Annotated in this window: 98 protein-coding genes (2 of these 98 cut by a window edge); 40 read left to right on the top strand and 58 right to left on the bottom strand. The window is 74.5% G+C overall.

What is annotated here, in order from left to right:
* Both ACSUPR_RS03250 and ACSUPR_RS03245 read right to left on the bottom strand, forming a co-directional pair.
* Positions 1-1131, bottom strand: partial view of an SPFH domain-containing protein gene (locus ACSUPR_RS03250; protein ID WP_436889410.1) — the 5' portion only. The gene continues 3 nt to the left of window position 1, outside the view; the window shows 1131 of its 1134 coding nt (coding positions 1-1131); the start codon lies at positions 1129-1131; its stop codon lies off the left edge, out of view.
* Between the two features lie 149 nt (positions 1132-1280).
* Positions 1281-1835, bottom strand: a complete 555-nt coding sequence (locus ACSUPR_RS03245; RefSeq protein WP_436889409.1) for a pyridoxamine 5'-phosphate oxidase family protein — start codon at positions 1833-1835, stop codon at positions 1281-1283.
* A gap of 325 nt (positions 1836-2160) precedes the next feature.
* On the opposite strand from ACSUPR_RS03245, the gene ACSUPR_RS03240 reads away from it, so the two are divergent.
* The gene (locus tag ACSUPR_RS03240; RefSeq protein WP_436889408.1) at positions 2161-2814 is read left to right on the top strand and encodes a response regulator; all 654 of its coding nucleotides are present in this window, start codon (positions 2161-2163) and stop codon (positions 2812-2814) included.
* 45 nt (positions 2815-2859) lie between these two features.
* Here ACSUPR_RS03240 and ACSUPR_RS03235 read toward each other — a convergent pair whose 3' ends face one another.
* The gene (locus tag ACSUPR_RS03235; protein ID WP_436889407.1) at positions 2860-4638 is read right to left on the bottom strand and encodes a GAF domain-containing sensor histidine kinase; all 1779 of its coding nucleotides are present in this window, start codon (positions 4636-4638) and stop codon (positions 2860-2862) included.
* A 241-nt stretch (positions 4639-4879) separates the two neighbouring features.
* Positions 4880-8149, bottom strand: a complete 3270-nt coding sequence (locus tag ACSUPR_RS03230) for an NACHT domain-containing protein (protein WP_436889406.1) — start codon at positions 8147-8149, stop codon at positions 4880-4882.
* Between the two features lie 207 nt (positions 8150-8356).
* Between ACSUPR_RS03230 and ACSUPR_RS03225 the strand changes: the two genes are divergently transcribed.
* Entirely contained in the window at positions 8357-8962 is a 606-nt protein-coding gene (locus ACSUPR_RS03225; RefSeq protein ID WP_436889405.1) for an HAD family hydrolase, read from the top strand.
* 119 nt (positions 8963-9081) lie between these two features.
* Here the strand turns inward: ACSUPR_RS03225 and ACSUPR_RS03220 are convergent, their stop codons facing one another.
* Complete coding sequence (locus ACSUPR_RS03220) at positions 9082-10446, bottom strand: MFS transporter (protein ID WP_436889404.1); 1365 nt, start codon at positions 10444-10446, stop codon at positions 9082-9084.
* Positions 10447-10730: 284 nt separating this feature from the next.
* On the opposite strand from ACSUPR_RS03220, the gene ACSUPR_RS03215 reads away from it, so the two are divergent.
* Positions 10731-11924, top strand: coding sequence for an NAD(P)/FAD-dependent oxidoreductase (locus tag ACSUPR_RS03215; protein ID WP_436889403.1), 1194 nt, complete (start codon positions 10731-10733; stop codon positions 11922-11924).
* An 18-nt stretch (positions 11925-11942) separates the two neighbouring features.
* Here the strand turns inward: ACSUPR_RS03215 and ACSUPR_RS03210 are convergent, their stop codons facing one another.
* Positions 11943-12632, bottom strand: a complete 690-nt coding sequence (locus ACSUPR_RS03210) for a nucleoside/nucleotide kinase family protein (RefSeq protein ID WP_436889402.1) — start codon at positions 12630-12632, stop codon at positions 11943-11945.
* Between the two features lie 63 nt (positions 12633-12695).
* Entirely contained in the window at positions 12696-13232 is a 537-nt protein-coding gene (locus ACSUPR_RS03205) for an NUDIX hydrolase family protein (RefSeq protein ID WP_436889401.1), read from the bottom strand.
* A 386-nt stretch (positions 13233-13618) separates the two neighbouring features.
* On the opposite strand from ACSUPR_RS03205, the gene ACSUPR_RS03200 reads away from it, so the two are divergent.
* On the top strand, positions 13619-13918 hold the full coding sequence (locus tag ACSUPR_RS03200; protein WP_436889400.1) for an STAS domain-containing protein: 300 nt from the start codon (positions 13619-13621) through the stop codon (positions 13916-13918).
* 55 nt (positions 13919-13973) lie between these two features.
* Here the strand turns inward: ACSUPR_RS03200 and ACSUPR_RS03195 are convergent, their stop codons facing one another.
* Positions 13974-14429, bottom strand: a complete 456-nt coding sequence (locus ACSUPR_RS03195; protein WP_436889399.1) for a nuclear transport factor 2 family protein — start codon at positions 14427-14429, stop codon at positions 13974-13976.
* A gap of 149 nt (positions 14430-14578) precedes the next feature.
* Between ACSUPR_RS03195 and ACSUPR_RS03190 the strand changes: the two genes are divergently transcribed.
* Positions 14579-15580 (top strand): GlxA family transcriptional regulator, encoded by a 1002-nt coding sequence (locus ACSUPR_RS03190; protein WP_436889398.1) that lies wholly within the window; start codon positions 14579-14581, stop codon positions 15578-15580.
* An 81-nt stretch (positions 15581-15661) separates the two neighbouring features.
* Here ACSUPR_RS03190 and ACSUPR_RS03185 read toward each other — a convergent pair whose 3' ends face one another.
* Both ACSUPR_RS03185 and ACSUPR_RS03180 read right to left on the bottom strand, forming a co-directional pair.
* Positions 15662-17341 (bottom strand): PH domain-containing protein, encoded by a 1680-nt coding sequence (locus ACSUPR_RS03185; protein ID WP_436889397.1) that lies wholly within the window; start codon positions 17339-17341, stop codon positions 15662-15664.
* Complete coding sequence (locus ACSUPR_RS03180; protein WP_436889396.1) at positions 17338-17835, bottom strand: PH domain-containing protein; 498 nt, start codon at positions 17833-17835, stop codon at positions 17338-17340. The genes ACSUPR_RS03185 and ACSUPR_RS03180 overlap by 4 nt, the downstream gene beginning before the upstream one ends.
* A gap of 108 nt (positions 17836-17943) precedes the next feature.
* Here ACSUPR_RS03180 and ACSUPR_RS03175 point away from each other — a divergent pair, with 108 nt between their 5' ends.
* Both ACSUPR_RS03175 and ACSUPR_RS03170 read left to right on the top strand, forming a co-directional pair.
* Positions 17944-18870 (top strand): SPFH domain-containing protein, encoded by a 927-nt coding sequence (locus ACSUPR_RS03175; RefSeq protein ID WP_436889395.1) that lies wholly within the window; start codon positions 17944-17946, stop codon positions 18868-18870.
* A 16-nt stretch (positions 18871-18886) separates the two neighbouring features.
* A complete protein-coding gene (locus tag ACSUPR_RS03170) occupies positions 18887-19108 on the top strand; it encodes a hypothetical protein (protein ID WP_436889394.1) in 222 nt (73 codons plus the stop codon).
* Between the two features lie 255 nt (positions 19109-19363).
* On the opposite strand, the gene ACSUPR_RS03165 is transcribed toward ACSUPR_RS03170, so the two are convergent.
* Positions 19364-21025: an FAD-binding dehydrogenase gene (locus ACSUPR_RS03165; protein ID WP_436889393.1), complete on the bottom strand. Its 1662-nt coding sequence runs from the start codon at positions 21023-21025 to the stop codon at positions 19364-19366.
* A 236-nt stretch (positions 21026-21261) separates the two neighbouring features.
* Between ACSUPR_RS03165 and ACSUPR_RS03160 the strand changes: the two genes are divergently transcribed.
* Together ACSUPR_RS03160 and ACSUPR_RS03155 are read left to right on the top strand one after the other, a co-directional pair.
* Positions 21262-22101, top strand: coding sequence for a hypothetical protein (locus tag ACSUPR_RS03160; RefSeq protein ID WP_436889392.1), 840 nt, complete (start codon positions 21262-21264; stop codon positions 22099-22101).
* A 1-nt stretch (position 22102) separates the two neighbouring features.
* Positions 22103-22918 (top strand): hypothetical protein, encoded by an 816-nt coding sequence (locus ACSUPR_RS03155; RefSeq protein WP_436889391.1) that lies wholly within the window; start codon positions 22103-22105, stop codon positions 22916-22918.
* A gap of 37 nt (positions 22919-22955) precedes the next feature.
* Here ACSUPR_RS03155 and ACSUPR_RS03150 read toward each other — a convergent pair whose 3' ends face one another.
* Positions 22956-24050: a Zn-dependent alcohol dehydrogenase gene (locus ACSUPR_RS03150; RefSeq protein ID WP_436889390.1), complete on the bottom strand. Its 1095-nt coding sequence runs from the start codon at positions 24048-24050 to the stop codon at positions 22956-22958.
* A 158-nt stretch (positions 24051-24208) separates the two neighbouring features.
* Here ACSUPR_RS03150 and ACSUPR_RS03145 point away from each other — a divergent pair, with 158 nt between their 5' ends.
* The 3 genes from ACSUPR_RS03145 (at position 24209) to ACSUPR_RS03135 (ending at position 27189) form a co-directional block, all read left to right on the top strand.
* On the top strand, positions 24209-25153 hold the full coding sequence (locus ACSUPR_RS03145) for a Ku protein (protein WP_436889389.1): 945 nt from the start codon (positions 24209-24211) through the stop codon (positions 25151-25153).
* Between the two features lie 360 nt (positions 25154-25513).
* Entirely contained in the window at positions 25514-26359 is an 846-nt protein-coding gene (ddaH, locus tag ACSUPR_RS03140) for a dimethylargininase (RefSeq protein ID WP_436889388.1), read from the top strand.
* A gap of 206 nt (positions 26360-26565) precedes the next feature.
* Entirely contained in the window at positions 26566-27189 is a 624-nt protein-coding gene (locus ACSUPR_RS03135) for a TetR/AcrR family transcriptional regulator (protein WP_436889387.1), read from the top strand.
* A gap of 42 nt (positions 27190-27231) precedes the next feature.
* Here the strand turns inward: ACSUPR_RS03135 and ACSUPR_RS03130 are convergent, their stop codons facing one another.
* From ACSUPR_RS03130 to speB, 3 genes are all read right to left on the bottom strand, one after another.
* Positions 27232-28671: an aminobutyraldehyde dehydrogenase gene (locus ACSUPR_RS03130; protein WP_436889386.1), complete on the bottom strand. Its 1440-nt coding sequence runs from the start codon at positions 28669-28671 to the stop codon at positions 27232-27234.
* A gap of 94 nt (positions 28672-28765) precedes the next feature.
* Positions 28766-30262, bottom strand: a complete 1497-nt coding sequence (locus tag ACSUPR_RS03125; protein ID WP_436889385.1) for a purine-cytosine permease family protein — start codon at positions 30260-30262, stop codon at positions 28766-28768.
* A gap of 342 nt (positions 30263-30604) precedes the next feature.
* Positions 30605-31558 (bottom strand): agmatinase, encoded by a 954-nt coding sequence (gene speB, locus ACSUPR_RS03120; protein WP_436889384.1) that lies wholly within the window; start codon positions 31556-31558, stop codon positions 30605-30607.
* A gap of 231 nt (positions 31559-31789) precedes the next feature.
* Between speB and ACSUPR_RS03115 the strand changes: the two genes are divergently transcribed.
* Entirely contained in the window at positions 31790-33298 is a 1509-nt protein-coding gene (locus ACSUPR_RS03115) for a PucR family transcriptional regulator (RefSeq protein WP_436889383.1), read from the top strand.
* A 306-nt stretch (positions 33299-33604) separates the two neighbouring features.
* Positions 33605-34924, top strand: coding sequence for a GAF domain-containing protein (locus tag ACSUPR_RS03110; protein ID WP_436889382.1), 1320 nt, complete (start codon positions 33605-33607; stop codon positions 34922-34924).
* Positions 34925-35203: 279 nt separating this feature from the next.
* On the opposite strand, the gene ACSUPR_RS03105 is transcribed toward ACSUPR_RS03110, so the two are convergent.
* Entirely contained in the window at positions 35204-35719 is a 516-nt protein-coding gene (locus tag ACSUPR_RS03105; RefSeq protein WP_436889381.1) for a hypothetical protein, read from the bottom strand.
* Between the two features lie 546 nt (positions 35720-36265).
* On the opposite strand from ACSUPR_RS03105, the gene ACSUPR_RS03100 reads away from it, so the two are divergent.
* Both ACSUPR_RS03100 and ACSUPR_RS03095 read left to right on the top strand, forming a co-directional pair.
* Positions 36266-37498: a PLP-dependent aminotransferase family protein gene (locus ACSUPR_RS03100; RefSeq protein ID WP_436892215.1), complete on the top strand. Its 1233-nt coding sequence runs from the start codon at positions 36266-36268 to the stop codon at positions 37496-37498.
* Between the two features lie 48 nt (positions 37499-37546).
* Complete coding sequence (locus ACSUPR_RS03095; protein WP_436892214.1) at positions 37547-38497, top strand: D-alanine--D-alanine ligase family protein; 951 nt, start codon at positions 37547-37549, stop codon at positions 38495-38497.
* A gap of 69 nt (positions 38498-38566) precedes the next feature.
* On the opposite strand, the gene ACSUPR_RS03090 is transcribed toward ACSUPR_RS03095, so the two are convergent.
* The 9 genes from ACSUPR_RS03090 to ACSUPR_RS03050 form a co-directional block, all read right to left on the bottom strand.
* A complete protein-coding gene (locus ACSUPR_RS03090; protein ID WP_436889380.1) occupies positions 38567-39526 on the bottom strand; it encodes a S1C family serine protease in 960 nt (319 codons plus the stop codon).
* A 180-nt stretch (positions 39527-39706) separates the two neighbouring features.
* A complete protein-coding gene (locus ACSUPR_RS03085; protein ID WP_436889379.1) occupies positions 39707-40642 on the bottom strand; it encodes an FAD binding domain-containing protein in 936 nt (311 codons plus the stop codon).
* On the bottom strand, positions 40639-43239 hold the full coding sequence (locus tag ACSUPR_RS03080; protein WP_436889378.1) for a molybdopterin-dependent oxidoreductase: 2601 nt from the start codon (positions 43237-43239) through the stop codon (positions 40639-40641). Before ACSUPR_RS03080 ends, ACSUPR_RS03085 begins: the two co-directional genes overlap by 4 nt.
* Positions 43240-43407: 168 nt before the next feature.
* Positions 43408-45063 carry a serine/threonine-protein kinase gene (locus ACSUPR_RS03075; protein WP_436889377.1) on the bottom strand — a complete coding sequence of 552 codons (1656 nt, stop codon included), beginning with the start codon at positions 45061-45063 and terminating at the stop codon, positions 43408-43410.
* Between the two features lie 173 nt (positions 45064-45236).
* Positions 45237-46676, bottom strand: a complete 1440-nt coding sequence (locus ACSUPR_RS03070; RefSeq protein WP_436889376.1) for an NCS2 family permease — start codon at positions 46674-46676, stop codon at positions 45237-45239.
* A 216-nt stretch (positions 46677-46892) separates the two neighbouring features.
* A complete protein-coding gene (pucD, locus tag ACSUPR_RS03065) occupies positions 46893-49292 on the bottom strand; it encodes a xanthine dehydrogenase subunit D (RefSeq protein WP_436889375.1) in 2400 nt (799 codons plus the stop codon).
* Positions 49292-50662 carry an 8-oxoguanine deaminase gene (locus tag ACSUPR_RS03060; protein ID WP_436889374.1) on the bottom strand — a complete coding sequence of 457 codons (1371 nt, stop codon included), beginning with the start codon at positions 50660-50662 and terminating at the stop codon, positions 49292-49294. Before ACSUPR_RS03060 ends, pucD begins: the two co-directional genes overlap by 1 nt.
* The gene (locus ACSUPR_RS03055) at positions 50659-51183 is read right to left on the bottom strand and encodes a (2Fe-2S)-binding protein (protein WP_436889373.1); all 525 of its coding nucleotides are present in this window, start codon (positions 51181-51183) and stop codon (positions 50659-50661) included. The genes ACSUPR_RS03060 and ACSUPR_RS03055 overlap by 4 nt, the downstream gene beginning before the upstream one ends.
* Complete coding sequence (locus ACSUPR_RS03050) at positions 51174-52046, bottom strand: FAD binding domain-containing protein (protein WP_436889372.1); 873 nt, start codon at positions 52044-52046, stop codon at positions 51174-51176. The genes ACSUPR_RS03055 and ACSUPR_RS03050 overlap by 10 nt, the downstream gene beginning before the upstream one ends.
* Positions 52047-52270: 224 nt before the next feature.
* Here ACSUPR_RS03050 and ACSUPR_RS03045 point away from each other — a divergent pair, with 224 nt between their 5' ends.
* Entirely contained in the window at positions 52271-53839 is a 1569-nt protein-coding gene (locus tag ACSUPR_RS03045) for a PucR family transcriptional regulator (RefSeq protein ID WP_436889371.1), read from the top strand.
* A gap of 48 nt (positions 53840-53887) precedes the next feature.
* A complete protein-coding gene (locus ACSUPR_RS03040; protein ID WP_436889370.1) occupies positions 53888-54589 on the top strand; it encodes a pentapeptide repeat-containing protein in 702 nt (233 codons plus the stop codon).
* On the opposite strand, the gene ACSUPR_RS03035 is transcribed toward ACSUPR_RS03040, so the two are convergent.
* Entirely contained in the window at positions 54573-55397 is an 825-nt protein-coding gene (locus tag ACSUPR_RS03035) for an NAD(P)H-binding protein (RefSeq protein WP_436889369.1), read from the bottom strand. The two genes, ACSUPR_RS03040 and ACSUPR_RS03035, sit on opposite strands and share 17 nt — an antisense overlap.
* A 74-nt stretch (positions 55398-55471) precedes the next feature.
* Between ACSUPR_RS03035 and ACSUPR_RS03030 the strand changes: the two genes are divergently transcribed.
* Entirely contained in the window at positions 55472-56440 is a 969-nt protein-coding gene (locus ACSUPR_RS03030; protein ID WP_436889368.1) for an AraC family transcriptional regulator, read from the top strand.
* Here ACSUPR_RS03030 and ACSUPR_RS03025 read toward each other — a convergent pair.
* The 5 genes from ACSUPR_RS03025 to ACSUPR_RS03005 form a co-directional block, all read right to left on the bottom strand.
* On the bottom strand, positions 56408-57370 hold the full coding sequence (locus ACSUPR_RS03025; protein WP_436889367.1) for a helix-turn-helix domain-containing protein: 963 nt from the start codon (positions 57368-57370) through the stop codon (positions 56408-56410). The two genes, ACSUPR_RS03030 and ACSUPR_RS03025, sit on opposite strands and share 33 nt — an antisense overlap.
* Before the next feature lie 19 nt (positions 57371-57389).
* Positions 57390-58358 (bottom strand): alpha/beta hydrolase fold domain-containing protein, encoded by a 969-nt coding sequence (locus ACSUPR_RS03020; RefSeq protein ID WP_436889366.1) that lies wholly within the window; start codon positions 58356-58358, stop codon positions 57390-57392.
* A gap of 103 nt (positions 58359-58461) precedes the next feature.
* Complete coding sequence (locus tag ACSUPR_RS03015) at positions 58462-59376, bottom strand: aminoglycoside phosphotransferase family protein (RefSeq protein WP_436889365.1); 915 nt, start codon at positions 59374-59376, stop codon at positions 58462-58464.
* Entirely contained in the window at positions 59373-60560 is a 1188-nt protein-coding gene (locus tag ACSUPR_RS03010; protein ID WP_436889364.1) for an endo-1,4-beta-xylanase, read from the bottom strand. The genes ACSUPR_RS03015 and ACSUPR_RS03010 overlap by 4 nt, the downstream gene beginning before the upstream one ends.
* 3 nt (positions 60561-60563) lie before the next feature.
* Entirely contained in the window at positions 60564-61817 is a 1254-nt protein-coding gene (locus ACSUPR_RS03005; protein ID WP_436889363.1) for a cytochrome P450, read from the bottom strand.
* A 285-nt stretch (positions 61818-62102) separates the two neighbouring features.
* Here ACSUPR_RS03005 and ACSUPR_RS03000 point away from each other — a divergent pair, with 285 nt between their 5' ends.
* Complete coding sequence (locus ACSUPR_RS03000; RefSeq protein WP_436889362.1) at positions 62103-63959, top strand: serine/threonine protein kinase; 1857 nt, start codon at positions 62103-62105, stop codon at positions 63957-63959.
* Positions 63960-64190: 231 nt separating this feature from the next.
* Here the strand turns inward: ACSUPR_RS03000 and ACSUPR_RS02995 are convergent, their stop codons facing one another.
* The 7 genes from ACSUPR_RS02995 to ACSUPR_RS02965 all read right to left on the bottom strand — a co-directional run bounded on the left by ACSUPR_RS02995 (position 64191) and on the right by ACSUPR_RS02965 (position 70249).
* A complete protein-coding gene (locus ACSUPR_RS02995) occupies positions 64191-64367 on the bottom strand; it encodes a hypothetical protein (RefSeq protein WP_436889361.1) in 177 nt (58 codons plus the stop codon).
* A gap of 24 nt (positions 64368-64391) precedes the next feature.
* Complete coding sequence (locus tag ACSUPR_RS02990; RefSeq protein ID WP_436889360.1) at positions 64392-66068, bottom strand: SulP family inorganic anion transporter; 1677 nt, start codon at positions 66066-66068, stop codon at positions 64392-64394.
* Positions 66065-66403, bottom strand: coding sequence for an ArsR/SmtB family transcription factor (locus ACSUPR_RS02985; RefSeq protein ID WP_436889359.1), 339 nt, complete (start codon positions 66401-66403; stop codon positions 66065-66067). Before ACSUPR_RS02985 ends, ACSUPR_RS02990 begins: the two co-directional genes overlap by 4 nt.
* A 154-nt stretch (positions 66404-66557) precedes the next feature.
* Entirely contained in the window at positions 66558-67484 is a 927-nt protein-coding gene (locus ACSUPR_RS02980; RefSeq protein ID WP_436889358.1) for a sucrase ferredoxin, read from the bottom strand.
* 80 nt (positions 67485-67564) lie between these two features.
* On the bottom strand, positions 67565-68263 hold the full coding sequence (locus ACSUPR_RS02975; protein WP_436889357.1) for a GntR family transcriptional regulator: 699 nt from the start codon (positions 68261-68263) through the stop codon (positions 67565-67567).
* Between the two features lie 217 nt (positions 68264-68480).
* Positions 68481-69260 (bottom strand): SDR family oxidoreductase, encoded by a 780-nt coding sequence (locus ACSUPR_RS02970; protein WP_436889356.1) that lies wholly within the window; start codon positions 69258-69260, stop codon positions 68481-68483.
* 50 nt (positions 69261-69310) lie between these two features.
* Positions 69311-70249 carry a LysR family transcriptional regulator gene (locus ACSUPR_RS02965; RefSeq protein ID WP_436889354.1) on the bottom strand — a complete coding sequence of 313 codons (939 nt, stop codon included), beginning with the start codon at positions 70247-70249 and terminating at the stop codon, positions 69311-69313.
* 70 nt (positions 70250-70319) lie between these two features.
* On the opposite strand from ACSUPR_RS02965, the gene ACSUPR_RS02960 reads away from it, so the two are divergent.
* The 8 genes from ACSUPR_RS02960 to ACSUPR_RS02925 all read left to right on the top strand — a co-directional run bounded on the left by ACSUPR_RS02960 (position 70320) and on the right by ACSUPR_RS02925 (position 78613).
* Positions 70320-71603: an MFS transporter gene (locus ACSUPR_RS02960; protein ID WP_436889352.1), complete on the top strand. Its 1284-nt coding sequence runs from the start codon at positions 70320-70322 to the stop codon at positions 71601-71603.
* Between the two features lie 38 nt (positions 71604-71641).
* Positions 71642-72592: a ring-cleaving dioxygenase gene (locus ACSUPR_RS02955; protein WP_436889350.1), complete on the top strand. Its 951-nt coding sequence runs from the start codon at positions 71642-71644 to the stop codon at positions 72590-72592.
* Complete coding sequence (locus ACSUPR_RS02950) at positions 72589-73224, top strand: alpha/beta hydrolase (RefSeq protein ID WP_436889348.1); 636 nt, start codon at positions 72589-72591, stop codon at positions 73222-73224. The genes ACSUPR_RS02955 and ACSUPR_RS02950 overlap by 4 nt, the downstream gene beginning before the upstream one ends.
* A 175-nt stretch (positions 73225-73399) precedes the next feature.
* Positions 73400-74167 carry a sulfite exporter TauE/SafE family protein gene (locus tag ACSUPR_RS02945; protein WP_436889347.1) on the top strand — a complete coding sequence of 256 codons (768 nt, stop codon included), beginning with the start codon at positions 73400-73402 and terminating at the stop codon, positions 74165-74167.
* Between the two features lie 104 nt (positions 74168-74271).
* A complete protein-coding gene (locus ACSUPR_RS02940; RefSeq protein ID WP_436889345.1) occupies positions 74272-75165 on the top strand; it encodes an SPFH domain-containing protein in 894 nt (297 codons plus the stop codon).
* Between the two features lie 487 nt (positions 75166-75652).
* Positions 75653-76687, top strand: a complete 1035-nt coding sequence (locus tag ACSUPR_RS02935) for a FecCD family ABC transporter permease (RefSeq protein ID WP_436889343.1) — start codon at positions 75653-75655, stop codon at positions 76685-76687.
* Positions 76684-77769, top strand: coding sequence for a FecCD family ABC transporter permease (locus ACSUPR_RS02930; RefSeq protein ID WP_436889341.1), 1086 nt, complete (start codon positions 76684-76686; stop codon positions 77767-77769). Before ACSUPR_RS02935 ends, ACSUPR_RS02930 begins: the two co-directional genes overlap by 4 nt.
* A gap of 34 nt (positions 77770-77803) precedes the next feature.
* Complete coding sequence (locus ACSUPR_RS02925; RefSeq protein ID WP_436889339.1) at positions 77804-78613, top strand: ABC transporter ATP-binding protein; 810 nt, start codon at positions 77804-77806, stop codon at positions 78611-78613.
* Between the two features lie 40 nt (positions 78614-78653).
* On the opposite strand, the gene ACSUPR_RS02920 is transcribed toward ACSUPR_RS02925, so the two are convergent.
* Genes ACSUPR_RS02920 through ACSUPR_RS02905 form a run of 4 tightly spaced genes read right to left on the bottom strand, consistent with a single transcriptional unit; the run spans position 78654 to position 82221 of the window.
* Entirely contained in the window at positions 78654-79232 is a 579-nt protein-coding gene (locus tag ACSUPR_RS02920) for a GTP-binding protein (protein WP_436889337.1), read from the bottom strand.
* Between the two features lie 24 nt (positions 79233-79256).
* On the bottom strand, positions 79257-79607 hold the full coding sequence (locus ACSUPR_RS02915; RefSeq protein ID WP_436889335.1) for a DUF742 domain-containing protein: 351 nt from the start codon (positions 79605-79607) through the stop codon (positions 79257-79259).
* Positions 79604-80020, bottom strand: a complete 417-nt coding sequence (locus ACSUPR_RS02910) for a roadblock/LC7 domain-containing protein (RefSeq protein WP_436889333.1) — start codon at positions 80018-80020, stop codon at positions 79604-79606. The genes ACSUPR_RS02915 and ACSUPR_RS02910 overlap by 4 nt, the downstream gene beginning before the upstream one ends.
* 5 nt (positions 80021-80025) lie before the next feature.
* Entirely contained in the window at positions 80026-82221 is a 2196-nt protein-coding gene (locus tag ACSUPR_RS02905; protein ID WP_436889331.1) for a nitrate- and nitrite sensing domain-containing protein, read from the bottom strand.
* A 347-nt stretch (positions 82222-82568) separates the two neighbouring features.
* Here ACSUPR_RS02905 and ACSUPR_RS02900 point away from each other — a divergent pair, with 347 nt between their 5' ends.
* Complete coding sequence (locus ACSUPR_RS02900) at positions 82569-82859, top strand: 4a-hydroxytetrahydrobiopterin dehydratase (protein WP_436892213.1); 291 nt, start codon at positions 82569-82571, stop codon at positions 82857-82859.
* Between the two features lie 179 nt (positions 82860-83038).
* Here ACSUPR_RS02900 and ACSUPR_RS02895 read toward each other — a convergent pair whose 3' ends face one another.
* The gene (locus tag ACSUPR_RS02895; RefSeq protein WP_436889329.1) at positions 83039-84646 is read right to left on the bottom strand and encodes an AMP-binding protein; all 1608 of its coding nucleotides are present in this window, start codon (positions 84644-84646) and stop codon (positions 83039-83041) included.
* 224 nt (positions 84647-84870) lie between these two features.
* Here ACSUPR_RS02895 and ACSUPR_RS02890 point away from each other — a divergent pair, with 224 nt between their 5' ends.
* Positions 84871-85881 carry an acyltransferase domain-containing protein gene (locus ACSUPR_RS02890; protein ID WP_436892212.1) on the top strand — a complete coding sequence of 337 codons (1011 nt, stop codon included), beginning with the start codon at positions 84871-84873 and terminating at the stop codon, positions 85879-85881.
* A gap of 144 nt (positions 85882-86025) precedes the next feature.
* Here ACSUPR_RS02890 and ACSUPR_RS02885 read toward each other — a convergent pair whose 3' ends face one another.
* From ACSUPR_RS02885 to ACSUPR_RS02850, 8 genes are all read right to left on the bottom strand, one after another.
* Complete coding sequence (locus tag ACSUPR_RS02885) at positions 86026-86229, bottom strand: hypothetical protein (protein ID WP_436889327.1); 204 nt, start codon at positions 86227-86229, stop codon at positions 86026-86028.
* A gap of 367 nt (positions 86230-86596) precedes the next feature.
* Positions 86597-86887 (bottom strand): DUF6510 family protein, encoded by a 291-nt coding sequence (locus ACSUPR_RS02880; RefSeq protein ID WP_436889325.1) that lies wholly within the window; start codon positions 86885-86887, stop codon positions 86597-86599.
* Complete coding sequence (locus ACSUPR_RS02875) at positions 86884-87609, bottom strand: ferredoxin reductase (protein ID WP_436889323.1); 726 nt, start codon at positions 87607-87609, stop codon at positions 86884-86886. The genes ACSUPR_RS02880 and ACSUPR_RS02875 overlap by 4 nt, the downstream gene beginning before the upstream one ends.
* A gap of 3 nt (positions 87610-87612) precedes the next feature.
* Entirely contained in the window at positions 87613-88212 is a 600-nt protein-coding gene (locus ACSUPR_RS02870) for a molybdopterin-dependent oxidoreductase (protein WP_436889321.1), read from the bottom strand.
* Positions 88213-88673: 461 nt separating this feature from the next.
* Positions 88674-89099, bottom strand: a complete 426-nt coding sequence (locus ACSUPR_RS02865) for an SgcJ/EcaC family oxidoreductase (protein WP_436889319.1) — start codon at positions 89097-89099, stop codon at positions 88674-88676.
* A 132-nt stretch (positions 89100-89231) separates the two neighbouring features.
* On the bottom strand, positions 89232-91031 hold the full coding sequence (locus ACSUPR_RS02860) for a bifunctional metallophosphatase/5'-nucleotidase (RefSeq protein WP_436889317.1): 1800 nt from the start codon (positions 91029-91031) through the stop codon (positions 89232-89234).
* A 130-nt stretch (positions 91032-91161) separates the two neighbouring features.
* Positions 91162-91626, bottom strand: coding sequence for a GNAT family N-acetyltransferase (locus ACSUPR_RS02855; RefSeq protein WP_436889315.1), 465 nt, complete (start codon positions 91624-91626; stop codon positions 91162-91164).
* A complete protein-coding gene (locus tag ACSUPR_RS02850) occupies positions 91623-92564 on the bottom strand; it encodes a LysR family transcriptional regulator (protein ID WP_436889313.1) in 942 nt (313 codons plus the stop codon). The genes ACSUPR_RS02855 and ACSUPR_RS02850 overlap by 4 nt, the downstream gene beginning before the upstream one ends.
* A gap of 374 nt (positions 92565-92938) precedes the next feature.
* On the opposite strand from ACSUPR_RS02850, the gene ACSUPR_RS02845 reads away from it, so the two are divergent.
* Positions 92939-93154, top strand: a complete 216-nt coding sequence (locus ACSUPR_RS02845; protein ID WP_436889311.1) for a hypothetical protein — start codon at positions 92939-92941, stop codon at positions 93152-93154.
* Positions 93155-93293: 139 nt separating this feature from the next.
* A complete protein-coding gene (locus ACSUPR_RS02840) occupies positions 93294-93992 on the top strand; it encodes a metal-dependent transcriptional regulator (protein ID WP_436889309.1) in 699 nt (232 codons plus the stop codon).
* A 36-nt stretch (positions 93993-94028) separates the two neighbouring features.
* Here the strand turns inward: ACSUPR_RS02840 and ACSUPR_RS02835 are convergent, their stop codons facing one another.
* Positions 94029-95585 carry an alkaline phosphatase D family protein gene (locus tag ACSUPR_RS02835; RefSeq protein WP_436889307.1) on the bottom strand — a complete coding sequence of 519 codons (1557 nt, stop codon included), beginning with the start codon at positions 95583-95585 and terminating at the stop codon, positions 94029-94031.
* Positions 95586-96017: 432 nt separating this feature from the next.
* Here ACSUPR_RS02835 and ACSUPR_RS02830 point away from each other — a divergent pair, with 432 nt between their 5' ends.
* Both ACSUPR_RS02830 and ACSUPR_RS02825 read left to right on the top strand, forming a co-directional pair.
* Positions 96018-97331 (top strand): MFS transporter, encoded by a 1314-nt coding sequence (locus ACSUPR_RS02830; RefSeq protein ID WP_436889306.1) that lies wholly within the window; start codon positions 96018-96020, stop codon positions 97329-97331.
* A gap of 339 nt (positions 97332-97670) precedes the next feature.
* The gene (locus ACSUPR_RS02825) at positions 97671-98477 is read left to right on the top strand and encodes an alpha/beta fold hydrolase (RefSeq protein ID WP_436889304.1); all 807 of its coding nucleotides are present in this window, start codon (positions 97671-97673) and stop codon (positions 98475-98477) included.
* 35 nt (positions 98478-98512) lie between these two features.
* On the opposite strand, the gene ACSUPR_RS02820 is transcribed toward ACSUPR_RS02825, so the two are convergent.
* Together ACSUPR_RS02820 and ACSUPR_RS02815 are read right to left on the bottom strand one after the other, a co-directional pair.
* Positions 98513-100036 carry an MFS transporter gene (locus ACSUPR_RS02820; RefSeq protein ID WP_436889302.1) on the bottom strand — a complete coding sequence of 508 codons (1524 nt, stop codon included), beginning with the start codon at positions 100034-100036 and terminating at the stop codon, positions 98513-98515.
* Complete coding sequence (locus tag ACSUPR_RS02815; RefSeq protein WP_436889300.1) at positions 100033-100617, bottom strand: TetR/AcrR family transcriptional regulator; 585 nt, start codon at positions 100615-100617, stop codon at positions 100033-100035. The genes ACSUPR_RS02820 and ACSUPR_RS02815 overlap by 4 nt, the downstream gene beginning before the upstream one ends.
* A gap of 96 nt (positions 100618-100713) precedes the next feature.
* On the opposite strand from ACSUPR_RS02815, the gene ACSUPR_RS02810 reads away from it, so the two are divergent.
* A complete protein-coding gene (locus ACSUPR_RS02810; RefSeq protein WP_436889298.1) occupies positions 100714-102114 on the top strand; it encodes an MFS transporter in 1401 nt (466 codons plus the stop codon).
* Here the strand turns inward: ACSUPR_RS02810 and ACSUPR_RS02805 are convergent.
* Complete coding sequence (locus ACSUPR_RS02805) at positions 102054-102920, bottom strand: AraC family transcriptional regulator (RefSeq protein ID WP_436889296.1); 867 nt, start codon at positions 102918-102920, stop codon at positions 102054-102056. The two genes, ACSUPR_RS02810 and ACSUPR_RS02805, sit on opposite strands and share 61 nt — an antisense overlap.
* Before the next feature lie 247 nt (positions 102921-103167).
* Between ACSUPR_RS02805 and ACSUPR_RS02800 the strand changes: the two genes are divergently transcribed.
* On the top strand, positions 103168-104313 hold the full coding sequence (locus ACSUPR_RS02800; RefSeq protein ID WP_436889294.1) for a hypothetical protein: 1146 nt from the start codon (positions 103168-103170) through the stop codon (positions 104311-104313).
* Between the two features lie 50 nt (positions 104314-104363).
* Here ACSUPR_RS02800 and ACSUPR_RS02795 read toward each other — a convergent pair whose 3' ends face one another.
* Both ACSUPR_RS02795 and thrS read right to left on the bottom strand, forming a co-directional pair.
* A complete protein-coding gene (locus ACSUPR_RS02795) occupies positions 104364-105323 on the bottom strand; it encodes an exonuclease domain-containing protein (protein WP_436889292.1) in 960 nt (319 codons plus the stop codon).
* Positions 105324-105419: 96 nt separating this feature from the next.
* Entirely contained in the window at positions 105420-106655 is a 1236-nt protein-coding gene (gene thrS, locus ACSUPR_RS02790) for a threonine--tRNA ligase (RefSeq protein WP_436889290.1), read from the bottom strand.
* A gap of 272 nt (positions 106656-106927) precedes the next feature.
* On the opposite strand from thrS, the gene ACSUPR_RS02785 reads away from it, so the two are divergent.
* Genes ACSUPR_RS02785 through ACSUPR_RS02770 form a run of 4 tightly spaced genes read left to right on the top strand, consistent with a single transcriptional unit; the run spans position 106928 to position 110535 of the window.
* Positions 106928-107845, top strand: coding sequence for an ATP-binding cassette domain-containing protein (locus ACSUPR_RS02785; RefSeq protein WP_436889289.1), 918 nt, complete (start codon positions 106928-106930; stop codon positions 107843-107845).
* The gene (locus ACSUPR_RS02780; protein ID WP_436889287.1) at positions 107842-108684 is read left to right on the top strand and encodes an ABC transporter permease; all 843 of its coding nucleotides are present in this window, start codon (positions 107842-107844) and stop codon (positions 108682-108684) included. The genes ACSUPR_RS02785 and ACSUPR_RS02780 overlap by 4 nt, the downstream gene beginning before the upstream one ends.
* Positions 108685-108695: 11 nt before the next feature.
* On the top strand, positions 108696-109871 hold the full coding sequence (locus tag ACSUPR_RS02775; RefSeq protein WP_436889285.1) for a sensor histidine kinase: 1176 nt from the start codon (positions 108696-108698) through the stop codon (positions 109869-109871).
* Between the two features lie 22 nt (positions 109872-109893).
* The gene (locus ACSUPR_RS02770; RefSeq protein ID WP_436889283.1) at positions 109894-110535 is read left to right on the top strand and encodes a response regulator transcription factor; all 642 of its coding nucleotides are present in this window, start codon (positions 109894-109896) and stop codon (positions 110533-110535) included.
* Between the two features lie 64 nt (positions 110536-110599).
* Here ACSUPR_RS02770 and ACSUPR_RS02765 read toward each other — a convergent pair whose 3' ends face one another.
* Positions 110600-110801, bottom strand: the 3' end of a protein-coding gene (locus ACSUPR_RS02765; protein ID WP_436889281.1) for an ABC transporter substrate-binding protein. The gene runs 1109 nt beyond the window's last position; the window shows 202 of its 1311 coding nt (coding positions 1110-1311); the start codon falls outside the window, past its right edge; it ends in the stop codon at positions 110600-110602.

Raw genomic sequence — 110801 nt, 5'->3', positions numbered from 1 at the left:
GGCGGGAGGCATGGGCGGAGGGGTGTTCGCGAACAGCCCGGCCAGCTCCGGGACCTGTCCGGCCGCGGTCCACTGCGCCATGCCGGCCTTCCAGACCAGGGTGTCGCGGGTCAGGCGGCCGCCGCCGACCTGCTGCGACAGCGCGTTGACGTCGAAGGGGCCGGTCTGCTGCCCGTCCACGCCCACGAACCACTCGGCCTGCGGCAGCGGCGGCGGGGCCGCGGCGGGCTGCGCCTGGGGCTGCCCGGGCGCCTGCTGCGGCTGCGCCTGCGGGTTCATGTTCTGGGCCATCTGCTGGGCGGCGGCCAGTCCCAGTCCCATGCCCATGGCCTCGCCCATGCCGCTGCCCGGCGTCCTGGCGGCGTCGCCGACCGCGTTCGCCGTCTGGAACTTCGTGTACTGGTCCAGGTCGCCCAGCACCCCCATCTGGGAGCGCTTGTCCAGAGCCTTCTCCACCTCCGGCGGCAGGGTGATGCTCTCGACGTTGAAGTCCGGGACCTCCAGCCCCACCGACGCCATGTCACGGGTCAGCGCCGCGGACATGCGCTGCCCCAGGTCGTGCTGGTGGACCGCCAGGTCCAGCACCGCGACGTCGCGGGCGGCGGTGGCCAGGGCGCTGCCCAGGCGGCTGACGACCATCTGCCGCAGGTAGCCCTCCACCTCCTCGGTGCGGAACTGCGGGTCGGTGCCCACCAGCTCGGCGATGAACCGCGGCGGGTCGACCACCCGCACCGAGTAGCCGCCGTAGGCGCGCAGCCGCACCGGGCCGAACTCGGGGTCGCGCACCATCACCGGGTTCTGGGTGCCCCACTTGAAGTCGCTGAACCGGCGGGTGTTGACGAAGTACACTTCGGCCTTGAACGGCGAGTCGAAGCCGTGCTTCCACCCCTTGAGGGTGCTCAGGACGGGGATGTTGCGGGTCTCCAGCGTGTACATGCCGGGCGCGAACACGTCGGCGACGCGGCCCTCGTTGACGAACACCGCGATCTGGGATTCGCGCACGGTGAGCCGCGCGCCCATCTTGATCTCGTTGTCGTGCCGCGGAAAACGCCAGACGATGGTGTCCCGACCGTCGTCGGTCCACTCGATGATGTCGATGAATTCGCCACGGATGGCGTCGAACAGGCCCACGTGTGCCCTCCCTGAGACTTCCCTTGTCACCGGGGTCAGACGCCCCGGCGCACCGAGGGGTTCCCAGCTTAGGCTCGCCGGTCGGGCCGTCGGCGTGTGCTCGTGGAATCGTTCGCGGGAGGTGACGGGTCCGTCACCCCCGCGGGGGCTCAGGGGCGCTGGATCCGGCGCCCGGTGACGCGGCCGGGGACGACCCGCAGGACCTGGTCCCGCGGCCCCTCCGCCCAGGGCACCGGCAGCCGCCCCTGCGGGATGCGGGAGAGCTCCCCGGTGTCGCGCACCCACCGGCAGCGTCCGGTGAACAGGGCGCTCCACCCCTCACGGCGCTCGTCGTCGAAGTGGTCCACCTGGAAGGAGGCGTAGCCGCGGGCGTAGCGCATGATGGTGCCCGCCAGGCTCGTACGCAGCACGATGGTGTCGTTGAGCAGGGCGTAGTTGACCGGCAGCACGGTCGGTGCGGCGTCGCCGTCGATGGTGAAGGCGATCCTGCCGATGTCGCGGGTGGCCGCCAGGTTGAAGCAGGTCTGGCGGTCCAGGACGGTCAGGGTCGCCTCGGCCTGCCCTTCGGCGAGATCGGTGCCCATGAGCATTTCGGTGTCCTCGTCCAGTCGGCGGGTCCCGGACAGCAGGTCCTCGTCGGAAGCCCGGCCCGGCGGCACCGCCGCCTGTCCCCGTGCGGTTCCGGCACCGCTTTCTCGAACCATTGCGACCCCCCGGGATCGGTTCCCCCGTTTTTCTCGGTCTCCGCCATTGTCCCTGCTCAGGGTGCAGGCCGTGGTGTCCTACAGTCCCCGGGACGATGGCGGAGGTCCCTTTCCGGCGCCTACCCCGGAGGCCCTATGTCCCAAACAAAAAGGGACGTTGGACCCATAAAGCGACAATGGCCGCTGTCTAGGCTGGGACAACGGGACCTGTGGCACCGTCGCGGCCGCCGTACGGACGGTGTGCACCCGCGGCGCGGTGCCCCACAATGGGGGCACGGCGGCCCGGGACCGGGGCGGCCCGCGAAGGAGAAGAGGTACGCACCTGATGGACGGCGACGACACGATCCGGGTGTTCCTGGTGGACGACCACGAGATCGTCCGCCGGGGCGTGGGCTCCCTGCTGGACGGCGAGGAGGGCATCGAGGTGGTCGGCGAGGCCGGCACCGCCGCCCAGGCGCTGGCCCGGGTGCCCGCCCTGTCCCCCGACGTGGTGGTGCTCGACGTGCGCCTGCCCGACGGTGACGGGGTCACCGTCTGCCGGGAGATCCGCTCCATGCTCCCCGGCACGCGCATCCTCATGCTCACCTCCTACTCCGACGACGAGGCCCTGTACGGCGCCGTCATGGCGGGGGCGTCGGGGTACATCCTCAAGCAGATCCACGGCACCGACCTGGTCGGCGCGGTGCGCACGGTCGCCCGGGGGCGCTCGCTGCTGGACCCCGAGTCCACCACGCGCATGCTGGAGCGGCTGCGCGAGGAGGCGGGCCGCAAGGACCCGCTGAGCGAGCTCACCGACCAGGAGCGCCGGGTGCTGGAGCTCATCGGCGAGGGCTTGACCAACCGGGAGATCGGCGCCCGCATGTACCTGGCGGAGAAGACCGTCAAGAACTACGTCTCGCGTGTGCTCGCCAAGCTCGGCATGGCCCGCCGCACCCAGGCGGCCGCCTACGCGGTCCGCCTGTCGATGGAGAACTCCTAGCCGTACGGCGGGGCGCCCCTCCGCCCGTCCGTGCGGAGGGGCGCCTCAGCCGGAGACGCGGGCCGGGACCGCCCAGCGCACCCTGGTGCCCCCGCCCGGGGCGGAGTCGATCTCCACCGACCCGCCCAGCTCCTCGGCGCGGGAGGCGATGTTGAGCAGCCCGCTGCGGTGCGCCCCCTCGGGCAGCCCCGCCCCGTCGTCGGAGACCCGCAGCACCACCCGGCCCTCGGCCACCGACACCTCCACGTCCACCGCCGTGGCGTGGGCGTGCCGGGCCGCGTTGGACAGCAGCTCGCGCAGCACCGCCACCAGGTGGGCGCCGGTGGCCTCGTCCACGGTGGTGTCCACCGGCCCCTGGGTGAGCAGCCGCGGCGCGAACCCCAGCGACTCGGTGGCCCCGTTGACCAGGTCCAGCACCTGGGAGCGCAGCCAGGAGGAGTCCTCGCCCGAGCTCTGCAGGGCGAAGATCGTCGAGCGGATCTGCCGGATGGTGTCGTCCAGGTCGGTCACCGCGTTCTGCACCCGCTGGGCCGAGGCCCCGTCGTCGATCCGGCGGACCGTGCCCATGAGCGTGATCGCGGTGGCGTACAGCCGCTGGATGACGGTGTCGTGCAGGTCGCGGGCGATGCGGTCGCGGTCCTCCAGGACGCTCAGCCGCTCGGAGTCCAGCCGCGCCTCCGCCAGCTCCAGGGCCACCGCCGCCTGGTCGGCGAAGGAGGCCAGCATGCCCATCCACGCCGTCGGGAACTCCTCCCGGCCCGTGCCGCGCGCCAGCAGCAGCACCCCGCGGGCCCCGTCCGGCGGCCCGAACGGCAGTACCAGGATCGGTCCCAGCCCCAGCCTGGCCAGGAACTCCATGTCCGGGTCGCAGTGCTCGGAGATGTCGGTGCAGATGGGGTGACCGCTGAGGTAGACCCGTCCCAGCAGGGTGTCCTGGGCGCAGGTGAGCGTTGCGCCCCGTACGCCGGCCGCCAGTGAGGCGCCGCGGCGGGAGCGCGCCGCCCCCTCCGGGGAGCCGTCGTCCTCCGGGGCGTCCCACACCCGCACCGTGAGGGTGGCGGCCTCCTCGCCCGGCATGGCGATGACGGAGATGTCGGCCTGCGCCATCATCCTCGCCCGCCGGGCCACCAGGCGCAGCACCTCCTCGGGCGGGGCGCCCGACAGCAGCCGGGTGGTGATCTGCCCGGAGGCGTCCAGCCAGGTCTCCCGGCTCTGGGTCTGGGAGAACAGCTGGGCGTTCTCGATGGCGGTGCCCGCGGCCGTGGCCAGCGCGCGCAGCAGCAGCTCGTCGTCGCCGGTGAAGTGTCCGCCGTCGCGCTTGTCGGTCATGTACAGGTTGCCGAACACCTGGTCGCGGATGCGGATGGGCACGCCCAGGAAGGTCCGCATGGTCGGATGCCCCTCGGGGAAGCCCACGGACTCGGGGTGGTCGGAGACGTCGTTCAGGCGCAGGGGTTCGGGCTTCTTGATGAGCAGGCCCAGAATGCCCTCGCCCCGCGGCCAGTGGTCGATGCAGGAGATCTCGTCCGCGCTCAGCCCCACCGGGATGAACCGGCTCATCTCCCCGTCGGGGCCGATCACGCCGAGGGCGCCGTAGCGGGCGTTGACCAGGCTGGCCGCGGTCTCGGTGATGCGCAGCAGGAGGGGGTCGAGCTCCAGGCCCTCGCCGATGGAGACGACCGCCTCCAGCAGGGTCCGGATGCGCTCCTGGATCGTGGAGATCTCGCTGAGCCGGGACCGCACCTCGTCGAGCAGGTCGTCCAGCCGGACGGAGGGCAGGGAGAGCCGCTCCTGGCCGGGGGCGGCGCTTCCAGCGTCACTCATGGTCGCCCTTCTCACTGTTCCTCCGAGGGTTCGCCTCGAGTCTAGGGGGGCCTTTCCACCACCCGTATCGGGTATGCGGAATCGCCGGAGCCCCGGACGCATCCCCCGAGGCCACAGCGCTTCCGAGGCGCGCGCACCCCGGGAGAACAAGGATCGGGCCATTCTCGGCGGAAGGTACGGGACTTTCTCCTCTTGCCCTGTCGCTTTCTTTCCGGAAAAGCCGCGGAGCGCGCTTTTCCCCTCACCAGGGCGACATCTCCTCCGGCCACCCCCGGACCACCGCGGACCCCTCTCCCAGCAGGTCCGCCCCGATCACCCTGCGCCCCTGGCGGACGTGCACGACGAGGTCGCGCGCCCCCGCCAACGATGTCAGGTCCAGGGTGCCCGGGTGGTCCAGACAGAGGATCTCCAGACCGGGGATCTCCCGGACCCAGGACAGGTCGTGGCTCCGGCCGTCCCGGAACATCTCCAGGAACAGCAGGCGCAGACCGGTCAGCCGGGTGATGTGGTCGATGTTGCCCCAGGCGGTGTGCGGAGCCAGTCGCAGCCGGGACAGCCGGGGCAGCGCCGTCAGCGGGGCCAGGTCCAGGACCTCCGCCGGATGCGACGCCCGGTGGCTGAACTGGACGAGCGTCCCGGCCTGGCTCTCGATGCCCTTCAAGGACCGGAGGTTGCGGCAGACCGTGACCCGCAGCCTGGTGAGCCTGCCGGGGATGTCCTCCAGGGAGGAGAGGTCCTCGGTTCCCAGGCTCATGTAGGCGAGCCGTTCCACGGTGGGCGCCAGCAGCGCGCCGAGGCGGAGGCGGGGCAGGGAGCCGGTGAACTCCACCGAGGCCAGCCGGGGGAACTCCCGCAGCGCCTCCAGGTCCTCGGTCCGGTCGGCGTGGCTCAGCGCCAGCCGCTCCAGCGGAGTCCTGAGCAGCGGGGCCACCGAGGCCGCGTACGCGTTGGCGTAGACCTCGAACCCGGTCAGCCCCTCGAGGCCGCCCACCGGATCCAGATCGATGCCGTGCCAGGCGTGGCCCTCGCGGTTGCGCAGGTGCACCCGGTGCACCTGCGGCACGAGGGCGAGGCCGTCCAGGGTGTCCCCGGTCCGGCCCTCCACCGACAGCCGTGGAGCGCCCGGCATGTGCCGGGACGCCAGGTCGATGCGTTCGGCCGGGACGGGGATGTAGTACTCCGGGTACCGGGCCGCGGCCCGGGGCAGGAAGACCTCGGCGAGCTCGTCGTCCTGGTCCGCCCACCAGACCCGCTGGGCCGCCAGGAAGACCTGGTGCGCGGGATTGTCCAGCGCCCGGTCGATGAGCGCCGCGCTCCCGCGGCCGCCGATCGCCCCGGCGGCCTCGATGGTCCACCGGGCCTCGCGGGCGTTGGCCGGCGGGGCGGCGGCCAGCAGGGGCAGCGCGGCCTCACCGACCAGGGACAGGGCCCTGACATGGGTGGCGTTCCGCGGCGGCAGCAGTCCGCGCACCCGGGTGTGGATCTCCTCCCGCAGCTCCTCCGACAGCCGCGGCGAGGTCTCCAGGCAGGCGAAGGCCACCAGCAGCAATCGGTCCCGGTTGCGCCTCTCCCTGTCGGAGCGGGTCAGCAGCCCCCGGACCAGTTCCTCCCGCTGGGCCGGGGCGGCGTGCCCGGCCGCCATGACCACCGTCTCGTGCCACTGGTCGTCGTGGGCGTTGCGCACCAGTAGCGGCAGGCTGTCGTCCTCCACCAGCGCCTTGGCCGCCAGGTACTCCTCGAAGGTGCGGTGCAGGAAGCTCACCCGGTCCACCGCCGGCGTCTGCAACAGGCCGCTGCGCACCAGCAGGTGGTCGAACACCCGCTCCGGCGGGTACTCCACCCGGTGCATCGTCGCCAACGCCCGCCCGGTCCGGCGGCGCGCGGTGTCGACGGGGGCGTCGGAGGCCCCGTTGATCACCAGCCACTTGGCCAGCTCTTGGAGCAGCAGCACCATCTCGCTCCGGGACAGGTCCACCCCGTGGTCGATCCCGCGCTGGAGGTCGCGGTCCTTGAGCAGCATGGACAGGGCCGCCTCGTACACCTCCATCCGGTCCCGGGGCAGCGCCGTGTGCCGGTCGCGGTACAGGGCGCACAGCAGCGCGCAGAGCAGCGGTGTGGCGGCCAGCGCCAGCAGGTGCCGCTGCCCGGTGAGCTTGCGGCCCAGCTCCCCCTCGTACCGGGTCAGGCGCTCGCGCTCGCCGGCGTCGACCGTCTCGCTGCGCACCGCCTCGTGCCAGTGGTGGACGAACGCGCGCACGTCCTGCTCGCCCAGCGGCTGGAGCTCGGCGCCGACGAACCCCTCGCCGTCCAGCCAGGACCCGGCCGCGGCGCCCGGACGGGTGGTGACCACGTACCGGCTGTCGGGGAAGTCCGCCACCAGTTCACGGAGCCAGCGGCGGGCGGACTCGCGCCGGTCGGGCGGGAGCTCGTCCACCCCGTCCACCAGGACGACCCCCCGGCCCTGCGCCAGCACCCGGCCGACCCACCCGTCGGGGGCCCGGTCGGCCAGGTGGCGGCCGGTGTGCGCGACGAAGTCCGCGGGTTCGGGCAGGTCCCGGCCCACGTACTGGCGGAGCGGGACCAGGAAGGGCACCAGGCCGTTCCAGGAGTCCATCTCCTCCGGGAAGTCGCCCCGGCTGGCCCGTACGCCGATCCACCGCAGCAGGGTGGTCTTGCCGCTGCCCGCCGGGCCGCGCAGGAAGACCCGCGCACAGGTGCCCAGGGCCCGTTCGACGCGGTCCTCGTCGGGGTCGTGGAGGAACCCCGACTCGTCCGGGTCCCACCGCTCCCGGGACACCCGCAGGCTGAGGTAGGCCAGGGTCAGCGGGTACCTGCGCGTGCCCGCGTCCGTGCCGAACAGCTCCAGCACGTCCCAGCGCTCGGCGGCCTTGCGCCGGTACGCCGTCACGAACGCCGCCTCCGCCGCGGCCTCGCCGTCCTCGTCCCCGCCCTCGACCCGGCGGGGCAGCCGGTCCAGCACCTCCTCCAGCCGCCGCAGGATGAGGCCCTCGCGCCGCAGCAGCTCGGTGAACGCCCCCGCCTGGAACCGGGGCAGCGTCGTCAGCGTGGCCATGACGTACGCGCACGCCTCCGGCAGCAGCCGGTCGTACAGCGCCCTCCCGGCCGCGCCCAGGTCCCGGGCGGCGCCCGGAGACCTCCCGCGCACGTACCGCTCCAGGTACAGCGGGTCCAGGTCCTGCTCGAACAGCACCCGGTCGGTCAGCCCGGCGCGCTCGAAGGAGTCGGCCACCGCCAGCACCGCCGCCTCGCGCTCGTTGTCGGCCAGCCCGCGGAACTCGTGCTCCATCTGCTCCAGGATCCGGTCGGCGACCGCCTCCTCGATCTCCCCGAACCTGCGCTCCAGGCGTCTCTGCTCGCGCCGGTCGGTGACCCGGGCCTGCACCAGGTCCACCACCGTCGTGGCGGCGCTGTTGACGATCGGGTCGCCGAGCCAGATTCCGCAGGCGGCCTTGACCACGGCCACGCCGAGTTTGAGGGCGGCGTCGTACACGTGACTCCCAGGGGGTCGGGGGGCGGACCGCCGCGGCGTACCGCCGCGACATCCCTTTCAGGGTAGGCCGGTCCGGCCCGCCCCGGCGGGTCGTCCACAGGCCCGATCCGCCCTCTTCCCGGGCCGTTTCGTCCGGTCCGCGTGCGCGGAGCGGCGCCGTCGGGTAGGGCTGGGGGGAGCCGCCCCACCGACCCCGAGGAGACCTCCTTGCCCGAGACCGAATCCGGAGCCGTCCTTTTCGACCTGTTCGGCGTGATCGCCCGCCACCAGTCCGAGGAGGGAAAGCAGCGCCTGGTCGCGACCATGGACACCGCCGACCCCGCCGCGTTCTGGAGGGCCTACTGGGACCTGCGCCTGTCCTACGACCGCGGTGACCTGGACGGTCCCGCCTACTGGCGGGCGGTGGGGGAACGGCTGGGCCGCCCGGTCTCCCCGGCCCTGGCCGCCGAGCTGGTCGACGCCGACATCGACAGCTGGCGGGCGGTGGACCCCGACATGGTCGCCCTGGTGGAGCGCCTGGCCTCGCGGGGCCGCACCGTGGGCCTGCTGTCCAACATCCCGGCCGAGCTCGCCGACCGCTTCGAGAAGGACAACCCGTGGCTGGCCGCGTTCTCGGTGCGCGCCTTCTCCGGGCGACTGGGGCTGGCCAAGCCCGAGCCCGAGGTCTACCTGTGGTGCCTGGACCGGATGGGCGCCGCCCCGGGCGGCACCCTGTTCGTGGACGACCGCGGGGAGAACGTCGCGGCCGCCGAGGCGCTGGGCATGTCCGGGCACGTGTTCACCGGCCGGGCCGCCCTCGAGGCGCACCTGTAGAACGCGCCGGGCGCCTTTCCCCGCGGCGCGGACGGACCCCGGTCCACATGACGCGCTCCCCGGCGGAAAACCCGCCGGGGGGCGCGTCCCGTCCGTGGGTGCCGCCTGCGCCGCCCGGTTCAGCCGCGGACGGTGACCCGCACCGGGGTGTCGTCCAGGGAGTCGTTCCGGGTCTCGCGGGTCAGCAGCAGCGCGACCAGCGTGACCACGCTGACCAGCACCAGGTACCCGCCCACCCAGGCGATCCCGAAGGTGCCCGCCAGCCAGGTGGCGATGTAGGGGGCGAAGGACGCGCCCAGCAGCCCGGCCAGGTTGTAGGCGGCCGAGGCGCCGGTGTAGCGCACGTTGGTCGGGAACAGCTCGGGCAGCACCGCCGCCATCGGGCCGAAGGTCAGGCCCATCAGCGACAGGCCGATGATGAGGAAGGCCAGGACCCCGACGGTCCCCGAACCCAGCAACGGGCCCATGGCGAACCCGAACACGATGATCGCGACGGTCACCGCCACCAGGACCGGCTTGCGGCCGAACCGGTCGGACAGCAGTCCGGCGACCGGGGTGAAGATCCCGAAGAACACCACGCCCACCAGCAGGAACACCAGGAACTGGGAGCGGTCGTAGCCCAGGCCGGTCTCCGGGTCGGTGCCGAAGCCCAGGGAGAACACCGTCATCAGGTAGAAGAGCACGTACGTGGCGACCATGACCAGGGTGCCCAGGACCAGGGCCGCCCAGTTGCGGCGGAACACCTCGACGATGGGCGTGCGCACCTGTTCGCCCGCGGCCAGGACCCTGGCGAACGCGGGGGTCTCGTGCAGGCTCAGGCGCACCCACAGGCCCACGACGATGAGGATCGTCGACAGCAGGAACGGCACCCGCCAGCCCCACGCCAGGAACGTCTCCTCGCTCATGGCCCGGGTCAGGACCAGGAACACGCCGTTGGCGAGGAAGAAACCGATCGGCGCGCCCAGCTGCGGGAACGTGCCGTAGAAGCCGCGCCTGCCCCTGGGCGCGTTCTCGGTGGCCAGCAGGGCGGCGCCGCCCCACTCCCCGCCCAGCCCCAGGCCCTGGCCGAACCGGCACAGCGCCAGCAGCAGCGGGGCGGCGACGCCGACCTGGGCGTAGGTGGGCAGTACGCCGATGCCCACGGTGGCGATGCCCATGGTGAGCAGGGACGCGACCAGGGTGGCCTTGCGGCCGACGCGGTCGCCGAAGTGGCCGAACACCCAGGAGCCGATGGGGCGGGCCACGAACGCGATGGCGAAGGTGGCCAGCGACTGCAGGCGGGCGGCCGTCATGTCGCCCTCGGGGAAGAACAAAACCGGAAATACCAGGACCGCTGCGGTCGCATAGATGTAAAAGTCGTAAAACTCGACGGATGTGCCGACAAGGCTCGCCGTGAGCACCTTGCGTCGCGGGTTGGTCGGCGGGCTCACCGGCGCGGGGCTGCCGCGCTCCGGTGCGGGGTGCTGTTCGGCGACGTCCGTCATGGGACTTCTTTCCAGGTCAGGGCGATGGTCTACAAAGAGAGGATGACCGGATCGTAGACCCACCGGATATCATGTGGGACATCTATCTCAGAATATGGACACGTGGAGGGGTGTGAGTCCGCCCCCGGGGCCCGGCCGTCCCACGGGACACTCTGTACACCAGGGGGTTCGGGGCTGCCCGTGTCCCGTGTCACATTCGGGGATTGTGTGTGCGGACATGTCACGTTCGCGGGGGGCCGTTCCGTCCATGGGGCAGACGGAACACCCCACAAGGGAGGCACCCCATGGCACACGAACTCCTCGTCCTCGGCGCCGGATACGCCGGGCTCTCCGCCGCCCGCCGCGCCGCCCACCACGCCCGCCGCAGCGGCACGGGGCTGCGCGTCACCCTCGTCAACGCCACCGACACCTTCGTCGAGCGGGTCCGCCTGCACGAGGTCGCCGCCGGGCGCGGCACCGCCGTCCACCCCCTGTCCGACTCCCTGGACCCCTCCGTCGGCCTCGTCGTCGGCCGGGTGGAGTCCGTCGACGCCGACGCGCGCACCGTCGACGTCCGCACCGGGGACCGGGTCCGCACCCTGCGCTACGACACCCTCGTGTACGCCCTGGGCAGCGCCGCGGCGGTGGACGCGGTGCCCGGCGCCGCCGAGCACGCCGCCACCCTCGCCGGGCTCGACGGCGCCCGCACCCTGGCCCGCCGCATCGCCGAGGAGCGCCCCCGGACCCTCACCGTCGTCGGCGGCGGGCTGACCGGCCTGGAGGCGGCCACCGAGCTCGCCGAGGCCCACCCCGGACCGCACGTGCGCCTGGTCACCTCCGGACCCGTCGGAGCCGGGCTCTCCCCCCGGGGCCGGGCCCACGTCCTGCGCGTCCTGGACCGCATGGGTGTGGCCGTGCGCGAGCACACGCGGGTCGCCGCCGTCGAGGCCGACCACCTCAAACTGGAGGACGGGGACCTGCTGGAGAGCGACCTCACCGTGTGGAACGCCGGTTTCACGGTCTCCCCGCTGGCCGCCGACGCCGGGCTGACCGTGGACGGCGACGGGCGCGCCCTCGTCGACGGCACCCAGAGGTCGCTCTCCCACCCGGACGTGTACGTGGTGGGCGACGCGGCCCACGCCGACGCCGCGGACGGGTCGGCGCTGCGCATGTCCTGCGCGATGGGCCTGCCCATGGGGACCGCGGCCGCCGACGCCCTCGCCGCCCGGCTGGCCGGGCGCGAGCCGGACGCCACCCCGTTCGGCTACATGAACCAGTGCGTCAGCCTGGGGCGGCGCGACGGGCTCATCCAGTTCGTGCGCGCCGACGACTCCCCGGGGCGGAGCATCCTGACCGGGCGCCTCGCCGCCCGGTACAAGGAGATGATCGTGGCGTCCGCCTACGGCGGGCTCCGGGGGCCGGGGGGACAGGGGCAGGCGGCGGGCTACCTGTGGGCCGTGCGCGCGGCCGCCCGCCGCTTCCTGCGCCGGGCCGCCTGAGCCGCGGGGCCGCGGGCCTCAGCCGCCCGCGGCCTCCGCGTCACCCGCGTCATCCGCGCCGCCGCGGGGCACCGCCCCGGTGGGCACGATCCGGGTGCAGGCGTCCCGGAGGCGCTTGACCAGCTCCCCGTTGGCGCGGTCGCTGCGTTCGACCCACTCCCGGGCGGCCGCCTCGTCCCGGCCGCCCGCCAGCTGGCGGCGGAGCAGGCGCCGCTCGCGCACGGCGTCGTCGGCCTCCACGTACCAGAGCTCGGCGAACAGCGGGCGCAGCCCGCCCCAGGGCTCGGCGTCCCAGGCCAGGTAGTTGCCCTCGGTGACGATGAGCCGGGTGCCCGGTTCGATCACGTGCCGGGCCGCGACGGGCTCGTGCAGCCGCCGGTCGTAGTCGGGCACGTAGACGGGGTGGCCGGTCTCGGCGAGCAGGCGCCGCACCAGGGCCGCGTACCCGTGCGCGTCGAAGGTGTCGGGGGCGCCCTTGCGGTCCAGCCGCCCCAGCCGCTCCAGCTGGGCGTTGGACAGGTGGAACCCGTCCATGGGCAGGTAGCCGGCGGTGCCCGCGCCGGCGCGGGCGTCGACCTCGGCCACCAGCCGCCGGGCCAGGGTGGACTTGCCCGCGCCGGGGGCGCCGGTGAGGCCGAGCAGGACGCGGCCCCGGGGGCGGAGCAGGGACAGGGTGTCGTCGACGAGGGCGGCGAGGGCGTCGGGCATGGGCCGAGCCTACGCCCTGCCGGAGGGCGGGCCCCGGAGGAGGACCCCCGGGGCCCGGACGGGTCAGGGGGTGTGCCCCACGTGGGCCAGCGCCTGGCGCAGCAGCACGTCCTGGCCGTCGTTCATCTCGGCGCCCACCGAGGGGTCCGCGGCCTCCTCGGGGGTGAGCCACACCAGGTCCAGGGCGTCCTGGCGGGGCTGGCAGTCGCCCGAGACCGGCACGATGTAGGCCAGTGCCACCGCGTGCTGGCGCGGGTCGTGGAACGGCGTCACCCCCGGGGTGGGGAAGTACTCGGCGACCGTGAACGGCTGCGGCGAGGCGGGGATCCGGGGCAGCGCCACCGGGCCCAGGTCCTTCTCCAGGTGGCGCAGCAGCGCGTCGCGGACCCGCTCGTGGTACAGGACCCGGCCCGAGACCAGCGACCGGTGGAACCGGCCGTCGGGGGTCGCCCGCATCAGCAGCCCGACGCGGGTGACCTGGCCGGCCTCGTCCACCCGGACGGGGACGGCCTGCACGTACACCAGGGGCATACGGCCGCGGATGTTCTCCAGCTCCTGGGCTGAGAACCAGCCGGGTCGGGTCTCGGCGGTTTCGGTCATGGGGTGCGCGGCGCGGTCCCGCCCGGCAGGGCGGAAGGGGAACGCCGCTCCCTCCCTTCTGTGCGCTGTGCGTCGGCCCGGAGCCTCGAGGACACCAGAGTGTCCCTACCGCTTTTACCGCACCCGGGGCCGCGGGGCGCGGTGCGGGGGTGCGTCCGGGTGTGTCCGAGAGAGGGTCACGTGGCCGGCCCGGGGGCCGGACGGTGCCGTCCCCGCGGCCACATCGGCGAGATTTCAGGGGGTTTCCTCGTAAAAAGCCTCCCAGAACCTCTCTGGAGAGGTTACGATCTCGTACGCGGTTGCGTAGTGGAAAGATTACGTCCGGTGAGAGGTGGCCTCGAGTGGCACGGGATGTCCGGTTCCAGGAATGTCTCCCGCACACCGGTGTGGCGGTGGTGTCCGTGGAGGGCGAGGTCGACCTGGCCACCGTCCCCGGTCTGCGCGCGCGGTTGGCGGTGGCGACCCGGGACGAGGCCTGCGAGTGCCTGGTCGTGGACCTGGCGGGCGTCGGCTTCCTGGACGCGAGCGGGGTGGGCGCCCTGGTGGCGGCCCGGCGGGCCATGACCGCCCGGGGCGGTCGGCTGGTGCTGGCCCGGCCGCGCCCGGTGGTCTCCCGGGTCCTGGGGATCCTGGGCCTGGACCGGGTCTTCGAGATCGTTCCGGCCCCGGCGCCGGACGCGCACTGAGCACACCCGCCCCGGTGTCGGCCGGGGCGGGTGCAGCCGTTCCGCCCGGCCGGTGTCAGGCCAGTGGGAAGGGGACGCCGTGCTCCTCCAGCGGGCGCGGGCCCCGGATGCGGCGTTCGGCCGCGGCGATGGGCACGTCGTTGATGGAGGCCTCCCGGCGCCGCATCAGCCCCCGGGGGTCGAACTCCCACAGTTCGTTGCCGTAGCTGCGCCACCAGCGGCCCCGCGCGTCGTGCCACTCGTACTGGAAGCGGACGGCTATGCGGTCCTCCCCGAAGGCCCACAGCTCCTTGCGCAGGGCGTAGTCGAGCTCGCGCTCCCACTTGTCGGCCAGGAAGGCCCGGATCTCCTCCCGTCCGGTGAGGAACCGGTCGCGGTTGCGCCACACGGAGTCGGGTGTGTAGGCCAGGGACACCCTGTGGGGGTCGCGGGTGTTCCAGGCGTCCTCGGCGGCCTGCACCTTGGCGCGGGCGTCGGCCTCGGTGAAGGGCGGCAGGGGCGGACGGGTCATGGCGGTCTCCTCGCGGGGCGGCGGTCGGCGCCCGGGCGGTCCCGGGCGGGGCCCGGAGTCCAGGCTGCCGGTACGGAGCGGCCCGCCGCCATGTCCTCAAAGACAGGGTTCCCACACATTCGGACACGTCCGGCCGCTACGCTCGGGCCATGAGCGGACGCGCCATCGTGGTGATGGCCTACGACGGTGTCCGGCTGCTGGACGTGACCGCGCCCCTGGAGGTGTTCGCCACGGCCGCAGGCCAGGGCGGGTCCTACACGGTGGCCCTGTGCTCGCCGTCCGGCCTGGACGTGCGCACCTCGGCGGGTACGCGGCTGCGGGTGGACGCCGCCGCGCACGAGGTGCGCGGGGCGCACACCCTGGTCGTGCCCGGCTCCCCGGACCTGCCCCGCCGGCCCTGGCCCGAGGGGCTGATGGCGGCGGTCGAGGCGCTGGCGGGGCGCAGCGAGCGCGTGGCGTCGGTGTGCACGGGCGCGTTCGTCCTGGCCGGCGCGGGGCTGCTGGAGGGCCGCCGGGCCACCACCCACTGGCGCCACGCGGCCCTGCTCGCGCGCGCCTTCCCCGGGGTGCGGGTCGAACCGGACGCGATCTACGTCCGCGACGGCCGGGTGCTGACCTCGGCGGGGGTCAGCGCGGGACTGGACCTGTCCCTGGCGCTGGTGGAGGAGGACGAGGGGTCCGACCTGGCCCGCGAGGTCGCCCGCGACCTGGTGGTCTTCCTCCGGCGGCCGGGCGGGCAGTCGCAGTTCTCGGTCGCCGCCCGCACCCCCCGCCCGCCCCGCGACGCCCTGCGCCCGGTCCTGGACGCGGTGGCGGCCGACCCGGCGGGCGACCATTCGGCACCGGCCATGGCGGCCCGTGCGGGGATGAGCACCCGCCACCTGAGCAGGCTGTTCCGCGAACACCTGGGCGAGACGCCCGCCGCCCACGTGGAGTCGGTGCGGCTGGAGGCGGCGCGCGCCCTGCTGGAGGCCGGGGAGAGCGTGGCGGGGGCGGCCGAGCGCTCCGGGCTGGGCAGCGGCGAGTCGCTGCGCCGGGTGTTCTGGCGCCACCTGGGGCTGACCCCCTCGGCCTACCGGGACCGCTTCCGCACCGCCCGGCGCGGGGCGCGGCCCGCGGAGCCCCCGGGAGAGCACGGCGCCCCCCGGTAGGAGGCGGCCCCGGTAGGAGGCGGCCCCCGCTCCCGCACGGCGGCGGGTGCAGGGGCCGGTCCCCAGAGCCCGTCCACGGCCTCAGCCGCGCTCGCCGTCCCGCTCCAGGAACTGGGAGAGCAGCTCGGGCACCGCCAGGTCCGCCCAGGCCAGCCCCTGGCCCAGGCCCACGTCGGCGGCGGTGTACATGCCCTTGCCCGAGGCGGTGGTGGCCGACACGTGCGCCAGCCCGGCCCGGCGCTGGAACGGCGTGCGGGTGATCCGCCAGCCGATCACCGCCGACCGCTCCAGGGCCACGGTGTCGCGCACCGCCATGCCCCGGCGCACCACCAGGTAGCGCGGGTGCAGGCCGTGCCCCAGCGCCCGGTGGGAGCCGACCGCGTACCAGAACGCCACCGCGGCGAACACGGCGCCCATCAGCCACCAGCCCCAGACCGGGGCGGCCTCCACCGCGTACGTGGCCACCGGCAGCGGGTTGAGCTGCTCCTCGATCTCGTGGGCGACCTCCCACCAGGCCTCGGTGGCCAGCGAGTGCAGCCACGCCAGCGCGGCCGCGGCGGCGAAGCCCGCCAGGGAGGCCCAGACGGCGCGCACGAGCCTGCGGCGCAGCGCGGTCGGCGGGTGCGGGGTCAGCGGCAGGTCCAGCGGGGACTCGGGGGTGCGCATCAGGTCCGCGGCGAGCTCGCGGGCACGGGCCCGCGGCATCGGGGGCGACAGGCGGCTCCTGGCCTGGGTCTTCTGCTCGTCCCCGGCGGACAGGCCGGTGGCGACCGCGCGCACGTCCGCGCCGCCCGCCGCGCGCAGCACCAGGGGTTCGTGCAGGGCGACGCCGTTGAGGCGGCGCCCCTCCACGGACAGCGACACGCTGGTGAGCAGTCCGCGGCGCAGGCGCACCGTTCCGTCGCCCTCCCGGGTCAGGCGGTAGTTCCACCAGGTCTCCACCGCCACGGCCACCAGCACGACCGTGCCCGAGACCAGCAACGCGAGCAGGGACAGGGGGACGACGACGAGCAGCCGGGACATCACGAACGCGCCGATCTCGGCGGTGGTGGGCAGTCCGGCCTGCTCGGAGATCCAGCGGTAGATCCAGCCCTCGCTCTGGGCGTTGGCGCCGATCAGCGCGGCGACGGCACCGAGGCCGATGCCCAGGGTGGCGGTGGTGGCGGGGGCGTAGGCCAGCCAGCGCGGGTCCAGGCGGGCCAGTTCCACCTCGGTGGGCTCCTCGGCGCCGTCCGGTCCGCCGCCCCCGGGGGCGGCGGCGTCCGCGGCGGGGCGCCGGTACAGAAGCTCGCGGCGCAGCCGCTCGCCCTGGGCGGCGGTGACGAACTGGAGCTTGAGCTCGTCCGAGCCGGAGCCGACCTTCTCGCCGGTGCCGATGGCGACCGAGCACAGGCCGAAGGGCCGGGTGTAGATCGGCGCGGCCACGTCGACGCTGCGCACGCGTTCGCGCGGCACCGAGCGGTAGGCCTTGGCGAGCACTCCCGAGCGCATCTCCATGCGCTCGTCGGTGACGCGGTAGGAGACCGCCCTCAGGACGGCCATGTCGATCGCGGTGAGGACGGCGGTGAGGGCCAGGGCCCCGGGCAGCGGGGCCGCCGCCCACCAGGGCTGGCCGACGAGGACCAGGACGACGGTGCCGACGGCCGCGGCCGGGAGGAGGAACAGGGCGACGGCGGCGGTGTTCGCCCACACGCTGAGCGGGCTCAGGCCCTGCCACTCGCCGAGCGGGCGGTCGGTCGCGGGGGGCTGTGCGGTGGTCATGTCGCGTCTCCGGGGACGGCCTGGGTGGTCTCGGTGAGCTGGTCGGCGATCCGGGTCGCCAGGACGTGGTCCAGGCCCGCGATCTCGATGGGCCCGGCGGCCGAGGCGGTCGTGACGGTCACGCTGGACAGCCCGAACGCCCGCTGCAGCGGGCCGCGCGCGGTGTCCACGGTCTGGATGCGCGACATGGGGGCCACCCGCCACTCCTGCCAGAACCAGCCGCTGGAGGCGTAGACGGCGGTGTCGGTGACCTCCCAGCGGTGGACCCGGTAGCGCCACCGCGGCATGACGACGGTGATCAGCAGGCCGACGCCCCCGACGACCGCGGTGGCGACGAGGAACCAGAAGCGGACGGGCTCCCAGATCAGGGCGGGGACGAGGGGGACCGCGGTCAGGACGACGGTCACCGCCAGGGATCGGGTGGTCCACCAGCGGACGGCCCGGGGGTCCACGCGGTGGTGCGGCGGGCGCAGGCGCGGTGTGTCGGTGGTCATCGCGTCGACGTCTCCTCTCGGTCTGGAGGGCCCCTTCGGCCCGGCTTCTATAAAAAGTGATATCATAATGCTATGCTCGAGTCATCACCTGAGAGAGAAGGAACGCACATGACCGAACCGACCGCCCCCGCCCCCGGCTACCGGGAGGCCCCGCAGTACCGGGAGACCGCCGCCATGAGCCGCGACGGCATCGCCGTGTTCCTGCTGGCCGTGCTGGTCGTCCTCATCGGCGCCGCGGTCGCCGGGGCGCCCTTCCTGATCGAGGCGGTGCCGCTCGTCGCGGCCCTCGTGGCCGGGGCCCTCATCGCCGCCGTCGGCCTCTTCCTCATGCTGGGGCTGACCATGGTCGCCCCCAACGAGGCCCGCGTCCTCCAGCTCTTCGGCCGCTACGTCGGCAGCGTTCGCACCGACGGTCTGCGCTGGGTCAACCCGCTGACCGACCGCAACGCCGTCTCCACGCGCATCCGCAACCACGAGACCTCCGTCATGAAGGTCAACGACGCCTCCGGCAGCCCCATCGAGATCGCCGCCGTCGTCGTGTGGCAGGTGGAGGACACCGCCCGCGCCTCCTTCGAGGTCGACGACTTCGTGGAGTTCGTGTCCATCCAGACCGAGGCGGCCGTGCGCCACATCGCCGGCCACTACGCGTACGACTCCTACGAGGCCGAGGGCGCCCTGTCGCTGCGCGACAACGCCGACACCATCACCGAGCGCCTGTCGGAGGAGGTCGGCCAGCGGGTCGAGGCCGCGGGTGTGCGCATCGTGGAGTCCCGCTTCACCCACCTGGCGTACGCCCCGGAGATCGCCCAGGCCATGCTCCAGCGCCAGCAGGCGGGCGCGCTGATCGCCGCACGCCAGCAGATCGTCGAGGGCGCCGTGGGCATGGTCGACCGGGCGCTGGCCCGCCTGTCCGAGGAGCACGTGGTAGAGCTCGACGAGGAGCGCAAGGCCACCATGGTCAGCAACCTGCTGGTCGTACTGTGCTCGGACCGCCCGGCCAGCCCGGTCGTCAACACGGGGACGCTGTACCAGTAACGGGATCGAGGTGTCCGTGCCGGAGCGCAAGAAGGTACTGCTGAGGCTCGACCCCGCCGTCCACGACGCCCTGGCGCGGTGGGCGGGCCAGGAGCTGCGCAGCACCAACGCCCAGATCGAGTTCCTCCTGCGACGCGCCCTGAACGAGGCGGGGCGCATGCCCGCGGAGGCCGAGGACATCCCCCGCCGCGGGCGCCCCCGCAGGAAGAAGTCCGAGGAGGGCTCGGAGGAAGCCTGACACCCCCCGGGCGAGGCGCCGGGCACCCGCGACGGGTGCCCGGCGCCTTCCGCCGCCTGGGCCGCTGGGGCGTGTCCGGCGGATCGTTCCGGCTCGCGGCCGCCGGGCCGCCTCCCGCCGCGCCGCCCGCGCTCGGAGGGCCGGACCCGGGCCGGCCCTCGCCGGCCCTCCTGCGGGAGACCGCCCGGAGGCCGCCCGCGTCACCCGGCGCCGGCGCACGCGCCGGACCACACGAGAGCACCCACCGGACACGCCCTAGAGGGCGGCCGCGGCGGCGCGTCCGGCGGTGCGGCCGGAGAACAGGCAGCCGCCCAGGAAGGTGCCCTCCAGGGCGCGGTAGCCGTGCACGCCCCCGCCGCCGAACCCGGCGACCTCGCCCGCCGCGTACACGCCCGGCAGCGGGGTGCCGTCGGCGCGCAGGACGCGCGCGTCCAGGTCGGTGTGCAGCCCGCCCAGCGTCTTGCGGGTGAGGATGCGCAGGCGCACCGCGATCAGCGGCCCCGCCTTGGGGTCCAGGATCCGGTGCGGGGACGCCACCCGGATCAGCCTGTCGCCCCGGTAGTTGCGGGCTCCGCGGATGGCCGTCACCTGGAGGTCCTTGGTGAACGTGTTGACCATCTCCCGGTCGCGGGCCACCACCTCGCGGGTGACGGTGTCGGCGTCCAGCGCCCCGTCCCCGGCGATCTCCTTCATCTTCGCGATGAGCGCGGGCAGCCGGTCGGCGACCGCGAAGTCCACCCCGTTCTCCTTGAACGCCTCCACCGGACCCGGCGCGCCCGGCAGCACCCGCCTGAGCAGGAGCCTGACGTCCTTGCCGGTCAGGTCGGGGTTCTGCTCCGAGCCCGACAGCGCGAACTCCTTCTCGATGATCTTCTGGGAGAGCACGAACCACGTGTAGTCGTGGCCGCTCTTCATGATGTGGTCCAGCGTGCCCAGGGTGTCGAACCCGGGGAAGTACGGGGCGGGCAGCCGCTTGCCGGTGGCGTCCAGCCACAGCGACGAGGGGCCGGGCAGGATGCGGATGCCGTGGCGCGCCCAGATCGGGTCCCAGTTCTGGATGCCCTCGGTGTAGTGCCACATGCGGTCGGGGTTGATGATCTGCGCGCCCGCCTGCTCGGTGATGCCGAGCATGCGACCGTCCACGTGCGCGGGGACGCCCGACAGCATGTGCTCGGGCGGGGTGCCCAGCCGCTCGGGCCAGTTCTTGCGCACCAGGTCGTGGTCGGCGCCGATGCCGCCGGAGGTGACGATGACGGCCTGCGCGGACAGCTCGAACTCCCCGGCGGCGTCGCGGTTGCTGGCCTGGCCGCGCTCGATGTCGCTGGGCGCCAGCACGGTGCCGCGCACCCCCGTCACGGCCCCGCCGGTCACGACCAGCTCGTCGACGCGGTGGCGGAACCGCAGGGAGATCAGCCCGCGCTCGGCGGCGGCGCGCACCCGGCGCTCGAACGGGGCGACCACGCCCGGGCCGGTGCCCCAGGTGATGTGGAACCGGGGGACGGAGTTGCCGTGCCCGTCGGCCAGGTAGCCGCCGCGCTCGGCCCAGCCCACGACGGGGAAGAGCCGCAGGCCCATCCGGCGCAGCCAGGAGTACTTCTCCCCGGCGGCGAAGTCCACGTACGCCTCGGCCCACTTGCGGGGCCAGGCGTCCTCGGGGCGGTCGAAGCCGGCGGTGCCCATCCAGTCCTGCAGGGCCAGTTCCCTGGAGTCGCGGATGCCCATGCGGCGCTGTTCGGGGGAGTCCACGAAGAACAGCCCGCCGAAGGACCAGAACGCCTGGCCGCCCAGGGACTGCTCGGGCTCCTGGTCGAGCAGGACCACGTTCTTGCCCGCGTCGGCCAGTTCGGCCGCCGCCGCCAGGCCCGCCAGGCCCGCGCCGACGACGATCGCGTCGGCCTGCTCCACTGCGCTGCTCATGGGGGTGCGTCTCCTCGACTCGGTCGGCCGTGCCCGCGGCACGGTGTGCGCGATGGTGACGACTGTGCTCCTTCGCGGGGCACGGGGCAAGGGCGGTGTGTGCCGTACGCCACAGCTTTTGTCAGGTGGTGACAAACCGAGCGGTATCCGGCATGATCATCCGGCCCGCGTGTGCCGGATCCCCGCTCGGCCGCGTTCGCGCAGGTCTTCGCCCGACCTTCGACCGAGGATCCCCCGTGTACCTGTTCCATCCGCCGACCTTCGAGCCAGGCCCCCTCGCCGCCGCCGTCGGCCTGGTGCTGTTGGTCCACCAGATCGTGACACCGTTGCTCTACCGGCGTCCGATGCGCCGGGCACGCACCCTGGCCCGGGGTGGTGATTACTCCGCCCTGGCCCGATGGAATCGCCGCAGCGCCTGGGAGTGCCTCGTCCAGCTGGTCATGGTGATGGTGTTCGTCGGCTCGGCCACCGTGGTGACCCCGGTCGACCTGGGCATCTTCTGGCCCGTGATGATCACCGAGTCGTCCGGTCGGGGGCAGGTCGTGATGCTGCTCCTCTCCGTCTTCTTGGTGCTGAGCCCGGCCCTGGGCTACGTTCTGTCCGTGAGGGCCGCCCGTGCCGAACGCGCCGGCCGGCCGCTGCCCAAGGGGGCGCTCACTCCGGAGCAGCTCTCGCTGGTTCCGCGTACCGCCCGGGAACAGAGGGCGCGCATCCTCCCCGTCGCCCTCACGGCACTGACGCTGCCCATGGTCAACTTCGTGGTGCTCTATCCCCTGCTGTGCTCGCTGACCGGCGACCCCTTGACGGTGCTGTTCCTGCTGCTGTGCCTGGGCTACTGGACCTGGTCCCCCCAGGGGAAGCAGGTGACTCTCGCCCTGGGGAGCCTGGGCGCGGCGGGGACGTTCATGTTCGCCAGCGACGGATCACTGCTCCTTCCGGTGGCACTCTGGGCCGTGTACGCCCTGCAGGACGTGCTATGCCTTCTGCCCTTCCTCGGTCAGGAACCCGCGACACCGGCACTGGAGGTCACCGTGCTGGACGCGGACGGGGAGCCGGTGCGGCGGCGGGAGGGCTGACGTGTACTTCGTCCCGCCGGGCTTCGATCCGGGGCCGATCGCCCTGGCCGTCGCGGCCGCCCTGCTGCTCGTGACGCTGCTGCGCCCGCTGTTCTCCCTGCGGGTGTACTCGACCGCCCCCGGGGCGCCCGCCCCCCTCGCACAGACGACCGCCGTCCACCTGGGGTTCGTCCTGGCGGAGACGGCCCTGGCCGTGGCCTTCCTCTACACCCTGCGCTCGGCCACCCCGGCCGCCCTCGGCCTGGACCCGATGGCGGTGGGGCCGGAGCACCTGTGGATGCCGGAGGGCGCCGGGCACTGGTTCGGTCCGGCCACCGGCGTCGCGCTGTGCGGATTCGCGCTGCTGGCCGCGCTGGTGTGGTGGGACCGCCGGGAACGGCCGGGGCCCTCGGCGCCGCCCGTCGAGGAGTTCCTGCCGCGCACCCCGGCCGGGTGGCGGCTGCTGTGCTCCGCCCCCGTGCTCGGCGGGCTGTCCGGGGTGCTCGTGTTCGCCCTGGTGCTCTACCCCACCGTCACGGCCCTGGCCGGCCCGTGGGCGGCGGTCCTGGCCGCGGGCCTGGTGTGGGGCTGGCGCGCGTGGCGCTCCCCGGTGGACATCGGGGTCGGCGCGAGCGTTCTCTTCGGGCTCCTCGCGGCCATGGTCTACTCCGCCGGGTTCCCCGGCTTCCCGCTCCCCGCGGTGGTGGTCATGGTCGGGGCGGGCGTGCACCGCGCGGTCTTCTTCGGGCGGGTCCGCCGGGCGCTGGAGGAGCGGATCCCGCAGACGGCGCCCCTGGAGGTCCGCGAGGTGACGGTGGAGGGCTCCGGGCGGCTGTGAGACCCGGGGGGCGCCGCGGCGCCCCCCGGACACCGGGTCAGGCTCCGAAGCGGATCAGCGAGCGCCCGCCCCTGCCCTGGCGCATCCGCTCGAAGGCCTCGGGCACGCCCGACAGCGGGATCTCGTCGGTCACCATCGCCCCCAGCCGCAGCTCGCCCGAGCGCACGCTCTCGGCGATGACGGGGATGTCGCGGTCCGGGTCGCTGGACCCGAACACGCAGCCGCGCAGCGTGCGGGCCTGGTGGAACAGCTCCAGGGCGTTGAACGTCACCTCGTCCTTCACCGATCCCAGGCCCACCACGGTGACGGTGCCGCCGCGGCGGCTGGCCCTCCAGGCGGCGCGCACCACCTTCGCCGAGCCCACCACCTCGAAGACGTGGTCGGCGCCGCGCCCGCCGGTGAGCGCCCGCACCGCCTTGGACAGGTGCTCGTCGGCGAGCAGGAACTCGGTGGCCCCCAGCGACCGGGCCAGTTCCTCCTTGTCGGGGGAGACGTCCACGGCGACCACCGGGTCGGCCCCGGCCATACGGGCCGCCTGGAGTACCGACAGGCCCACCCCGCCCAGGCCCATGACCACGGCCGACTGGCCCGGGCGCACGGCGGCGGAGTTGTTGACGGCGCCCCATCCGGTGAGCACCGCGCACCCCAGGATGGCGGCGGCGGCCGGGTCCAGGCCGTCGGGCAGCGGGACCACGGCGTCGGCCCCCACGACGGTCGCCTCGGCGAACGCGCCGCAGCCCAGGCCGGGGTGGACGGGGGTGCCGTCGGTGAGGTGGGCGTAGGGGACGGCGGACCGGTCCAGGGCGTGCTCGCACAGGTAGGGTTCGCCGTTGCGGCAGAACCAGCAGGCGCGGCAGGCCGGGGCCCAGTTGAGGATGACGTGCTGGCCGGGGCTGACGGAGGTGACCCCCTCGCCGACGGCCTCCACGGACCCCGTGCCCTCGTGGCCCAGGACGGCGGGCCACTTCTGGGCCAGGGTCCCGTTGGACAGGGACAGGTCGGAATGGCACACCCCGGCGGCGGCCAGGCGCACCCGCACCTGGCCGGGCCCGGGGTCGGGCAGCACCAGGTCCCGGATCTCCGGGGGCGCCCCCTGGGAGGAGAAGACGGCGGCCTTGACGGTCGTACTCATGGGAGGAACTCCAATCGCGGACTGCCGCGATCCTAGCGATACCGACCGGTCGGTCGCAGAACGGGGTTCGGCTGTCGGACATATCCCCTGACCGGTTCTTTGATCTTCTCGACCGGTATTTTGCCCGCCCCCGGTGATCATGGGAGCAAGGAGGCACCATGGTCAATCCTGTCTGGGTGGGCACCCTCATGTTCGGCGAAGTGCCGATCGGGGTGCGCCTCTACAGCGCCCGCGAGCGCCGCGGCCCGGTCCTGCACCAGTTCGAACGCGGCACCGCCGACCGCATCCGCTACGTCCGCGTCAACGAGCGCACCGGCGAGGAGGTCCCCGCCGAGAAGATCGTGCGCGGCGCCCGCACCGCCGTCGAGGACGAGTACGTCGTCCTGGAACCCGAGGAGCTGGAGGGCCTGCTGCCGTACGGCTCGCGCACCATGCGCATCGACGGCTTCGTCTCCGAGGGGTCGGTCGGGCCCCTGTGGTACGCCTCCACCTACTACATGGCCCCGCGCGACCCCGCCGACGCCCAGCCCTACCAGCTGCTCTACTCCGCCCTGGACCGGAGCCGCCGGGCGGGGACCGCCACCGTCGTCCTGCGCGACCGCGAGTCCCCGGTCCTCATCGAGCCGACCCGGGGCGTGCTCTCGGCCTCCACCCTGTGGTGGCCCGACGAGGTCCGCACCCCCGACGACGTCATGCCGCCGGTGCCGCACGCCGCCCTGGGCAAGGAGGAGCTGGCGCTGGCCCGCGAACTGGTCTCCTCGCTGTCCGTCGACTGGGACCCGGACCGCTACCAGGACAGCTACGGCCACCGCCTCACCGAACTGGTGCGGGCCAAGGCCAAGGGCGGCACCATCACCCACCGGCCCGGGGAGCACGACAGGCCGCACCGGGCCGAGGGCTCCCGCGACGACGCGCTCCAGGAGGCGCTGCGCCGCAGCCTGCCGCACGGGCGCGCGCCGGGCCCGCGCCCGCCCGTCCGCGGCGAGGGCAGGCGGACCAAGCGCGAACTGCTCCGGCGCGCCTCGGAGCTGGACGTACCGGGCCGTTCCAAGATGAACCGCGAGGAGCTGGAGGAGGCGGTCGCCCGGGCGGGCGGCCGCTAGGGCGTGTTCGGCGGACCGTTCCGGGTCGCGGCCGTCGGGCCGCCTCCCGCCGCGCCGACCGCGCTCGGACGGCCGAACCCGGGCCGGCCTGCGCTCGTCGCCTCGCGGGAGGTCGCCTGACGACCGCTCCCGGCACCCGGCGCAGGCGCCGAGCCGCACGAGAGCATCCGCCGAACAAGCCCTGGACCGCGCCCCCGCGCCCGCCCGGGCGCGGGGGCCGTGTTCACCGAACCGTGCCCCTTGGCCCGGCCGCGGTGCGGGTATTCCCTCATCGAACGGGCGCACCACGAGGTGGCACCGGGTGATGGGAACCCGTACCGCCTCGGGACCCGTGTTTCCGAACGGTCTCCTGGAGGTTCAATGAAGAACCCGAACGGTCCGGTGGCGGTCCGCCGGCACTACCTCATGTGCCGCCCCACCTACTTCGCGGTCGAGTACGCGATCAACCCCTGGATGGACCCGGCGGTCCGGGTCGACCGGGACAGGGCGATCCGCCAGTGGGAGGCGCTGCGCGACCTCTACCTGGACCTGGGGCACGAGGTCCACGAGATCACGCCCATCGACGGGCTGCCCGACATGGTGTTCGCCGCCAACGGCGCCCTGGTGGTGGACGGCATGGTCTACGGCGCCCGCTTCGCCAGTGCCGAGCGCACCCCCGAGGGCCCCGCCTACCTGGAGTGGTTCCGGGCCGCGGGCTACTCCGAGACCCGCGAACCCAAACACGTCAACGAGGGGGAGGGGGACTTCATCACCCTGGACGACGTGATCCTGGCCGGTACCGGATTCCGCACGGAGGCGGCCGCGCACCAGGAGGCCGAGCGCTTCCTGGGCCGCCCGGTGGTGACCCTGCAACTGGTGGACCCGCGCTTCTACCACCTGGACACGGCCCTGTTCGCGCTGTCGGGCGACCGCGTCGCCTACTACCCGGGAGCGTTCTCCGCCGGGAGCCGCAAGGTACTGGAGGCCCTGTTCCCGGACGCGGTCACCGCCACCGAGGACGACGCCCGCGTCCTGGGCCTCAACGCCGTCTGCGACGGCCGCAACGTGGTCGTCGCCGCCGAGGCCACGGCCCTGGCGGACCGGTTGCGCGCTCTGGGACTGACGGTCCACCCGGTGGAGATGGACGAGCTGCGCAAGGCGGGCGGCGGCGCCAAGTGCTGCACGCTGGAGCTGCGCCCGCCCCGCTACGAAGGAGCACTGAGGTGACGAGGGGCGGCCGGGGACCGCGCACTCCTGTGCGGTATCCGGCCGCCCAAACCTCGGACGGTGTGGGATACACCACCACGGGTGAAGGTGGACTCACCCGTAGTCACAGGTCATGAGTCCGCCACGGAATCCGAAGGCGGACCCCCGCGGAAACCGGTGCCGCCCGGCCCTGTTCAAAAGCGCGCGAATCAATAAAGTTCAGCAGAGTGAAGACCAAACAGCGCAGACTACCGCGTCGAATCCGTGAACAACTGATGATCGACGCCGCCGTCACGGCGTTCTCCCGAAGCGACTACCACACGGTGCGCGTCGAGCAGATCGCCCGGGCCGCGGGTACCTCGAAGCCGACGATGTACCACTATCTGGGCTCGAAGGAAGGGATTTTCAACGCCTGCGTGCGGCGCGAGTCCGAACGCCTCATCCTCGCCCTGCGCGCCGCCGTCCACGACTCCCGGACGGGGGAGGACCCCCTGCGCAGCGGAATCCGCGCCTTCTTCGGATTCGTGGTCGACAACCGCGAGAGCTGGACCGTCCTGTACCGGCGCGCCGCCGCCAGCGGCGGACCCTTCGCCGCGGAGGTGACCCGGGCCCGCGAACGCGTGCTGGCCGAGGTCACCGACCTCATCACCACCTGCGGCGGCCTGCGCGAGGCCGTCCGCGAGCGCGACGCCGCCCTGCTGGCGCGGATCGCGGTGGGCACCGCGGACGCCTTCGCGGACTGGCTGCTGGACCACCCCGAGGAGAGCCCCGACGCCATGGCCGACCACGTCACGGCCCTGACCTGGTCCCACCTGGAGACGCGCGGAGCCCCGGCCGGGGCCCGGGCGTAGCGGCGGGACACCCCGTGCGCCGGAGCGCCCCGCCGCTCCGGCTCAGCCGATCGCGCTCATCATGTGCTTGACCCGGGTGTAGTCCTCCAGGCTGTACGCCGACAGGTCCTTGCCGTAGCCCGAGTGCTTGAACCCGCCGTGCGGCATCTCCGACACCAGGGCCCCGTGGGTGTTGATCCACACCGCGCCGAAGTCCAGCTCGCCGCCCACCCGCAGCGCCCGGGCGTGGTCGGCGGTCCACACCGACGAGGCCAGGCCCTGGTCGACCCCGTTGGCCAGCGCGAGCGCCTCCTCCTCGGTGGAGAAGCGCTGCACCGTGAGCACCGGGCCGAAGACCTCCTCGCGGACGATCTCGTCGTCGGCGCGCAGACCGGTCACCACGGTCGGCGCCAGGAAGAACCCGCGCTCGCCCACCCGGTGCCCGCCGGTCTCCACCGTCGCGTGCGCGGGCAGCCGCTCGATCAGGCCCAGGACGCGGGCGAACTGGTCGGCGTTGTTGAGCGGGCCGAAGTCGCTCGCCTCGCGGCTGGGCCGACCGGTCACCTTCTCCTTCGCCCGCGCCACCAGCTCGGCGACGAACGCGTCGTGCAGGTCCTCGTGGACCAGCACCCGGGAGGCGGCGGTGCAGTCCTGTCCCGCGTTGAGCAGGCCCGCGGCCAGCACGCCCTCGGCGGCCGCGGCCGGGTCGGCGTCGGCGAACACCAGGACGGGGGCGTTGCCGCCCAGTTCCAGGTGCAGCACCTTCAGGTCCTCGGAGGCGGACCTGGCGACCTGCACCCCGGCGCGGGTGGAGCCGGTGACCGACACCAGCCGCACGGCCGGGTGGGAGGCGACCAGGCGGCCGGTGTCGCGGTCGCCGACCACCGTGTTGAGCACCCCGGCGGGCAGCACGGCGGCGGCCAGCTCGGCGAGCATGACGGTGGTGGTGGGGGTGGTCTCGGCGGGCTTGAGCACCACGGTGTTCCCGGCGGCCAGCGCCGGGCCGATCTTCCAGACCGCCATCATCAGCGGGTAGTTCCACGGGGTGATGCCCGCGCACACGCCCAGCGGTTCGCGGCGGACCCAGGAGGTGTGGCCCTCCGTGTACTCGGCGGCGGCCCGGCCCTCCAGGTGGCGGGCGGCCCCGGCGAAGAACCGCAGGGTGTCCACGCAGAAGGGGATCTCCTCGTCGATGACGTCCGCGCGCGGCTTGCCGGTCTCGCGGCACTCGGCGTCGGCGAACGCCTCGGCGTTCGCGGCCAGGGCGTCGGCCAGCGCCAGCAGGGCGTCCTGGCGGCGGGCGGGGGTGGCCCGCCGCCAGGTGGCGAAGGCGCGGCGGGCGGAGTCCATGGCGGCCCCGACCCCGTCGGCGCCGAAGATCCCGGAGCGGCCGTGGACCTCGCCGGTGGCGGGGTCGACCAGTTCCAGGGTGGGACCCCCGGGGGCGGGCAGCGGCTCGCCGTGGACGAAGCCGGGCAGGGTGGAGAACTCGTGGATGCGCATGTGTCCTCGTGTCGGTGGGTGGTACGTCGTCGGTGGCGCGCCGCGGGGGTGCGGGGCGCGGGCCGGGGCGCCGGTCCGGCCCGCGCCCCTCCGGTCAGGGCGCGACGGTCTCCCGCCGCGGCTCGGCGTCGGGCTCGGGGCCGGCCCCGGCGGCCGGGACCAGCCGGGGCCCGGCGGGGCCGAACACCGACCGCGGCTCGGGGAAGAGCACCAGGGCGACCGGGTAGACCACGGCCGCGGTGGCCAGCGCGACCGGCAGGCTCAGGTCGATGCCCGCCGCCAGGTTCCCCAGCGGGCCCACCAGCAGCGGGGTGTTGGCGAAGGCCAGGCCCGTCGCGGCGGCGGCCAGCCAGGCGGCCATCGCGCGCCAGTTCACGCCCCGGGTGAACCAGTAGGCGCCGCCCCGGCGGCCCTCGTTGAACACCTGGAGGTCCTCGGCCAGGTAGAACCCGCGGCGGAACAGGTAGCCGAGCATGAGGATGGCCATCCACGGCGAGGTCAGCAGCACGATGAGGACCGTGAACGCGTTGATGGTCTCGACCACGTCGAACAGGAACGTGCCCACGAAGATCAGCGCCAGCGCCAGGCAGCCCACCACCACGGTGCCCTGCACCCGGTTCAGCCGCGGCACCAGGGACGAGAAGTCCAGGCCGGTGCCGTACAGCGAGGTCGTCCCGGTGGACAGGCCGCCGATCAGGGCCACCAGCAGCAGCGGCAGGGCGTACCAGGCGGGGGAGACCTGGGACAGGCCGCTCACGTAGTCGCCGGGGTCGGCGACCAGGGTGGCGGTGGCCAGCCCGAAGAAGAACGGCAGCAGGGTCGCGACCTGCGCCAGGAAGGGCGCGGCCAGCATGGACCGGGTGGAGTGGGAGGCGGGGATGTAGCGCGACCAGTCGCCCAGGAACCCGCCGAAGGACACGGGGTTGGCCATGACGGTCAGGACCGCCAGCACCCAGGTGGGCCAGAACCCGCCCAGGATGTACTCGCCGCCGCCCGCGTAGGAGGGGTCGAAGGAGCCGCCGTAGGCGAACACGCCCAGCAGCATCAGGGCGCTGCCCGCGACCACCGCGACCTTGTTGATCAGGAGCATGAACCGGTAGCCGTACACGCACACCGCGAACACGGCCACCGCGATGACCCCGTAGGCCGCGGCGCGCAGCCCGTCGCCGCCCTGGTGGCCGAGCCGGGCGGCGGCGCCGACGATGGCGTCGCCGCTCACCCACACCGAGATGGAGAAGAACGCCACCGCGGTCAGCAGCGACAGCAGCGATCCCAGGGAGCGGCCGACCACGCCGAAGTGCGCCCCGGAGGAGACGGCGTTGTTGGTGCGGGTGCGCGGGCCGAACAGCGCCATGGGCGACAGGATGAGCGCGCCGGCGACCACCCCGGTCACGGTCGCGGCCGCCGCGGCGGCGAACCCGAGGCCGTAGGCGATGGGCAGGGTGCCCAGGATGATGGTGGCGAAGGTGTTGGCACCGCCGAAGGTGAGCCGGAACAGGTCGAAGGGCCGGGAGGTCTGCGCCCGGACGGGGATGGGCGCGACCCCGTAGGTCTCGATCTCGGTGACCCTCTGTGGCGTTTCGGGCGCCACGGGTGATGGATGCTGCTGTGCGGACACGGCGTGCTCCCGGAAGGGAAGGGCCCCGGGACGGCGCGACCCGTCGGCGGAGCGGTGGGGATGGGGATGTGCGGGGGGCGGGGGGAGCGGTGAAGGGGCCGCGCGGCGCCGTCGCCGCGTGGCCCCGGGGGGCCTAGGCCGTGTTCTTTCGAACCTCCGCTCCGCTTCGGTTCGCGTTCGGCGCCTGTGGAAGGCGGGAACCCTCGGCCCTACGGGAACGTCCTCGTTCCTCGGACGTCCCCTCCGGGCCTGCAGAACCCCCGCCGGCGCCTCACACACCCCCCGCGGAACAGGACGGCACTCGAAAAACAGACCCTAGGCGCTGCGCCCGTGGTTCAGGGCCAGGACGCTGACCAGGTCGTAGGCGACGTGGGAGGCGGCGGTCGAGGTGATCTGCGCGTGGTCGTAGGCCGGGGCGACCTCCACCACGTCGGCGCCCACCAGGTTGCAGGCCGACAGCCCGCGCAGGATCTCCAGCAGCTCGCGGCTGGTCAGCCCGCCCGCCTCGGGCGTGCCGGTGCCGGGCGCGTGCGCCGGGTCCAGCACGTCGATGTCCACCGACACGTACAGCGGGCGGTCGCCGATGCGCTGGCGCAGGGCGTCGGCGATCTCGTCCACGCCCCTGCGCATGACGTCGGCGGAGGTGACGATCCCGAAGCCGAAGCGCCGGTCGTCCTCCAGGTCCTTCTTGCCGTACAGCGGGCCCCGGGTGCCCACGTGGCTGATCGCCTCGGTGTCGAGGATGCCCTCCTCCACGGCCCGCCGGAACGGGGTGCCGTGGGTGTAGGGCTCGCCGAAGTAGGTGTCCCAGGTGTCCAGGTGGGCGTCGAAGTGCAGCATCGCGATCGGGCCGTGCTCCCGGTACAGGGAGCGCAGCAGCGGCAGCGCGATGGTGTGGTCGCCGCCCAGGGTGACCAGGCGGGTGCCCGCCCGCACGAAGGCGGTGGCGGCCTCGTCGATGGTCTCCACCGCGTCGCCGATGGAGAACGGGTTGACCGCGATGTCGCCGCCGTCGACCACCTGGGCGGTGGCGAACGGGGACACGTCCAGACCCGGGTGGTAGGGGCGCAGCAGGCGGCTGGCCTCGCGGATCGCCGAGGGGCCGAAGCGGGCGCCGGGGCGGTAGGAGACGCCGCTGTCGAAGGGGACGCCGACCACGGCGATGTCGGCCCGCTCGACCTGGTCGATGCGGGGCAGCCGCGCGAACGTCGCCGGTCCGGCGAAACGCGGCACGAGGCTGGAATCGGTGGGTCCGATCGGTGCGCTCATCAGTGGGTCGTGTCCCTCTCGTGGTCGGCGCGCTCGGCGCGGTGGTCGCGGGCGTGCGACCGGCGACGACGTTGGCGCAGGTCACACGCGCTCCGGTCAGGTTAGGCGGGAACACGGGACCTCTCCAGTGGACGAAACGTACAATCGGGTGTGCTCTGCTGGCCGGAGCATCCAGAGGAACCGCCGTGTGCGCCGCCGGGCGTCATCGGGGAGGAACACACCGGGGAGGGGATGCGGGTGGGGGAGGAGCGCGAGGAGGTCCACGGCATCGCGCTGAGCGCGGTGCTGGCCCGCCGCGACCTGGACCTGCGCCCGGTCTCGGTGTCCGGCGACCCGGCGGTGTCCTGGGCGGTGTCCAGCGAGCTCGCCGACCCCACCCCCTACCTGCGCGGCGGCGAGCTGCTGCTGACGGCGGGCAGCGGCCTGCCCGCCGACACCGCGGGGGTGCGGTCCTACGTCGCGGCGCTGGTGGAGACCGGTGTGGCCGCCCTCGGGTTCGGTGTCACCCCGGTCCACGACATCGTCCCGGCCGCGCTGGTGGAGCAGTGCCGCCTGAGCGGGCTGCCGCTGTTCGAGGTGCCCCGGCCCACCCCCTTCGCCGCCGTCGGCCGGGCCGTGGCCGAGGCCCTGGAGGAGGTGCGGCTGAGGGACCTGCGCCGCCTGGGCGAGGCCCACCGCGACATGGCCCGCGCCGTCTCGGCCCCCGATCCGGCCGAGCGCATCCTGCGGGTGCTGGCCTCGGCCCTGGGGGCCTGGGCGCTGGTCGCGGAGTCCGACGGGGCGGTGGGGCACGCCACCCCCGGAGCCCCTGCCGGGCTCGGCCCGGAGGCCGCCGGGCTGCTGGGCCGCCTGACCGCCCCGGCCGGTCCGCGCAGCGCCAAGACCCGGCTGGCGGGCGACGAGGTGTTCTGGCACACCGTCGGCACCCCGCCCCGCGAGCACGGGGTGCTGCTGGTGGGCCGCCCCGCCCCGCTGGGGGTGACCGACCGCGCCGTGCTGCGCACCGCCACCGCCCTGCTCGACCTGCTGGCCCGGACCGCCCCCGCACCGCCCCCGGTGCCCGGGGCCCTGATCGCCGCCCTGCTGCTGGACGGCGACCCGGGCGGGACGGCCGCGCCTCTGCTGGCCGAGCTGGCCGGGGACCCGCAGGCCACCCGCTACCGGGTCCTGCGCGCGGCCCCGGCCGCCGCCGGGTCCGCCGGGTCCGCCGCCCCGCCGCTGCCCACCGCCGTCGCGGGCGCCCTGCCCGACGGCACCCTGCGCGCGGTCCTGGCCGACCGGGGCGCCGACGCCCACCGGGCCGACCTGGACCTGCTCGCCCTGCACGGGTGGACCGGGGCGGTCGGGGAGCCGGTGCCACCCGGCGACCTGCCCGGCGCCGGCCGCCGGGCGGACGCCCTGCTGGCCCGCGCCCGCAGCGCGGGGACGCCCCTGCTGTGGGAGGAGGGCGGCGACCCCTTCGCGGAGCTGCTGGACCCGGCCGCCGCCGACGCGTTCGCCCGCCGGGTGCTGGGTCCGCTCGCGGGGCGGGACGACACCGCCCGGACGCTGCGCCGCACCCTGCGCGCCTGGCTGACCCGGCACGGCGGCTGGGACCGGGCCGCGGCGGACCTGGGGGTGCACCGCAACAGCGTCCGCTACCGGATCGGCCGGATCGAACGCGAACTGGGCGCGGACCTGGGCGATCCCGAGCAGCGGATGCGCCTGTGGTTCGCGCTCACCCGCCTGGCCGGGGACTGAGCCGCGCTTTCCGTGGCGGAGGGGCGGTGCCCGCGGGCCGCGGTGCCGGAATCGTCGGGCGCGCGCCGCCGGGAAACCCTCCTGGCCGTTTACGGCCAATTGCGTGCGAACCCTTGCATGTCCGCTGTTCCCGCTCCGCGCGATGGGGGAAGCTGAGAGGCCGCCGCACGACACGTTTCTCGGAAACGGAGGCGAAAAGCGTGATCCACCTCCGAAACACGCGTCTGCCGCGGTTCGCTCGGCGACGCCGAATCCGAAGCAGGACACTGGACGGACGCCACCGTGAACACGAGGTCAGGGAGCCACATGTCGTTTCCCCTACTGGACACGGCTCTGCCCGCGGGGGCCGACGCCCGCGAGCACGCCCTCCTGCTGCGCCGGATGCACGACGCGTCCCTGAACGGGCGGCCCGCACCCGCCCGGCCGCGCCCGGTCATCGAGGACTCCTGGAACCGGGTGCGCCGCTTCGGCATCGACCCCGACGCCGGGCCGCCGCCCCGTGTGGTCTCCCCCGACGAGCTGCACCGGCGCCGGGAGGAGTCCCCGATCGCCGAGGTCCTGCCGCTCATCCGCCGGTCCCTGGTGTCCGTCGCCGACGAGGCCGACCACATCATGCTGGTCACCGACGCCTCCGGGCAGGTCCTGTGGCGGGACGGCTCGCACCGCATCCGCACCCTGGGCGACCGGGTGGGCCTGGTCGAGGGAGCCTACTGGAACGAGGGCAGCACCGGCACCAACGCCATCGGCACCGCCCTCGTGGTGGGCCGGCCGGTGCAGGTGTACTCGGCCGAGCACTTCGTGCGCAACCTGCACGCCCTCACCTGCGCCTGCGCCCCCATCCACGACCCGCGCGACGGGCGGCTGCTGGGCGCCATCGACGTCACCGGCCCGGTCTCGACCGTGCACCCCTCCACCCTGGCCCTGGTGAGCGCCGTCGCCCAGCTGGCCGAGGCGCACCTGCAGAGCATCCACCACACCCACCTGGAGCGGCTGCGGGCGGTCGCCGCGCCGCTGCTGGCCGGGGTGCGGGAGCGGGCCCTGGTGGTCGACGACGCCGGGTGGACCGCGGCGGCCGCCAACATGGAGCCGGTCCGCCGGGTCCTGCTGCCCACGCACCACGAGAGCGGCACCGCCTGGCTGCCCGCCCTGGGGGAGTGCTCCCTGGAGCCGCTGCCGGGAGGCTGGCTCATCCGCCCCCGGCCCGGCGAGCAGGCCTCGCCCACCACCGTCACCCTGGACCTGTCGGGGACCTCGCCTGCGGTGACGGTGGAGGGCGGCAGCGGCGGCTGGGCGCACCGGCCCACCCCCCGCCACGCGGAACTGCTGCTGTTGCTGGCGGTGAACCGCTCCGGGCGCACCGCGGCCCAGCTGTCCCAGGACGTGTTCGGGGCGGTCGGGCACGTGGTGACGGTCCGGGCCGAGCTGTCCCGGCTCCGCCGCCACCTGGGCGGCATCGTGGAGAGCCGCCCCTACCGGTTCAGCGAGGACGTGGTGGTGCGCCTCACGCTGCCCGAGCGCCCCCAGGACCTGCTGCCCGGTTCGCTCTCCCCCGGCGTGCGTGAACTCCGGTCCCGGATGGGTGCGGGTGACCACTCCATTCCTCTGGGTGTCGAGGTCGCAACCTAGTGCAACCGTTGCGGGTGGGGTGCGGGACGCGTTTCATGGGTGGTGCGCGGCCCCTGCCGGGGCGGTCGTCGGGCAAGAGAGGGCGCGACGACCGCGATGACCGGGAGCGGTACCAGCGCCCGCCGTCTCCGGGACCTTGAGGGGGGTCCGCGGGGTGCGGCGGGCGCGTCCACAGGCCGGAGGTGGGTTCGGGACCTCGGGGGAGTCCCCGGACCGTCCGCGCATCGGCGGCGCCCCGGTACGGTCTCTCCGGGGCGCCGCCTCTTTCCGTGCCGGGGCTCAGTCCTCGGTGCGGGCCGAGGCGGTCCCCTTCTGCTCCCCCTCCCCGGCGGCCGGGGCGCACTGGAGGCAGTCCATCCGGAACACCTCCTCGTCCCCCACGGTGCCCACGAACGTCCCCGGCAGCCCGTCGTCCCCGGCGGGGCGGGCGATCAGCGCCTCCCGGGACAGCTCGCCCTCGAACCGCGCCGTGTCACCCGCCTCGGTGGTGCCGGTGCAGTGGACGACGGTGGCGTCCCCGCGCTCGGCGGCCTCGGCCTCCCGGGAGGGGGAGGCGGCGTCGGAGGGCGGGGTCGCGGAGCACTCCAGGGGGCCCTGCAGCGGATGGCCCTCGCGGGCGAAGGCGCGCTCGGCCCCGGGGCGCAGCACCGTCACCGACAGGGCCTCGGCGGTCCGGCGCAGCTCCACGGCGGCGGGATCGGTCTCCGCCGCGGACGAGCACGAGACGACGGCCCAGGCCGCGCCCGCCAGCAGGACCGCCAGCGGCGCACGGGCCGCGGTCGAGCGGACTCCCATGAGTTCCCCCTCCTCCGGTCGCCCACCGCGGCGGTGGGCACGCCCCCACCGTCGCCGAGGGGGCGGCGGCCGCTCCGCTCCGACACGGTCACCGAGGGTGAAAAGTCCTTCATGAATCGGTTATCACCGCGCGCGTCGCGGTGGCCGGGTGGGTACCCCCGAAAGGACAATACGGATCATCCGGACTTTGGGGGTGAGCGTGATGAACAGCACGAATCCCCTGGCCGGTGGGGAGCGGAGCGGTGTCCTGGGCTACACTCGGTGCATTTACCGAACCGTGTTCACGCACGGCTCATCCGGCCCGACCGCCGCACCGACACCGCCCCCGGCCCGGCCGCCACAGGCGACCCGTGTGAACCACCGGCCCGTGGCGGGCGTCGAAACCAGGACCAACGATGATCCCGGCGGCGGCACCGCGCCGGACCGCCCGACCGTCCTTCCCAACGGAGGTGGATCGTGTCCACTGACCCCCGAGAGCAACAGCCCGATCGCCAGGGCTCGCGCATCGACCCGCACATCGGCCGCTACGCACGCCGGGCACAGGGCATGGTCGCATCGGAGGTCCGGGCACTCTTCGCCGTCGCATCGCGCCCGGAGGTCGTCTCCCTCGCCGGAGGCATGCCCAACGTCGGCGCGCTGCCGCTGGAGCCGCTCGGCGAGCTGGTCAAGGACGTCGTCGCCGAGGAGGGCGCGGCCGCCCTGCAGTACGGCTCCGCCCAGGGCGACCCCGTCCTGCGCGAGCAGCTGTGCGAGTACATGAAACTCGAGGGCATCGCCGCCGCCCCCGACGACGTCATCGTCACCGTCGGCTCCCAGCAGGCCCTGGACCTCATCACCCGGGTCTTCGTCGACCCCGGGGACGTCGTCCTCACCGAGGCGCCCACCTACGTCACCGCCATCAACACCTTCGCCGCGTTCCAGGCCGACATCCGGCACGTGGGCATGGACGAGCAGGGCGTGATCCCCGAAGAGCTGGAGGAGGCGCTGGTCCGCGCCGAACTCGACGGGCGGCCGGTCAAGTTCTTCTACACGATCCCCAACTTCCAGAACCCGGCCGGGATCACCATGAGCGCCGGGCGCCGGACCGCCGTGGTCGAGGCCTGTCGCCGCCACGGCGTGCTCATCGTCGAGGACAACCCCTACGGCCTGCTCCGCTACGACGGCGAACCGCAGCCCACCCTGTACTCCCAGGGCGAGGGCAACGTCGTCTACCTGGGCTCGCTGTCCAAGACCCTGTCCCCGGGCCTGCGCATCGGCTGGGCCCTGGCCCCGGCGGCGGTCCGCGCCAAGCTCGTCCTGGCCGCCGAGTCGGCGATGCTCAGCCACTCCACCTTCAACCAGCTGGTGGTGCGCCGCTACTTCCGCAAGTTCCCGTGGAAGGAGCAGATCAAGGCGTTCAACGGCATGTACAGCGAGCGCCGCGACGCCATGCTCTCCGCACTGACGGCGATGATGCCCCAGGGCTGCACCTGGACCCGCCCCGAGGGCGGCTTCTTCGTCTGGGCCACCCTGCCCGAGGGCATCGACGCCAAGGCCATGCTGCCCCGCGCCGTCTCCGAGCGCGTCGCGTACGTGCCCGGCACCGGGTTCTACGCCGACGGCCGCGGCCGCCAGAGCATGCGGCTGAGCTTCTGCTACCCCACCCCGGAGCAGATCCGCGAAGGCGTCCGGCGCCTGGTGGGAGCCATCGAGGGCGAGGTGGACCTGCGTGATACGTTCGGCACCACCCTCGTCCCGCCCGGCCTGGGCGACCAGGCACCCACCCCCGACATGCCCTGACCCCGAGGGGCGACGAGCACCATGACAGTACAGAAGGAGGTCCGCGCCGTGGCCGACCTTGACCGTGTTCTCGTTCTCGCCGGGGGCCTGTCCCCCGAACACGAGGTGAGCGTCCACTCCGGGCGCAGCGTCGCCGAGGCGCTGCGCCGCCTGGACGTGGAGGTCCAGGTCGCGGACGTCGACGCCACCCTGCTGGACCGGCTCGCCGAGGACCCGCCCCAGGTGGTCTTCCCCGTGCTGCACGGGTCGGCCGGCGAGGACGGCACCATCCGCGAGGTCCTGGACCTCGTCGGCGTCCCCTACGTGGGGGCCGCCCCGGCCGCCTGCCGCCTGGCCTACGCCAAGCCCACGGCCAAGGCCCTCATGGCCGCCCGCGGGGTGCGGGTGCCGCGCGGCGCCGTCCTGCCCAAGTCCGCCTTCCACGACCTGGGAGCCCCGGCGCTGCTGGCCAGGCTGGCCGACCGGCTGGGCTCGCCGCTGTTCGTCAAGCCCGACCGGGGCGGTTCGGCGTTCGGCGCCACCCCCGTCACCGGGGTGCAGGACCTGTCCGCCGCCCTGGTGTCGTGCTTCGCCTACAGCGACTCGGCCCTGGTGGAGGAGCAGGTGCAGGGCACCGAACTGGCGGTGGGCGTGCTCGACACCGGTGACGGCCCCACGGCCCTGCCGCCGGTGGAGATCGTGCCCGACGGCGGCGTCTACGACTACGCCGCCCGCTACACCGCCGGGCGCACCGAGTTCTTCTGCCCGGCCCGCCTGCCGGAGGAGACCCTGGAGGCGGCCCGCGAGGTGGCGCTGACCGCGCACCGGGCCCTGGGACTGCGGGACCTGTCCCGCACCGATCTCATCGTCACCGACGGGGGCGAGGTCATCTTCCTGGAGACCAACGTCGCCCCCGGGCTGACCGAGACCTCCACCTTCCCGATGGCCGCGGCCGCGGCCGGACTGGACTTCGCGGTCCTGTGCCGGGAGCTGGCCCACCAGGCGCTGCTGCGCGGCTGACCCGCGCGAGGAGGGGGCCCGCCGCACGGCGGGCCCCCTTTTTTCCGTCTCCGTGCCGTCCGGTCCGGGTCAGCGGGCCGGCGCCAGCTCCTCGGGGACGGCCACCACGTCCACCAGCGCACCCTTGCGCAGCACGGTGATGGGCATGCGCGTTCCGATCGCCGGGCCCAGCATCAGCCGCTGCAACCCCTGGCCGTCCTGGACGGGCCGCCCGGCGGCGTGCAGCACGATGTCGCCCAGGTGGATCCCGGCCTCCCCGGCGGGGCTGCCCGGCACCACCTCCACCACCCGCAGGCCCCTGCGGCGGCCGGTGCGCCGGGCCACCTCCGGCGGCAGCGGGGCCGGGACCCCGGCCACCCCCAGCCAGGCGCGCCGTACCCGGCCGCGGGAGACCAGGTCGCCGATGATCCCCCGGGTCGTGGAGTTGACCGGTACCGCCAGGCCCAGCCCGTACCCGGCGACGGCGGTGTTGACGCCCACCACCCGGCCCCGGGAGTCGGCCAGCGCGCCCCCGGAGTTGCCCGGGTTGAGGGCGGCGTCGGTCTGGATGACGTCGTCGATGAGCCGCACGTGCCGCCCCTCCCGGGCGGGCAGCGACCGGCCCAGCCCGGAGACGATCCCGGCGGTGACCGAGCCCGACAGCCCGAACGGGTTGCCGACGGCCACCACCAGGCGGCCCACGGTCAGGGTGTCGGCGTCGCCCAGGGCCGCGGGCGGGGCGAGGTCGCGCTCGGTGCGCAGCACCGCCAGGTCCGAGAGGGGATCGGCGCCGACCACGGTGAACGCGGCCTCGGAGCCGTCGCCGAACGCGGCCCGGCCCCGGTCGGCGCCGTCGACGACGTGCGCGCTCGTGAGCAGCAGGCCGTCGGGCGTGAAGACCACGCCCGAGCCGGAGCCCGGGCCGCGGGGGCCGCGCAGGGTCAGGGCGGCGACGCTGGGCAGGACCGTCTCGGCGACGGCCGTGACGGTGGAACTGTAGGAGTCGAGGGCGTCCTGTTCTGTTTCCGCTGTGTTCTTCTCAGCGTCCATGTGCCTCTCAACACCGGCCCGGCCCCGCGGATGCCCGGGAGCGCTTGCGCCCAGGGCGGAACGCGCGGGCCGGTGGGCCGCCACGCCACGGCGGCCCACCGGCCCGGTCGGACCCGTGTCACCGGCCCGACGCCCTCCGATGACACCACGCCCGGGCCGCCGCCACAAGGGCGGCCGCCCTCAGGCCAGGGCGCGTTCGACGGTGTCCAGCAGGGCGGCCCGCAGCAGGGACGCCTTGTAGCGGGTGCCCGGCAGCGGGGTGGTGCGGGCGGTGACCGCGTCCAGCGCGGCCTCCACCGCCGGCCCGGGCGCGGTGCCCGGCTCCGCCCCCGCCAGGGCCTCCTCCACCTCCGGCAGCCGCAGCGGGACCCGGGCCACCGCGCCCGCGGCCACCGCCGCCCGCTCCACGGTCCCGTCCGGGCCCGGCAGCAGCCGGACCACCGTCTCCACCAGCGGCCACTCCGCCCGCGAGCGTCCGGAGACGCGCCGGTGCGCGGCCCGCTCTCCGGGGACCGGGGCGGGCAGCAGCACCGCCGTCAGCACCTCGTCGGGGGAGAGCCGGTGGTCCCGTGCCGGGTCGGCCGGCTCGTACAGGTCGCCGACGGGGAGCGTGCGCGGCCCGGACGGGCCGACGGCCTCCACCGCCGCGTCGTGGGCCAGCAGCGCCACCGCCAGCGACGACGGGTTGGGGGCGGCGCAGCCCCCGGTGTCGAACGCGACCCCGTGCAGGTGGTCGCCGTCCCGGGAGGGGCAGCCCCGCCCGCCGGCGCGGGCGCACGAGAACACGGGGTTGCGCAGGTAGGCGCAGCGGGTGCGCTGGAGCAGGTTGCCGCCCACGGTGGCGGTGCCCCGCACCTGCGGGGTGGCCAGCGCCGCGGCGGCCGGGGCCAGCGCCGGATAGCCGTCGAGCCCGGCCAGGGCGGCGACGGTGGTCATCGCCCCCACCCGGACCGTTCCGTCCCCGCCCGCGGTGATCCCGTGCAGGTCGGCGATGCCGGTCAGGTCCACCACCGGGGCGGTGCCGGCCTGTTCGATGCCCCCGGCCCGGGGCCGGGCCCCCTCGGCCAGTGCGGCCAGCGCCCCGTCCAGGGAGTCGGGTCGGACTGCGGTGCTCATCGGTCGATCCCCTCGATCAGGCGGTCCGGGCGCAGCGGCAGGTCCCGGGGGCGCCACCCGGTGGCGTCGAAGACGGCGTTGCCCAGGGCGGCGGCCACGCCCACCACGGACACCTCGCCCAGGCCCACCCCGCCGCCGGGGACGTGCTCGAACCCCTCCCGGTGGAAGTACACCTCGGTCTCGGGCACGTCGCCCATGCCCGGCAGGCGGTAGTCCTCCAGGTCGTCGGTGAGCACCGCCCCGGTGCCCGGATCGTGGCGGCGCTCCTCGAACAGGGCGTAGCCCACGCCCTGCACGACCGCGCCCTCGCACTGGTTGCGGGCCGTGCGCTCGGAGTAGATCCGCCCGGCGGCGATCCCCGCCCAGCAGCGGGTGGGCCGCACCCGCCCCAGCAGGGTGTCCACCTCCACCTCCATGATGTGGACGGCGCCGCTCATTCCCCGACCGATGACCAGGTCCTCCGACATCTCGGGGGTCAGCGCCCCCCACCGGTCGCGGGCACGCCCGCCCACCACGCTCAGGCCCTCGGCGGCGGCCAGCGCCTCCTTGAGCATGTACTCGTCGACGGGGCCGTGTTCGGGGATCCGGGGGTCGTGCCCGCGCAGGGCGGCGCGCAGCCGGTCCGCGGCGTCGGCGGCGGCCGGCCCCATGGAGGGGGTGGTGCGGCTGCCGTAGGAGCCCGTGCCGTGGACCGCGTCGGAGTCCCCGATCTCCACGCGCACGCCGCCGGGCAGGCCCAGGCGGTCGGAGACGGTGTCGGAGAGCACGGTGCGGACCCCGGTGCCCAGGTCCTGGGTGGCCGCGCGGACCACGATCTCCCCGCCCTCGACGACCAGTTCCACCCGGGCCCTGGGGCCGTACAGGTACAGCCAGTTGGAGGCGGCCACGCCCACCCCGCGCCGGAAGCGGCCGGTGCGCGCTCCCCGGGGCCGCCCGCGCCACAGGGCGGTGCCGGCGGCCCGCTCGTAGAGGGCGCGGCGTTTGGGGTTGCCGTCCCAGCGCCGCCGCAGGGCGAGGGGGTCCTCGCCGAGCCGGCGGGACATCTCGTCCACGGCCTGCTCCAGCGCCCAGGCCATGGGAGGCCCGCCCGGTCCGCGCATGGGCAGGCCGGGCGGGCGGTGGGTGACGACGTCGAAGTCGCGCACCCGGCGGGGTGCGCGCCCGTACATGAGGAAGGCCAGGGTGGCGGTGGTGGAGCCGATCGAGACGCCGCCGTCGCCGTAGGAGTCGACGCTCATCGCGGCCAGGTCCCCGTCGCGGTCGGCGAGCAGTGCCACCCGGGTCCGGGTGCCGGGGCGGTGCCCGGCGTCGGTGAGCTCCTCGGACCGGCTGAAGGAGACCCGTACCGGGACCCCGGCGGCCCGGGACAGGCCGACGGCGGCCCGGATGTCCACGGAGATGCCGTTCTTGGCCCCGAAGCCGCCGCCGACGTGCTCGGTGACGACGCGCACCCGGTCGCGGTCCAGCTCCCAGTGGGCGGCGACGCGGTCGGCGAGCCTGCTCACCGACTGGGTGGAGGCGAACAGGTCGAGCCCGTCGCCGCGCCAGTGGGCGACGCACGCGTGCGGTTCCAGGGGGCTGTGCAGCTGGGTGGCGGTGGTGTACTCCTGCGCCACGAGCAGCGGGTCGCCGGCCGCGGAGGCGGCGCGCAGCCGCCGGACGGCGGCGGGTCCGCGCCAGCTCAGGGTTCCGGGGCCGCGCAGGTTCCCGTTCCAGGGCGCCGGGGGAGTGGGCGCCTCGCCGTAGGAGGGCGCGCCGTCCCGCTCGGCCTTGGTGGGGTGGACCAGGGGCGCCTCCGGTGAGCGGGCGGCGTCGACCTCCGCGACGGCGGGCAGGGGGTCGTAGTCGACGGTCACGGCGGCGGCCGCGGCCCGGGCCGCGGCGGGGTCGGGTGCGGCGACGGCGGCGATCGGCTGGCCGACGTAGCGGACGGTGCGGTCCGCGGGCAGCAGGTCGACCAGCGGGGTCGCGCCGTCGGCGGCGCGTACCGCGCGGATGCGGGCGTGGGGGAGCGCCGAGCGGACGATGACGCCCTCCCAGGTGCCGGGCGGGGCCTGGTCGGCGCTGTAGCGGGCGCGGCCGGTGACCTTGTCGAGGGCGTCCACGCGGGGCGGGTCCCGGTCGGGCTCGGTGTCGAACTCCCCGGCGCAGGCGGCGGCAACCGCGGCGAAGATGCCCTCGTAGGCGCCGCAGCGGCACAGGTGCCCGGCCAGGGCGTCGGCGATGTCGTCGCGGCCGGGGCGGGTGTCGCCGTGCCCGGCCCGCCAGGTGTCGACGAACACCGACGCCTCGACGACGAACCCGGGGGTGCAGTAGCCGCACTGGAGTCCGTCGTGGGCGGCGAAGGCGCGCTGGACGGGGTGTTCGCCGCCCAGGCCCTCCACGGTGGTGACGCTGCGCCCGGCGAGCCGGTCGGCGGGCAGCAGGCAGGAGGCGGTGGGGGTGCCGTCGACGAGGACCGTGCAGGCGCCGCACACGCCGGTGCCGCAGGCGATCTTGGTTCCGGTCAGGCCCAGGCCGTCGCGCAGGTGGGCGGCGGCGCTGGTGGCGGGGGAGTCGGGGACTCGGGCGGGGGAGCCGTTGACTTGGGCGTGCATTGCTCAGGTGCTCTTCCCGAAGAGGATGTTGTCAATGACAACTTATGGGGGTCCTCGCGGGCTGTCAACGGGTCGTCGGGGACGATGTCCGGGATGTCCGGGTATTGATCTACATCGTCAAGGTGGCCGTTCCGGACATCACTCCCTCTATCGATCGCACACCCGCGGTCACGGTGCCTCGGTGTCCGGACCGCCGGAAGTACCGCTCCCCCCTTCCTCGGTGCCGCCGCCGGTGCCGCCCTCGCCGGTCCCGCCGCCGCCCTCACCGCCGGTGCCCGGGTCCCAGCAGGCGTCGGGGTCGGTCTCGCAGACGGGCGGGTCGACCTCGACGCAGTCCGGGTGGTGCGGGTCGGTGTGGCAGTCCGGCTCGGTGCCGCCTCCACCGCCGGTGTGCTCCGTGCCCTCCTCGGGCGGCGTCCAGGTGCCGGTCTCCCCGCCCCCGCCGCTCTCCTCCTCCACGACCGGGGCCTCCTCCCCGACGGAGGGGTTCTCCACGACCTCCTCGGTGGCGGGGGTGTTGCCGACCGGTTCCACGGGCGGCGGGGTGTTCTGGCCGTGGATCCAGAAGAGCACGCCTCCCAGGGCCGCCAGCACCACCAGCGCTCCGACCGTCGCCCAGCCGGCCGGGGAGCGGCGGCGCCGGGAACGCCCGCCCGGCGCGGGGGAGGAGCCGCCGGGCGGGGCGGCCCCGCCGACAGGCCCGCCCGGCGGAGGCCCGGCGGGTCCGGGGCCGACCGGCGGGGTGAGGCGGGTGCGCGGGATCCCGCGCCCGGGCGTGTCCGGCCCGGTGCGCCAGGGCCCCGCGGCGGCGCCGGGGCCGCCCGTCGCCTCGGCCGCCGCTCCGCCGGCGGCGGCCGGGTCCAGGGCGGTCAGGGCGCCGGTGGCGGGCCCGCTGTCGGGCGGGCGCCGCTCCCCGCGGCGGGGCGCGGGCACCTCCGGGACGGCGTGGATGCGGGCGGTGCCGGTGCCCACCGCGGTGGAGGTCTGCTCCAGCAGCAGGGTGGCGGGCGCCGCCTCGGGCAGGGTGCCGCCGCCGATGAGCGCGGCCAGCACCTCCATGGCGGCGGGCCGCCGCCCGGGGTCCTTGTCCAGGCAGCGCTCCAGCACCGGCCGCAGCCGCTCGGGGACGTCGGTCAGGTCCGGCGGGGAGGTCAGCACCTGGTCGACGATGGCCAGGGTGGTCCCGCCGTGGAAGGCGCGGTGGCCGGTGGCGGCGTAGACCATCACGGCGGCCCAGGAGAACATGTCACTGGCCGGGCCCAGGGTGTGGCCGCGGATCTGCTCGGGGGACATGTAGGCGGGGGTTCCGGCGACGGTGGTGGTCTGCCGGGTGGCGTCGACCAGGCGGGCGATGCCGAAGTCGATGACGCGGGGGCCGTCGGGGCCCAGGATGACGTTGCCGGGCTTGAGGTCGCGGTGGACGACCCCGGCCTCGTGCACGGCGGCCAGGGCGGTGACGGTGGCGATGGCCAGCCGGTCCAGGTCGGGGCCGCCGCGGGGGCCGTCCTTCTCGATGGCGGCGCGCAGCGTGGGGCCGGGGACGTACTCGCTGGCGATGTAGGGGGGGTCGGCGTCCATGTCGGCGTCCAGGACGGCCGCGGTGCAGAAGGGGGCGACGCGGCGTGCCGCGGTGAGCTCCTGTGCGAAGCGGTCGCGCTGGCGGGAGTCGCCCTCCCAGGTGCGGCCCAGTACTTTGACCGCGGCCTCGGTGCCGTCGGCGGCGCGGGCGAGGTAGACGGTGCCCTGGCCCCCGCTGTCGATGCGGGAGGTGACGGTGTAGGGGCCGATGCGGGCCGGGTCGGTGGGGAGGAGCGGTGTCGTCATGGTTCGCGCCCTGTCGGTGGGGAGCCGCCTGCTGCGGCCTCCATCGCTCACTGTGACGTGGACCGCGAGCCGTGGGGATCTGACCTGAAGGTAATAATCCCCTTACTTTTTTCGGACAACCGGGGGGACCGGTCCGCATACCGCGCGAACCGGTCCCCGGGTCGACGGGCAGGTCAGAGCCCGAAGGCGTGCAGGGAGAAGTCGAAGAGGAAGACGCCGGTGAGGATCCACATGAGCCAGCCGACGTCGCGGACGCGTCCCTGCGCGGTGCGCAGGACGGTGTGGGCGATGATGCCGATGCCGATGCCGCTGGCGATGTCGAACGCGAAGGGCATCATCGCGATGGTGAGGAAGGCGGGGACGGCCACGCCCATGTCGGTCCAGTCGATGTCGGCGACGTGGGTCATCATCAGCGCGCCCACCAGGACCATGGCCACGGAGGCCGCCTGGGCGGGGACGATGGAGAAGACCGGGGCGAAGACGATCGCGGTGAGGAACAGGGCTCCGGTGACGACGCTGGACAGCCCGGTGCGGGCGCCCTCGCCGACGCCGGCGGTGGACTCGACGAAGACGAGGGTGGCCGAGGAGCTGGTGAGGCCGCCGACGACGGCGCCGGTTCCGTCGGTGACGAGGATCTGGTTGACGCGGGGCATGGAGCCGCTGTCGTCGGTGATCCCGGCCTTGGCGCCGATGGCGAGGATGGTGCCGACGGCGTCGAAGAACCCGGCCAGGACGAGGGTGAAGAGGATGACTCCGGCGGTGGTGGGGCCGGCGGTGGTCCAGGCGCCCAGGAGGTCGACCTGGAAGAGGAGACCGAAGTCGGGTACGGCGACCGGGGAGGCCGGGATCTCGGGTGCGCCGCCGCCCCACTGGGAGGCGTCGAGCCCGAGGGCGTAGTGGACGACGACGGCCAGGGCGGTGGCGCCGAGGATGCCGTAGAAGATGGCCCCGGGGACGCCGCGCACGAGCAGGATCGAGGCGAGGGTGAGGCCGATGACGAAGATGAGGACGGGCCAGCCCAGCAGGTGGCCGCCGTCGGCCTCGGCGCCCAGCTGCAGGAGGCCGCCGCCCTCGCCTCGGCTGACGAACCCGGCGTTCTTGAGGCCGATGAGGCTGACGAAGAGGCCGATGCCGACGCCGATGGCGATCTTGAGGTTGCGGGGCAGGGCGTTCATGACGGCGGTGCGGACGCCGGTGACGACCATGGCGATGATGATGACGCCCTGCCAGACCACCAGGCCCATGGCTTCGGGCCAGGTCATGTTGGGCGCGGCCTGGTAGGCGACGACCGCCATGACCCCGAGGGCCGCGGCGCAGGCGATGGGGGCGCGTCCGACCACCCCCATCATGATGGTGACGAGCCCCGCGGACAGGGCGGTCATGGTGGTGAGCTGGGCGGGGTCGAGGCGGTCGCCGTTGATGTCGGTGGCGCCGCCGAGGATGACGGGGTTCAGGACGATGATGTAGGCCATCGCCATGAAGGTGGTGAGCCCGCCGCGGAGTTCGCGGGCGGGGGTGGATCCGCGGTCGGTGATGGAGAAGTAGCGGTCGAGCCAGGATCGACCTTGTCGGGGGGCGGTCTGCGGGCGCGGGGCGCTGTCGCGTGCGGTCATGTCCCCTCCTGGAGGGAAACGGGGCGGCCGTGGGTCGCCTGTTGTGTTCAGGTGATCACGGAAAGTGATCATCCGTGGGCGTGCGGGGACGTCGTCGGCCCCGGAGCCCGGGGCGGTGGCGCGCGTGCGCTGATGGGCGCGCGCCGGCGGGCCGCTCACCGGGTGGGTGAGGGAGGGTGGCGGTGCGGCGGGGTGGCCGCCGCACCGCCGGTGGTCTTACAGGGGGATGCCGACGATGTCCTCGGGCCGTACGGGCGCGTGCGTGAGCGCCTTGCCGGTGGCGGCGCGGACCGCGGCCACGACGGCGGGCGTGGAGGACAGGGTGGGCGGTTCCCCGGCGCCGCGCAGGCCGTAGGGCGAGTGCGGGTCGGGGTGTTCGAGGACCTCGATGCGCATGGGCGGGGTGTCGAGGATGGTGGGGATGAGGTAGTCGGTGAAGGACGGGTTGCGGATCTGGCCGTCGCCGACCTGGATCTCCTCCATGAGGGCCAGGCCCAGGCCCTGGGTGGAGCCGCCCTGGATCTGGCCGATGAGCTGGAGGGGGTGCATGATCTTGCCGACGTCCTGGACCGCGTCCAGGGCGATGACCTTGACCAGGCCCAGCTCGACGTCGACGTCGACGACGGCGCGGTGGACGCACATGCCGAACTGGGTGTGGGAGGAGCCCTGCCCCAGGGTGGGGTCGAGCATCTCGGTGGGGCGGTGGTGGTACTCGCGGGTCTGCTCCACGACGGTGCCGTCGGCGAGCAGGTCGGTGAGCGAGACCAGGGCGCCCAGGGTCCGGGAGACGAGCTTGCCGCCGGTGAGCGACAGGTCCTCGTCGCCGACGGAGTCGGGGACGTGGCCGCGCTCGCGGGCCAGGGCGTACAGCTCCTCGCGCACGGCCAGGCAGGCCGTGCGGACGGCGCCGCCGGTCATGTAGGTCTGGCGGGAGGCGGAGGAGGACCCGGCCGAGCCGACCGCGGTGTCGGAGGGGGCGATGACGACCTTCTCCACGCCCAGTTCGGTGCGGGCGATCTGGCCCTTGATGGTGACCAGGCCCTGGCCGACCTCGGCGGCGGCGGTGTGGACGAGGGCGACGGGTTCGCCGCCGACGACCTCCAGGCGCACGCGGGCGGTGGAGTAGTCGTCGAAGCCCTCGGAGAAGCACAGGTTCTTGAGGCCGACGCCGTAGCCGACGCCGCGGACGACCCCTTCGCCGTGGGTGGTCCCGGCGACGCCGCCGGGCAGGGTGCGCAGGTCGGCGGGGTCGGGCAGGGCCTCGCGTTCGGGCGGCATGGGCAGGGCGCGGGCGCGGGCGAGCATCTCGGCCATGGGCAGGGGCATGTCGACCTCCTGACCGGTGATGATGCGCGAGCCCTGGGCCATGGCGTTCTTGATGCGCAGGTCGACCGGGTGCATGCCCAGTTCCTCGGCGAGGCGGTCCATCTGGGACTCGTAGGCGAAGCAGGCCTGGACGGCGCCGAAGCCGCGCATGGCCCCGCAGGGCGGGTTGTTGGTGTAGACGCCGTAGGCGTCGACGCGGGCGTGGGGGATCTCGTAGGGGCCCAGGCCCAGGGAGGAGGCGACGCCGACGACCGCGGGGGTGGCCGAGGCGTAGGCGCCGCCGTCGACGATGACCTCGGCGGTGGCGTAGAGCAGGGTGCCGTCGGCCAGGGCGCCGTGTTCGTAGCGCATCTTGGCCGGGTGGCGGTGGACGTGCCCGTAGAAGGACTCCTCGCGGTTGTAGACGATCTTGACGGGCTTGCGGGTGTGGAGGGCGAGCATGCAGGCGTGGATCTGCATGGACAGGTCCTCGCGGGCGCCGAAGGCGCCGCCGACGCCGGCCAGGGTGACGCGGACCTTGTCCTGGGGCAGGCCCAGGGCGGGGGCGATCTGGCGCTGGTCGACGTGGATCCACTGGGTGGCGACGTAGAGGTCGACGCCGCCGTCCTCGGCGGGGACGGCCATGCCGGACTCGGGGCCGAGGAAGGCCTGGTCCTGCATGCCGACCTCGTACTCGTCGGCGACGATGACGTCGGCGCGGGCGCGCAGGGCCTCCAGGGCGGCGTCGGGGTCGGCCCCGGTGAAGTCGCCGGTGCGGATGGGCTGGTGGCGCAGGCGGTTGCCGCGCTGGTTGTACTCGGGGTGGTCGGGGATCGTGCCGGGCTCGTGGACGAGGGGGCAGTGCGGGTCCATGGCGGCGCGGCGCGGGTCGGTGATGGGTTCCAGGACCCGGTAGTCGACGCGGATGCGCTCCATGGCGCGGCGGGCGGTCTCGGGGTGGTCGGCGGCGACGATGGCGACCGGCTCGCCCTTGTAGCGGACCTTGCCGTAGGCGAGGACGGGCTGGTCCTCGAACTCCAGGCCGTACCGCTTGGATCCGGGGACGTCCTCGTGGGTGAGGACGGCCTCGACCCCGGGGACCTTGAGGGCCTCGGTGATGTCGACGGAGAGGATCTCGGCGTGCGGGTGGGGGCTGCGCAGGGTGGCGCCCCAGAGCATGTCCTCCATCCACATGTCGGAGGAGTAGGCGAATTCGCCGGTGACCTTGAGGGTGCCGTCGGGGCGCTGCGGGCTGGCGCCGATGCCGTCCCTGGTGGTGCTGGTGAGGTCGGTGACGGTGGTCGCTGACATCAGCGGTTCGCCTCCTGGGTGAGTCGCGCGTGGGCGTTGCGGCCGCGGGCGGCGGCGGCCTCGCGGGTGACGGTGGTGAGTTCCCCGCCGGTGACGACGGGGCGGGCGCCGACCCACAGGCGGGACAGCGGCGGGGTGGGGCCGAAGACGGCGGCGACGACGGGGTCGGCGATGACGTCGTGGCCGAAGCCGTCGACACGCCACAGGGCGATGTCGGCGAGCTTGCCGACGGTGAGGGAGCCGAGCTCGGCGTCGCGGCCCAGGACGCGGGCGCCGCCCAGGGTGGCCATGTGCAGGGCCTGGCGGGCGGTGAGGGCCTGGGGGCCCCTGCGGGCGCGGGCCATGAGCAGGGCCTGGTGCATCTCCCCGGCCAGGGAGGTGAGCTCGCTGGAGGCGGGGCCGTCCACGCCCAGGCCGACGGGGACCCCGGCGGCGAGGAGTTCGGTGGTGCGGCAGATGCCGGCGCCCAGGCGGGCGTTGGAGGTGGGACAGTGGGCGACGCCGGTGCCGGTGGCGGCGATGCGGGCGATGGCGTCGTCGGAGAGGTGGACGGCGTGGGCGAACCAGACGTCGGGGCCGAGCCAGCCGAGCTTCTCGGCGTACTCGACGGGGGTGCAGCCGAACTCGGCCCGGCACTGCTCCTCCTCGTCGACGGTCTCGGCGAGGTGGGTGTGCAGGCGCACGCCCTTGTCACGGGCCAGCTGCGCGGCCTGGACCATGAGGTCGCGGCTGACGGAGAAGGGTGAGCAGGGGGCGACCGCGATGCGGGTCATGGACCCGGGCGAGGGGTCGTGGTGGGTGTCGATGGCCTCGGCGGTGCCGGCCAGGGCCCCGTCGAGGGTCTCCACGACGCTGTCCGGGGGCAGGCCGCCCTGGCTGTGGCCGCGGTCCATGGAGCCGCGGGCCAGGTCCAGACGCACCCCCACCTCGAGGGCGGCCTGGACCTGGGCGTCGACGATGTCGCCGCGCCCGGAGGGGTGGATGTAGTGGTGGTCGGAGGCGGTGGTGCAGCCGGACAGGGCCAGGTGGGCGAGTCCGGCGGTGGTGGTGTCGGCGACGACCCGGGCGTCGAGGCGGTGCCAGATCTCGTAGGAGCCGACGAGCCATTCGAAGAGGGTGCCGTCGGTGAACAGGCCCTGGGTGGCCCACTGGTAGAGGTGGTTGTGGGTGTTGACCAGGCCCGGGGTGGCCAGGTGGCCGCGGCCGTCGACGCGGGTGGCGTCGTCGGGGACCAGGTGGGCGGGTGCGGGCCCGTCGCCGACGGCGGTGATGATGCCGTCGCGGGCGATGATGTGCCCGTCGGGGTGTTCGGCGCCGTCCACGGTGGCGATGTGGGCGCCTTCGATGACGAGGGAGCGGTGGTCGGTCATGCGGGGCTCCCGGCGGTGTCGGTGTCGGCCCGGCGGGCGGCGGCCAGGCGGACGGCGTCGAGGATCTTCTCGTAGCCGGTGCAGCGGCAGAGGTTGCCGGCGAGGGCTTCGCGGATCTCGGGGTCGGTGGGTGCGGGCCGTCCGGCGTCGACGGTGCGGTTGAGCAGGTCGTCGGTCTGGACGAGCAGGCCGGGGGTGCAGAAGCCGCACTGGACGGCTCCGGCGTCCAGGAAGGCCTGCTGCACGGTGTTCAGGGGGCGGTCGCCGCCCTTGCCGGTGCCTTCGGCCAGGCCTTCGACGGTGCGGACGCTGCGGCCTTCGGCCTGCCCTGCGGCGACCATGCAGGAGCAGACGGTGACGTCGTCGAGGTAGACGGTGCAGGAACCGCATTCGCCCTGTTCGCAGGCGTTCTTGCTGCCGGGCAGGCCCAGGCGCTCGCGCAGGACGTAGAGCAGGCTCTCGCCGGGCCAGACGTCGTCGGCGGTGACGTCCTGGCCGTTGACGTTGATGTTCACGCGCATGGGGCGGCTTCCTTGCGGTAGTCGGTGATGGACCAGGTGAGGGTGCGGCGGGCCATGACGGACAGGGCGTGGCGCCGGTAGGCGGCGCTGCCGCGCTGGTCGTCGATGGGTCGTGCGGCCGCGGCGACGAGTTCGCCGAAGCGGCGGACGGTGGCCTCGGGCAGGAGTGCGGGTGCGTCCCAGTCGATCTCCTGGGCGAGGAAGTCCTCGGCGGCCTCGGCGCGCAGCGGGGTGGGGCCGGCGGAGCCGATGCCGGTGCCGACGGTTCGGTCGTCGGTGTTCAGGGCCAGCGCGAAGGAGGTGACGGCGATGACCATGGCGTTGCGGGTGCCGATCTTGGCGAAGTGCTGGGGGCCGGTGGGCGCGGGCAGCACGACCGCGGTGATGAGCTCGTCCTCCTGCCGGGCGGTGGTGCGGAAGGAGAGGTAGAAGTCGCGGGCCCTGACGCGGCGGGTGCCCCGGGTGGAGGCGAGTTCGATGACGGCGTCGGTGGCGAGCAGCGGCGGGTGGGCGTCCCCGGCCGGGGACGCGCCGCCGAGGTTGCCGCCGACGGTGCCGCGGTTGCGGATCTGCGGGGAGGCGACGGTCCTGGAGGCTTTGGCCAGGGCGGGTGCCAGGGCGGGCAGTTCGGTGATGATGCGGCTGTAGGGGACAGCGGCGCCCAGGCGTGTGCCGCCGTCGCCGGTGTTCTCCCAGCGGGAGAGCTCGGCGATGCGGGTGAGGTCGAGCAGGGTGTCGGGCCTGCGCTTGTCGAAGTTGAGTTCGACCATGACGTCGGTGCCGCCGGTGATCGGGACGGCGTCGGGGTGCTCGGCCTTGGCCTCAAGCGCCTCCTGCAGGGTGGAGGGGCTCAGGAATCGCATGTGTGGAGGTCCTCGCGTTGACTTGACCGGTGGGTTGTGTGAAGTACAGCACTCTGGTGTCGTGGGTTCCAGGCGGCGATGACATGAAGTGGTGGCGGAACGAACGGTTATCGTTGGTCGTTTCCTCCAAGTGGCCGGTGCGAGCGCGTTCGTACTTCCCCACTATGGAAGTCCCGTATGGTCTCGGGGACCATCATCGACACTCGGACTCAAGAGGGACGTTCATGCGTCTTGGCGATTTGATCGCGGTCGAGCGGCTGCACCTGCGCTTTCTGGCGGGTGCGGAGCAGGCCGACCGCGAGGCGGGGTGGGCCTACACCACCGACCTGCTGGAGCCCGCGCGGTATCTGCGCGGGGGCGAGCTGGTGCTCACGGGGATGATGTGGCACGAGGGGCCGCAGGACTCCGAGCGGTTCGTGGCGTCGGTGGAGTCGGCCGGCGCGGTGGCGATCGCCGCGGGGACGGCGCTGGGCTCGGTGCCCGAGGACCTGGTGGAGGCGTGCCGGCGGCGGGGGATGCCGCTGGTGGAGGTTCCGCCGGAGACGTCGTTCGGGGCGGTGACCGAGGAGGTGCTGGGCTCGCACACCCGGCGCCGGTTCGCGGGGCTGGCGCGGCACCGGGACCGGTTGCGCCAGGCGGTGGCCGAGGTGGCCGCCGGGGCGGATTTCGCCGAGGTGTTCGCGCGGGCGTCGGCGCAGGTGGGGGTGCGCGCCTGGGTGGTCTCGCCGACGGGCCGGCTGGTGGCCGGCGACGGCGGCGGGCTGGGGGCGGCCGAGCGGGAGTGGCTGGCGGGCCGGGCGCTGTCGTGGCCGCTGCTGCCGCACACCACCCGGGTGGCGGGTGCCGGTGAGACGGTGGTGACGGTGCGGGAGGTGGCCACGTCCCGTTCGCATCCGCTGTCGCGGTGGCTGCTGGTGTGCGCCGGTGACGAGGCGGTGTGGTCGGAGGAGGAGCGCGAGACGGTCGCGGAGCTGGAGTCGGTGGCGGTGCTGGCCCGGGGCCGGGTGGAGGACCGGTGGAGCACCGAGGCCCGGCACCTGGAGGGGGTGGCGCGGCTGCTGGCGGCGCAGCGCTTCGACGAGGTGGCGGCGCTGCTGGGCGGCACCCCCCAGGGCGGGGGCGAGGACCATGTGGTGGTCAGCGCGGTGCTGCTGCCCGCGCCGCGGTCGGACGAGCTGACCCGGCACGTGGTGGCCGAGCTGGTGGCGGACCTGCCGGGCACGGTGGTGACCGGCGACGGCGACGGCGACACGCTGGCGCTGGTGCCGGTGGCGGCCGGGGGCGACGCGCGGGAGGCGGCCGAACGGGTGCGCTCGGTGCTGGTGGCCGGGGCGCGGGTGCTGGAGGGCGGCCTGCTCGACCACCGGTTGGCGCTGGGGTCGTCCTCGGCGGCGCGCGGGGTTCCGGAGCTGCGGGGCGCGGCGGTGGAGGCCCGGCACGCGCGGCGGCTGGCGGAGCTGCGCGGGGGCCGCTGGCGGGTCATCGCGGGGGCGGAGATCGACTCCCACGAGCTGCTGCTGGCGTCGGTGCCCGAGGAGGTGCAGAGCTCCTACCGGGAGCGGCTGCTGGGCCCGCTGGTGGCCTACGACCGCGACCACCGGTCGGAGCTGGTGGAGACGCTGGAGCGGTTCCTGGAGCACTCGGGGTCCTGGCAGCGGTGTGCGGCGGCGATGCACGTGCACGTCAACACGCTGCGGTACCGGATCGGGCGGGTGGAGGAGCTGACCGGCCGGGACCTGAGCAACCTGGAGCACCGGGTGGACCTGTTCCTGGCGCTGAAGCTGCGCGACTGAGGCGGTCCGCCCGCGGTGTGTCGGCGGGGGGCGGTAGGGTGCGCGCCCATGGGCATGGATGTTTCTCAGGGGCGGTTGGAGGGCGCGGATCTGGCGGGGGCCGATCTGCGCGAGGAGTGGGGGAGCGCGGGGGGTGCGCCCCGGGAGCTGGTGGGGTGCGACCTGTCCGAGGCCGACCTGCGCGGGGTGGACCTGGTCGAGGCGGTGCTGCGGGACTGCCGGCTGGACGGGGCGCGGCTGGACGGTGCGGAGCTGGAGGGGGCCCGGTTCGTCGGAGGGGGCGCGGCCGGTGCGGCGTTCGGCGGGGCCGAGTGCACCGAGGCGCGGTTCGAGCGGGTGGACCTGGCCAACACCCGGTGGCAGGGGGCGCTGCTGACCGACGCGGTGTTCTCGGGGTGCCGGATGACGGGGGCCGGGCTGACCTCGCTGCGCGGCGTGGGGTACGCGTTCGACCACTGCAACCTGATGCTGGCCCGGTGCAAGGGCATCGACCTGCGGGGGCGGGTGCTGGAGGGGCTGCGGCTGGACGAGGCCGACCTGGCGGCGGCGGACCTGCGCGAGACGGTGTGGGTGGAGTCCCGGCTGCGCGGCGCCTCGCTGGTCGGGGCGAGGCTGGCGGGCGCGGACCTGCGCGGCGCCGATCTGGGGGAGCCCACCCTGGAGCAGGCGCGGTACCTGCGCGGGGCGGTGATCGGCCCCGCGCAGGCGCGGCTGCTGCTGGGCGCCCTGGGGATCACCCTCGCCGACTGAGCGTTTCGGCCAGGCTCCGGGGCGGGCGGCCGAGCGCCTCCTGCACGCCGGTCGAGAGGTGGGACTCGCGGCCGCGGGCCAGCGGACCCAGGACGTCGGCCCAGATCAGGGCCACCTCCTCGGGGACCCCGTCGGCCACCTGCGCGGCCACGAACTCCTCCGTGGTGACGGACGTGCGGGTCACGGGTGTGCCGGCCTCGGTGAAGGCCTCGGCGACCTCGTCCAGGGTGAGGGGGTGGGGCCCGGACATCTCGTAGGTGCGGCCCTGGTGCCCGTCGCGGGTGAGGGCGGCGACGGCGACCTCGGCGATGTCGTCGGTGTCGATGTAGGGGCAGGCGGCGTCCTGGAGGGGCAGCCGCAGGTCCCCGGCCTGCACCATGGGCGCGAACAGGCCCTCGGTGAAGTTCTGGGTGAACCAGGTGGGACGCAGCACGGTCCACTCCAGGCCGCTGTCGGCCAGGGCCTTCTCCCCCTGGCTGTGGACGTTGTCGGTGTTGGGGCGGTCGGCGTAGTAGTCGGGGTCGTCGTTGCCGCGGGCCGAGAGCAGGACCAGGCGCTCCAGGCCGCGGTCGCGGGCGGCGGCGATGAGGTCGGGGGTGCGCGGGTCGGCGTCGTTGGGGACGACGTAGGCGGCGCGCACCCCCTCCAGTGCGGAGTCCCAGGTGGCGGGGTCGGCCCAGTCGAAGCGGTGGGCCGAGCTGCGCGAGGCCACGCGCACGGCGCGTCCCTGCTCGGTGAGCAGGCGGGCGACACGGCGTCCGGTGGTGCCGGTGCCGCCGATGACCAGGATGGGGTCGTTGTTCGTCATGGGGGAAGTCCATCAGCCGCGGGTGAGACGAACCATGGCCCCAAGGCTCAGCGGCATGTGAGATCGTCTACGCCATGGACGCTCTCTCCGACCTCCTCGACGGGGTCCGGGCCCGCGGGGCCCTGTTCAGCCGCTCGCTCATGGAGCCGCCGTGGTCGGTGTGCTTCGACCACTCCCTGCCCCTGTCGCTGATCACGATGGTGCGCGGCCGGTCCTGGATCGTCCCCGAGCAGGGCGAGCCCCTCGCCCTGGCCCCCGGGGACATCGCGGTGCTGCGCGGCCCGGCCGTGCACACCGTCGCGCACCCGGCCGACGCCGCCACCACCGGGACCGTCGTGTCGGGGCAGGGGTGCCTGGGGCCCGACGGCCTGGCGATGGACGAGGACGTCGTGCTGGGCCTGCGCACCTACGGGCACTCCATGGACGCCCCGGACCTGATGCTGTGCGGGAGCTACGACGTCACCGGCGAGGTGGGGCGGCGGCTGCTGTCGGCACTGCCGGAGGTGCTGGTGGTGCCCGCCGACGCCTGCCACGACCCGCTGACGCAGATGATCCTCAACGAGGTGGACTGCCAGGTGCCGGGCCAGCAGGTGGTGCTGGACCGGCTACTGGACCTGGCGCTGGTCTCGACCCTGCGGACCTGGTTCGACCGGCCCGAGGCCGACCCGCCCGCCTGGTACACGGCGCTGGCCGACCCGGTGGTGGGGGCGGCGCTGCGGGCGGTGCACAACCGGCCCGACGCGGCGTGGACGGTGGCGCGTCTGGCGGAGGTGTGCGGGGTCTCGCGGGCCACGCTGGCCCGGGACTTCGCGGCGCTGGTGGGGGTGCCGCCGATGGCGTACCTGGCGGAGTGGCGGATGACCCTGGCGGCGGACCTGCTGCGCGACACCGGGGAGACGGTGGGGGCGATCGCCCGCCGTGTGGGGTACGCCGACGCGTTCGCGTTCAGCGCCGCGTTCAAGCGGGTGCGCGGGGTCTCCCCGAGCGACCACCGCCGGGGCGCGCGGGGCTCAGCCGGGCAGGTGGAGGCGGCGCACGCATAGGGCCACCTGGAGGCGCAGCCGCCCCGTGACGGTGCGCACGCTCCAGCCCAGGAGGCGTTCGAGGCGCTCCAGGCCCTGCTGGGTGGTGGAGTGGTGCAGGCCCAGCGCGGTGGCGGCGGCGCGAACGCTGGGGGCGGCGGCCACCGCGTCGGCCAGGGCGATCAGCGCGGTGGAGGTGCGGGCCAGCCGCTCCAGGGCGGCCACGTCGGGCGGGGGCGCGTCGCCGGGGGCGACGGTGTCGGCGAGCGGCAGCAGGGCGCCCAGGTCCACGGCGGCGACCAGGCGGGGGCCGGGGTCGGTGCCGGTCCCGGCGGCGGTGAAGCGCAGGGCGCGGCGGGCGTCGGCCAGGGAGGCGGGCAGGTCGGCCACCGGCACGGCCGGCCCCAGGCCGGCGCGGACGGCTCCTGGGTCCTCGCCGGGGGCGAGCAGCCGCACCGGGCCGCCGCGGGGCGCCAGGGCCGCGCGGCGGGTGTCGGGGCGCAGCCCGGCGCGGCGGGCCGCGGCCAGGCGCTCGTCCCCGGGCCGGGCGGGGTCGGTGAGCAGGACCGCCAGGGGTACGGCGGCCGGGGCGGGGGCGCGGTCCAGGTGGTCTCGGACGGCGACCGCGGCCCGCTCCAGCACCATGCCCAGGACCGGCCCGGCCGGACCGGGGGTCTCCAGCCACAGCAGGGCGGTGCCCGCGGCGGCGTGCGGCCAGGCCGGGTCCGGGGGCGGCAGCGGGGTGCGGGTGAGGCGGCCGTCGGGCAGGGCGCGCAGGGACAGGGCGCGGTCGGGGTCCGCGAGGGCGGCCGGGTGGCCGGACAGGGCGGCCGCGCCGCGCACGACGGGTTCCAGGCCGGTGCCGTGCAGCCGGTCGAAGTAGTCGATGACCTTGACGGCGTCCCCGGCCTGGGGGTCCAGCGCGCTGATGCGGCCGAGCAGTTCCCTCATGGAACCAGTGTGCCCTGCCTCACATGCCGAGTGTGCGGCGAAGCCAGGGAAGACGCGCGGCCGTGGCCTGGCGGGACAGGGCGGCGTGCGGGGCGAAGGAGTCGAAGCCGTGGAAGGCGCCGGGCCACACGTGGAGTTCGGCGACGCCGCCCGCCCGCCAGATGCGGCCGGCGTAGTCGACGACCTCGTCGCGGAAGGTCTCGGCCGAGCCCACGTCCAGGAACGCCGGGGGCAGTCCCGACAGGTCGGTGGCGCGGGCGGGGGCGGCGTAGGGGGAGACGTCGGGGCCGCCCGCGGCCTCTCCCAGCAGGGCGCTCCAGCCGGTGTCGTTGGAGGTGCGGTCCCACACGCCCAGCCCCGCCATCTGGTGGGCGGAGACGCTGTCGTTGCGGTCGTCGAGCATCGGGTAGACCAGCAGCTGCGCGGCCAGGGCCGGACCGCCGCGGTCGCGCGCCAGCAGGGCGGTGGCGGCGGCCAGCCCGCCCCCGGCACTGGCCCCGCCCACCACGACGCGGGCGGCGTCCAGGCCGTGGCCGGCGGCGTCTCCCGCGAGGTGGACGAGTCCGGCGTAGCAGTCCTCCACCGGGGCCGGGTGGGGGTTCTCGGGGGCGAGGCGGTAGCCGACGGAGGCCACCGCCAGGTCCAGTTCGCGGGCGGTGGCGAGCAGGCCGGGGATCTCGGGGCCGCGGTGGGTGCCCAGGATCATGCCGCCGCCGTGGATCCAGTACAGCAGCCCGGTGGGCCCGGTGGTCCAGGTGGGCCGCCACAGCAGCACGGGCACGTCCGTGCCGTCGTGCCCCTCGGCGGTGAGGGAGTGCTCGGTGAAGTCGCCGCCGTGGGTGAAGTCGCCCTCCACCGGCAGGGCCAGGCGGGAGGCCCGGACGGAGTCGATGAGGTCGGGGGTGATGGAGGGGGTGATCCGCTCGCCGACCAGGGCCAGGGCGGCGGCGAGTTCGGGGTCGAAGGGCGGGGGCGGCGGTGTGCTCACGGAAGGCTCTCCCGGGGGTCGGTGGGCGGGCCATCATTGTGCGCGTGCCGCCGGGCGTGCCGGTAGCGGCGGGTGGCGGGGTGGTGCCCGCCGTACGGCGGGGTCAGGAGTCCAGGGCGCGGCCGATGGCGAGCATCCGGTGTCCGATGTCGGGTTCGTCGTCCTCCAGGGACCAGACGGTGTTCTCCAGGGCGCGGACCAGGGTCCAGGCGCGGGCCCGGTCCCGGTCCAGCCTCATGGCCTCGGTGAGCAGGTCGAAGCGGCGGCGCAGCAGCCGCTCCGCGCCGGGCCCCCGGGGCGGGCGGTTCCAGAGTGCGGGCAGCAGCTCGTACCCGGGGTCGCCGACCAGGGGCTTGGGGTCGATGGCCAGCCAGGGGCCGCGGCCGGTGCCCGGGAGCGGGGCCAGGACGTTCCGGTAGTGCAGGTCCCAGTGCAGCAGGCGGTCCCCGGCCTCGGGGGCGATGTCGGCGGCGGTGCGCGACCACCGGTCCAGGGCGGCGGCCTGTTCGCCGGGCGGATCGGCGGCGGCCAGGCGGCGGGCCCGTTCGACCAGGCGCTCGGTCATGGGGCGCAGGTGGCGCAGCCCGGGCGGGCCCGGGTGTGCGTTGAGGGTGGTGAGCAGCCCGGCGATGGTCTCCAGGGCCTGGTCGAGGCCGTGGGCGTCGATGGTGGAGTCCAGGTCGCGTCCGTGGTCCAGGGCCTCCAGGAGCAGGTCGCCGGTGGCGGGGTCGTGGTCGAGCAGGCGGGCGGCGCCGTGGCCGTCCCAGGCGCGCAGGGCGTCCGGCTCGCCGCGGGTCTCCTCGTCGACGGGCTGGATCTTGAGCACGGCGGGGCGGGCGTCGGCGGTGGTGACGGGCAGGACGAGGGCGACGGCTCCGTGCATGGGTCCGCCCGCGGGGGTGAGGTTCCAGGCGTCGAGCCGCTCGGCGGCCCGGCGGGGCAGGTCGGCGACCCACGCGGGCCCGCAGAAGCGGGTGAGGGCCGCGGCGACGCGGGCGGGCAGGCGGACGACGGTCACGGGGCGGCTCCCTGCGGGCGGCGGTGGGGGCGTGTCGGAGCCCGGCGCGGCGTGCGGGCGGGCCATGCGGGGTGCCCGGGGCGGCGGCCGCGGCGGGAGAGGGCGTCGACCATGCCGGCCAGGGCGGGCTTGGGCCGGTAGGCGTCGTCGAAGGGCAGGGCGGCGTCGTGGCCGGGGAACCATTCGGGGATCCAGGAGTGGGCGTCGGTGACGCCCCAGACGGTCACGTTGACGCAGCCGTCGACCTCCAGGCAGGCGGCCAGGACGTCGCGGTACTCCCGTCGCTGCTCGGCCAGGGCCTCGTCGGTGACGGGCTCGGGGATGCGCACGTCCAGCTCGGTGACGGCGACCTCCAGGCCGAGGTCGGTGTAGCGGCGCATCTGCTCGGCGAGGTCGTCGGAGACGTGGCCGTGCACGAAGTGGGACTGGAAGCCGATGCCGTGCAGGGGGACCCCGCGCTCGACCAGGTCGGCGACCAGCCCGTAGAGGGCGTCCGCCTTGGGCCCGGCGCTCTCGATGCCGAACTCGTTGATGTAGAGCCGGGCGTCGGGGTCGGCGGTGTGGGCGCTGTAGAGGGTCCGGGCGATGTAGTCGGGGCCCAGCACCTCGTACCAGAGGTTGCGGCGCATCTCCGGACCGCCGTCCTCCAGGGGCTCGTTGATGATGTCCCAGGCGCCGACGCGGCCGCGGTAGCGCTCCATGACGGTGGTCACGTGCTCGTGGACGACCCCGCTCAGGGATTCGGCGTCCCAGTCGCCCTGGGAGAGCCAGGCGGGCTGCTGGTTGTGCCAGAGCATGGTGTGGCCGCGCACGTTGAGGCCGCGCTCGGTGGCGAAGTCGACGACGGTGTCGGGGCCGCTCCAGTCGAACTCGCCCCGTTCGGGCTGGACGTGCTCCCACTTCATGGTGTTCTCGGCGGTGACCGAGGTGTAGTGGTCTTCGACGATGCCGCGGTAGCGGCGGTCCTCGGTGAGGGGGGTGACGGCCAGGGCGACGCCCAGGTCGATGCCGTGGGCGCGGGCGAGCCCGGGCAGCAGGTGGCCCTCCTGCTCGGGTTCGGGCAGGACGGCGACGAGGACGCCGGTCACGGTCAGGATGACGGTGCACAGGGCGGCGGCGGTCAACAGCAGCCCCTTTCCGTTGACGGGCACGGCGCGGCCGTCCCCGGTGCGGTGCGCGGTCACCCCTCACCCCCCGCCGGCGGTGACGGGGAGCGCGGCCAGACCGCGCAGGGTCGTGGTGGGCCGGTGGACGGGCCGTCCGGCGGGGCGCAGCTGCGGCGCCCTGGACGCCAGCGCCCGCAGGGCGATGCGCCCCTCCAGCCGTGCCAGAGGCGCCCCCAGGCAGTAGTGGATACCACCGGAGAAGGCGAGGTGGTCCGATGCGTCGGCGCGGGTGATGTCGAAGCGGTCCGGGTCGGTGAAGTGGTCGGGGTCGCGCCCGGCGGACGCGATCGAGCACAGGATGTAGCCGCCTTTTCGCAGCACGTGTCCCATTATGTTCGTGTCCTGGTTCACCCAGCGGGAGGTCATCTGCACCGGCGGGTCGTAGCGCAGGACCTCCTCCACGGCGTTGTCGGCCAGGCCGGGGTCGGCGGTGAGCCGGTCCCACTGGTCGCGGTGGCGCAGCAGGGCGGCGGTGCCGTTGCCGATGAGGTTGACGGTGGTCTCGAACCCGGCGATGAGCAGCAGCCGGCACATGGCGGCCATCTCCGCGGGGGTGATCTCCCCCTCGTCCGAGGCGGCGGTCAGGGCGGAGACGACGTCGTCGCGCGGGTCGGCGCGGCGCAGCCGCACCAGGTGGCCGAACAGGTCGTCCAGGCGGCCCGAGGCGTCCTGGACGGTGCGCAGGTGGCGGGCGGAGCGCGCGCCGTCCAGGGAGGACCCGATGGCCGCGCCGATCTCCACGAACGCGGCGTGGTCGTCGTCGGGGACGCCCAGCAGCCGGGTGATGACCGCGATGGGCAGCGGCTGGGCGAAGTCGGCCATGAGGTCGAAGCGCCCCTTGGCCAGGGCCCGGTCGAGGAGGCCGTGTGCGATCTTCTCGATCTCGACGGCGTACCGCTCCAGGTGCCGCGGGCTGAACGCGGGCCGGGCCAGGGCCCGCAGCCGGGTGTGCTCGGGCGGGTTGCGGGTGAGGAAGGACAGGTCGAGCAGGTCGGGTCCGGGCGGCGCGGTGTCGGTGTCCTGCGGCCGCACGCCCAGGTGCCGGTCGCGCAGGACCTGTTGGACGAGGGCGTGGGTGGTGGCGGTGCGGAACCCCGAGCGGCTGCGCACGAGGGCGCCCTGGGCCCGCAGACGCCGGTGGGTGGGGTAGGGGTCGTCCCGCCAGGGCCGGTGCATCAGGCGGGAGACGTGGTCCCCGCGTCGGGCCGCGACCCAGGTGAGGGCCTGGAACGCCCGCAGTCGGGCGTCGGTCCTCAGGGAGTTCAGGACCTGCATGGGGCACTCCTCTCGACGGTACGACCCTAGGGGCGACGGGGCCGGGGGCGCGGGGCGGGCGCGGGAGTTGGCCGATGCAGGCCAGGGGGGAACTCCGCGGGGCGGTGGGGCGTTGTCGGCGCACCGTCGGCGGGGGTGAACCGGCGGGGTGGGGCGGTGCGTCGAACGGGGTGGGGCGCCGCGGGTCCGCCGGGCCCGCCGGGTTGGCTACGATCGCTGGGGTCTGGTGCACGTGTGGTGTGCGAGGCGCCATCAGGCTCGGCGAATGCGGAAGGACTGAGGACGTTGGGTCCCCTTGAGAGCACCGATCCCGATCGCATCGGCCGGTACCGGCTGATCGCACGCCTGGGGGCGGGCGGTATGGGCCAGGTGTTCTTGGGCCGTTCCGCCGGCGGGCGCGCGGTGGCGATCAAGCGGATCCACCCGCACATGGCCGCCGACACGGCGTTCCGGGAGCGGTTCGCGCGGGAGGTGGCCGCGGCCCGCCAGGTGAGCGGTGCGTTCACGGCGCCGGTGATCGACGCCGGTCCCGAGGACGAGGTGCCGTGGCTGGTCACCTCCTACGTGCCGTCGCTGCCGCTGGACGACGCGGTGGCGGCCCACGGCCCGCTGCCGGAGGCCACGGTGAGGGTGCTGGCGGCGGGGCTGGCCGAGGCGCTGGCGGAGATCCACCGGGTGGGGCTGATCCACCGCGACCTCAAGCCCGGCAACGTGCTGCTGGCCGAGGACGGGCCGCGGGTGATCGACTTCGGGATCGCGCGGGCCACGGACGGGACGGCGGCGACGCAGTCGGTCATCGGCACGCCGGGGTTCATGAGCCCGGAGCAGGTGCAGGGGGAGACGCTGACCCCGGCCAGCGACCTGTTCGCCTACGGCGCGGTGCTGGCGTACGCGGCCGGGGGCACGGGGCCCTTCGGAGAGGGTGCGATGCCGACGATGGTCATGCGGATCATCAGCCGCGAGCCGGACCTGTCGCGGGTGCCGGAGCCGCTGCGGCACCTGGTGGCGGCCTGCCTGAGCAAGGACGTGCGGGGCCGCCCCTCGCCGGGCGAGATCCTGGACTACCTGGGCGAGGTGCCCGCCGGGTCGATGTGGCTGCCGCCCGCGGTGATGGCGGGTGTGCAGGAGCAGGTGGCGACGGTGAACCGGGCGCTGGCGTCGGCGGAGCCGACCGGCACCCACGGGCGCGGCGAGGGCGCCCAGGACCCGACGCGGGTGTGGGGCTCCGCCGCGGCCGCGGGTGCGGCAGGCGCGGTGGCCGGCGGCGCCGCGGGTGCGGCGGCCGGGGCGTGGGGCGACGACCAGGCCACCCGGGTGGCGCCCTCCGCCGCCCAGGAGCACGGGGCGACCTCGGTCCTGGGACAGGGGCAGGCGCAGGGCCATGCGCCCACGCAGCAGTACGGGGCGGATCAGGCGCAGCCGGGTTACGCGCCCACGCAGCAGTTCGGTGCGCAGCAGGGCTACGACGCCACCCGGCAGGCCCCCTCCGCCGACCGGGGCGGAGCGCAGGGGCCGGGCGGGGACGACCCCTACGCCGACCTGTACGGCGGTCGGCGCGGGGCGCCCGGGGCCGACGCCGAGGAGCTGCGCCGCCGCGAGTACGAACGCCACCAGGAGCAGCTGCGCGCCCAGCAGGAGCGCCAGGAGCAGGAGCGCCGCCGACAGGAGGAGTACGCCGCCCAGCAGCGGCGCCGCCACGAGGAGCAGATCGAGCACCAGCGCCGCCAGGAGGCCGACCGGGCCCACCGCGAGCGGGTGCGCGCCGAGCAGGAGGCGGCGCGGCGGGCGCAGGCCGAGGCCCGCGCGGCGGGGCGGCCGGGCCTGTGGAGCTTCGCCAAGCTGCTGCCGCTGCTGATCCTGCCGTTCATCCAGATCCCGCTGGGGTACGGGGCGGCACTGGCGTGGGCGTGGTTCACCGCCGAGGCCGACATGTGGAACGGTTCGGCCTTCTTCTTCGAGCCCCTGTCGATGGACGGGTTCTGGCACGCGACGATGCTGGGCTACTTCATCCTCAACAACCTGGTGTCGCTGGAGTTCCTGGTGCGGTCGCTGCGGACCTCGTTCGTGACCGGCGCGGTGCTGGCGCTGGGTGTGATCGCGGCGACCAACGGGCTGCTGTACAGCTTCGGCTTCTGGGGCTGAGCGGGGCCGGGCGGCGCTCAGCGGGCGGCCCCGGCGGGCCGGACGGTCCGGTCGGGGTCGATGCGGTGGGTGGACACCTCGCGGTGCGGGCGATGACCGCGAAGACCAGGGGCAGGGCGAGGTCGCGCAGGAGTGCGCCGGCCCGGTTGCGGGCCAGCTTGAGGGAGCCCTGGCGGCGGCCGATGGCGACGACGCCTTCGACACGGTCGTGGCGCAGGGCTTTGTAGGTGGTCAGGGCCTGTGCGGGGTCGTCGATGTCGCGCAGGCACGAGGCCAGGACCAGGGCGTCTTCCGGGCTCGGGGGGCGCCCTGGCCGCTGGAGGGGGTCATGGCGCGGGCGGCGTCGCCCAGCAGGCCGACGCGGCCGCGGCTCCAGCGGGGCAGCGAGGCGATGCCGTGGATGCCCATGGGGATGAACGCGGCGCGGGTGCCTCAGGCCGGTAGGGTGCCGCGCTCGCGCAGCAGCGCGTGGGCGTGCGCGATCGCCCGCGGGGTGGTGTCCAGGACCAGCCCGCCGGCGTACAGGTCCTCGATCGCCCCCTGGGAGCGCAGCGCCCGCTCGTGGTCGGGGCGCACCCCCGACAGCAGCACCGTGATGCCGCGCCGCTCCAGGCGGCGCACGGCGTCGCCCAGCACCATTGCACCGGTGGCGTCCACCGCGCTCAGGTGCGACATGCGCAGGACCACCGCCGACACGTCCGCGACCTCGGTCAGCTCCAGCAGGAACCGGTGGGCCGCGGCGAAGAACAGCGGGCCGTCCAGCCGGTAGGCGACGATGTGCTCGTCCAGCAGGGCGCGCTCCTCGGCGTCGTGGCCGCCGGGCAGGTCCCCGGCCAGTTCCATGCGGTCCATGCGGGCGTCGCGGGCCACGGCGCGCAGGGCCAGCGCGGCGGTCACGGCCATGCCGAGCAGGACGGCCATGACCAGGTCCAGGGCCAGGGTGGCCACCGCGGTCAGGACCAGGACGGCGGCGTCGCCGCGGGTGGAACGCATCATGACGCGCACCGACCCGACCTCGACCATGCGCACGGCCGTGGCCAGCAGGACGCCGCCCAGTGCAGCCAGGGGGACCAGGCCGACCAGGGGCGCGAAGGCCAGGACCACCACGGCCAGTACGGCGGCGTGGACCATGGCGGCCAGGCGGCTCACCGCGCCGGAGCGGACGTTGACGGCGGTGCGGGCGATGGCGGCGGTGGCGGGCACGCCCCCGAAGATCGGGGTGACGAGGTTGGCGATGCCCTGGCCGAAGAGCTCGCGGTCGGGGTCGTGGTGCTCGTCCACGCGCATGCCGTCGGCGACGGTCGCCGACAGCAGTGATTCCAGGGCCGCCAGCGCGGCCACGGCCACGGCCGCGCCCAGCAGCGGGCCCAGGGCGGCCGGGTCGAGGAAGGCCAGGGACGGCGCGGGCAGGCCCGCGGGCAGCGCGCCGATGGCAGGCGCCTCGAGCGGGGTCAGGTGCACCAGGGCGGTGGCTCCGGCCACCGCCAGCAGGGAGAAGGGGACGGTGGGCTTCCAACGGGCGCCCAGCAGCATGACGGCGGCGGTGCCCAGCGCGATGCCCAACGGGGTCCAGTCGGGGTCGGCGGCGAAGTCGCGGACCAGGCGCCAGGCGCCGACGAGCACGCTGTGGCCCTCGGGCTGGGGCAGGCCCAGCACGAAGGGGATCTGCTGGAGGGCGATGACGGCGGCGATGCCCAGGGTGAAGCCCTCGATGACGGGAGCGGGCACGTACCGCATGTAGCGGCCGCCGCGCGCCCAGGCCAGGCCCAGCAGGATGAGCCCGGCCATGAGACCGACGGTGAGCACGCCGCCGGGCCCGTGGGCGGCGACGATGGGGACCAGGACCACGGTCATGGCGCCGGTGGGCCCCGACACCTGGAGGTTGGAGCCGCCCAAGAGCGCGGCCAGGAACCCGGCGACGATCGCGGTGACGATACCGGCCTGGGCGCCGAGCCCCGAGGAGATGCCGAAGCCCAGGGCCAGCGGTAGGGCGACGATGGCGACGGTGACTCCGGCGAGCAGATCGCGGCCGGGGGCACGGCGCATCGCGACGAGATCGGCGCGCCGGGGCAGGAGCGAACGCAGGCGCGGGGACGGCGGCACGGTCATGGGCGGGTGGCCCCCTGGTCGGTTCCGGTGAGCAGCTGGGCGCGCTCGTCGTTGAGGTCGGTGAGGATACGCCGGGCGGTACGCAGCAGGTCGGCGACGTCGGGCCCGGCCAGGGCGTAGACGACGCCGGGCCCCTCGCGGCGGGAGGTGACGATGCCCGAGCGGCGCAGCACGGCGAGCTGCTGGGAGAGGTTGGAGGCCTCGACCTCGGTGTCGGCGAGCAGGTCGCGCACCGGGCGCGGGCCGTCCTGGAGGAGTTCCAGTACGCGGATGCGCACGGGGTGGCCGAGCATGCGGAAGAAATCGGCCTTGGCCTGGTAGAGCGGGCGGTGCACGGGCGGTCCTCGGGTGGGCGGCGGCGGTCGGCTTCACCTTATGATCACTTGAAGAATTCTTCACTTCATCATGTGTTCGAGCGATGGCCCGGGAACACGAGAACCCCCGGTCGGCGGGGGCGCCCCGACCAGGGGTGTGTCGTGTCTCACACGGTCAGACGCGGGCGGGCAGGCCCTCGATCTCGGTGACGCGGTGGTGGACGGGGCGGCTGGGCTCGGCCGCCGAGCAGGTGGCGGGGCAGGCGGGCCCCTCCTCGCGGGCGACGGAGACGGTGTACAGGCCCCGGTCGTGGCCCAGGGTGACGCGGACGCCGTCGGCGGTGTCCTCCTCGCCCAGGTGGGTGACCTCGTCGGTGCCGACGGTGCCCAGGCGGGCGCGCAGGGCGGCTTCGGCGGCCTGGACGGCGGAGGAGTCGCTGCACCGGCCGCGGAAGTTGTCGGGGACGATGCGGCCCCGTTCCAGGGCGGCGACCGTGCGCACGGCCGAGTCGGGGTCCAGGCGGCCGAAGTAGGCGCCCTGGGGCAGGGCGACGAGGTTGGCGGCGAACCGGTCGCCGCCCACGTGGGTGGTCTCCCAGACCTCGGCGTCGGTGCCGGCCAGGGCGGCGGCCACCGGGCGCCCCAGGACGGCGCAGCAGGGGTCCTTCTTGGCGTGGGTGCACACGAGGTAGAGGCTGTGGTCCACGGGTGTGCCGAAGTCCGGCGGTTCGGGGCGCTCGGCGGCGGTGACGTCGATGTCCAGCAGTTCGGCCTGGTCGGTGAAGTCGATGCGGCGCACCCAGGGGGAGGTGCGGCTGACGTGGGCCAGGTAGGCGCGGCGCGGGCCCCCGCCCTCGCGCGGAGCGCCGGGGCGCTTGATGAGCTGGGGCTTGACGTCGTGGCCGGTGATCTGCGCGGCCAGGGCGGAGACGACGGCCCGGTCCAGTCCGGGGCTGGTGAAGGCAGGGTGGCGCCAGGGGCCGGGGTGCTCGATGAGCAGCCATCCGACGGTGCGTCCGGCCGTTCCGGCGATCTGCTCGCCGGTGTAGCGGGCCAGGGCCGAGCAGCCCCGGCTGCCGTCCGGGGCGGTGGGTAGGCGCACGGGTCGGTCCAATCGAGGCGGAGGAGGGCAGGCGGGCGCGCGGCGCCCGGGAGGTGCCCGGACGCGGCCGCGCTTCGAGGTTAGGTTAGCCTACCCAGGCCGTCACCGGCGTCCCCGGGGTCCGTGTCGAGCATGTCGATGAGGGCGTCGCGTGAGGCGGCGACGTGGGCCTCGGCGCAGCGGGCGGCGGCCTCGGCCTCGCGCCGCGCCAGCAGGTCGACCAGGGTGCGGTGCTCCTCCACCGAGGCTTGCCGGTAGTGCGGGTGGCTGCGGCGGATGCGCGTGAGCTGGAACAGGTGGACCGGGGAGCGCAGCGCCTCCCAGGCGCGCACCAGCCGGGTGTTGGCCGCGATCTCGTACAGGAGGTCGTGGAAGCCCAGGTCCAGGCGGAGCAGCTCGGCGGCCGCGGTGTCGTCGGCCAGCGCCCGGTCCAGGGACTCGACCAGGTCCGACAGCTCGGCCAGGTGGGAGGCGGTGGCGCGGGTGGCGGCGCGGTGGGCGGCCAGGCGCTCCAGGGCGCCGCGCACGGTGTAGACCTCGTCCACGTCGGCGGGGGTGAGTTCGATGACGCGGGCGCCGCGGTGCCACTCGCTGACGACCAGGCCGTCGCGCTCCAGCAGGGCCAGCCCCTCGCGGACGGAGCCCCGGCTGACGTCCAGCCGGGTGGCCAGGTCGACCTCGCGCAGCGGTGTGCCGGGGGGCAGGGTGCCCTGGAGGATGGACTCGCGGATACGGTCGGCCGCCTCGTGGGCGAGCCCGCGCCGCCGGGCCCTGCGCATGCGCCTCCTCGGATGACGGGGTGGTCGGGTGCTGGGAAAGTGTAGGGCGCACACAGTGGAAAGTGAGAACCGTTCGGGTCTCGGTACGGTTGCGGACGGCGCCTTCCCGCCTTCGTTTTGTTGACATTCGGACAAGTTCGGGCCGACTATGGGGCGCGCGGCCGTCGCGGTCCGGATACCGTCCTGATCCGGAACGCGGCGGCCGTCGTGCTGCGGATCAGGACGGGGCGGAGATCCCGCCGTCGCCGTTCAGGAGCTGGCCGTTGACCCAACCTCCCCGCGGCGAGCACAGGAACTCGACGAGGTCGGCGGTGTCCTCGGGGGTCCCGGTGCGGCCCAGCGGGGTGTGGCCGGCCGTCTCCCGCCGTGTCCGCGGGCTCATCCAGCCGGTGTCGACCGGGCCGGGGTTCACCGCGTTGGCGCTCACCCCCAGGTGGGCCAGCTCGCGGGCGGCGGCGACGACGATGCGGTCCAGCGCCCCCTTGCTCGCCCCGTAGGGCAGGTTGCCGACCGTGTGGTCGCTGGTCAGCGCCACGATGCGCCCCCTGCCCCGGGGGCCGGTGAAGGCGCGGGCGAAGGCGCGCACCAGCAGCCAGGAGGCACGGGCGTTGACCGCGAAGTGCCGGTCGAAGGACTCCACCCCGGTGTCCAGCAGCGAGGAGGCCACCGACTCGCAGTGGCACAGCACCAGGGCGGTGGGCGGTCCTAGTCCGGCGCTCACCTCCTCCACGACCCGGTCGGGCACCGCGGGGTCGGCGAAGTCGGCCTCCAGGGCCAGGTGGGCTGCGCCGAGCCCCTCCAGCCCGGTGGCCAGGGCCCGGGCGGCCCCGGGTTCGGCGCCCCAGGGCATGCGGGCGTCGTAGGGGGACCAGTGGGTGAAGGCGACGTCCCACCCGGCCCCGGCCAGGCGCAGCGCGACGGCGGTGCCGATGCCGCGGCTGCGGCCCGCGCCGGTGACCAGCGCCACCGGCCTCGCGGAGGACTCGGTATGTGTCATGGGGCCATCGTGGTGGCGGCCCCGTGCACCCGGCAACGGGATTTCGCCGTTCAGCCGGTCAGGTCGGGGATCAGCCGCGGCCCGTGGCGGCGCACGTGCTCCAGGAACGTCGCCACCGCCGGGGACGTGTACCCGCCGCCCGAGCCCTCGGCCGGGTGGACCACGCCGATGGGCCGCACGGTGCCGGGGTCGGCCAGGGCCAGCTCCACGGTGCCCGGCAGCGGCCCGCGCGGGCGGGCGGGCAGCACCGACACGCCCAGGCCGGCGCCGACCAGCCCGCGCGCGGTGGCGATGTCGTCGGCCTCGAAGGCGACCCGGGGGGTCAGGGCGGCCCGGTCGGTGATGAGGTCGGTCAGGTGGCGCACCCCCCGCCCGGGCTTGAGCAGCACGAACTCCTCCCCGGCGACCTCGGCCAGCGCGATCTCCCGGTCGGCGGCGGCCAGCCGGTGCTGCTCGGGCACCACCAGGCGCAGCGCCTGGGTGTGCAGCACGGTGGAGACCAGCCGCGGATCGGCGGGCAGCGGCGAGGTCAGCGCCAGGTCGGCGCCGCCCTCGGCCAGGCGGCGCAGGGAGTCCGCCCAGGGCTCCTGGACCAGGGTGAAGCGCACCTGCGGGTGGGCGCGGCGGAAGTCCCGGAGCAGGGCGGGGACCACCTCCACGCCCAGCGTCGGCAGGAAGGTCAGGCCGACGCGGCCGCGGTCGGCGTCGGTGAGCTCGCCCACGCCGCGGGCCAGGTCGGCCAGGGCGCGCTCCACGTGCGGCAGCAGCAGGCGCCCGGTGCGGGTCAGCCGCACCCCGCGCCCGGTGCGCTCGACCAGGGTGAGCCCGCTCTCCTCCTGCAGGCGGGCGACCGCCCTGCTCAGGGTGGGCTGGGGCATGCCCAGGGCCTCGGCGGCGCGGGTGACGTGCTCGGTGCGGGCCAGGGCGGCCAGCATGTGCAGGCGCGGGGCCAGCAGCCGGGTGATGCGGTCGGCGTCCTCGGATTCCATGCATTCCAGTATGGATCAGGACATGTCCATGCATTGGACGTATGGGTCGATGGTTTCTAGCGTGGAGGGCATGGACACGGCGCCCCTCGCAGACGACCGCCCCCGGGCCGGGACACCCGGGTACCGGCGCACCGTGGTGGCGATGGTGGCCGTGGCGGTGGCGACCTTCGCCCAGCTGTGGTCGGTGCAGCCGGTGCTGCCGGAGCTGTCCGCCGACCTGGGCGAGCCGGCCGCGCGGGTGTCGCTGACGGTGTCGGCGGCCACCGGCGCGCTGGCCGGGTTCGCCCTGGTGTGGAGCGGGCTGGGGGACCGGTTCGGGCGCACCCGGGTGATCGCGGTGTCCCTCGCGGTGGCCACCCTGGTCGGCTGTGCGGCGCCCTTCGCCGGGGACCTGTGGCTGCTCGTGGCCCTGCGGGCGGTGCAGGGGGCCGCGCTGGGCGGGGTGCCCGCGGCGGCGGTGGCCCACCTGGCCGAGGTGCTGCACCCGGCCGACGCGGCCCGGGCGATCGGGGTGTACATCGCCGGGAACCCGCTGGGCGGGATGGGCGGGCGCCTGGTCTCGGGGTGGGCGGCCGCCGCGGGCGGCTGGCAGTGGGGGGTCGCCGCCTCCACCGCCGTGGGGGTGGCGGCCTGGCTGGTGTTCGTGTGCGCGCTGCCGCGCCGCACCCGCGGCGCCCCCCGGGCCGGGGGCGGCGGGTCGGGCGGCCGCACCCGGTGGCGGGCCGCGCTGGCCACCCCGGGCATGGCGGCGCTGTACGCGCAGGCGCTGCTGCTCATGGGCGCGTTCATGACGGTGTACAACCTGCTGGGCTTCCGGCTGACGGGGGAGCCGTTCGGCCTGTCGCAGGCGGTGGCGTCGTCGCTGTTCGTCGCCTACACCGCCGGGATGGCCGGGTCGGCGTGGTCGGGCCGGGCCGGTTCCCGGTGGGGCCCCTACCGTGTGCTGGCGGTCTCGGCCGCGGTGATGGCCGCGGCGGCCGGCGCGCTGGCCGCGCCCTGGCTGCCGGTGGTGGCGGCGGGGCTGGTGGTGTTCACGTTCGTGTTCTTCTGCGCGCACGCCACCGCCTCGGCGTGGGCGGCGCGCCGGGCCGGTGCGGGCCGGGCACAGGCGTCGTCGGTGTACACGCTGGCCTACTACGTGGGGGCGAGCCTGCTGGGCTGGGCCGGCGGGCTGTTCTACGACCGCTGGGGGTGGGGTGCGGCGCTGGTGTTCGCCGGGGCACTGTGCGCGGCGGCGCTGGTGTCGGGGCTGGGGCTGCGTTCCCGGGAGGAGGCCTTGCCCGATGAGGGGGTGTCCTTGACCGGCGCCGGGGCCGCCGCGGGGGACCGTGGGAGGGAGAAGCCCCCGGGATAGTTTAAGATTCAACCACCCGGTCGCGAGAGAGGTGCCGAATGGACGTACGCCCGGCGGGGATCCACCATGTGACCGCCATCGCCACGGACCCGGCCGCCAACGCCGACTTCTACCGCAACGTCCTGGGGATGCGCCTGGTCAAGCGCACCGTCAACTTCGACGACCCCACCACCTACCACCTCTACTACGGCGACCGGGCGGGCAGCCCCGGCACCGTCATGACGTTCTTCCCCTGGCCGGGGGCCCCGCGCGGGCGCCTGGGCGCCGGACAGGCCACCGTCACGACCTTCTCCGTTCCGGAGGGGTCGCTGGGCTGGTGGGCCGAGCACCTGGGGGCCCTGGACGTCGAGTTCACCCGGCCGGCCGAGCGCGGCGCCGAGGACGTGCTGTCCCTGCGCGACCCCGACGGCCTGGTCATCGAGCTGGCGGCCTCGCCCGACCACCACGACACCGACCCCTGGGACGGCGGCGGCATCCCGGCCGACCACGCCGTGCGCGGCATCCGGGCGGTCACCCTCACCGAGCACAGCCTGGACGACACCGCCGCGATGCTCACGGACCAGCTGGGGTTCCGGCTGGAGGACGAGACCGCCGACCGGGCGCGCTTTCGCACCTCCGCGGCCGGCGCGGCGGTGGGCACCATCGTCGACGTGCTCGCGCGACCGGCCGCCGAACGCGGACACGTGGCCGCCGGGACCGTCCACCACGTCGCCTACCGCGCCCCCGACGGCCCCGTCCAGGCCTCCTGGCGCGAGGACCTCATCGCCCAGGGCGTGGGCGTCACCGAGGTCCGCGACCGCAACTACTTCACCTCCATCTACTTCCGCGAACCCGGCGGGGTGCTGCTGGAGATCGCCACCGACGGGCCCGGGTTCGACTACGACGAGCCCCTGCTCGAACTGGGCCGCTCCCTGCGGCTCCCGCCGTGGCTGGAGCCCGACCGCGAGGCCATCGCCGCGGCCCTGCCGCCCCTGGAGACCGGCCGGTGAGCGCGGTCGCCGACTTCGTCCACGTCGTCGAGCCCGCCCGCCGGCCCCAGGCGCCCACCCTGCTGCTGCTCCACGGCACCGGCGCCGACGAGCACGACCTGCTCCCGCTGGGGCGCCTGCTGGCGCCGGGCGCGGCCCTGCTCTCGCCGCGCGGCAGGGTCGACGAGAACGGCATGAACCGCTGGTTCCGGCGGCTGCGCGAGGGCGTCTTCGACGTGGAGGACGTCATCGCCCGCGCCGCCGAGCTGGCCGGCTGGCTGCCCGTCGCACTGGAACACCACGGCCTGGGCGGCCCGGTGGTCGCGGCCGGCTTCTCCAACGGCGCCAACACCGCCGCGGCCCTGATGCTCCTGCACCCGGACCTGCTGGACGGGGCGGTCCTGCTGGGCGGCGGGTACCCCCTCCAGGGCCGGGAGCCCGGCCGGGCCGACCTGTCCGGGAAGGCGGCGTTCCTGGGCGTGGGCGCGACCGACCCCATCAGCACCCCCGACCAGGCCCGGCTGCTCGCCGACCACCTCACCGCACTGGGGGCGCGGGTGGAGGTCCTGGAGCACCCCGGCGGACACCAGGTGCCCCCGGCGGTGGCCGAGGGGGCCCGCGCCTGGTTCGAGGGCCGCTACGGCCCCCACTAGACCGCGGCGGCGTCCCCTGACCCGGGCGCCGCCGCCCTCCGGCGGGGTGGGCTCGTCCCCGTGCGAGCCCGCCCCGCTAGACTTCGTTGCAGATCACCACTTTTCCCCTGTACCTGCACATCGCCCTCGAAAAGAACCCATGATCATCCCTCTTCCTGTACGGGGGCGGTGAGCCGTGGACCCCGAGATCCTCGGCCTGCTGCTCCTGGTCGGCGTCGCCGCCGGCTGGGTCGACGCCGTCGTCGGCGGGGGCGGCCTGCTGCTCCTGCCCGCCCTGCTGGTCGCCGCACCCACCACCCCCCTGGCCACCCTGCTGGGCACCAACAAGCTCGGCGCGATCTTCGGCACCGCCTCGGCGGCCGTCGCCTACGCCCGCAAGGTCCCCGTGGACCGGGCCGTCGTGGTGCCCACCGCGACCCTGGCCCTGCTCGGCGCGGGCGGCGGCGCCGCCCTGGCCGCGGCCCTGACCACCGACGTCCTCAAACCGATCATCATGGTCGTCCTGGCCGGGGTGGCCCTGCTGGTGTACCTGCGCCCCGCCATGGGCGCGGCCGCCGACCCCGCCCTGCGCACCCGCAACCGGATGCTGGCCGCCATCGCGCTGGCCGGCCTGGGGGTGGGCTTCTACGACGGGCTCATCGGCCCGGGCACCGGCGTGTTCCTCATCATCTCCCTGACCGCGGTGCTGGGCATGGACTTCGTGTCGGCCTCGGCCGCCGCCAAGATCGTCAACGTCTGCACCAACCTGGGCGCCCTCATCGTGTTCGCGATCGGCGGCCACGTCGACTGGCTGCTCGGCCTGGGGCTGGGGGTGTGCACCGTCATCGGCGCCCAGATCGGGGCGCGCATGGCCCTGCGGCGGGGCTCGGGGTTCGTCCGCGCGGTGCTGCTGGTGGTCATCGCCGCCCTGCTGCTGCGCATGGGCTGGGACACCTTCGCCTGAGTACCGGCCCCCGTGACCGGCTGCGGCCACGGGGGATCCGCACCCGTCCGGCGGGCGTCCGAGAGGTGAGGAAGGATCCCCCTCCTGAGACGGACGGTACGCCCATGCCCCCACGCACGAACTCCCCCCGACCCCGCGGGCGGGTCGCCGCGGCCGCGCTCGTCGCCGCCCTGGCGCTGAGCGCCTGCTCGGCCAACGCCGGGCCCGACCAGACGGGCCTGGAGTACGACGCGGGCCCCTTCTCCTCCACCACCTTCGACAGCTGCATCTCCCCGGGCAACCGCGAGTACCACGGCCCCGGCGACGAGACCTACCTGTACCCGGCCGGGCAGCGGACCTTCGAGTTCTCCGGCTCGGAGACCGCCGAGATCGGCGCCTCCACGGTCGTGTCCCAGGACGACCTCGAACTCACCGTCACCGGGCTGGTGACGTTCAGCCTCAACATCGACTGCGAGCAGCTCCAGGAGTTCCACGAGCGGCTGGGCCTGAAGTACGGCGCCTACGAGGACACCGGGTGGGTGGAGCTGCTGCGGGACTACATCGGCCAGCCCCTCAACCGGGCCCTGGACGACGCCACCAAGGAGTACGCCTGGCGCGACCTGTACACCAGCGCCGACGCCAAGGCCGAGTGGGAGCAGAAGGTCGGCGACCTGACCGCCGCCTACATCGACGAGCAGGGCGGCGGGGAGTTCTTCTGCTCGCCCGTCTACACCGGCGGCGACGAGTGCGGCACCCCGCAGCTGACCATCCAGCAGCCCACCCCGCCCGAGGAGGTCCGCACCGCGCTGACCCTGGCCCAGGAGGCGGTGGAGATGACCACCGCCCAGGAGCAGGAGAACGAGCGGGTGGAGAAGGAGCTGGAGGCCATCGAGGCGCTGGTGGAGGTGCTCGGACCCGACGGGTACATCCTCTACCAGGCCCTCAAGGACGGGAAGGTCGACTTCGTCCCCATCCCGTACGGCGGCGGCGTCAACGTGAGCCCGCGCGGCGGCAACTGACCGCCGGGTGCCGGGCGCGCCGCGCCCGGCACCCGCGGACCGCCACGGGGCGTGCCCCGGGCAGCGGCTCCGGTCGGGGCCCGCGGCGGCCGCCGGGCGGCGGCCCGGCAGGATCACTGCGGCCGGTGTCGGACGCCACAGGGCGCGGTGCGCTCGGGCCCTGGGAGCCGCCCGGACGGCGCAGTCGGCGCCCCCGGCGGCCCCGGGGACGGCCCCGGGCGGGCCCGCCCCGACGGGCCCGGCGGCGGTGCGACCGGCGCCCCCCGGGGGCGGGGACCGGCGCCGATGCCGCTAGGGTGACCGTTGCGCCGGACACGCGCGCCGACGGCGGTCGGACGCCGGGGCGGGGGCGGGGCACAGGGGGCCTTCGGTGCGAAGCCGACCTAGGTAAGGCTAACCTGTCCTGGTCGGTCCGCGGTGGTGGGAACGCCCCGCCGGAAGACCCCGGACGACGCCCACGACCGCCTACACGACGAACGGGGAAGCCGTGGCCCTGCGCGCGTCCGCCCTCGCACCCCCCAGCCTCACCCGGCGCATCACCCGGCCCCTCGGCCTGCTCGCCGCGCTGGGGGCGCTGGTGGTGTGCGTCCTGCTCAGCATCACGGTCGGCGCCAAGCCCATCCCCGTCGCCGACGTCTGGGCGGCCCTGGCCCACCCCGACGGGACCTACGACCACAACGTCATCCGCACCCTGCGTGTGCCGCGCACCGTCATCGGGGTGTTCGTGGGGGCCGCGCTGGGCCTGGCCGGGGCGCTCATGCAGGCGCTGACCCGCAACCCCCTGGCCGAGCCGGGCATCCTGGGCGTCAACTCCGGCGCCGCCGCCGCGGTCGTCGTCGCGGTGTTCGCGTTCGGCGCCTCCGGGGCGGCGCTGGTCTGGCCCGCGTTCGCCGGCGCCGCGCTGGCCTCGGTGGCCGTGTACATGCTGGGCTCGCGCGGGCCCGCCAGCGCCACCCCCGTGCGGCTGGCGCTGGCGGGCACCGCGGTGGCCGCCGTACTCCAGGGCCTGATCTTCGGCGTCATCGTCCTCAACGACTTCGTGTTCGACCGCATCCGCTTCTGGCAGGTGGGATCCCTGGTCGGCCGCGACCTGGAGATCTTCTGGCAGGTCGCCCCGTTCCTGGTCGGCGGCGTCGCGCTGACCCTGCTGCTGGGTCCCTCGCTCAACGCCGTCGCCCTGGGCGACGACCTGGCGGCCTCCCTGGGCGCGCGCATCCCCACCATCCGCACCCTGAGCGCCATCGCCGTGATCCTGCTGTGCGGGTCGGCGACCGCCGCCGCCGGACCCATCTGGTTCGTGGGCCTGGTCATCCCGCACGTGGCACGCCTGGTCACCGGCCCCGACCAGCGGTGGCTGCTGCCCTACTCCGCGGTGTTCGGCGCGATCCTGCTCACCGCCGCCGACACGGTGGGACGGGTCGTCGCCCCCGGCGCCGAACTGGAGGTCGGCATCATCACCGCGTTCGTCGGCGCCCCCCTGTTCATCGCCCTGGTCCGCAGCAGAAAGATGGCAGCCCTGTGAGCACCACGACCCGGCCGCGCCCCCGCACCGGGGGCCGGACCGCCCCGCGCGGAACCTTCGCCCTGCGCCTCGGCGACCGGTACTCGCTCCTGGTGCGCCCGCGCACGCTCGCCGTGGCGGTGGCGCTCATCGCCCTGTCCGCGGCCGCACTGGCCGTGTCGGTCTCGGTGGGCGACTACGAGATCCCCCTGGCCGCCGTGCCCGCCGCCATCACCGGCGCCGGCGAGCGCCTGGACGTGTTCTTCGTCCAGGGGGTGCGCCTGCCCCGGGCGCTGACCGCCCTGGGAGTGGGCGCCGCCCTGGGCCTGGCCGGGGCGGTCTTCCAGAGCCTGTCCCGCAACGCCCTGGGCAGCCCCGACATCATCGGCTTCACCAGCGGCGCGGCCACCGGCGCCGTCGCGGTCATCCTCGTGGTGGGCGGCGGCCGGCTGGTGGTGTCCATGGGCGCCGTCGCGGGCGGCCTGCTCACCGCCGCCGTCGTGTACCTGCTCGCCATGAAGAACGGCGTCCAGGGGTACCGGCTGGTGCTGGTGGGCATCGGCGTCTCGGCGATGCTGACCGCGTTCCGCGACTACCTGCTGACCCGCGCCGAGCTCACCGACGCCATGAGCGCCCAGATCTGGATGATCGGCAGCCTCAACGCCCGCGGCTGGGGAGAGGTGGCCGCGGTGTGGGCGTCCCTGGCGGTTCTGGGCCCGGTCCTGCTGTACCTGGGCGGGCGACTGCGGTTCATGGAGCTGGGCGACGACACCGCCCGAGCCCTGGGCGTGGACACCCGGGCCGTCCAGATGGCGGCGCTGGCCGCCGCCAGCGCCCTGACCGGCGCCGCGATCGCGGTGTCGGGCCCCATCGGGTTCGTGGCCCTGGCCGCCCCGCAGCTGGCCCGCCGCCTCACCCGCACCGGCGGTACCACCTTCGTCGGCGCGGCCCTCATGGGCGCCGCCCTGCTGGCGGTCGCCGACCTGGTGGCGCTGCGCGCCCTGGCCCCCACCCAGCTGCCCGTCGGCGTGGTCACCGCCGTCATCGGCGGCGGCTACCTGATCCGGCTCCTGCACACCGAGTGGCGGCGCGGCCGCGCCTGAGCCCGACCGACCCGCGCACCATCCCGAGGAAGACATGACCATCCACCACACCGACCGCCTCAGCGGCCAGGAGCTGACGCTCGCCTACGACCAGCGCGTCATCTCCCGGGACCTCGCCGTCACCATCCCCGACAACTCCTTCACCGTCATCGTGGGACCCAACGCCTGCGGCAAGTCCACCCTGCTGCGCGCCCTGTCGCGGACCCTCAGGCCGGCCGGGGGACGGGTACTGCTGGACGGCCAGGTGATCTCCTCCTATCCGGCCAAGGAGGTGGCGCGGCGGCTGGGCCTGCTGCCCCAGGCCTCCATCGCCCCCGACGGGATCGGCGTGGCCGACCTGGTCGCCCGCGGCCGCTTCCCCCACCAGGGGTTCCTGCGTCAGTGGTCCAAGGAGGACGAGCGGGTGGTGGCCGAGGCGATGGAGTCCACCGGGGTCGCCGAGCTGGCCGACCGGTCGGTCGACGAGCTGTCCGGCGGCCAGCGCCAGCGGGTGTGGCTGGCGATGGTGCTGGCCCAGCAGACGCCGCTGCTGCTGCTGGACGAGCCCACCACCTACCTGGACATCGCCCACCAGATGGACATGCTGGACCTGTGCGCCCGGCTGCACGACCAGGGCGGGCACACCCTGGTGGCGGTCCTGCACGACCTCAACCACGCCTGCCGGTACGCCTCCCACCTCATCGTGATGAAGGACGGGGCGATCGTCGCCGAGGGAGAGCCCGCCGGGACCGTCACCGCCGAGCTGGTGGAGTACGTGTTCGGGCTGCCGGTGCGGATCATCCCCGACCCCGAGACGCACACCCCGCTCATCGTCCCCGTGGACCGGCGCCGCACCGGGAACTGACCCGGGTGCGGGCGGGGCCCGCCCGCACCCGGGGTACGGATCAGGCGCCCGACATCTCCAGGCGCAGCACCAGCTCGACCAGCTCCACCACCACCTCCTTGACGGAGCCGCGGTCACGGGCGTCGCACAGCATCACCGGCACCGGGTCGGCCACGTCCAGGGCCACCCGCACGTCCTCGGCGCGGTGCGAGCGCTGCCCGTCGAAGCAGTTCACCGCCACCACGAACGGCACCCGGCGCGCCTCGAAGAAGTCGATCACGTCGAAGCAGTCGGTGAGGCGCCGGGTGTCGGCGAGCACGACCGCGCCCAGCGCCCCCTCCACCAGCTCCTCCCACATGTGGGAGAAGCGCCGCTGACCGGGTGTGCCGAACAGGTACACCACGGTGGCGGCGTCCAGGGTGATGCGCCCGAAGTCCAGGGCGACGGTGGTGGTGGTCTTGGCCTCCACCCCCTCCAGGTCGTCCACGCCGGTCCCGGCCACGGTCATCTCCTCCTCGGTGTGCAGCGCCTCGACCTCGCTCAGCGCCGACACCATCGTGGTCTTGCCGGCGCCGAAGCCCCCGGCCACCACGATCTTGAGCGTGTCGGGCGCAGGCCCGAACACTCCCGGTCCGTCCATCGTCGTCGTTCCGTTCACATGGCCTCAAAGTTCCTTGATGCGTGCCAGCACCGCGCGCAGCGTCGCCTCGTCGGGACGGCGCCGCTCCCGCTCGGAGGCGCGGGCCAGCACGTGTCCGCGGTCCACCAGATCCGCCAGCAGGACCCGGACCACCCCCAGGGGCAGCCCCGACCGGGAGGCCACCTCGGCCACCGTCACCGGTCGGGCGCACAGGGCGTGGATCTCCAGGGCCTCCGGGTCCTCCTCGACCACCCCGGCCACCGCCACCACGGAGGTGGTCAGGGTCAGGTCCGACCGGGAGGGGCGGGTCCGGCCCCCGGTCAGCGCGTAGGGGCGGATCAGGTCCGGCCCCCCGGCGTGGTCGTCGGGGGTCACCCGCGTCCGCCCCGGCGCGGCAGCGCGGCCAGGTGCGGGCCGACCCGGCGCACGAGCCGGTTGACCTCGAAGGCGGCCTGGCCCATGTCGCAGTCGGTGCCCACGGCCAGCGCCAGGGAGGCGCCCTCCCCGGCGTCGACCACGAAGAAGAACACGGTGTCCAGCTCCACCACGGTCTGGTGCACCCTGGCGGCGCCCAGGGGCGCGCGGGCCCCCCGCGCCAGGGATGCGAACCCCGAGGCGATGGCGGCCAGGCGCTCGCCGTGCTCGCGGCCCACCCCGGGGGAGGCCGCCAGCGGCAGCCCGTCGGCGGACAGCAGCAGCGCGCTTCGGGCGTGCGCGATCTTCTCGACCAGGTCGGCCAGCAGCCAGTCCAGGGTGCCGGTCTCGTTCTCCTCGGCCTGAGCGGACATCGTCCTCATCCTTCCTCGGGGTCGCCGTCCGGGCCGGGGTCGTCCGCGCGGGCGCGCAGGGTCCCGGACCGGAAGGCGCTCATCATCGAACGGATCCGTTCGGGGGAGCGGTGGTCCTCATCGGTGGCGGCGGGTTCGGGCGCCGGGCCGACGGGGCGCCGCCGGCGGCGGGGGAGCCCCTTGTAGTGGTCGGCGTCGGTGTCCCCCCGCGGCCCGGCCGGGTCCGCGCCCGCGGGTCCGGCCGGTGCGGCGGCCACGGCGCGCACCGCGGGCGCGGGGACGGCGGCGGGCGGCGGGGGAGCGGGGGCCGGTTCGGGCTCGGCCAGGGCGCCGGCGGGTACGCGCACCGTCGCGCGCACCCCGTTCCCGCCCGGTCCGGCGGACAGCTCGACACCCAGTCCGTGGCGGGCGGCCAGGGTGGCGACCACGAACAGGCCCAGCGGCGAGTCCTCCACCAGCCCGGCCAGGTCGAAGCGGGGCGGGTCGGCCAGCAGGGCGTTGGCCTCCTCCAGGGCGGCGCCGGTCATGCCCAGGCCCCGGTCGTCCACGACGATGCGGCAGCCGGCGCCGTCGGCGCCGGCGCGGACCTCGACCTCGGTGGTGGGCGGGGAGAACGCGGTGGCGTTCTCCAGCAGTTCGGCCAGCAGCCGGGCGGTGTCGGCGGCCACGTCGCCGCGCATCGCCACCGGGGGCAGGTCGCGGGGCTGGACGCGGGTGTAGTCCTCGATCTCGCCGGCGGCGGCCCGCACCACCTCGTGCAGCAGCATCGGGGAGCGCGGGTGGCGGGCGGGGGCGCCGCCGCTGAGCAGCATGAGGTTCTCGGCGTTGCGGCGCAGGCGGGCGCTGAAGTGGTCGATACGGAACAGCGCGGCCAGGGCGTCGGGGTCGGTCTCGTCGCGCTCCAGCCGGTCCAGGAGGGCGAGCTGGCGGTGGACCAGGGACTGGGTGCGGCGGGCGATGGTGCCGAACATGGCGCGCACCCCGGCGCGCAGCCGCGCCTCCTGGACGGTCGCGGTGACGACGGCGCGGCGGGCGTCGGCGAAGGCGTCGACGACGTCGGTGATCTCGTCGCCGCGGGTTCGGGCCGGCGCGGGCTCGGGGTCGACCTCCTCCCCGGCGCGCAGGCGGGCGGTGAGGCGGGGCAGGTCGACGCGGGCGTACTCGAGCGTGGTGGTGCGCAGGCGGTCCAGGCGGCGGCCCATGCGGACGGCACCGGTGACCGCGACGGCCGCGGAGGCCAGGGCGATGGCCAGGACGGGCAGGCTGGTGAGCAGGGCCGTGCGGGCGAGGTCGGCGGAGCGGGCGTCGCCGTAGTCGGCCAGCAGGTCGAGTTGGCCGCGTTCCACGGTGCGCATGCGCTGGTCGGAGGCTTCGGCGGCGCCGCGCCAGGCGCTGGCGTTGACGGGGGGACGGGTGTTCTGGGGCGCGGCGATGACCTCGTCCTGGAGGTCGTGGACGCGCTGGAGGGACTCGTAGTACTCCAGGAGGCGGTAGGTGCGGACGTCCTCGGGGTCGAGCTCGGCGCCGATGCGGTTCCAGGTGTGGCGGTGGGCGCCGGCGGCCGCGACGAACTCGGCGTGGGCGTCGGGGGTGAAGGTGTCGGTGGCCGCGGCGTGGGTGAACACGGTGTTCTGGCGGGCCAGGAGTTCGCGCACGCGCATGAGGGAGGCCAGGGAGCGCAGGCGGGGGACCTGGGCGGGTTCGGCGTGCTCGACGCGGGCGTCCCAGAAGCGCAGGCCCTGCTCGATCATCTCGTGGTAGGCGGTGGCGGTCTGTACGAGGTCGCGCCGGTGGGGCGGGAGGGCGTCGACGATGCGGCGGTGGTGGTCCAGTCCCTCCAGGGTGTGCCGCAGTGCCCGGGAGTGGCCGGGCAGCGTGTCGGGGGCGAAGCCCTCCAGGGCGCGGTCCAGGCCGGCCACCGCGGTGTCGGTCGCGGCGCGGGCGTCCTCCAGGGCGCTCTCGGAGCTGTGGGTGCCGCCCGCGGAGTCGGCGGTGGCCAGGCGTTCGTCCTGGAGTGTTCCGATCACCTGGGAGACGGCGGTGCCGATTTCGCGGGTGAGGGCGGTCTCGGTGCGCAGCGCGCGGATGTCGCCCACGAGCAGGGCGGTGAACAGCGACCACACCAGGAGCAGGACGGCGCTGGGCAGGAGCACCAGGGTGATCATGCGGGCGCGAAGCGACCGGCGCTTCATGGGGGGCATGGGCTCGCTTCCGGGGCCGGTGGGAGGGGGATGGGGGCCGGATTCCCAAGAGTGAAGCCGGTCGCCGGGGGAGAGTGCAAGGGGCACGGGGGGCACCGGAGGCCGGGGAGGGGTGTTGTCGCTGGTCAGGGGTAGGGGCTCAGGTTGGTAACGGAGTGGGAGGGGTTCCTGTCCGCCTATTAAGAATCTACGTCGTAAAGGCGGGGGTTCTGTTGACTACTCAGAAGAACAAAAACAGAAAGAGGAGTGCGGCTACGCCGCACCCTTCCTTCTGAAAACCGAGGTTGGAGCCCCGCGGGGCCGGGTAGGGACGGCGTGCACCGCAGAACACGACCGTGAGGACCACCGTGAAGCTCACCGAGGAACAGATCCGTGAGGGCCTGGGCCGTCTGGACGGCTGGGAGCTGGACCCGGAGGTGCCCGTGCTGCGACGCACCCTGAGGCTGGCGGACTTCCCGGCCGCCGTTTCCCTGGTGAACGTCATAGCCCAGGCCGCGGAGCAGGCCGGCCACCACCCCGACATCGACATCCGCTACGACACCCTGCACCTGGCCCTGGCCACGCACTCGGTCGGGGCGGTCACCGAGAAGGACATGGCGCTGGCGGCCCGCATCGACGAGCTGGTGCCGCAGGGCTGAGCGTCGGACACGGGGTGCTTTCGGGGGCCATCCTCGGCACCCCATGTCCGAGTGGTCGGAAAAATGCGCCCTCTCATGGAGAAGGCGCAGGTCAGGGGCGGTACGTGGAGATCCGGTACTCAGAACGACGTCCGGGAGCCCGGTGACCGGGGCCCCGGGTGCCCGGGGACCCGGCCCGGTCAGCGCAGGCGGGACCGGCGCATCTTGCCGGAGGCGGTGCGCGGCAGCTCCGGTACGAAGTCGACCGTGTCCGGGGCGGCGTGGGTGGCGAACCGGGTTCCCACCCAGTCCCTGAGCTCCTCGGCCAGCTCCTCGGAGGCCTCGTGGCCCGGAGCGAGTACGACGCGTGCGCCGATCAGCTGTCCGGCCAGCTCGTCGGGGATGGAGTACACCCCGCACTCGTCCACCGCCGGGTGCTCGTTGAGGACCGCCTCCACCTCGGTGGGGCCGATGCGGTAGCCGCGGCTGAGGATGGCGCCGTCGTCTCGGGTGGAGAAGTACAGCCGCTCGCTGCGGTCCAGGATGCCGGTGTCGCCCGTGAGGTAGTAGGCCTTGTCGGGGGTGAAGCGGACCTGGGAGGCGGAGTCGTTGTCGAGGTAGCCGGTGAACCAGGCGAGCGGGCTGTGGGCGAGGTCGACGGCGATGCGGCCGTAGGCGCCCAGTGGTGCGGGCTCGTCGGAGATGGCCTCCAGGACGGTGACCTTCCAGCCGGGCAGGGCGGGGCCGATGGCGCCCGGGGGGAGGTCGCCGGTGTCCTGGCCGGTGTCGCCGTTGGGGACGCCCACGCACCAGCCGAGTTCGGTCTGGCCGAAGTGGTCGCGCACGGGGATGCCGAAGACGTCGGTGACCCAGTCGATGACGTCGGGGGCGAGGGGTTCGCCGAAGCTGGTGAGGCGCTGGACGATCACCTCGGGGGGCAGGGTCTTGGTGGCGGCGCGCAGGGTGCGGTAGGTGGTGGGGTCGGCGGCGAGGTTGGTGACCTCGTACATGCCCAGGACGTCGAGGGTGAGTTCGGGGTCGAAGAATCCGGCGCGCAGGGCGATGGAGGGGTGTCCGGCGAGCAGGGGTGAGATGAGGCCGTGGTACAGGCCGAAGGCGGAGCCGGGGTCGGCGGTGTTCCAGTAGGTGTCGTCGTCCTGGACGCCCAGGCCGTAGTGGTGGTAGGCGTGCATGGCGGCGAGGGCGCGGACGGGGACGGGGACGCCGCGCGGGGGGCCGACGAGTCCGGAGATGTAGACGATGGCGAGGAGGCCGTCGCCGCCGACGGCGGTGTCGGGGGCGGGGGGCGCGTCGGTGGCGGCGAGTGCGGTGAGGGTGGTGTCGCCGTCGCGGAGGGGGTGGGCGCCGGTGGTGGCGATGGTCCAGGGGGGTGTGTCGTCGGTGTCGAGTTTGGTGCGGTTGTGGTCGTCGACGACGACGAGGCGGGCGTGGGAGGAGGTGAGGCGTTCGCGGATGGCGGAGGGGGCGAAGGAGGAGAAGAGGGGGACGAGGACGGCTCCCAGGCGCCAGACGGCGAGGGCGGTGACGGCGAGGTCGATGCCCTTGGGGATGAGGGTGGCGATGCGGTCGCCGGGGCGGATGCCGTGGGCGGCGAGTCCGGTGGCCAGGACGCGGGAGCGGTCGCGGAGTTGGCCGTAGGTGAGGGTGGTGGGGGTGAGGTCGGGGCCGATCTGGGTGATGGCGGTGCGGTCGGGGTGGTGCCGGTCGCAGAGGACGTGGGACACCGAGGTGGTCGGGGAGTCGTAGTCGGTGAGCCAGTCACGTACACGGTGCGCCGGTTGGGGCATCGAAGGTCGTCCTCGTCTCGGTTGGAGCGGTGTCGTGGGCGGGACATCGTCAACACTATGCCCACTGTCCAGGTCCTCTTCGGGGGGTGAAGGGGGTTTTCCCCGGTTGGGACGCTCGGTGTGCGGGTTCGGGTTCACTTGTGTGCTTTTTGTTCGTGGTGGGCTGGTTCTGGCACTCGCGCGGTGGGGGGCGGTTCGGCCATGATGTCGGGGTGAATGCAGACATGGTGGCCGACCGGTTGGGTCTGGCGGAGGACGACCGTCGTTGGTTGATCGCGGCTCGGGGGCTGCCCGAGCCGTTGGAGCCGTTGCGGGTTCCCCAGGGCGGGGATGCCGAGCGGGTGTGGGACGAGTTCGGTCTGGCGCCGGAGGATCGTGCCGAGGTGGCCGCGGTGTGGCCGGGGCCGTTGGGCGAGGGGTGGCCGGCGGAGGCGTGGGCGCTGGTGGAGGGGATGTACCGGCGTCTGTCGGCGGATGCGGGGTTGCCCGTGGGGACGTGGGTGGACTGGCCGTCTCTGGTGGCGTACGGGGATGTGCGGGTGCGGGTGGCGTCGTTGGTGGCTTTTGCGGCGCGGGTGCCGGCGCAGTACGGGGCCCATGGTGCGCTGGGTGTGGATCCGGCGGTGACGCGGGCGACGTTGGCCGATGTGGGTGTGCAGGTGGGTCGTTCGCGGCGGATGTACGGCCGGGTGGGTGTGGAGACGGCGGCGTGGGTGGCGGCGCAGTTCCGGGGCCGGTTGTTCTGGGTGGGCGGGTTGCAGTTGGAGCCTGCGGTGTTGGGTTCCCAGGGTGGGGTGGAGTGGTATTCGCGGGAGGAGGCCGCGGGGTTGGGGCCGGGGATGGCGGTGGGTGATCCGGTGCTGCGGTTGCATATTCCGTCGGGTGGGCTGGATCCGGTGTCGGTGTCGGATGCGTTGGCGCGGGCGCGGCCTTTCGCGCGGGCGCATCTGGGGATGGATCCGGTGGTGGCGACGTGTACGTCGTGGTTGTTGGATCCGCAGTGGGGTGAGGTGTTGGGGGGGTCGTCCAACATCGTGGGGTTCCAGCGGCGGTTCACGTTGGTGGGGTCGGGTGTGCCGGGGGAGTCGGATGTGTTCCGGTTCGTGTTCGGGATGCCGGAGGTGGATGTGGCGGGGGCGCCGCGGGGTACGCGTTTGGAGCGTGCGGTGGTGGAGCGTTTGGAGGCCGGTGGGGGTTTTCAGGTGCGGACGGGGTGGTTGCCGCTGCCGGAGTGAGGGTGCGGGGGTGTGGGGGTGTCGTCCGGGGGCGGCGCCCCCTTTTCGTGTGGGTGGGCCGGTGGTGCTCGGCCGTGGGGGCGGGGAGGCGGTGTCGGTGGGGTGGGGGCGGGTTGTGGTCGCGGGGTGTTCGGCGGGTCGGGGTCAGGTGTCGGTCGCGGTGTCCGGTGGGTCGGTCGGGCCGGGGTGGACGGTGGCGGTCTGGGTGGTGTGGCCGTGGGCGTCGCAGTCGGTGCAGGGGTGGGCGAGGAGGACCTGGGTGAGGGTGTTGTCGTCTTCGAGGCGTGCGGTGACGACGGCGCGGCGGCCGGTGCCCAGGCAGGTGCGGCACAGGATGCGGATGTGCATGTGCGCAGGATAGGTTCCCGGTTCCGGCTGGTGCGGGGATGACACGGGATCTTTGCCCTCATGTCGGATGTGGGGGCTTTTGTTGTACTGGGGGTGGGGTCGGGTTGGTCGGGTGAGGAGGGCGTCGACGGGGTCCTCGGTCCAGGGGGTGAAGCCGTGGCGTTCGCGGCGGCGGCGGGCGGGGCTGCCCTGGAGGGTGTTGAGGCGGACGGTGGTGCCGATGCCGTGTCCGTGCGGGTGGGGGCGGGGTCGAGGTGCTCGGGGTGGTGGGCGTCGGGTCCGGGGCGCGGGGCGAGGCATCCGGCGGAGGTGCCGTCGGGGTCGGCGGGCGCGGTGGGGGTGGCGGGGCGCGGTCTTGCCCGCGGGGTCAGTCGGGTGGGGGCAGGGTGATGCAGCCGCTGCCGCCCAGGTCCAGGACCAGGCCGCGGGGGGTGCGCACCAGGCGCAGGACCAGGACCTCGCAGGCGGGGCAGCGCGCCACCAGGCCGGGGCCGTCGGTGTACACGCGCAGGCGGGCGAAGGCGCCGCGGTCGCCGCAGTGGGCGCAGTGGCGTTCGGCGGTGGTGATGTCCACGGCGAAGACCTCGGAGAGGGGTCCGGCCAGGACGTTGCCGTCGAGGTGGGTGGGGCGGGTCGGGGTGTGGGCGGGTTCGGTCATCGTCGGCCTCCGCTGCCGTAGCGTTCGGTTCGGATCCGGCGGGGGTCGTGGCCCAGGGCGAGGAGGGCGTCGGAGACGGTCTCGACGAATCCGGTGGGTCCGCACACGAAGCACGTGGGGGCGAAGTCGGGTGGGAAGCCGTGGGTGTCGAGGTCGGCGGCGCCGAGCCGTCCGGGTTCGCGGCGGGAGCCCGGGGGTGCGGTGCGGGTGTGGGCGAGGAACACGTCGACGCCGGGGTCGGTGGTGGCGCCGAGGTCGGCGCGGTAGTAGCGGTCGGCCGGGGTGCGCAGTGAGTACAGGACGCGGAACAGGGCTTTGGCGGCGGTGCGGCGGCGTTCGCGGACCATGGAGGCCAGGGGGACGATGCCCGAGCCGCCGCCGATGAGGACGACGGGGTCGGGTGCGGTGGTGTTCCAGACGAACCAGCCGCCCAGGGGGCCGCGGATCTCGATCCGGTCGCCGGGTCGGAAGTCCTGGACGAGGTAGGGGGAGACCTCGCCGTCGGGGTCGAGCTGGACGGTGAGTTCGAGGCGGTCGGGTGTGGCGGCGGAGGCGATGGAGTAGGAGCGTTCGGCGGTGTAGCCGTCGGGTGCGGTCAGGCGTACGTCGACGTGCTGTCCGGGGCGGTGTCCGGTCCAGCCGGGGGCGGACAGGACCAGGGTGCGGGCGGTGGGGGTCTCCCACCGGTCGGTGTGCAGGGTGGCCGGGCGCCAGCGGGCCACGGGTCAGTCTCCCTGGTAGCGCTGTTCGCGCCAGGGGTCGCCGTAGGGGTGGTATCCGGCCTGTTCCCAGAATCCGGGTTCGTCGTCGTGGAGCAGGGTCAGGCCGCTGATCCATTTGGCGGATTTCCAGAAGTAGAGGTGGGGGACGAGCAGGCGGGCGGGGCCGCCGTGTTCGGGGGTCAGGGGTTCGCCGTCGAGGGTGTGGGCGATCCAGGCCTGGCCGTCGGTGAGGTCCTGCAGGGGCAGGCCGGTGGTGTAGCCGCCGTGGGAGTGGGCCAGGGCGTGTTCGGCGGTGGTCTCGACGTCTTCCAGGAGGGTGTCCAGGGAGACGCCGGTCCAGTCGGTGTCGAGTTTGCTCCATCGGGTGACGCAGTGGATGTCCACGTGGGGGGTCTGCTGGGGCAGGGCCAGGAGTTCCCGCCAGGTCCAGGTGTGGCGGGTGCCGGTCTCGGTGGTGATGGTGAGGGTCCAGGTGTCGGTGTCGACGCGGGGGGTGGGGCCTGCGGTCAGGACCGGGAAGTCGTGGGTTTCGTACTGGCCGGGCGGGATGCGGGTGGGGTCGTTGCCGCGGCGTCCGTGGAAGCCCCTGGTGATGAGGTTCATGGGGTGTCCTCGTGGGTGGTGGTGTCCGTGCCGGGTCCTGTACCCGTGGGCTTGTGCGGTCAGGGTCTGGGGCCGGTAAAACGTGTGTCGGCGCGGGTGGTGCGGGGGCGTCCTGGGCCGGGGTGATCGGTGGGCGGGTCGCCGTGGGGCCGCCGGGCGGGTTCGGGTGCGGAGTGTGCGGTCGGCCGGGGGCGGCCGGGATCCTGCCGGTGGTCTTCTGCGTCCACGGGGCGGGCCGGTGTTCGGCGGTGTGAGCACCATGGCCGGGGCACCACGGTCGACGGTGCGGACCTGGCGATGGTGTTCCCCGGTCGTGGGGGCGGGCGGGACCGCACGGTGGCCCGGTGGTCGGGGGCATGTGTCCGCGGGGGTGTGGAGGCCGGGGAGGGGTGCCGTCGTGGCCGGTGGTGTCCGCGCACCGGTCGTGGGGGCGGGGCCCGGGCGGGCCCCGCCCGGTGTGGTCAGGCGGGGTCGATGGCGGTGTTCTGGCCTGCGGCGATGCGCCAGCCCCGGGGGGTGCGGGTGAGGATGTACAGGGCGCGGCCGTGGGCGCCCTGGGTGGGGCGGCCGGTGGCGTCCACGGGGTTCTGGTGGACGTTGGCGGCGATGACGTCGGGGGTCAGGGCCAGGAGTTTGACGACCTCGTAGCGGGCGCGGGAGTGGGCGAGGAAGCCGGTCATGGCCTTGGCGGCGAAGGCGGTGATCTGGTCGCGGCCGTCCAGGCGTGTTCCGGCGGCGTTGGTCCAGGAGGCCTGGTCGGTGTAGAGGGCTCCCAGGGCGTGGGGGTCGTTGGTGTTGAAGGCGTGTTCCAGGGCGTGGACCGCGGCGATGGCGTCGGTGCGGTCGGTGTGGGTGATGGGGCCGGCGGTCAGGGGTGTGTCGGGCATGGGTGCTCCCTCGGGTGGTGGGGTGGCCGGTGGGGCCGCCGCGACCATTCGACAACCTGAATGATGGTTGAGGTCAAGGGTGTCGTCCGGGGGCCTGCGGGGCGGGGGCCGGTGGGCCGGCCCCCGCCGGGGTCAGGGGAACAGGGGGGTTCCTTCGCGGACCAGTCGCCAGTTGGGGGTGTGGAAGTCGGCGGGGTCGATGACGCCGGCCTGGGTGGCGTGGTCGATGAGGGCCTGGCGGATCTCCTGCTGGGCGTTGTGGACCACGGGTGCGCCGGTGATGTGGGGGAAGGCGCCGCCGCCGGACTGGCGGTAGTTGTTGACGGCCACCACGAACCTCTGGTCGTCGGTGACCCGGGTCCCGTTCAGGGTCAGGGAGGTCAGGCGCTGTCCGGCGGGGCGGGACACGTCCAGGGTGTAGTCGACTCCGGCGAGCTGGTCGCAGTTGTAGTCGGGGATGCCGTCGGCGTTGGTCAGGTCGGCCGGGTCGACGGTGCCGGTGGCGGGGACCTGCCTGTAGTAGCGGGCGGAGTGTTCCAGGTAGTCGCGGAGTTGGGCGCCGGTGAGCACCGATCCCAGCAGGGTGTTGTCGTAGATGTACAGGGCGGCGATGTCGCGGATGCTCAGGTCGCCGGCGGGGAAGACCGCCGAGCGGCTGAAGGGGGCGGCGATGGACAGGACCGGCAGGTCGGCCTCGGGGGTGCCGGTGAGGGCGGCGGTGAGGGTGTCGGTCTGCACCCTGTGGACGAAGTCGACGATGGCGGTGTCGGTCCAGCAGGCGGTGGCGGCGCTGAGTTCGCGGGCGCTGGTGGCGACCACCCGGTTGACGTAGGCGACGGTGGCGGCGTGCTGGTCGGCGACCAGGGCGGCGATGCGGGGGTCCTCTTCGACGGTGTTGGTGTTGAGGGTCAGGGCGCTCTTGGCCACCACCCGCCAGCGGCCGCGTTCGCGGCGCAGGGCCAGGTCCATGACGGACAGGCGCCTCCCCCAGAAGGAGGGCATGGTCATGAGGACCTGTTCGCCGGTCTGTTCGTTGGTGACGAAGCGTTCGGGGACCTCGCGGTGGGCGTGGCCGAAGAGGATGGCGTCGATGCCGGGGACCTGTTGTGCGACCAGGGCGGAGGCGTTCTCCACGGGCAGGTCGTCCTGGTAGGAGGAGGAGCCGTTGTCTCCGGCGTGGGCGCTGACGATGACGATGTCGGCTCCCTCGCGGCGCATGAGGGGTACCCAGCGGCGGGCGGTCTCGACCAGGTCGAGGAAGTCCAGGCGGCCCTGGACGTGGTGGCGGTCCCAGATGGCCGAGCCGGGGTTGGTCAGGCCCAGGACGCCGACGGTGAGGGGCCGGGTGCCGGGTCGGTCGGTGGTGTCGACCTTCATGCGTTTGAGGACGTAGGGCTTGTAGGCGGGGTCGGTGGTGGTGTGGTGGACGGCGTTGGCGGCCAGGGCGGGGGCCTTCATCTGGGAGATCCAGGTGTCCAGGTGGTCCAGGCCGTAGTTGAACTCGTGGTTTCCCAGGGTGACGGCGTCGTAGTCCAGGGCGTTCATGGCGAGGGCCATGGGGTGGGTGCGGCCGGTTTCGGTGATGGGTTCCACGACGCTGTGGTAGGTGGCCAGGGGGGAGCCCTGGATGGTGTCGCCGGAGTCGAAGAGCAGGGTGTTGTTGCGGCCGCGTTCGGTGCGGATCCGTTGGACCAGGGAGGCGGCCTTGGCGATGCCGATGTGGTCGCCCTGGGTGTCGGAGTACTCGGCGTCCTTGTAGTAGTCCCAGTTGAGGCAGTGGCCGTGCAGGTCGGAGGTGCCCATCACGGTGATGAGGGCCTCGCGTGCGGGGGAGGCGGCGGCGGGGGTGGGCCAGCCTGCCAGGGCCAGTGCTCCGGCGGCGCTCAGGCCGCCCAGGGCTCCGCGTCGCGAGATGGCGGGCTCCTTCGTCATGGGGTTCTCCCGGGGGTGTGCGGGCGGGCGAAGCCACACACGTTAGCGGGGGCGGTGTCGTGGGGGAACCGGGTCGGTGTGAACGGTCGGTGGACACGGTGGGGGTGCGGCGGTCGTGGGGTGGGTGGGGTCAGAGGGTTCTGCGGTAGCGGAGGGCGGGGCGGCCGGAGTCGAAGCGGTCCTGGCCCAGGGGGTGCCAGCCGGTGGTCTCGTACAGGGTGCGGGCGGTGGTGTTGGTGGGCACCACCTGCAGGGTGACGGCGTCGGCGGTCGCGGCCAGGTGTTCCAGGGTGGTGTCCAGGAGGCGGCGTCCCCAGCCGCCGCCCTGCAGGGCCGGGTCGATGGCGAGGTGGGTCAGGTGGGCGGTGCGGTCCGTGCCGGTGGGCAGGTGGGTGAGGGTGTAGCCGTCCAGGGGGCGGTCGGGGGCGCGCAGGACCAGGAGCAGGCGGGGGGTGTGCAGGAGTTTGCGGTGGGCGCGGGCGCGGACCGCGGGGTCGGGGGCGGTGCCGTCGCGGTGGGCGACGGCGGTGGTCCACAGGTCGGCGCAGGCGGGGATGTCGGTGTCGGTGCCCGGGGTGATGGTGTGTGCGCTCATGGGGTCGGGGGTGTGGTGGTGGGCCGGTGGGGGTCGGTGGCGGTGGCCGCCAGGCGGGTGAGGTGGGTCAGGGCGGCGGTGACCGCGGGGTGGTCGCGTGAGCCCTTGCGGGTGCAGGTGAGGATTTTCCGGGCGGGGGTGGGGCTGCCCTGCAGGGGGATGCGTGTGATGGGCAGTGGGGGCAGGTCGGCCAGGCGGGGGATGAGGGCCACGCCCAGTCCGTGGGCGACCAGGGCGGCGATGGTGCTCCATTCGCGGGCCTGGTGGGGGCCGTGGGGGGTGAATCCGGCGGCGCCGCAGGCCGACAGGGTGTGGGCGTGGCAGGTGGTGCCTTGGGGTGGCAGTACCCAGGTCTGGTCGGCGGCCTGGGACAGGTGGACTCGGGGGTGGTGGGCCAGGGGGTGGTGGTGTGGGGTCACCAGGTCCAGGGCGTCGTCCAGTAGGGGGGTCTGGTCGAAGCGGGTGTCGGTGGGCGGGGGTACGCCGGGGGAGGCCTCGATGACGGCCAGGTCCGCCTCGTTCTGGAAGAGCAGGTCCAGGGCGTGTTCGGGTTCGGCTTCGAGCAGGCGTACGTCCAGGCGGGGGTGGGCGGCCGACAGTTGTGCGGCCATGGGGGCGAGCAGGCGGGAGAGCGCCACGGGGAAGCAGGCCACCCGCAGCAGTCCGGCGGGTTCGGTGCCCAGTCCGCGGATCTCGGTCTCGGCCCGTTCCCAGCGGGCGGTGATGTCGTCGGCGTGTGCGAGCAGGCCGTGGGCGGCCGGGGTCAGGCGGACTCCGCGGCCCCGGGGTTCCAGGAGGGGGACGTCGAGTTCCCTGGCGAGCAGTCGGATCTGCTGGGAGGCGGCCGAGGTGGTCATGTGCAGGGCTTGGGCGGCGGCGGTGACGGTTCCGTAGTGGGCGACGGCGCGTAGGACGCGCAGGCGCCGTAGGTCGATCATGTAGTCCATGCTTCATGGTCGGGTCCGATGATTCAACGTGGACGTTGAGGGTTTTTCGGGGGAGTCTGGTGGGGTCCGGCCCCGAGGAGAAGGATCGAGAGCGATGACGAGTACCTGTCCGCACTGTGGTCGGGCCGATGTCCGGCCCTTCCGTGTGGTGTCCCGCCATGCCACCGCCTCCGGGCTGACCGTGTGGGTGCGTTGTGCGTGCGGTTCCCTGCAGGTCCGCGAGGTGGGTGCGGCGGGGGTGCGTGTGGTCTCGCGCGGGCGCCCCGACCCGGTGCAGGGGGGTGGGGCGCCCGGTCCGACCGCCGGGTGTCGGTGCCGGCGTCTAGGCTCGCGGCAGGATGTGTCGTCGGAGCGGGAGGGTTTCCATGGACGGGCAGGAGAGTGTGCCGCCCACCGAGTTCCCCCGGCGGATGGGCAGGGTGGCCCCGCGTGAGCTGGCCGCCCACGGCTACACCCGCTATGAGCACCTGACCCGGGTCGGTGCGCGGGACCTGTTGAAGATCCACGGGGTGGGTCCCAAGGCGGTGCGCATCCTGGAGGAGGAGCTCGCCGCCCGCGGCCTGTCCTTCGGCGGGGGCTGAGGCGGCGGGTCGTCGCCGGGGCGTCGCGGTTCTGTCCGGTCGCGGAGCGGGGCCGGGGTCGTCCGCGCCTCCTGTCCCGGGTCCGCGGGGGCGGTGCGGAAATCGTGGCGTGTGGGTGGTCCGCGATACGGTTACGACCATGAACGACAGCCCGACACGACCGTCCACGTCGGTTGAGGACTACGTGAAGGTCATCTACGACCTCCAGGAGCGCGGCACCGGTCCGGTCACCATCTCCGGGATGGCCGAGCGTCTGTCGGTGTCCAATTCCTCCGTGTCGGGGATGTTGCGCAAGCTCGGCGAGCTGGGGCTGGTCGACCACCGCCGCTACGGGTCGGTGCGCCTGACCGAGCAGGGCACCAAGGCCGCACTTTCGGTGCTGCGCCGCCACCGGCTGTTGGAGACCTACCTGGTGGAGGCCCTGGGCTACTCCTGGGACGAGGTGCACGACGAGGCCGAGATCCTGGAGCACGTGGTGTCGGACAAGTTCGTCGACCGTATCGCCGCCTATCTGGGCGACCCGGTGGTCGACCCGCACGGCGACCCCATTCCCACCACCGACGGCCGTGTCGTGGAGCGGCCGTCGGTGCTGCTGTCGGAGGCCGAGGAGGGGGTGGAGGGCACCATCGTGCGGGTCAACGACACCGATCCCGACCTGTTGCGCTATCTGGCCGACATCGAGATCGGCATCGGGATGACGGTGCGGGTGGTGGAGCGCCAGCCCTTCGCGGGGTCGTTGCGCATCGCCGTGCGCTCCCGGGAGGAGGCCCCGGCCCGGGACCGGTCGCTGGGCCTGGTCGCGGCCGAGGCGCTGTGGATCTCTCCCGGGGAGGTGTGAGCGCGGGCCCGCCGGGGGCGGGGCCCGCGCGGGTCCTCATCCCTGGGGGACGGCTCCGGGTGTGCCGTCGGCGATGGTGAAGCGGGCCCGGTCGGTGATGGGCGCCCCCGGTACCGAGACGCGGTCCACGGTCCGGTAGTCGACCGTCCACTCGGTGGGTGTCACCGTGTTGCGGACGTAGCCTCGCCTGCGGTCGATGAACTTGATGTGGGGGTTCTCGGCGAGCTGTACGGCGTCGCCCGGGTTCTGGTCGGTGCCGTCGCCGCCGCTGGTGAGGGAGGTGCCCACCAGTTCGGTGGCCACGGTGGCGGAGGCGGGGTCGTCGAAGTCGGCCTTGATGTCGACGACGTAGTTGGCGTGCACGTCGCCGGTGATGACCACGGGGTTGCGCACCCGGGCGAGGTGGTCGCGGATCTGGTCGCGTTCGGCCTTGTAGTTGTCCCAGGCGTCGTCGCTGAAGCGGGTCTGCTCTCCTGCGGTGAAGTCGCGCTGGGAGAAGAACACCTGTTGGGCGAGCACGTTCCACTGTGCGCGGGAGGAGGACAGTTCTTCCAGCAGCCACTGTTTCTGGTCGGCGCCCAGGAGGGTGCGGTGGGGGTCCTCGCGGTCGGGGTGGGACTGCACGTCGCGGTACTGGCGGGTGTCGAGCAGGTGCAGGCGGGCCAGGTTCCCGAAGGACAGCCGCCGGTACAGGTGCAGGTCGGGGCCCTGTGGGCGCTGGGCGGGGCGCAGCGGCATGTGCTCGTAGTAGGCCTTGAGGGCGTCGGCGCGGCGGCGGGTGAACGCTTCGGAGGGCTGTCCGCCGTAGGGGTGGTCGTCGGCCCAGTTGTTCTCCAGTTCGTGGTCGTCGAAGACGACGGCCCAGGGGAAGGCGGCGTGGGCGGCCTGTAGGTCGGTGTCGGTCTTGTACTGGGCGTGGCGGATCCGGTATTCGGCCAGGGTCTGTACTTCGCGGGCGGGGATGTGGGGGCGGCCCGCTGTTCCGGTCTCGCCGGTCTCGTAGATGTAGTCGCCCAGGAAGGCGACCAGGTCGAGGTCCTCGTCGGCCAGGTGGCGTTGGGCGGTGTAGTGGCCGCTGGTGAGGCTCTGGCAGCTGGCGAACGCGAACGCGAACCGGTCGGTGCGGGTGCCGGGGGCGGGGGTGGTGCGGGTGCGTCCGGTGGGGCTGATCTCGGTGCCGGTGCGGAACCGGTAGTGGTAGTGGGCGGCGGGGCGCAGGCCGCGGGCTTCGACGTGGACGGTGTGGGCGTCGTCGGGGCCGGTGGTGGCGGTGCCGGTGGCGGTGATCCGGGTGAAGTGCTCGTCCTCGGCGATCTGCCACTGGACGTCGACGGTCTGGTCGGGCATGCCGCCGCGGCCGTCGGGGGCGAGCGGGTCGGGGGCCAGGCGGGTCCACAGCACGACGCTGTTGTGGTCGGGGTCGCCGGAGGCGACGCCCAGGGTGAAGGGGTCGGAGACGGGGGTGGGGCGGGGTGCGGCGGCGGCGGGGGTGCCCCAGGGGGAGGAGCCCACCAGGGCCGCGGCGCCCAGGACGGCGCCGCCGGCCAGGACGGTGCGGCGGGTGGGGTTCGGGTCGCGGGGGGTGCCCGGCATGGGTGCTCCTCGGTGCGGGGACGGTGTCCGCCGGGGGTGGCGGGACCGCGACCCATCCGGCCACAGGGAGCCGAACACCCCAACCATCCGGGGGTGAACATCGCCCGCTGTTCGGTGACTGGAAGGTTACGTTATGTGACGGTCGGGGGGAAGCGGGTGGTCGGCCCCGGTGTGTCCGTGCCGTTGTCCGCCGGTGGGGGCCGGGACGGGGCCTGCGGCGGCGGGGTGTGCCGGTGGCGGGGCCCGTGGGCCCGGGGCGGGAGGGGCGTCGCGTCCCCGGGCCCGGTCCGGATGCGCCGCCCGGCCCCGGCGTCGTATGCTGGTGCCATGCGCAAGCGACATTAAGTCCTCCGACGGTCTTCGGTCCGTGCCCGGGCCCCGCCCGGCGGCACCGCTTCCCGGTGTCCCTGCACGTTCGACCGAAAGACCTCCATGACTCTCGATTCCTCGCGCGCCCCGCGGGCGCGCGTGTTCCGGTTGACCGGGCCGCTGTACCTGTACGCGGCGGCGGAGGAGTTCGTCCTCCTGTACCCGGTCTACGCACTGCTGTTCGCCGACCACGGCCTGTCGGTGGCGCAGATCGCCTCCCTTTTCATGCTCTGGTCCGGGGTGGGGCTGGTGGCGGGGGTGCCCGCCGGGGCGCTCGCCGACGTCGTGCCGCGCCGGTACCTGTTGGCGGCCGCCCCGGTGTTCACCGGGGCCGGTTTCGCGCTGTGGCTGCTGGCCCCCGGGTACGGGGCGTTCGCCCTGGGTTTCGTGCTGTGGGGGCTGGGCGGTTCGCTGGCTTCCGGTTCCCTGGAGGCGCTGGTCCATGACGACCTCGCCCACCGGGGTGCGGCCGACCGCTACGCGCGGGTGATGGGTGTGGCCCGCGCCCTGGGTGTGGCGGCCGTGGGTGCGGCCACGCTGGTGGCGGTGCCGGTGATGGCCTGGGGCGGGTACGCGGCGGTGGGCGCGGCCAGTGTGGCGGTGTGCGCGGTGTGCGCGCTGGCCGGTCTGGCCCTGCCCGAGAACCGTCCGGGGTCCCCCGCCCCCGTTCCCGGTGGTGCCGTGGGCGGTGGGGTCGCGCACGCGGGTCCGCACCGGCCCGCGCACCCCGCGGCCCCGGCCGTGGCGGGGACCGATCCCGAGGAGGATGAGCCCGTCACCGTCGCGGAGTACCTGGCGGCCCTGCGTGCGGGGCTGGCGGAGGCGCGCCGGAACCGGGGTGTGCGCGGTGCCGTCGTGCTGCTGGTGGTGGTCACCTCGTTCTGGGGGATGCTGGACGAGTACGTGCCGCTGCTGGTGGCCGGGCACGGGGTGTCGGCGCAGGCGGTGCCCGCGGTGCTGGCGGTGGTGTGGGCGGGGGTGACCGCGGGTGGTCTGGCGGCCGGTGCGGCCGCGCGGCTGCCCGCCCGCGGGTTCGCGGTGCTGGTGGGTGCGGCGGCGGTGGCCGTGGCGTCCGGGGCGCTGCTGGGCGGTCCGGCGGGGTGGGTGCTGCTGGGTGCGGGCTTCGGTGCGTGCCAGGCGGCCTGTGTGGTGGCCGACGCCCGGTTGCAGGAGCGCATCACCGGGTCCAGTCGGGCCACGGTCACCTCGGTGGCGGGCCTGGGTACGGATGTGGTGACCACGGCCGCCTATCCGCTGTACGCGGTGGTGTTCGCGCTGAGCGGGCACGGGTGGGCGTTCGCGGTGTTCGCGGCGCCCTATCTGGTGGCCGCGTGTGTTCTGGGGCGGGGGCGGTCGGAGCGGGCTCCGGCGGGGTAGGAAAGTTTCACCGGTGAGATGTCCGGGGCATGATCCCTGCGGTGAAGTCGTCGCGGGGGCCGAACCCTGTCGGTGCCCCGGGCGTCTCCCCCCGTAGCCGGTTGTCCTGGACTCCGGTGGGGGCGTGGTGGTCTTCACCACGCGGGCACCGTGCCCGAGGACGGCGGTCGCGGTGCGTGGGGGCCGCAGGCGTCGAGGGACCGCCTGCGGCTCCTTCCTGTTTTCGTGGTGGTGTGGGCGGTACCCCACGGATCGATGCTCTTGCGCAGGTGAATAGCATCGTTTCTTGTGGCACATCAGACGAACCCGGTGAACGGTGACGGAACGGGCACAGTCCGCGTGCGCGGTATCGATATCCACTATGTGGACCGCGGTGTGGGCTATCCGCTGCTGTTCGTGCACGGGCACCCCTTCGACCACACCCTGTGGGAGCCGCAGGTCAGGGCCCTGGCCGGGCGCGGCTACCGGGTGATCGTGCCGGACCTGCGCGGCTACGGCCGCACCACGGTCGTGCCCGGTGTCACCACCATGGACGATTTCGCCCGCGACCAGGCGGCGCTGCTGGAGCACCTGGGCCTGGACACGGTGGGGCTGGTGGGGCTGTCGATGGGCGGCCAGATCGCTCTGGAGCTGTGCCGGCTCTTCCCCGACCGGGTGGACTCGCTGATCCTGGCCGCCACCAACCCCTACGCCGAGACCGAGCAGGGGCGGGTGTCGCGGCGGGCCCTGGCCGAGCGGCTGCGCTCGGAGGGCATGCGCGGGTACACCGACGAGATGCTCGTGGGGATGATGACCGAGGCCAACGTGCGGGCGCTGCCCGCGGTGGCCGACCACGTGCGCGCGATGATGTACGCGGCGCCGCCCGAGGGTGCGGCGGCGGCGCTGCTGGGCCGGGCCGAGCGGCCCGACCACCTGCCGCTGCTGCGCCGGATCTCGGCGCCGACGCTGCTGGTGGTGGGGCGCCAGGACGTGTTCACGCCGCCGGACCTCACCGAGGCCATGCACGTGCGCATCCCCGATTCGGTGGTGGAGATCATCGAGGGTGCGGGGCACCTGCCCAACCTGGAGCGCCCCGAGCGGTTCAACGAGGTGCTGCGCCGGTTCCTGGAGCGTTCGCGCACCCGGTTGAGCCGGTCCCGTATCTGAGGCCCCCGGGCCGGGGGCCGGGGGCCGCACGCGCTCTAGTGGTGCTGGGTGTGCAGGTCCAGGCTGCGCGGGACCAGGGCGAAGACCGCGGCGGCCGCCGCGAACATCACCAGCGCGCCGATGAGCCCGGTCTGTGTCAGGGAGTCGGTGAACGCCGCGCCCGCCCGGGCGGCGAGTTCCGCGGTGCCGGTGCGTTCGGCGATCTCCAGGGCCGCCCCCAGGGACTCGCGGGCGGCGCCCAGTTCGGCCGGGGTGGGGCCGGTGAGGCCGGAGGTGTCCAGGTGGCCGCGGTAGACGGCGGCGGCGATGGAGCCCAGCACCGCCACTCCCAGGACGTTGCCCAGGTCGTAGGCGGTCTCCTCGATGGCGGCCGCGTTGCCCGCCTTGGCCGCCGGGGTGCCGGACATGATGATGGCCGAGGCGATGGTGAGCGACCCCGCCCCGCAGCCCAGCAGCAGCAGCGCCGTCAGCACCACGGGGACGACGGGCGGGGCGGCGAAGAGCAGGGCGAAGCCGGTCCCGGCCACCGCCAGCCCGCCGGCCAGGGCGGTGCGCGCCCCGATCCGGTCTGCCAGCCAGGGCGCCAGGGGCGAGGCCACGACCGCGCCCGCCGCCATCGGGGTCAGGTACACCCCGGCCATGAACGGTGACAGGCCGCGCACCAGTTGGAGCCACTGGGCGACGAGCAGCAGCAGGGCTGCCATGGCCATCATGGAGGTCAGTGCGGCCAGCACTCCGGCGGTGAACGGGCGGCGGGTGAACAGGCGCACGTCCAGCAGCGGGTCGGGGCGGCGCAGGCAGCGCAGCATGAACCAGGTGAGCACGCCCAGGGCGGCGGCGAGCACGGCCCAGCCCACCGGGTCGCCGGCGCCGACCTTGGCGAAGTGCTTGATCGCCCACACCAGGGCCACCATCCCCGCGGTGGCCTGCACGGTGGCCAGGGCGTCCCAGGAGCCGGGGGCGGGGTCGCGGACCTCGGGCAGGATGAGCAGCCCCGCGACCAGGGAGGCGGCCATGATGGGCACGTTGACCAGGAACGCGGCGTGCCAGGTGAAGTGCTCCAGCAGCAGCCCGCCCAGGATGGGTCCCACCGCCATGCCCAGGGAGGAGGTGGCGGCCCACACGCCCAGGGCGGTGGCGCGTTCGCGCGGGTCGGGGAACAGGCTGCGGATCATCGACAGGGTGGTCGGCATGATCATGGCGCCGCCCGCGCCGAGCAGGGCCCGCACGGCGATGACGGCGGCGGGGGTGTCGGCGAGCAGGACCAGCAGGGAGGCGCCGCCGAACACGGTGAACCCGGCGAGCAGGATGAGGCGGCGGCCCCACCGGTCGGCCAGGGCGCTCATGGGGACCAGGAGCCCGGCCAGGACCAGCGAGTAGACGTCGATGATCCACAGCTGCTGGGCGGCGGTGGGGCGCAGGTGCGCGGCCAGGTCGGGCAGGGCCACGTTGAGGATGGTCATGTCCATGGCGACCACGAGCAGGCTGGCCGACAGGACGGCCAGCCCGGCCCAGCGGCGGCGCCGGGTCGGGGCGGTGGTCCGGGGTGGGGTGGTCACGGGGTCCTTCCGTGGTGGGTCCGCAGCAGGGCGGCGAGGGGGGCGTACAGGGCGTCGGCGTCCAGGGGGGTGTCGTGCAGCAGGGCGTGCACGACGGTGCCGTCGATGAACACGGCGGCGGCGCGGGCGGCGGCGGGGTCGGTGTGCCGGGTGAGGACCTCGACCATGCCGTCGAACCAGGCCAGGGAGAGGGGACGCAGGGCGGGGTCGGCGACGGCGGCCCAGGTGAGGGCGAAGTCGGTGCGGACCCGGTCGCGGTCGGCGAGGTAGGCGGCGAGCAGGTCGCACAGGCCGCGCGGGTCGCCGCCGTGGTCGGCCAGGGCGGTGCGGGCCCGGTCGAGCCAGTCGTCGCACTGGGCGGTGAGGTGGTGCAGGGCGGCGACCTTGAGTTCGTCCAGGGTGGCGAAGTAGTACGTGGTCGAGCCCAGGGGGACGCGGGCGCGGGAGGCCACGCGCCGGTGGGTGAGGTGGTCGGGGCCGTCGCTGACGATGACGTCGGCGGCGGCCCGGACGATGGCGCGGCGGCGGCCCTGGGGGTCGCGGCGGGCGCGGGAGGGCCCGGTGCCGTCGGGGTGGGGCACGGTGTCGGCCTCCTGGTCCGGGCGTTCATGGACAGATGTACATGTACGACGGTACACAAGGGTGTGCCCGCGGGGGCTGTGGGGGTGGGTTCTGCGGTGCGCAGAAGGGTGTTCTGCGTGGTGGCGGCCTGTGCCAGGATGGCGCGCACCGCACCCGCGACGAACGAGCGAGGCCCCGTGGCGCACCCCTCCACCCCGTCCCCGCCGCTGGGCCCGGGCTACCGGCGGCTGTTGGGCGCCGCGGTCCTGGGCAATCTGGGCGACGGCATCGCCCTGGTGGCGCTGCCCTGGTACACCGCCACCCTGACCGGGGACCCGGTGGCGGTGGCGGCGGTGGCCGCGGCCGGGCGGCTGCCCTGGCTGGGGGCTCTGTTGGCGGGAGCGGTGGGCGACCGGATGGACCGGCGCCGCCTGATGGTGTGCGCCGGGCTGGGCAAGGCGCTGGTGCTGGTGGTGCTGTGCGCCCTCATCGCCCTGGGCGCGGCGGGGGTGCCGGTGGTGGTCGCCGCGGCCCTGCTCATCGGGGTGTGCGAGGTGTTCTTCGACAACACCGCCCAGTCCCTGATGCCGATGGTGGTGCCGCGCGAGCGGTTGGAGCGCGCCAACGGGATGCTGTGGAGCGTGGAGGAGATCGCGAGCCGGTTCGTGGGCGCGCCCCTGGCCGGGGTGCTGGTGGCGGTCTCGGCCACGGCGGCCTTCGGGGTGCAGGCCCTGCTGATCGCCGGCGCGGCGGCGGCTTTGCTGACCCTGCGCGGCGACTTCTCACCCGCCCCCGCACCGGCGGGGCGGGCCCCGTCGCTGGGGGCCATGGTCGCCGAGGGCGCCCGGTGGCTGTGGCGGCACCGGCTGCTGCGCACCCTGGCGGTGGTGCTGGCCCTGTCCAACCTGGCGGCGTCGATGAACGCCGCGGTCCTGGTGCTGTTCGCCCGGGACGTGCTGGGGATGGGCGCCGCCGGGTTCGGGCTGCTGCTGACCGCGGTGTCGGCCGGGATGATCCTGGGCGCCCAGGTGGTGCACCGGCTCGTCCCCCTGGTCCCGCCCGGGGTCGTGCTCGCCGCCGCCCTGGCGGTGCAGGGCGGCGGCTACCTGCTGGTGGGCCTGGCGCAGCAGGTGTGGGTGTTCGCGGTGTGCTTCGTGGCGATCGGGTTCTTCACCGTCTGGTGGAACGTGCTGACGGTGTCGCTGCGCCAGCGGATCATCCCCGACCACCTGCTGTCACGGGTGCTGGCCGCCTACCGCACCCTCGGCTGGGGTGTCGCCCCGGTCGGCGCGCTGGCGGCGGGCGGTCTGGCCGCGGCCCTGGAGCCGGTGGTGGGGCGGGTGTGGGCGCTGTCGGCCCCGTTCCTGGTGGCGGGGGCGGTCAGCGCCGCCCTGGTGGGGGTGGCGGCGGTCGGCCTGACCACGCGGTCGATCCGCGCGGCCGAGGCCGCCGCCGATCACACGTGTTCGACGGGCAGCCAGAGCTCGCCGGAGGCCGTCGATCCGCCCTCGTCGTAGTCGACCTTGAGGATCTCCGGGCCCGGGGCGCTGCGGTGGGTGGGGTGGGAGGGGAACCACAGGCCGTAGGCGTCGGCCCACACCCGCTGGACGCCCTCGGGGAAGGGCATCGCCTCGAAGGGGAACACCGCCCAGGTGCCCGCCGCCACCTCCAGGACGTCCATCCCCTCGGGGGCGGGTGCGGTGGTGACCGCCGCCTGGTAGTAGTCGAGCAGGCTGCCCTCGGCCCGGTCGGGCTCGATGCCGTCGGTGGCCGACACCACCCCGCCCGGTTCGCCGTCGGACAGTTCGGCGAGCCGCCTCCAGTGCTCCTGGCCCAGGCCCCGGACGAACGCGTCGATGTCCGGGTTGTGCCCCTGGTGCACCAGGGGCACCCGCGCCCTGTACCCCACCAGGCGCAGGGCGTCCTTGTCCACGAGCCGGTACCGCACGGCGGTACCTCCTTCCACGGTCAGGCGGAACGTCATCCGCGGCTGGGAGGTCAGGACCGCGCCGGTGCGCCGGGCCTGGCCGGGGCCCACCCCGTGCAGGGCGCGAAAGGCCCGGGTGAACGCCTCGGCCGACCCGTACCCGTACCGGACGGCGATGTCCAGCAGGGTGGCGTCGCCGTCGACGACCTCCACCGCCGCCAGTGTCAGGCGCCTCCTGCGCACGTACTCCGACAGGGGCATCCCGGCCAGGGCGGTGAACAGGCGGCGCAGGTGGTACTCGGAGGTGAGTGCCGCGCGGGCCATCGCCGCGGTGTCCACCGGCCCGGAGGTGTCCTGCTCCACCAGCTCCAGTGCCCGGTTCAGTCGGTCCAGCACGGTCCACGTCCTCTCGTCCGCCTCCGAGGTTACGGAACGCGCAGGTGCGGGACCCGATCCGGCGTGTGCGCGTGGTGTCGGGTCGGATGCTTGTCTTCGGGCAAGGCCGGGACATCCTTGGGCAAGGACTTGCGTCCCCCCCGCCGTGGACGGTTACGGTGGCAGCACCGTCCCCCGAGGATGGCCGACAGGCCGACCGCGAGAAGGAGGTGGGCGGGGCGGGGGTGAGACCGCGTCCCGCGGATACATGGACCTTGGTTTTCTGCGACCGCTGTACGACAACGACGCCCCGGTGGCCTCGGTGCTCTTGGACACCAGCCGTGACACCACCGACGCGGACAAGAAGATCGAGCTGCGCTGGCGGCACCTGCGCGAGGAACTGGCCGCCCGGGGTGCGGACGAGGCGACCCTGGAGGTGCTGGGGGAGGCGGTCAGGGACAAGACCTCCCGCGCTTTCGGCCCGCACGGGCACGCCCTGTACGCCTCGGGCGGTGAGCTGCTGGCGGCGTACACCCTGAGTGAGCCGCCCGACCAGGACCGGGCGCTGTGGGCGCCGGTGCCGGACGCGCTGCCGGTGGCGGTGGACCGGGGGCGCCTGATGCCGTACGTGCTGGTGGCCCTGGACCGGGTCAAGGCCAAGGTGTACTCCTACGCCGCCGAGCCCGACCCCAGGCCGGTCTCGGAGCGGGACTTCACCGGTGCGGACCTGCACAACATCGACACGATGGGGCGCGGCGGCCCGGGCAGTGAGGGCGGCTACGGCGGCAACTTCGTCCGCAAGCAGTACCACCTGGAGACGTGGCGGGAGAACACCGCCCGGCTGGCCGAGATGGTGCGCGAGGCGGTGGCCGAGATCGACGCCCGGATCATCATCGTGGGCGGGGACGACGAGGCCATCGCCTACCTGCGCGAGAACATCCAGGAGCGCAAACTCTCCATTCCGATCCGGGTGGTGCCCGGCGGCCGCGGCGGCCCCGACGCGCAGGAGCGCCTGCACCAGGCCGCGGCCCAGGCGCTGCACGAGTTCGTGCTCGACTCCCACGAGGAGGTGCTGGAGGAGTTCGAGCAGAAGCTCGCCCAGGACCAGGCGGTGCGCGGCACCGAGCCCACGCTGCCGATGCTGTCGGAGGCGCGGGTGCGGACCCTGCTGTTGGGCGCCGAGCGCAACGGGGAGCCCGAGCTGTGGGGGTCGCGGACCGCGCCGGTGCTGGTGGCGGCCAGGCCCGAGGAGCTGGACGACCCGGATGCGGCGTTCAGGGCGCCGGCCAGCGCGCTGATGCTGCGGTCGGCGGTGATGTCCGACGCCGGGTTCGCGGAGGTGTTGCGCGACGGTGAGCCCGCCCAGGGCAGCGGTGCGATCCTGCGGTTCCCGCGCCAGCGCGCCGAGCGGTGACGTACGGGTGGGAAGGGGGGCCGTCCGCGGTGCGGGCGGCCCCCCTTCGTTCAGGCGCCGGTGGTCATGCCGAGCAGGACGAGCAGGTCGGCCTCGGTGACGAAGGCGATGCGCTGGCCGCGTTCGGCGTAGGTCTCGGCCTGGCGGTGCTTGGAGGTCTTGCCGAACCCGGCGTGGCCGCCCACGACCAGGACGTCGGTCTTCTTGGTGACGTTCTTGGCGGGGGTGCCCCCGGCCTCGGCGATGCGCCGCCACACCTCGGGTTTGTCCATGGACTCCAGGTCCCCGGAGACGCACACGACCTTGCCGTACAGGGGGCCGTGGGGGTCGGCGTCGGGTGAGGGGGCGGGCAGTTCGGCCTGGGCGGCGCGCTGCCAGCGGGCGAACCGGTCCTCGCCGGGGGTCTGGCGCACCGGGACCGGTGCGGGGGCGGCGGCGGTGGTGGCGTCCAGGCGGCGCAGGCCGCCTGCGGTGCGGGCCAGGTCGGCCAGGGAGGCGGTGCCGTGGCGTTCCATGGCGGCGATGGCGATGCGGGCGGCGGCCTCGGCGTCGGCGTCGGCCCGGTGGTGGTGGGTGACCCGGTGGCCGATGTGGGCGCTGACGGTGGGCAGCCGGTGGTCGGGCAGGTCGGCCCAGGTGCGGCGGGACAGGGCCAGGGTGCAGGCGTAGTCCCAGCCGGGGACGGCCAGGCCGGTGCGGGCGCAGGCCTGGGCCAGGACGCCCATGTCGAAGGGGGCGTTGTGGGCGACCAGGGGGTCTCCGTCGGCGAACTCCACGATGCGGGCGTGCACGGCCTCCCAGGTGGGGGCGTCGGCGACGTCGTCGGGGGTGATGCCGTGGACGGCGATGTTGTGGCGGGAGAAGAAGTCGATCCCGGCGGGCGGGCGGATCAGTGTGGTGTGGCGGTCCGTGATCTGCCCGTCGCGGACCTTGACCAGGCCGACGGCGCAGGCGCTGCCCCGGTCCTGGTTGGCGGTCTCGAAGTCGATCGCGGTCCAGCTGTCGGACACCTTGGTTCCCTCCCCGCACAGTGGTGACGCGTCGAGGCTACCGCCGTATTCCCGCGGCGGGGGCGCGGACGGGTCCGCGGCCCCCGCTACGGGGTGTCAGTCCCGCCACAGGTCGGTGGTGTGCGCCGCGACCAGGGTGTCGACCCGGTCCAGGAAGGCGTCCGCGGGCAGGGGCGGCAGGCGGCGGCCGTCGCGCAGGCGCACCGACACGGTGCCCCGGGCGGCCTCGCGGGCGCCGATGACGGCCTGGTAGGGCACGAGCCGGTGTGCGCGGATGCGGGCGCCCAGGGCGCCGCCGTCCGCGGGGGCGGTGCCTGCGCGCAGTCCGCGCCGCCGGGCCCGGTCGGCCAGGTCGGCGGCGGCCCGCTCCTGGTCGGGGGCCACGGGGAGCGCGACCGCCTGGAGTGGGGCCAGCCAGGCGGGGAACGCGCCGCGGTGCACCTCGATGAGGTGGGCGACGACGCGTTCGATGCTGCCGATGACGCTGCGGTGGACCATGACGGGCCGGTGGCGGGCCCCGTCGGGGCCGGTGTAGTGCAGGTCGAAGCGCTCGGGCTGGTGCAGGTCGACCTGGACGGTGGACAGGGTGGACTCGCGTCCGGCCGGGTCGGCGATCTGCACGTCGACCTTGGGCCCGTAGAACGCCGCCTCGCCGGGGCCCTCCTCCCAGTCCAGGCCGGCTTCCTTCAGGGCCGCCACCAGCAGGTCGGTGGCGTGTTCCCACACGGCCGGATCGCCCGCGTACTTGCCGCCGGGGCCGGGCAGGGACAGCCGGTGGCGGACGGGGGTGATGCCCAGGGCGCGGTGGGCGCGGCCGATGAGGGCCAGGGCGGCGGCGGTCTCGGCGACCACCTGGTCGGGGGTGCAGAAGATGTGGGCGTCGTTGAGGCGGATGGACCGTACCCGGGTGAGCCCGCCCAGCGACCCGGAGGGCTCCTGGCGGTACATGTCGCCGAGTTCGGCCACGCGCAGGGGCAGCTCCCGGTGGCTGCGGGCGCGGGAGCGGTAGACGAGGGCGTGGTGGGGGCACAGGCTGGGGCGCAGCACCAGCTGGTCGCCGTCGGGGCCCGCGCCGTCGTCCAGGGGCGGGAACATGCCGTCGCGGTAGTGCGACCAGTGCCCGGAGATCTCGTACAGGGTGCGTTTGCCCAGGACGGGCGAGTACACGTGCACGTATCCGGTGTGGCGTTCCAGGCCGCGCACGTACTCCTCCAGGGTGTGGCGGACGGTGGCGCCGTCGGGCAGCCAGAACGGCAGCCCGGCGCCGATGAGGGGGTCGGTGCCGTACAGGTCCAGGTCGCGGCCCAGGCGGCGGTGGTCGGCGGTGGTCATGGGTCCTCCCGAGGGGATCGGGGGCGGACCGCCGGAATGCGCGAAGCCCCGGGGGTGTCCGCCCCGGGGCTTGCGTGGGAACAGCTGCTAGCGCGCCGGTGGCATCTCCGGCGTCGTCGTGCTCAGTGCGCGCTGCATGGTGCGACCGTACCAGAACGCCTCCGGGGTGTCCTGCGGAAAACCGCACCCCGGGTCGGCGGGGCGCACCATGGTCCGGCCAGGGGTGCGGCGGCCAGCATGGGCACCAGTCGGCAATGAGGGCTGGAGGGCCAATGATCACCCTGCGGGGACTGACCAAACGCTACGGGGACGTGCTCGCCGTGGACTCGCTGGACCTGGAGGTGCTTCCTGGGCGGGTCACCGGGTTCCTGGGGCCCAACGGGGCGGGTAAGAGCACCACGATGCGCATGGTGCTGGGGCTGGACCACCCCACCTCGGGGCGGGCGCTGGTGGGCGGGCGCCCCTACCGGGAGCTGGACCGGCCGCTGCACCACGTGGGTGCGGTGCTGGACGCCCGCGCCGTGCACCCCGGGCGCAGCGCCCGCGCCCACCTGCTGGCGTTGGCGCGTACCCACCGCATCCCCGACCGGCGGGTGGAGGAGGTGCTGGAGCGGGTGGGCCTGGCACGGGTGGCGGGGCGGCGGGCGGGCACGTTCTCGCTGGGGATGAGCCAGCGGCTGGGCATCGCCGAGGCGCTGCTGGGCGATCCGGGGGTGCTGCTGTTCGACGAGCCCGTCAACGGGCTGGACCCCGACGGGGTGCGGTGGATCCGTGAGCTGATGCGGGAGCTGGCCGGTGAGGGCCGTACGGTGTTCGTCTCCAGCCATCTGATGAGCGAGATGCAGCTGACCGCCGACCACCTGGTGGTGCTGGGCCGGGGGCGGCTCATCACCGACGCGCCGCTGGCGCGGGTGCTGGCGCACAGTGCGTGGACGGCGGTGGTGGTGCGCAGCCCCCACCCGGAGGATCTGGTCGCGGCGTTGGAGGCCGAGGGTGCGGGGGTGGAGCGGACCGGTCCCACGGAGCTGGTGGTCACCGGCCCGTCGGCGTCGCGGGTGGGGGAGCTGGCCCACCGGTCGGGGGTGGTGGTGCACGAGCTGCGCACCCGCGACGCCTCCCTGGAGCAGGCCTACCGGGAACTGACCGAGAACGCCGTGCAGTACGGCGCCGGGAACGGAGAAAACACGTGAACAGGATCTTCTCCCCGGTGGCCGAGCGTCCCGCCGGGCTTGCCCGTGCCCTGGCGGACCTGGCGGCGGCGGTGTCCGCGGAGTGGGTGCGGCTGCGGTCGGTGCGCACCACCTGGTGGGGTGCGGTGGCGGCGCTGGCGCTGATGTGCGCGGTGGCGCCGTCGATGGCGGTCTCGACCGTGTCCAACGCCCAGAACGGGACGGTGCCGGTGGCGGAGGTGCCCGCCTCGGAGGCGGCGGTCTACGCCACCTTGTGGGTGGTGCAGTTCGCGGTGGTCGGGCTGGTGCTGCCGGTGATCACCACCGAGTACTCCTCCCGGGCGCTGCACGCCTCCCTGCGGGCGGTGCCGGTGCGGTGGCGGCTGCTGGCGGCCAAGGCCGTCGTGGTGGCGGCCTTCTCGTTCGTGCTGGGGGTGGTGGCCGCCGCGGTCGGGACGCTGCTGGCGGCGGCGGTGATGAGCCATCCCTATCTGGCGGGGTACGGGACGCTGGATCCGCGTGAGGCGGTTGTGGACGCGGTGCGCCAGGGCGCCTACCTGGCGCTGGTCGCGGTGGCGGCGCTGGGGGCGGGTGCGGCGCTGCGGTCGGTGGCCGGGGCGTTGACCACGGTGTTCATGCTGGTGATCGGGTTGCCGTTGATGCTGGTCATGATCGGTGGTCCGGCGGCGGTGTTCTTGGGCGAGCGGACGCTGTTCGTGGCGGGGGCGGCCTTCATGGACACCGACCTGGCGTTGGGGCCGGTGGGGATCGGCCCGGGTTGGGCGGGCGTGGTACTGCTGTGCTGGTCGGCGGCGGCGCTGGCGGCGGGTGCGGTGCTGCTCGCCCGCCGCGACGCCTGAGGAGCGGGGGCGTGGTGTCGGGTCGTTGGTGGGAGCCGGTCGTGGTGGCGGTGCGCCGGTGCGGGCGGTCCCTGGGGGGTGCGCTGGCGGGGCAGGCCACGGCGGCGGCCACGGGGGTGTGGGCGCTGGCGGCGCCGGTGGCCCTGTGGCCGGCGGCCCGCCCGGCGGTGGCGGGGTGGGCGGTGCGGATCGCCGGCCGGGACCTGGCCCGGTTGGCCCGCTGGTACGGGACGGTGGTCCATCCCGACCGGCCGGGGGCGGGCCCGCGGGTCGCCTATCTGCTGGCCCGGTTGCCGGTGGCGGCGGTGTCGGCGCTGCTGCTGTTCGTGCTGGGCGGTCTGGCGGTGCTGTTCGCGGTGGGTCTGGTGTGGGACGCCCTCACCGGTGGTGCCTCCATGGTGGACATCCGGATGACGGGGGTGCGGATGCACGTGTCCTCGCTGTCCCTGGGGGCGCTCTTCGGGGTGGGTGCGGCGCTGCTGCTGTGGGCGGGCACCGAGGCGGTCGGGGCGGTGGAGGTGCTGCTGGCCCGCCGCCTGGTGGGGCCCAGCACCCAGGACCTGATGGCGCGGCGCATCGAGGAGTTGACCCGTACCCGTTCGGAGGTGGTGCGGGCGGTGGACGAGGAGCGCCGCCGTATCGAGCGCGACCTGCACGACGGGGTGCAGCAGCGGGTGGTGGCGCTGTCGATGCTGCTGGGGCGGGCCCGGCGCGGGGGCGATGCGGAGCGGGCGGCGCGGCTGGTGCGCGATGCCCACACCGAGGCTCTGGTGCTGCTGGAGGAGTTGCGCGACGTGGCCTGGCGGGTCTATCCCAACGCGCTGGACAGCCTGGGGTTGGAGTCGGCGCTGACCGAGGTGGCCGACCGGTGCCCGCTGCCGGTGGCGGTGCGGGTGGACGCCCGGGTCCCGCCCAGGGGTGTGGTGGCGACGGCGCTGTACTTCGTGGCCCGCGAGGCCATCACCAACGCGGTCAAGCACTCCGGTGCCGGTCAGGTCGCCGTGCACCTGACCGGTACCGGGGGCGGTTGGGAGTTGCGGGTGTGGGATGACGGGCGGGGCGGTGCGGATCCGGCCGGGGGCGGGTTGACCGGGCTGGCGCGGCGGATCGCGGCCCTGGACGGCACACTGTCGGTGGACAGCCCCGCGGGTGGGCCGACCACGGTCCGCGCGGTCCTGTCGGGTTGAGGAAAGTGAGAGTGGAGGGCCCATGCGCCTGGTGATCGCCGACGACTCGGTGCTGCTGCGGGAGGGGCTGGTGCGCCTGTTGGAGGAGGAGGGGCACGAGGTGGTGGCGGCGGTCGGGGACGCCGACGCTCTGGTGGCCGAGGTGGCCCGGCATGCGCCGGACGCGGCGGTGGTGGACGTGCGGATGCCGCCCACGCACACCGACGAGGGGTTGCGGGCGGCGTTGGGCATCCGCGCCGAGCATCCGGGGGTGGCGGTGCTGGTGCTGTCGCAGTACGTGGAGCGGCGCTATGCCACCGAGCTGCTGGCGGGGTCGCCGGGCGGGGTGGGGTACCTGCTCAAGGACCGGGTGTCCCAGGTGGAGGAGTTCCTGACGGCGCTGGAGCGGGTGGCGGCGGGCGGGGCGGCGTTCGACCCGGAGGTGGTGCGCCGGCTGCTGGCGCACGCGCACGCCGACCCGCTGGCCCGGCTGACCCCGCGCGAGCGCGAGGTGCTGGAGCAGATGGCGCAGGGGTGGAACAACCCGGCGATCGCCGGGCGGTTGCACGTGTCGCTGAGCGCGGTGGAGAAGCACGTCAACGCGATCTTCGACAAGTTGGGCCTGGACCACGGCACCGGGCACAGCCGCCGGGTGCGGGCGGTGCTGCGCTACCTGGGTGAGTGATCCGCGGACACGGGGGCGGGGCCGCGACCGGGGAGGTCGCGGCCCCGCGTTCACTCCGGGGCCGCTACTGGGCGCCGATGGCGGCCTCCACCTCGGAGATCCACTGCTGGGCGGCCTCCTCGGGGGTGAGGTCGCCGAAGGCCATGGAGTCGGTGACGCGCTTGGTGATCTCCACGACCTGGCCGGCGCCGATGGGCGGCGGCGGGTTGCCGTCCACGATGTCGCCCTCGATCTCGGACAGGAAGACCGCGCTGCGCTCGTCGGCC

It is taken from the genome of Nocardiopsis dassonvillei (genome assembly GCF_964273065.1).
GTDB classification, from domain to species: Bacteria; Actinomycetota; Actinomycetes; order Streptosporangiales; family Streptosporangiaceae; genus Nocardiopsis; species Nocardiopsis dassonvillei_B.
Note: the sequence above shows the minus strand (reverse complement) of the source record. Positions and strands in the feature narration are given on the sequence as shown.

What these genes read in the sequence shown, in the direction of transcription:
- ddaH (WP_436889388.1), top strand. Translation starts at nt 25,514, where the DNA reads ATGAAGAACCCGAACGGTCCGGTGGCGGTCCGCCGGCACTACCTCATG.
- ACSUPR_RS02860 (WP_436889317.1), bottom strand. Translation starts at nt 91,031, where the DNA reads ATGACGAAGGAGCCCGCCATCTCGCGACGCGGAGCCCTGGGCGGCCTG.
- ACSUPR_RS02990 (WP_436889360.1), bottom strand. Translation starts at nt 66,068, where the DNA reads ATGACCGTGCCGCCGTCCCCGCGCCTGCGTTCGCTCCTGCCCCGGCGC.
- ACSUPR_RS02890 (WP_436892212.1), top strand. Translation starts at nt 84,871, where the DNA reads ATGGTGGCCGACCGGTTGGGTCTGGCGGAGGACGACCGTCGTTGGTTG.
- ACSUPR_RS03205 (WP_436889401.1), bottom strand. Translation starts at nt 13,232, where the DNA reads ATGACCGAAACCGCCGAGACCCGACCCGGCTGGTTCTCAGCCCAGGAG.
- ACSUPR_RS02835 (WP_436889307.1), bottom strand. Translation starts at nt 95,585, where the DNA reads ATGCCGGGCACCCCCCGCGACCCGAACCCCACCCGCCGCACCGTCCTG.
- ACSUPR_RS03050 (WP_436889372.1), bottom strand. Translation starts at nt 52,046, where the DNA reads ATGCGATTCCTGAGCCCCTCCACCCTGCAGGAGGCGCTTGAGGCCAAG.
- ACSUPR_RS02830 (WP_436889306.1), top strand. Translation starts at nt 96,018, where the DNA reads ATGACTCTCGATTCCTCGCGCGCCCCGCGGGCGCGCGTGTTCCGGTTG.
- ACSUPR_RS03085 (WP_436889379.1), bottom strand. Translation starts at nt 40,642, where the DNA reads ATGAGCACCGCAGTCCGACCCGACTCCCTGGACGGGGCGCTGGCCGCA.
- ACSUPR_RS02965 (WP_436889354.1), bottom strand. Translation starts at nt 70,249, where the DNA reads ATGGAATCCGAGGACGCCGACCGCATCACCCGGCTGCTGGCCCCGCGC.
- ACSUPR_RS03215 (WP_436889403.1), top strand. Translation starts at nt 10,731, where the DNA reads ATGGCACACGAACTCCTCGTCCTCGGCGCCGGATACGCCGGGCTCTCC.
- ACSUPR_RS03005 (WP_436889363.1), bottom strand. Translation starts at nt 61,817, where the DNA reads ATGCAGGTCCTGAACTCCCTGAGGACCGACGCCCGACTGCGGGCGTTC.
- ACSUPR_RS03245 (WP_436889409.1), bottom strand. Translation starts at nt 1,835, where the DNA reads ATGGTTCGAGAAAGCGGTGCCGGAACCGCACGGGGACAGGCGGCGGTG.
- ACSUPR_RS03115 (WP_436889383.1), top strand. Translation starts at nt 31,790, where the DNA reads ATGCGGGTGGGGGAGGAGCGCGAGGAGGTCCACGGCATCGCGCTGAGC.
- ACSUPR_RS03075 (WP_436889377.1), bottom strand. Translation starts at nt 45,063, where the DNA reads ATGACGACACCGCTCCTCCCCACCGACCCGGCCCGCATCGGCCCCTAC.
- ACSUPR_RS03070 (WP_436889376.1), bottom strand. Translation starts at nt 46,676, where the DNA reads ATGACCGCACGCGACAGCGCCCCGCGCCCGCAGACCGCCCCCCGACAA.
- ACSUPR_RS03195 (WP_436889399.1), bottom strand. Translation starts at nt 14,429, where the DNA reads ATGACCCGTCCGCCCCTGCCGCCCTTCACCGAGGCCGACGCCCGCGCC.
- speB (WP_436889384.1), bottom strand. Translation starts at nt 31,558, where the DNA reads ATGAGCGCACCGATCGGACCCACCGATTCCAGCCTCGTGCCGCGTTTC.
- ACSUPR_RS03055 (WP_436889373.1), bottom strand. Translation starts at nt 51,183, where the DNA reads ATGCGCGTGAACATCAACGTCAACGGCCAGGACGTCACCGCCGACGAC.
- ACSUPR_RS02955 (WP_436889350.1), top strand. Translation starts at nt 71,642, where the DNA reads ATGGACGTACGCCCGGCGGGGATCCACCATGTGACCGCCATCGCCACG.
- ACSUPR_RS03210 (WP_436889402.1), bottom strand. Translation starts at nt 12,632, where the DNA reads ATGCCCGACGCCCTCGCCGCCCTCGTCGACGACACCCTGTCCCTGCTC.
- ACSUPR_RS02785 (WP_436889289.1), top strand. Translation starts at nt 106,928, where the DNA reads ATGATCACCCTGCGGGGACTGACCAAACGCTACGGGGACGTGCTCGCC.
- ACSUPR_RS03240 (WP_436889408.1), top strand. Translation starts at nt 2,161, where the DNA reads ATGGACGGCGACGACACGATCCGGGTGTTCCTGGTGGACGACCACGAG.
- ACSUPR_RS03080 (WP_436889378.1), bottom strand. Translation starts at nt 43,239, where the DNA reads ATGCACGCCCAAGTCAACGGCTCCCCCGCCCGAGTCCCCGACTCCCCC.
- ACSUPR_RS02970 (WP_436889356.1), bottom strand. Translation starts at nt 69,260, where the DNA reads ATGACACATACCGAGTCCTCCGCGAGGCCGGTGGCGCTGGTCACCGGC.
- ACSUPR_RS03025 (WP_436889367.1), bottom strand. Translation starts at nt 57,370, where the DNA reads ATGAGGGAACTGCTCGGCCGCATCAGCGCGCTGGACCCCCAGGCCGGG.
- ACSUPR_RS02905 (WP_436889331.1), bottom strand. Translation starts at nt 82,221, where the DNA reads ATGCCCCCCATGAAGCGCCGGTCGCTTCGCGCCCGCATGATCACCCTG.
- ACSUPR_RS02910 (WP_436889333.1), bottom strand. Translation starts at nt 80,020, where the DNA reads ATGTCCGCTCAGGCCGAGGAGAACGAGACCGGCACCCTGGACTGGCTG.
- ACSUPR_RS03040 (WP_436889370.1), top strand. Translation starts at nt 53,888, where the DNA reads ATGGGCATGGATGTTTCTCAGGGGCGGTTGGAGGGCGCGGATCTGGCG.
- ACSUPR_RS03060 (WP_436889374.1), bottom strand. Translation starts at nt 50,662, where the DNA reads ATGACCGACCACCGCTCCCTCGTCATCGAAGGCGCCCACATCGCCACC.
- ACSUPR_RS03185 (WP_436889397.1), bottom strand. Translation starts at nt 17,341, where the DNA reads ATGACCACCGCACAGCCCCCCGCGACCGACCGCCCGCTCGGCGAGTGG.
- ACSUPR_RS03175 (WP_436889395.1), top strand. Translation starts at nt 17,944, where the DNA reads ATGACCGAACCGACCGCCCCCGCCCCCGGCTACCGGGAGGCCCCGCAG.
- ACSUPR_RS03145 (WP_436889389.1), top strand. Translation starts at nt 24,209, where the DNA reads ATGGTCAATCCTGTCTGGGTGGGCACCCTCATGTTCGGCGAAGTGCCG.
- ACSUPR_RS02895 (WP_436889329.1), bottom strand. Translation starts at nt 84,646, where the DNA reads ATGCCCCAACCGGCGCACCGTGTACGTGACTGGCTCACCGACTACGAC.
- ACSUPR_RS03130 (WP_436889386.1), bottom strand. Translation starts at nt 28,671, where the DNA reads ATGCGCATCCACGAGTTCTCCACCCTGCCCGGCTTCGTCCACGGCGAG.
- ACSUPR_RS03165 (WP_436889393.1), bottom strand. Translation starts at nt 21,025, where the DNA reads ATGAGCAGCGCAGTGGAGCAGGCCGACGCGATCGTCGTCGGCGCGGGC.
- ACSUPR_RS02940 (WP_436889345.1), top strand. Translation starts at nt 74,272, where the DNA reads ATGCCCCCACGCACGAACTCCCCCCGACCCCGCGGGCGGGTCGCCGCG.
- ACSUPR_RS02770 (WP_436889283.1), top strand. Translation starts at nt 109,894, where the DNA reads ATGCGCCTGGTGATCGCCGACGACTCGGTGCTGCTGCGGGAGGGGCTG.
- ACSUPR_RS03090 (WP_436889380.1), bottom strand. Translation starts at nt 39,526, where the DNA reads ATGGACGCTGAGAAGAACACAGCGGAAACAGAACAGGACGCCCTCGAC.
- ACSUPR_RS03030 (WP_436889368.1), top strand. Translation starts at nt 55,472, where the DNA reads ATGGACGCTCTCTCCGACCTCCTCGACGGGGTCCGGGCCCGCGGGGCC.
- ACSUPR_RS02865 (WP_436889319.1), bottom strand. Translation starts at nt 89,099, where the DNA reads ATGCCCGACACACCCCTGACCGCCGGCCCCATCACCCACACCGACCGC.
- ACSUPR_RS02845 (WP_436889311.1), top strand. Translation starts at nt 92,939, where the DNA reads ATGGACGGGCAGGAGAGTGTGCCGCCCACCGAGTTCCCCCGGCGGATG.
- ACSUPR_RS03150 (WP_436889390.1), bottom strand. Translation starts at nt 24,050, where the DNA reads ATGAGTACGACCGTCAAGGCCGCCGTCTTCTCCTCCCAGGGGGCGCCC.
- ACSUPR_RS02880 (WP_436889325.1), bottom strand. Translation starts at nt 86,887, where the DNA reads ATGACCGAACCCGCCCACACCCCGACCCGCCCCACCCACCTCGACGGC.
- ACSUPR_RS02975 (WP_436889357.1), bottom strand. Translation starts at nt 68,263, where the DNA reads ATGCGCAGGGCCCGGCGGCGCGGGCTCGCCCACGAGGCGGCCGACCGT.
- ACSUPR_RS03220 (WP_436889404.1), bottom strand. Translation starts at nt 10,446, where the DNA reads ATGACGGACGTCGCCGAACAGCACCCCGCACCGGAGCGCGGCAGCCCC.
- ACSUPR_RS02925 (WP_436889339.1), top strand. Translation starts at nt 77,804, where the DNA reads ATGACCATCCACCACACCGACCGCCTCAGCGGCCAGGAGCTGACGCTC.
- ACSUPR_RS03180 (WP_436889396.1), bottom strand. Translation starts at nt 17,835, where the DNA reads ATGACCACCGACACACCGCGCCTGCGCCCGCCGCACCACCGCGTGGAC.
- pucD (WP_436889375.1), bottom strand. Translation starts at nt 49,292, where the DNA reads ATGTCAGCGACCACCGTCACCGACCTCACCAGCACCACCAGGGACGGC.
- ACSUPR_RS02960 (WP_436889352.1), top strand. Translation starts at nt 70,320, where the DNA reads ATGGACACGGCGCCCCTCGCAGACGACCGCCCCCGGGCCGGGACACCC.
- ACSUPR_RS02850 (WP_436889313.1), bottom strand. Translation starts at nt 92,564, where the DNA reads ATGATCGACCTACGGCGCCTGCGCGTCCTACGCGCCGTCGCCCACTAC.
- thrS (WP_436889290.1), bottom strand. Translation starts at nt 106,655, where the DNA reads ATGACCACCGCCGACCACCGCCGCCTGGGCCGCGACCTGGACCTGTAC.
- ACSUPR_RS03105 (WP_436889381.1), bottom strand. Translation starts at nt 35,719, where the DNA reads ATGGGAGTCCGCTCGACCGCGGCCCGTGCGCCGCTGGCGGTCCTGCTG.
- ACSUPR_RS03110 (WP_436889382.1), top strand. Translation starts at nt 33,605, where the DNA reads ATGTCGTTTCCCCTACTGGACACGGCTCTGCCCGCGGGGGCCGACGCC.
- ACSUPR_RS02995 (WP_436889361.1), bottom strand. Translation starts at nt 64,367, where the DNA reads ATGGGCATCCACGGCATCGCCTCGCTGCCCCGCTGGAGCCGCGGCCGC.
- ACSUPR_RS03190 (WP_436889398.1), top strand. Translation starts at nt 14,579, where the DNA reads ATGAGCGGACGCGCCATCGTGGTGATGGCCTACGACGGTGTCCGGCTG.
- ACSUPR_RS02920 (WP_436889337.1), bottom strand. Translation starts at nt 79,232, where the DNA reads ATGGACGGACCGGGAGTGTTCGGGCCTGCGCCCGACACGCTCAAGATC.
- ACSUPR_RS02800 (WP_436889294.1), top strand. Translation starts at nt 103,168, where the DNA reads ATGGACCTTGGTTTTCTGCGACCGCTGTACGACAACGACGCCCCGGTG.
- ACSUPR_RS03235 (WP_436889407.1), bottom strand. Translation starts at nt 4,638, where the DNA reads ATGAGTGACGCTGGAAGCGCCGCCCCCGGCCAGGAGCGGCTCTCCCTG.
- ACSUPR_RS03045 (WP_436889371.1), top strand. Translation starts at nt 52,271, where the DNA reads ATGCGTCTTGGCGATTTGATCGCGGTCGAGCGGCTGCACCTGCGCTTT.
- ACSUPR_RS02870 (WP_436889321.1), bottom strand. Translation starts at nt 88,212, where the DNA reads ATGAACCTCATCACCAGGGGCTTCCACGGACGCCGCGGCAACGACCCC.
- ACSUPR_RS02855 (WP_436889315.1), bottom strand. Translation starts at nt 91,626, where the DNA reads ATGAGCGCACACACCATCACCCCGGGCACCGACACCGACATCCCCGCC.
- ACSUPR_RS03035 (WP_436889369.1), bottom strand. Translation starts at nt 55,397, where the DNA reads ATGACGAACAACGACCCCATCCTGGTCATCGGCGGCACCGGCACCACC.
- ACSUPR_RS03100 (WP_436892215.1), top strand. Translation starts at nt 36,266, where the DNA reads ATGGTCGCATCGGAGGTCCGGGCACTCTTCGCCGTCGCATCGCGCCCG.
- ACSUPR_RS02840 (WP_436889309.1), top strand. Translation starts at nt 93,294, where the DNA reads ATGAACGACAGCCCGACACGACCGTCCACGTCGGTTGAGGACTACGTG.
- ACSUPR_RS02885 (WP_436889327.1), bottom strand. Translation starts at nt 86,229, where the DNA reads ATGCACATCCGCATCCTGTGCCGCACCTGCCTGGGCACCGGCCGCCGC.